Origin of the sequence: Enterobacter sp. EGD-HP1 (assembly GCF_000733275.2) — a bacterium.
Taxonomy (GTDB): Bacteria; Pseudomonadota; Gammaproteobacteria; order Enterobacterales; family Enterobacteriaceae; genus Enterobacter.
The window spans coordinates 114,856-227,091 of sequence record NZ_AVOP01000001.1; the positions used below are offsets into that span (position 1 = coordinate 114,856).

Genomic DNA, 112,236 nt, shown 5'->3' on the forward strand with positions numbered 1-112,236 from the left:
CCTCGCTGAACACCGACGACCCGGCGGTTCAGGGCGTGGATATCATCCACGAGTACAACATCGCCGCACCGCAGGCGGGTCTGAGCCGCGAGCAGATCCGTCAGGCGCAGATCAACGGGCTGGAGATCGCCTTCCTGACGCCTGAAGAGAAGCAGGCGTTGAAAGATAAAGTGGCTCGCGGTTAACACCGTTGCCGGGTGGCGCTGACGCTTACCCGGCCTACAAAATATTAAAAAATTATGCCAGACAGAGCGTGGCGCGATGTTTGGCAGATTCGATACCCAGCTCGATCAGCTCCATTATCTGAATCGCCTGGCTGGCCGGAACCGGATTCTCTCCCGTGCCGTTCAGCGCATCGCGGATGCCCGCATAATAGGCCGGATAATTGCCCGGGATCGTCAGCAAGGTCTCCTCTACCAGCTCCTCACCTTCCACCCGCGTGACCACCCCGTCGCGCATATCATAGCCCCAGTCTTCCTGTGGCAGACGTTCACCGCTTTTCAGTCGGTCCTCCTGAGGATCGAGACCAAACTTTACGTAGCTCCCACGCGTACCGTGAATAATATAGCGGGCCGATTCCGCGGCCGCGACCATCGTGCCGTGCAGCACAATCCGCCGCTGCGGGTAGCTGAGCACCGCGTGGAAGTAATCGGTTGTCTGCGCCCCGGGTCTGAGCTGGGCCAGATCGACCGTCATGCTCACCGGCAGACCAAAAAGATTGACGGCCTGATCCAGCAGATGCGGGGCTAAATCGTACCAGATACCGCTGCCCGGACCGGCCTGCTCGCGCCAGCGGTTTCGCACCTGCGGACGGAAGCGGTCAAAGTGAGATTCAAAAAAGAGGATCTCCCCTAGCGTTCCTTCACTGAGAAGCCTTTTTACCGTCAGAAAGTCGCTGTCCCAGCGGCGGTTATGGAAAACCGACAGCAGCCTGCCAAGACTCTTTGCCAGCGCATCCAGTTCGCGAGCCTGAGACAGCGTGACGGTAAAGGGCTTATCGACAACCACGTGCTTACCGGCTTCCAGCGCGGCCTTTGCCAGCGGAAAGTGGGTGTCGTTCGGTGTGGGGATAACGATTAAATCAATATTCGGATCGTTGAAAAGGTGTTTAGGTTCAGAGACAACCGGCACGGAGGGCCAGTCGGCATGGACTTTAGCGGCATCGCTGCTGGATACCGCAGCCAGCGCCATCCCCGGCGTCCCGGCTATCAGAGGCGCATGAAACGTTTTGCTTGCATACCCGTAGCCGATAAGCCCAACGCGGATATTATCACTCATAGTGCCGTCCTCTTTTATGACGTTCTTATTTCACACTGGCTAGCCTGGCAAGAGCACAGATTAATAATGTGCCATATGACTTAAAATAGCAGGTTATACGGGTTGTTTTTGTTACATAGTATTAACCTACTGATTTTGTTTAAGGGAACCGTTCCCAAAGCGCTTGCCGTTGGGGAATCGTCGCTGTAACATCTGCGACCTGTATTTATGGATAAAGTACAATTACGAATCATGACGTCAATTATTAATCGAATCATTGAATTAGCGGGATGGATTGTCCTTGGGGTTTCGGTCATTTTGCTGGGCGTCGCCAGCCATATCGATAACTACCAGCCGCCGGAGCCTGTCACAGTCGCCCAACCTAAGTAACCGGTTACTGCAATAAAGAGTGACATAATATGTCAGTTACGTATTGCCAGCCCTGGTGAACACGGTTAACCTTCTCTTCCAGGCATCGTCTGATGCCTGAATTTCAGCAAAGAAAACTCCTAATTTCGTCGCGTTACCTGAGTGGGCTGTTTACGTCTTTATTAATCCGTTTATTATTCGAACGAATTACCTTAACTGGTATTACTCACTTTTATATGGAAACTTATTAATATGACAGTTCAGGACTATTTATTAAAATTTCGCAAGATCAATTCGCTTGAGAGCCTGGAAAAACTGTTTGACCATTTGAACTACACCCTGTCGGATAATCAGGACATCATTAATATGTATCGCGCCGCTGACCATCGCCGTGCGGAGCTGGTTTCCGGCGGTCGTTTGTTCAACGTCGGGGAAGTGCCTAAGTCTGTATGGCGTTACGTTTTATAAGAAAGTAGCCATCCGCGCGAAATGTTATATACTCTCCGCCCTGCAAACTGGCTGTACAACATTTCGCGCAGATTATGGGAGAGTTCATGACCGCAACGCCTGGAGAACGCATTGGAGGCTGGTTAATCGCCCCACTGGCATGGCTGCTGGTTGCCTTATTAAGCGCATCACTTGCGCTGCTGCTGTATACCACCGCACTGGTTACCCCACACGCCATCCAGACCCTGATGTCGCAAAGCTTGCTGAATATTGCGATGTGGTTTGTGTCGTTCGTTTTCGCGATTGGAATGTGGTACTACACGCTGTGGCTGACCATTGCCTTCTTTAAGCGCCGCAAGAGTGTGCCGAAGCACTACATTATCTGGCTGCTGATTTCGGTCCTGCTGGCGGTGAAAGCCTTTGCTTTTTCGCCCGTTTCAGACGCTCTGGCCGTGCGTCAGCTGCTTTTCCCGTTACTGGCCGCCGCGCTGCTGGTCCCCTATTTCAAGCGTTCGACGCGGGTGAAAAACACCTTCGTGAACCCGTAATAACCCTACAGATAACCTGTTGTCGCCTGCGTGGGTTTGTCCGATAATAGGCGGCTTTTTTATTTCAGGCTAAATAATGACCGATTACTTACTGCTCTTTGTCGGCACCGTGCTGGTTAACAACTTCGTTCTGGTGAAGTTCCTTGGCCTGTGCCCGTTTATGGGCGTGTCCAAAAAGCTGGAAACGGCGATGGGCATGGGGCTGGCGACGACCTTCGTCATGACGATGGCGTCCATCTGCGCGTGGTTGATTGATACCTGGATCCTTATCCCGCTGGGCTTAATCTATCTCCGTACGCTGGCTTTTATTCTGGTCATTGCGGTTGTTGTGCAATTTACCGAAATGGTGGTGCGTAAAACCAGCCCGGCCCTCTATCGCCTGCTGGGTATCTTCCTGCCGCTGATCACCACCAACTGCGCCGTTCTCGGCGTTGCGCTGCTGAACATCAACCTTGGCCATAACTTTATGCAGTCGGCGCTGTACGGTTTTTCCGCCGCCGTCGGTTTCTCATTTGTAATGGTCCTCTTCGCGTCGATTCGCGAGCGTCTGGCGGCAGCGGATATCCCTGCGCCCTTCCGCGGTAACGCGATTGCGCTGGTGACCGCAGGTTTAATGTCTCTGGCCTTTATGGGCTTTAGTGGTCTGGTGAAGTTGTAATGAATGCTATCTGGATTGCCATCGCCTCTATCAGCGTCCTGGGGTTGGTGTTTGGCCTTATCCTGGGCTACGCCTCGCGCCGTTTCGCGGTAGAGGACGATCCTGTTGTTGAAAAAATTGATGAGCTTTTGCCGCAAAGCCAGTGCGGGCAGTGCGGCTACCCCGGCTGCCGTCCCTATGCCGAAGGGGTAGGCATTCAGGGTGAAAAAATTAACCGCTGCGCCCCCGGCGGCGAAGCAGTGATGCTGAAAATCGCGGCCCTGCTTAACGTTGATCCTCAGCCCGTTGACGGCGATGCGGACGTGCAGGAGCCGGTCCGATCGCTGGCCGTGATCGACGAAGCCAACTGCATCGGCTGCACCAAATGTATTCAGGCCTGCCCGGTTGACGCCATTGTTGGTGCCACCCGCGCCATGCACACCGTCGTGGCGGACCTCTGCACCGGCTGTAACCTCTGCGTGGCACCCTGCCCGACGCAATGTATTGAGCTGCGCCCGGTTGAAACGACTACCGAAAGCTGGAAGTGGGATCTTCAAACCATTCCGGTTCGCATCATTCCTGTGGAACAACATGCTTAAGTTATTTTCTGCTTTCAGAAAAGAGAAGATTTGGGACTTTGACGGCGGTATCCATCCACCAGAGATGAAAACCCAGTCCAACGGCACGCCGCTGCGTCAAATTCCGCTGGCGACGCGTTACGTTATGCCGCTCAAGCAGCACATCGGTGCCGAGGGTGAGCTGTGCGTGAAAGAAGGCGATACTGTGCTTCGCGGGCAGCCGCTGACCTTCGGGCGCGGACGTATGCTGCCGGTCCACGCGCCAACCTCCGGTAAGGTGGTCGCCATTGCCCCGCATACGGTGGCGCATCCATCCGCGCTGTCGGAACTGAGCGTGATGATTGAAGCCGACGGTGAAGACCGCTGGATTGAACGTGACGGCTGGAGCGACTACCGTAGCCAGAGCCGCGACGCGCTTATCGAACGCATACATCAGTTCGGCGTCGCCGGGCTGGGCGGCGCGGGCTTCCCGACCGGCGTCAAGCTGCACGGCGGTGGCGATAAGATTCAGACGTTGATTATCAATGCCGCCGAATGCGAGCCGTATATCACCGCCGACGATCGTCTGATGCAGGACTGCGCCGCCCAGGTAGTGGAAGGCATCCGCATCCTTGCGCACATCCTGCAGCCGCGGGAAGTGCTGATCGGTATCGAAGACAATAAACCGCAGGCTATTTCCATGCTGCGCGCCGTGCTGGCGGGCAGTCACGACATCAGCCTGCGCGTTATCCCGACCAAGTACCCTTCTGGCGGCGCAAAACAGCTGACGCAAATTCTCACCGGCAAGCAGGTCCCCCACGGCGGACGCTCTTCGGATATCGGCGTGCTGATGCAAAACGTCGGTACCGCTTATGCCGTGAAGCGCGCGGTGATTGACGGCGAACCGTTAACCGAGCGCGTGGTGACGCTGACCGGGGAGTCGATTTCTCGTCCGGGCAACGTCTGGGCGCGCCTCGGCACGCCGGTGCGTCATCTGCTGGAACAGGCTGAGTTCTGCCCGGCTAGCGACCAGATGGTGATCATGGGCGGCCCGCTGATGGGCTTTACCCTGCCGTGGCTGGACGTTCCGGTCGTGAAAATCACCAACTGTCTGCTCGCGCCTTCTCCGACCGAGATGGGCGAAGAGCAGGAAGAGAAAGGCTGCATCCGCTGCAGCGCCTGCGCCGATGCCTGCCCGGCGGACCTGCTCCCGCAGCAGCTGTACTGGTACAGCAAAGGCCAGCTGCACGACAAAGCTAAAGCCCACAATCTGGCCGACTGCATTGAATGCGGTGCCTGCGCCTGGGTCTGCCCGAGCAACATCCCGCTGGTGCAGTATTTCCGCCAGGAGAAGGCCGAGATTTATGCCATCTCCATGGAAGAAAAACGCGCTGCGGAAGCCAAAGCGCGCTTTGAAGCACGCCAGGCGCGACTGGAACGCGAAAAACTCGCCCGTCAGGAACGCCATAAGCAGGCCGCCGTTCAGCCTGCCGAAAAAGATCAGGATGCCATTAACGCCGCGCTGGCGCGCGTTCGTGAGAAAAAAGCGACCGCGGCACAGCCTGTAGTGATCCCAGCGGGTGAGAAACCTGATAACAGCGAAGCGATTGCCGCGCGTGAAGCACGTAAGGCCGCAGCGCGCGCCCGTCAGGCTGAAAAAGCGCAAACGGTCCAGGCAGATGCTGAGATCGATCCGCGTAAAGCCGCCGTTGAAGCGGCAATAGCCCGGGCCAAAGCCCGCAAAGCCGGTGAGCAGCAGGTAGTCGTCGAGCAGGATGCGGTCGACCCACGCAAAGCGGCCGTTGAAGCGGCTATTGCCCGTGCCAAAGCGCGCAAAGCAGCGCAGCAGGCTCCCGCGGTAGAACCTGAAGCACCGGTCGACCCGCGCAAAGCCGCCGTCGAAGCGGCAATTGCCCGCGCCAAAGCCCGTAAGGCAGCGCAGCAGGAAGAGCAGCCGCAGGCCGCCAACGATGACCCGCGCAAGGCCGCCGTTGCCGCCGCCATTGCGCGCGTTCAGGCAAAGAAAGCCGCACAGAAAGCAGTTAACGAGGATTAAATGGTTTTCAGAATCGCAAGCTCCCCTTACACCCACAATCAGCGCCAGACGTCGCGCATCATGATGCTGGTTTGCCTGGCTGCGCTGCCGGGCATTGCCGTTCAGTGCTGGTTTTTCGGCTGGGGAACCCTGTTCCAGATAATCCTGGGCTGTGTCAGTGCTTTAGCGGCTGAAGCCCTCGTCCTGAAGCTACGTAAGATGGCGGTTTCCCGCATCCTGGCTGATAACTCCGCGCTGCTAACCGGCCTGCTGCTGGCCATCAGTATTCCGCCGTTTGCCCCATGGTGGATGGTGGTCCTTGGTACCGTGTTTGCCGTGATCATTGCCAAACAGCTGTATGGCGGGCTCGGTCATAACCCGTTTAACCCGGCGATGATTGGCTACGTGGTGCTGCTGATCTCCTTCCCGGTGCAGATGACCAGCTGGCTGCCGCCGCACGAGATTGCCGCCACGGTTCCGGGCTTTATGGATGCCCTGCACGTTATCTTTACCGGCCATACGGCGCTCGGCGCTGACATGAACACACTGCGCATGGGCGTGGACGGTATTAGCCAGGCGACGCCTCTCGATACCTTTAAAACGTCCCTGCATGCCGGGCACAGCGTTAAGCAGATCATGAAATCCGCGATCTACAGCGGCATGCTGGCGGGTGCAGGCTGGCAGTGGGTCAACCTGGCGTATCTGCTGGGCGGCCTGTTCCTGCTGCAGCAGAAAGCCATTCGCTGGCATATTCCGGTCAGCTTCCTCGTGACGCTGGCGGTTTGCGCGACGCTGGGCTGGATCTTCTCTCCTGAATCACTGGCCAGCCCGCAGATGCATTTGCTCTCCGGTGCGACCATGCTAGGTGCCTTCTTTATCCTGACGGATCCGGTTACGGCGTCAACGACTAACCGCGGCCGCCTGATCTTCGGCGCGCTGGCGGGCCTGCTGGTATGGCTGATCCGCAGCTTTGGCGGTTACCCGGACGGCGTGGCATTTGCCGTCCTGCTTGCCAACATTACCGTTCCGCTCATCGACTATTACACGCGTCCGCGCGTGTACGGCCATCGCTAAGGGTTTCGCCATGTTAAAAACGATGCAAAAACACGGCGCCACGCTGGCTGTCTTCGCCGCGGTCCTGACCGGACTAACGGCTCTGGTTAACACGTTAACCAAAACGACCATTGAAGAGCAGGCTTCAAAGCAGCAAAAGGCGCTCTTCGATCAGGTGATCCCATCAGATTTCTACGATAATGACCTGCAGAAAAGCTGCTTTGTGGTAGACGCGCCGCAGCTTGGGAAAGGTCCGCACCGCGTCTTTATCGCCCGTAAAGGAGATAAACCGGTAGGTGCAGTGATGGAAGCGACGGCGCCCGACGGCTATTCCGGCGCCATTCAGCTGCTTGTCGGCAGCGATTTCTCCGGCACGATACTGGGCACTCGCGTGACGCAGCATCATGAAACCCCGGGCCTGGGCGATAAAATTGAAACCCGCCTGAGCGACTGGATTTTGCACTTCGCCGGTAAAGTTATTCATGGCGAAGATGACACCGCGTTTGCAGTGAAGAAAGATGGCGGCGAGTTCGATCAGTTCACCGGCGCGACCATCACGCCGCGCGCGGTGGTGAACGCCGTAAAACGAGCCGGGCTGTATGCTGAAACGCTGCCCGCGCAAATCAACAATCTTCCGGCCTGTGGAGAGTAATCATGAGCCAGGTTAAAGAGGTTATTGTCCAGGGGTTGTGGAAGAACAACTCCGCGCTGGTACAGCTTCTGGGGATGTGCCCCCTGCTGGCGGTAACGTCCACCGCTACCAACGCGCTCGGTCTGGGTCTGGCGACCACGCTGGTGCTGACCCTGACCAACCTCTCCATCTCCGCCCTGCGCCGCTGGACGCCGTCGGAAATTCGTATTCCGATTTACGTCATGATCATTGCGTCGGTGGTCAGTATCGTCCAGATGCTGATTAACGCCTACGCGTTTGGCCTGTACCAGTCGCTCGGGATTTTTATTCCCCTTATCGTCACCAACTGTATCGTCGTCGGGCGTGCGGAAGCCTTTGCGGTGAAAAACAGCCCCGCCATGTCGGCGCTGGATGGTTTTTCCATCGGCATGGGCGCCACGTGCGCTATGTTCGTGCTGGGCTCGCTGCGCGAAATCCTCGGTAACGGTACGCTGTTTGACGGCGCAGATGCGCTGCTCGGCGGCTGGGCCAAAGCGCTGCGCGTTGAAGTGTTCCACACCGATACGCCATTCCTGCTGGCAATGCTGCCGCCCGGCGCGTTTATTGGCCTTGGCATGATGCTGGCGGTAAAATACCTGATTGATGAGAAACGTAAGCGCCGCGCGGCTGAGCGTAGCGTTCTGGAAGGGACACCCGAGAAGGCTTCATGAATAAAGAAAAGCGCATTGCGATCCTGACCCGTCTGCGGGACGAGAACCCGCACCCGACGACGGAGCTGAATTTTACCTCCCCGTTTGAGCTGCTGATCGCCGTGTTGCTCTCTGCACAGGCGACCGATGTTAGCGTCAATAAAGCCACTGCCCTGCTCTATCCGGTCGCCAATACGCCGAAAGCCATGCTGGAGCTGGGCGTGGAAGGCGTGAAGTCCTATATCAAAACCATCGGCCTGTTTAACAGCAAAGCGGAGAACGTCATTAAGACCTGCCGGATCCTGCTGGAACAGCACGGAGGTAAAGTGCCGGAGGACCGCGCTGCGCTGGAAGCCTTACCGGGCGTGGGGCGTAAGACCGCGAACGTGGTGCTCAACACCGCGTTTGGCTGGCCCACGATCGCCGTGGATACACATATATTTCGCGTGTCTAACCGGACTAACTTCGCGCCGGGGAAAAATGTCGAGCAGGTCGAAGAGAAGCTGCTGAAGGTGGTTCCGGCAGAATTTAAGGTTGATTGCCATCACTGGCTGATTCTGCACGGCCGTTATACCTGTATTGCCCGTAAGCCTCGCTGCGGCTCCTGCATTATTGAAGATCTCTGCGAATACAAAGAAAAAGTGTATCCCTAATCATCGTAATTCCTCGCTAAAAGAAGGGCTATTGAACGTTCTTCTTTTGGCCGTTATTTGTCCGCCTTTCGCTTCCCCTGACCCGTCACTTGTTCGGTTGTTTAACGCTCAAACAGGTTAATACTTTTTTCATAGCCAAAAATTTCTATATATCTGTGATCGCGATCACCTCGATAACTTCATGTTGAATTTTTGTTGTCAAAATCGACCTAAACCCTTTGTCCGACAAGATACTTCTCTTTCTTTACCGACGATAAGACCAGCCATTTTTCAGAATATAGGCCATATCACTGCATGAAGCGGTAAATAGCAGAACATATCGCCAAAAGCCGATCGAAGAGGGTTATTGCCAGTCGAAAAAACTACCTATACTCAAGGTATGAAATTTAACGCTGAATAACATTTATATGAACCGACGATTATACCACCCCAGATATATGTAACAGATTATTACAAACGTATTGCCAGATGGGGCAGGATAGTGAACATTACCCGCCGTTTCTCCTCCCAATATAACTATAAGGCGTATGGACCACGGCCATCACGCTATGAACACCCCCGTTAATATGGGATGTAAAAAAAGAGGTATATGTGTCTACTGCAAACAATAAACCAACAGATGAAAGCGTGAGTCTTAACGCTTTCAAACAACCTAAAGCGTTCTATCTCATCTTCTCTATCGAGTTATGGGAGCGTTTTGGTTATTACGGCCTGCAAGGGATCATGGCAGTTTACCTGGTAAAACAGCTGGGTATGTCCGAAGCCGATTCCATCACGCTGTTCTCTTCCTTCAGTGCTCTGGTGTACGGTCTGGTCGCTATTGGCGGCTGGCTGGGCGATAAGGTTCTCGGAACGAAACGTGTCATCATGCTGGGCGCCATTGTCCTGGCGATTGGCTATGGTCTGGTTGCATGGTCAGGGCATGATGCCGCTGTCGTGTATATGGGTATGGCGACGATTGCCGTCGGTAACGGCCTCTTCAAAGCGAACCCGTCCTCCCTGCTCTCTACCTGTTACAACAAAGACGATCCGCGTCTGGACGGTGCATTTACCATGTACTACATGTCCATCAACATCGGTTCGTTCTTCTCAATGCTGGCAACCCCATGGCTCGCGGCGAAATTCGGCTGGAGCGTGGCGTTTGCGCTGAGCTTCGTGGGTATGCTGATCACCGTGGTGAACTTCCTGTTCTGCCGCAGCTGGGTTAAAGACTACGGTTCAAAACCTGACTTCGAGCCTGTTCATATGGGCAAACTGCTGGCGACCATCGCGGGCGTTGTTGTCCTCGCGGCAATCGCCACCTGGCTGCTGCACAACCAGGGTATCGCACGTGCGGTTCTGGGCGTGGTTGCGCTGGGTATCGTGGTCATCTTTGCGAAAGAAGCCTTCGCCATGCAGGGCGCTGCCCGTCGTAAGATGATTGTGGCGTTCATTCTGATGCTGGAAGCGATCATCTTCTTCGTGCTGTACAGCCAGATGCCAACCTCACTGAACTTCTTCGCCATTCGTAACGTTGAGCACTCAATTCTGGGCATCGCGTTCGAGCCGGAACAGTATCAGGCGCTGAACCCGTTCTGGATCATGATCGGTAGCCCGATTCTGGCCGCTATCTATAACAAGATGGGCGACCGTCTGCCAATGCCGCACAAGTTCGCCATCGGTATGGTGCTGTGCTCCGGCGCGTTCCTGGTGCTGCCGCTGGGTACCAAATTTGCTACCGACGCAGGTATCGTGTCCGTTAACTGGCTGATCCTGAGCTACGCGCTGCAGTCTATCGGTGAACTGATGATCTCCGGCCTGGGTCTGGCGATGGTTGCACAGCTGGTGCCGCAGCGTCTGATGGGCTTCATTATGGGTAGCTGGTTCCTGACCACTGCGGGTGCGGCAATCATTGCAGGTAAGATTGCTAACCTGATGGCGGTTCCGGAAAACGTGACTGACCCACTGGTCTCCCTGAACGTGTACGGCACCGTGTTCATGCAGATTGGTATCGCGACTGCGGTTATTGCGGTTCTGATGCTGCTGACCGCACCGAAGCTGAATCGTATGACTCAGGACGACGACAAGACCGCTAAAGCGACCAACACCGCTACCGCGTAAGATTATTGAGAAACGACTGACCAGAAGCCGCTAATGCATTAGCGGCTTTTTTTTTGTCCTTTGGCGCACTAACATAGCTGAAACCTCAGCAAAAAGGAGTTACCGATGAAACTGTTCTACAAACCGGGCGCGTGCTCTCTTGCTTCCCATATCACCCTGCGCGAGAGCGGCAAAGATTTCACGCTGGATGGCGTTGATCTGATGAAAAAGCGTCTGGAAAATGGCGATGATTTTCTTGCCATTAACCCCAAGGGACAAGTTCCGGCGCTCTTACTGGATGATGGTACTCTGCTGACTGAAGGCGTCGCGATTATGCAGTTCCTGGCCGATAGCGTGCCCGATCGCCATCTGCTGGCGCCGGTCAGTACCATTTCTCGCTATAAAACGCTGGAATGGCTGAACTACATTGCGACCGAACTGCACAAAGGATTTACGCCGTTGTTCCGCCCGGATACACCAGAGGAGTTCAAACCGACCCTGCGTGCGCTTCTTGAGAAAAAGCTGCAGTACGTTAACGCATCGCTGAAAGACGATCAGTGGATTGCGGGTTCGCGCTTCACGATTGCCGATGCGTATCTGTTTACCGTGCTGCGCTGGGCGCGCGCGGTTAAGCTGAACCTGGAAGGGTTAGACCATATCGCATCGTATATGAAACGCATGGCAGAGCGTCCTGCAGTGGCTGCGGCGCTGAAAGCGGAAGGTCTTAGCTAATATCGCCCGGCGGCGCTTCGCTTGCACGGGCCTACGGGTTTTGTAGGCCGCGTAAGCGCAGCGCCACCCGGCATCGTTTAAAGCCGGGTTGCGCTGAAATAGTGCTCCGGCTTCGCGATACGATCCTGTGCCGCAACCACCTGCAGTTCATATTCCTGCATCTCTTTCGTCGCAATCATGATTTCGTACACCGCCGCAGTAACGTGCTCCAGCGCGTCACGTATCGTCGCCCCTTGCAGTAATTTCACCAACAGCAGACCGCTGGTGACATCCCCGACCCCAACCGGCTGGCGCAGGCCGAAATCCACCAGCGGACGGCTGATATGCCAGGCGTCATCTTTCGTTACCAGAAGCATCTCAAAACGGTCCTGGCTCAGCCCTGCGCGCGCAAGGTGTTTTACTAACACAACTTCAGGCCCCAGAGCGATCAGTTCACGAGATGCGCTTACCGCCTCTTCTACGTTGTTAACCGAACGCTCGCAGAGAATTTCCAGTTCGACCAGGTTTGGCGCAATGATATCGCTGGCGGGCAGCGCGTGGCGGACGTGAAACTCTGCAACGCCTGGCGCCACGATGCAGCCTTTCTCTGGATGGCCCATGACGGGGTCGCAGAAGTATTTTGCCGACGGGTTTGCGGCCTTCACCTGGCGTACGATGCCGAGGATATGCTCCCCCTGCTCCGCTGAGCCGAGGTAGCCGCTCAGCACCGCGTCACAGCGTTTAAGCTGATCGATATCGGCAATCCCCTGCACAACCTCGGTGAGGTGCGATGGCGGCATCACGCAGCCGGTCCATTTGCCGTATTGCGTGTGGTTAGAGAACTGCACGGTATTAAGGGGCCAGACGTTGACGCCGAGGCGACGCATCGGGAATTCCGCGGCGCTATTGCCAGCGTGTCCAAAAACAACGTGGGACTGAATGGCGAGGATGTTCTTCATTTTGTTCTTACCAAACCCTGAAAAAACAAAAGGGGCGTGGTTTCCCACGCCCCCTCGAGACTGTTAATTACTTCCAGCAGACAAGACAGTAGTTCTTCTTGCCGCGACGCAGCAGCGTGTAGCGACCATACAGACGATCGCCGTCAACAAAGGTGTATTCCGGGTCGGCCTGTTTCTCACCGTTGATGGTAATAGCGTTTGACGCGATGGTTTTACGCGCCTGACCGCGGGAAGGCTGGAGCTCAGAGTCCACCAGCGCCTGCATCAGGTCAGCCCCTTTTTCCATCTCAACCATCGGCACGCCGTCCTGCGCCAGCTGTTCGAAGTCCGCTTCGCTCAGATCGCTCAGGGTACCGTTGAACAGGCTTGCGGTAATGCGTTTTGCGGCAGCCAGACCTTCTTCACCGTGAACCAGTTTGGTCACTTCATCCGCCAGCACGTACTGAGCGCGCGGCGCTTTACCGCTGTTCTTGTCTTCTTCTTCCAGCGCATTGATTTCTTCAATGTCCATAAAGGTGAAGAACTTCAGGAAGCGGTAAACATCGGCATCCGCCGTGTTGATCCAGAACTGGTAGAATTTGTACGGGCTGGTTTTCTTCGGATCGAGCCATACCGCGCCGCCTTCGGTTTTACCAAATTTGGTGCCGTCGGCTTTGGTAATCAGCGGAACGGTCAGACCGAAGACCTGATTCTGGTGCAGACGACGGGTCAGGTCGATACCGGAGGTGATGTTACCCCACTGATCGGAACCGCCAATCTGCAGAGAAACACCGTGCAGTTTGTTCAGGCAGGCAAAGTCATACCCCTGCAGCAGGTTGTAGGAGAACTCGGTGAAGGAGATACCCTGATCGTCACGGTTCAGACGCTGCTTCACGGCTTCTTTGTTAATCATCTGGTTAACGGAGAAGTGCTTGCCGATGTCGCGCAGGAAGGTCAGCACGTTCATGCTGCCAAACCAGTCGTAGTTGTTCGCGGCAATGGCGGCGTTATCACCACAGTTGAAGTCGAGGAACGGTGCAACCTGTTTGCGGATCTTATCCACCCACTCCTGCACGGTATCTTCGGTATTCAGTTTACGCTCAGCGGCTTTAAAGCTTGGGTCACCAATCAGACCGGTCGCGCCGCCCACCAGGGCAACAGGCTTATGGCCCGCCATCTGGAAGCGTTTCAGGCATAACAATGGAACAAGATGCCCCAAATGCAAGCTGTCAGCGGTGGGGTCGAAGCCGCAATAGAGCGCGATCGGGCCTTGCGCCAGTCGCTCTGCTAACGCTTCCTCGTCCGTCACCTGGGCCACGAGGCCCCGCTCTTGCAATTGTTTAATCAAGTTACTGCTTGCCATCAAATTCTCCATGTATAAACGACTGCACCTTTGCCGGTACACGACTTTTCGCCTGATGCGAAAGGACCATAGAATAAAGCGCAAGCGCGGCGTGCGCTAGCGCTTAAATCAACAAATTTCGGGGATTACGGTGCCAGTCTGTCGATTTTCCAGCCGCCATTGTCGCGCTGGTATAAAAAGCGGTCATGCAGGCGATGTTCGCCCCCCTGCCAGAACTCCATCTGTTCAATCGGGATGCGGAACCCGCCCCAGAAACTTGGCAGTGGGATTTCACCCTGCTGGAACTTCTGTTTCAGCTCCAGGAATTTACTTTCCAGCACGCCGCGGGCAGAAATTCGGCTGGACTGTTTTGATACCCAGGCGCCAATCTGGCTGTCACGCGGGCGGCTGTGGAAATACTTCACCACTTCCAGCGTCGAGAGACGTTCCGCCTTGCCGGTGACCATTACCTGACGTTCCAGCATGTGCCAGGGGAACAGCAGGCTGATACGCGGATTGTGTTCTAAATGGTGTGCCTTGCGGCTGCCGAGGTTGGTATAGAACACCAGCCCTTTCTCGTCATAATGCTTGAGCAATACGATGCGCTGATACGGTTGACCGTTTTCATCCACCGTCGCGACAACCATGGCCGTTGGGTCGGCGAGTTTCGCTTCGCAGGCCTGTTTCAGCCAGCGTTCGAAAAGCACGAGGGGTTCAGCGGGAAGATCCTGGCGACGCAGGCCGCCTTTAGTGTATTCACGGCGCAGATGCGCAATTTGCTGCAGTTCGTCGTTATCTGACATGGCGTTAGCTGACATTGAGAGTGGGTGGCGCTATTGTGCGCCGCCCCTGTAAAAATCTCAACGCTTCGGATTTTCAAGCTGGCAATTGTTCAGCACGATGCGGTCGCGTTTGTAGATCGTGGCGCTGTCGCCTTTCGACCAGAAGACGTAGATACCGTCGGTATAACGCGCGCCAGAGGCCGACATGCCCTGCTTCAGGGTCAGCAATTTATTGTCGTAAACAAAGCTGGCTTCCTGGCGCGGGTTATTCAGCTTCACGGTCAGCGGTTTTTCGTCGCAGCGATACTCCAGCGTATCGGTCTGCATGCGCTCAAGGAGCTGGTTATAGACGCTGCATCCTGACAGCAATAAAGGCGCGGCAATAAGAAGAAGTTTTTTCATGGGCGTATTCCGAAGACTTTCCTGGTCCTGGAGGGCATGGCTGCCCTCCTGTTTCGTTCCATTCTAACGACGACACGCCGCGCTGAATTTCAGTTAACTCTGATTATGACGCGGATTTGCCGGGAAAATTGCCCCGAGGACGCTCGCCTCGCGTGCACCGGTTACCGACGGCAGGTTGCCCGGCAGTCCGGCAATAGTGCGCCAGGCGAGCCAGGCGAAGGCCAGCGCCTCCATATCATCGCCGCTGATGCCAGCCTCATCGGTCGTGGTCACTTCGGTACCCGGCAGTAGCCCCGCAAGACGCGCCATCACCAGAGGGTTGCGGCTTCCTCCGCCGCACACCAGCAGGCGTTCGCATCCGCCGCTGAGCAGAACCTGTTCGGAGATCGACACGGCCGTAAGCTCAGCAAGCGTCGCCTGGATATCCTGCGGCGCGAGCGCCGGGAATGGCGCCAGCTGACGCTCAAGCCAGCCTAAGTTGAAGTATTCACGCCCGGTGCTTTTAGGGGCCGGCAGGGCAAAATAAGGATCGCTTAGCATTGACTGCAACAGCGGAATAATCACTTTCCCCTCGCTCGCCCACTCCGCGTTTTTATCATACGGTTGGCCGCACTGACGCCAGATCCAGGCATCCATTAACATATTACCCGGGCCGGTATCATAGCCGCGGACAGGCTGTCCCGGAATGAGCATCGACAGGTTGGCAATCCCACCAATGTTGAGCACCATCCGCCGTTCTGTTGGGTGCGCCAGTAACGCCTGGTGGAACGCGGGTACCAGCGGCGCGCCCTGCCCGCCAAGGGCGATATCGCGACGACGGAAATCGCCAACCACCGTCACGCCCGTCTTCGCCACAATCTGGTTGTTATCGCCGATTTGCAATGTGTGCGGGGCGTCGCCGACGGGCTCATGCCAGACCGTTTGTCCGTGACAGCCGATGGCCACCACATCCTGCGGGCGAAGATGTTCTTTTTGCATCAAAGCCTGTACCGCATCCGCAAACAGCGCCCCCAGGCGAACATCAAGTTGTCCAAGTTGGGAGAGGGTCAGCTGTTGCCCCTGACAGATACTGAGAATATCTTCTTTCAGTGAAATGGGGATTGGCCAGGTCAGGCTCGCCTGCTGTGCCACCATATTTTCGTCAATGGCAGCCAGAACGACATCTACCCCATCCAGACTGGTGCCTGACATCACACCAATGTAGCGACCCGATTTCATGCGCTTTCCTTACGTTGCGTGGGCTAAGGATATCCACTCAACCATAAACGGCGCAGCTTTGCCATCCGGCAATAATATTTTTTAACAATGTCAGACGGGTAACACAGGTGGCCCCTGTTTATCTCTCGTTAAGTCAAATTCAAGTACAATTTTCTTATTGTTAGTGCAAAGATATGAACTATGGCTCCTTATGCCATATAATTTAGCCATAACGGATGCCCCCAATCGGGCGTTTTTGGTGAACAGGAGATTCAAATGATTTTACGTGTACTGGGCGTTTCGCTGATTGGTTTAACTCTGGCTGGCTGTGTGAATGACAGTTCACTTTCTGGCGACGTTTACAGCGCTTCTGAAGCGAAACAGGTTCAGAACGTGACTTACGGTACCGTTGTTAACGCACGCCCTGTACAGATCCAGGGTGGTGATGAAAACAACGTGATGGGCGCAATCGGCGGTGCCGTACTGGGTGGCTTCCTGGGTAATACCGTCGGTGGCGGTACAGGCCGCTCGCTGGCAACAGCCGCAGGCGCCGTTGCGGGTGGCGTAGCCGGCCAGGGCGTTCAGGGTGCGATGAACAAAACCCAGGGCGTAGAGCTGGAGATCCGTAAAGACGACGGCAGCACTATTATGGTTGTACAGAAACAAGGCAGCACCCGCTTCTCTGCAGGCCAGCGCGTTGTTCTGGCAAGCAACGGAAGCCAGGTGACTGTTTCTCCACGTTAATTAAAAATGGATGTGGTCTTCAGGCCACATCCATTTACAATATATATCACTCCCACAAATATATTTACAAAATATATTCGCCATATCTATTTTTTACCACAGCATATATTGTTTCTGCGCAAAGTATTTAGCGCGCTAATTGATTAAACTCCTCGCAATACCCTCATCTTCATTGATTATAAAGTCATTAAAAAACGTATATGCTTGCGAATCGTCGTTCTCTAAAAAGTCGTTATATCGCGTTCTGCCTCGGTTGCATTGTTGTCATCGAGATATTACAAACTCTGTTTTTAAAACTCGTTGAATGGGTTCCCTCCTTTTCGCCGCTGCTATTCCCTACGCTTACCATTTTTCTGCTGGTGTTCCACCTGTTTATTGCCTGTTTCATGGCGATGAAATACTGGTGCGACAGAAAACGGTTGTATCTGGTGGCGTTCGCCTTCGCCTTTGCGGGCTCCGCATTGCTGATGGTCGGCACGCTGTCCAGCTTTCCCGCCTGGCTGGACCTCTACCAGTTTAACGTCGTGAACTACAACGATGCGATGATCTACTATATGTTCCGCCATCTAATAATGGCGGTGCTCATCATCGTTGCGACAATACTTTATACCATGCGCAATTATCCCCTTTCACGATTAGCACATATCGCGATTGTGAGCGGCGAATTTCTCTTTACGGCCTGTGCGGTGGGATTGGCCTGGTTTTATTCCAGTCATTCACAACTCTTATCAATTGACCTGGTTGATAATGAAACGCGTCAGTTTATGGTTCTCTGGAGCCAGTTCATTAATATTTCATTAATTGCTCTGTGGGTAGTGACATTAGCAACGCTGATGTTTATTACGCGCGTACGTAATTTATTCTGGGTGGGCGGTAATTTTTTGTGCGTCTGCTATATCGTCACACTCTCAATGCTGTTGATGGGGGGACATGCCGAAGGTATCTCCTGGTATCGCGCCCGCTTATTTGAAACGGCCGCCACGCTGCTGATTATTTTTGTTCTGCTCTACGATGTCTTCAGGCTGTATCGCGACTCGCACGTAAAATACCAGCAGTCTTACCAGAACTCGATTCGCGACCCGCTCACGCGCCTGTATAACCGCAGTTATTTTTATGAATCATTAAAGCAGGCACTGGATATCGCCAAACCCAGCCGCCCTGTTTCCGTCATCGTCAGCGATCTCGATCGCTTCAAGCGCATCAACGACACCTACGGGCATCTTCAGGGCGACAAAGTGCTGCAGTTTGTTGCCAACCTGCTGATGGATTCCGTGCGCCCGCAGGATATCGCAGCCCGTATCGGCGGTGAGGAGTTTGTTCTGATGCTGGCCAACACCTCATCAGACGCGGCGTACCAGGTGGCAGAACGCATACGGTTACACCTGAGCAGCTTTGATAACACCAGCAGCGGCGGACAGTTACCGGAGCCGATCACCATCAGCATGGGGGTGTTTACGGCAACGTCACCGACGATTACCGCAGAAGCATGCGTGGAAAGTGCCGACAAGGCGATGTATGAAGCGAAGGAAACCGGGCGTAACCGTGTGGTCGTCTTTAAGTAAAAAAAAGGCCTTGCTGCTGCAGGGCCTTGTTGTTTGTCAGTCTCGCGACTGCAGTTCATGGATGTTTTGCTCAAGGCGCCCAATGAGGCTGATGAGCATTTCCAGCTCCGCCGGTGAAACGCCTGACAGGATCTCACCGCGCGTCTTGGTAATCACGGCTTCCATTTCCGTGATGATAGGCGCCGCTTTCTCGGTGAGTTTAATCCGTTTCGCGCGACGATCGCTGGCGCAGGTTTGCCGCGAGATCAACCCCTTTTCTTCCAGCTGGTCAAGCGTGCGCACCAGCGACGGTTGCTCAATTCCTATCGCTTTTGCCAGTTGAATTTGCGACTGATCGGGCGGCAGCTGATGAATGTTGTGCAGCGTGACCCAATGCGTCTGTGTGAGTTCCAGAGGTTTCAGGCGATGGTCAATCAGAGCACGCCAGACGCGTACCAACCTTGCCAGATCAGAACCTAATGGCGATTCCAATTTCATCTCCTTATAATTAGCTTGCTAAGTTATTATACTGATTTTAGAATAGTGTGCAGCATTTGTATTGCCAAAACAAATGCAATACTGCATTCATCGAACTTAAAAGTATGACTTACACTGAATTGTGATGCTTCATCATACTAAGACAAGCCAACGCGGCATTCTGTTCACTGCAAAGGATTTCTGCCCGTGACGTTTTTTCATCGCTCAGAGGGTTTACCCCTTCAGGACCTGATCTTCGGTGCGTCAGTCTACTTTCCTCCCCTGTTTAAAGCCGTTCTGGTGGGCTTTATACTCTGGCTCATCGCGCATCGTCTGCTTCGCGACTGGATGTACTCCGGCGAAATCTGGCATCCCATGCTGATGGATCTTTCCCTGTTTGCCCTCTCCGTAAGCCTGGGCCTTGCCGTTTTGACCGCGTGGTAAATATGTCTCTGAAAACGCTAAAATACTTTTCCACCCTGTTTGTTCTTGCCCTCGCGCTGGTTGCGGGGTGGTGGATGTGGAATTTTTATATGCAGTCGCCCTGGACGCGCGACGGCAAAGTTCGTGCTGAACAAGTCAGCATCACTCCTCAGGTGTCGGGAAGTATCACGACGCTGTTGGTTAAGGATAACCAGTTCGTCAAAAAGGGAGACGTTTTATTCCGAATCGACGACACCCCGTACCACATTGCGATTCTGAACGCCCAGGCACAGCTGGCGAAAGCCCAGTCTGACCTGGCAAAGGCCAACAACGAGGCCAATCGTCGTCGCCACCTGTCGCAAAATTATATCTCAGCGGAAGATTTAGACACCGCCAACATCAACGTTAAGGCGATGCAGGCGAGCGTCAACGTGGCGGAGGCGACGCTGAAGCAGGCGCAGTGGCAACTGACCCAAACCGTGATTACGGCGCCGGTCGATGGATGGGTGACCAACCTCTCCGCCCGCGTGGGTAACTACGCCACCACCGGCCAGCCGGTTTTTGCCCTCGTCGACAGCCACTCCTTCTACGTCGTGGGCTATTTCGAAGAGACCAAGCTTCGGCATATTCGCGAGGGATCGCCCGCCGCGATTACGCTTTACAGCGGCTCGAAAACGTTACAGGGTCACGTATCCAGCATTGGCCGGGCCATTTACGATCAAAGCGTTGAAACGGATTCAGGGCTGGTGCCGGACATTAAGCCGAACGTGCCCTGGGTGCGTCTGGCCCAGCGCGTTCCGGTTCGCGTAGAATTTGACCGTGTACCGGAGGACATTACCCTGGTATCCGGCACCACCTGCACCGTCTCCATCGGAACCCGCTAATGAGGCTGCAGGGGCTCACCTGGCACAACACGCCGTGGATGAAAGCGACGCGTCCCCAGTGGCGCTACGCGCTGCGTAACGGCATTGCCATGTGCCTTGCGCTCACCGTAGCCTACTACCTGAACCTGGATGAACCCTACTGGGCGATGACGTCTGCAGCGGTGGTCAGTTTCCCAACGGTCGGCGGGGTGATCAGTAAAAGCCTTGGCCGTATCGCAGGCAGCCTGCTCGGTGCCACCGCGGCGTTAATTATCGCGGGCCATACGCTGAACGATCCGTGGCTGTTCCTGCTGAGCATGGCGGCATGGCTGGGATGCTGTACCTGGGCCTGCGCCCATTTTACCAATAACGTCGCCTACGCGTTCCAGCTGGCGGGCTATACCGCGGCCATTATCGCTTTCCCGGTGGTTAACGTTCTCGACACCACCGAGCTGTGGGATATCGCGCAGGCGCGCGTCTGCGAAGTGATTGTCGGGATCCTCAGCGGCGGCTTCATGATGATGATCCTTCCCAGCACGTCAGACGGCACCGCGCTCATCACCGCACTGAGAACCATGCATACCCGGCTGCTGGAACATGCGAGCCTGCTGTGGCAACCGGATAACAGCGATGATATCCGCCTCGCGCACGAAAAGGTTATCGGGCAGATCCTGACCATGAATCTTTTGCGCATTCAGGCGTTCTGGAGCCACTACCGCTTTCGCCGTCAGAACACCCTGCTTAACTATTTGCTGCACCAGCAGCTGCGCATGACCAGCGCCATCTCCAGCCTGCGCCGGATGCTGCTCAGCTGGCCGACGCCGCCTGAAAACACCCGTGCCGTGATTGAAGCGCTACTCGCGGCCCTTGCGCGCCCGGATGCGGACATCTACACCGTGGCGCGGATTATCGCCCCGCTCGCTCCGGCTGATGAGTACGACTACCGCCATCGCGCCTTCTGGCAGCGCCTGAATTACTTTTGTCGGCTGTACCTGCGCAGCAGTCGCTGGATCACGGCCGTTGAAAATGCGACCCCATTAACGGAGTTCAACGTCCCCGGCAGCCCGGCACTCGCACGCCATACCGACTACCTGGAAGCGCTGTGGAGCGGCTTTCGCACCTTCTGTGCGCTGATGCTGGTGGGGGCGTGGAGCATTACCACACAGTGGGAGTCCGGCACGGCGGCCCTGACGCTTGCCGCCATCAGCTGCGTGCTTTACTCCGTCGCGGCCTCGCCGTTCAACTCGCTTACGCTCCTGCTGCGCACGCTGGTGCTGCTGTCGCTGTTCAGCTTCGTGGTGAAGTTTGGACTGATGGTGCAGATAAGCGATCTGTGGCAGTTCCTGCTCTTTCTGTTCCCCCTGTTGACCACCATGCAGCTTCTGAAGCTGCAAATGCCAAAACTGGCGGGCCTCTGGGGACAGCTGATTGTCTTTATGGGCTCGTTTATCTCCGTGACGAATCCGCCGGTTTACGATTACGCCGACTTTCTCAATGATAACCTGGCGAAAATCCTTGGCGTGGGGCTGGCGTGGCTGGCTTTCGCGGTGTTGCGTCCCGGCTCCGATGCCCGCAAGAGCCGCAGGCATATCCGGGAACTACGCAGAGGGTTTGTCGACCAGCTCAGCCGTAAACCGCATCTGGGTGAAAACGAGTATGAATCGCTGGTGTATCACCACGTCAGCCAGCTCAATAACAGCCAGGACGCGCTGTCCCGACGCTGGCTGCTGCGCTGGGGCGTGGTGCTGTTGAATTGCTCGCACGTGGTCTGGCAGCTTCGCGCGTGGGAAACGCGTTCCGATCCGCTGTCGCAGGTTCGTGATGTTTGCATCTCCCTGCTGCGCGATGTGATGAGCGAGCGCGGCGTCCAGCAGCGGCCGCTGGAAACCACGCTGAATGAACTGCAGCGGATCTGCGATACGCTGGCACGGCATCACCTGCCCGCAGCGCGTGATTTGGCCTCGATAATCTGGCGCCTGCACTGCTCGCTGTCGCAGCTGGAACAGGCCCCGCCGCCGGGAACGATTGGGGATCAGATCACCCCGCACGCATAGCGTGCCCCGCCGCCGCCAAGCGGTTTAGGGCTGTCGGACATGTTATCCCCACCGACATGGATCATCAGCGCTTTGCCTTTCACCTCATCCAGCTTTTTCAGTCGCGGCGCGACGACGGGTTCGGTGGCTTTACCGTCGTTATTCACCACCAGCACAGGCAGATCGCCTAAATGTCCCATTCCATCCGGGCCTTCATGCTTGCCGGAATGCTGCGGATCGAGGTGACCCCCTGCCGCTTCCGCCGCCGACGGTTTGCCCTCTTTTAACGCGGGCTGACAGATGCCTTTGGCGTGAACATGGAAACCATGTTCACCGGGAGGGAGGGCTTTAAGGTTGGGGGCAAACTCCAGTCCTTTATCGGTTTCAGTGATTTTCACCGTTCCGATGGACTGACCTACACCCTGTGAGGTGACGAGATTCATTTCCACTTCGTCGCTAGCTGCCTGCGCCCCTGCGCAAACAACCAGCGTGACCAGTGCCAGAGCAAAACGCTTCATAATGACCTCCGCGGGTTATTTTTTGCCCCTTAAGTGTATACCAGGGGCAAAGATTTCACCGGAAAGTCACCTGCCTGCGGTTTAAGGCACGTCGTAACCCAGCGCGGCCTTGCGGATGCGGAACCACTGCTGGCGGGTCATCTGCAGCTCTTCAGCCGCCAGCGCAGAACGCACGCGTTCAATTTTGCCGGAACCGATAATCGGCAGTGGTTTTGACGGCAGGCGCAGGATCCAGGCGTAAACCACCTGTTCGATGCTCTCAGCGTTCAGCTCGCGGGCGATGGTTTCAAGCTCGTTGCGCAGCGGCTGGAATTCATCATCATTGAACAGACGTCCTCCCCCCAGGCACGACCAGGCCATTGGGCGAATGCGCAGTTGCTGCAGCTGGTCGAGGGTACCGTCCAGCAGCAGCGGCTGGTGTACCGGGGAGATCTCAACCTGGTTAGTGGCCAGGGTAAACGGCAAACGGGACTGAAGCAGCGCAAACTGTGCCGGGGTAAAGTTAGACACGCCGAAGTGACGCACTTTCCCACTCTGGTGCAGGTTCAGGAAGGCTTCCGCCACCTCATCGGCATCCATCAGCGGGTCGGGGCGGTGGATTAACAGCAGGTCAATACGATCGGTCGCCAGATTGACCAGCGACTGCTCGGCGCTCTTGATGATATGCGCGCTGTCGGTGATGTAATGACCGAGGGCGTGTTCAGGTTTTGCCGTGGTGGCAATCCCACACTTCGTGACGATCTCCATGCGATCGCGGAGTGCCGGAACCAGCTTGAGCGCCTCCCCGAACGCGGCCTCGCACTGATAGCCACCGTAAATATCCGCATGATCGACCGTGGTGATGCCTAAATCGAGGTGCTCTTCAATAAAGCTCGCCAGCTGGAGGGGGGACATATTCCAGTCCATCAGGCGCCAGTAGCCCATGACAAAACGGGAGAATTCTGGCCCCTGGGGGGCAAGGGTAATTCGCTGAACCATAACATTTTCCTCAAGGACGTAATGTCATGAGTATACGCAATTACGGTGTTAAAAAAGTGAAGGTTGCTGCGGTTCTTCGGTCTCACCGGCTTTGTTTGCGCGTATTTTGCGCAGAAAGCGCTGTCTGCAGAGGCGTAGCACCTCCTGCTTTTGCGTGTCGCTAAAGTTTTGCCAGTTAAAACGCTCATCACGGGTGCGCATGCACCCGCGGCAATACCCGCGTTCATCGACCTGACAAATACCCCGGCACGGGCTCTGGATGGGGAAAAACTCCAGCTGCTCTGCCACACTCACCTCCCGATAGCCATTCTCACCTACAGTGAAGACGCTAAACGCGCCGCGTGCAAGGCCTGTATCACAGATTTATGGCATTAAGGTTTCACTAATCTTCCCTCTCTATACTCGGCCCATCATGACAATGACAGGTTCACCGATCGATGTGGTTAATCAAAAAGTTACAATGTAACGACATTAAATTTACTCTGGGCTGTGCACTCTTCTTTACTCTGCTTAACGGGCTGTTTATCCAGCGCAGCTGGGCCATTATCGCCCCTGCCCATCTGCACGACATCCTCTTTGCCGCGTCCGTACCGCTGGTGCTGTTTTGCGGCTGGGTGATTGTTTTTAGCCTGCTGAATATCCCGTATCTCCGTAAGCCGCTGCTGATTGTGTTGACGATCGGATGCGCCGCGGCAACCTACTTTATGTACACCTATGGCGCGGTGATCGATCAGAACATGATCGTGAACGTGTTCGAAACCAACTCTCAGGAAGCGACCGCTCTGGTGACCCCGCAGATGATCCTGTGGATTGTCATTGCCGGCCTCGTGCCTTCCGTGGTGGTGGCGTTGATCCGCATTCGTACCGGGAAATGGTGGTATGCCCTGCTGACGCGGGTTGCTGCGATGCTCGGCGCCCTGCTGGTGATTATCCTGGTTGCCGCGCTGTTTTATAAAGATTACGCGTCGCTGTTCCGCAATAACAAAAGCATCGTCAAAATGGTCACCCCGGCGAACTATGTCAGCGCCGTGGTGAAGTACAGCAAGATGCGCTGGTTTGCCGGCGATCAAACGCTGGTGCGCATTGGTGAAGATGCCCATAAAGGGCCACTGATTACCGGTCAACAAAAGAAAACCGTTCTGGTGCTTGTCGTCGGCGAAGCCTCGCGTGCGGCAAACTATTCCCTGAATGGTTACGGGCGCGAAACCAACCCGGAGCTGAAAAAGCAGGATGTGATTAACTTCCCGCAGGCCTCCTCGTGTGGGACGGAAACCGCGGTTTCCGTTCCCTGCATGTTCTCCGGCATGACCCGCAGCAAATACGATGCTGACCTGGCTCACCATCGGGAAGGACTGCTCGACGTGCTTAAGCATGCGGGTATCAACCTGCTGTGGCGCGACAACGACGGCGGCTGTAAAGGTGCCTGCGATCGCGTGCCCCATACCGACATGACGCAGTGGCAGCTGGATCAGTTCTGCAAAGACAAATCCTGTATTGACGACGTGAACTTCTACCGTCTGGACAACGTGCTGGATGGCGTGAAGCAAGACACGGTGCTGGTTATCCACCTGATGGGGAGCCACGGTCCGGCATACTATCGCCGTTACCCGGACAACTTCCGTAAATTCACCCCAACCTGCGACACCAATGAAATTCAGGATTGCGACCATCAGGCGCTGATGAACACCTATGACAACACCATCCTGTATACCGACAGCATGGTCAGTAAAACCATTGATGCGCTGAAAGCCCGCCAGTCGAGCATGAACACCGCGCTGATTTATCTCTCAGATCACGGTGAATCGCTGGGTGAGAGCGGTATTTATCTGCACGGTACGCCCTACATGCTGGCGCCGGAGCAGCAAACGCATATTCCGTTTATGTTCTGGCTCTCACCGGATTACGCGAAAAACTTTGGCATCAACGAACAGTGTTTGCGTGACCATGCAGCAAAAAATGCGGTTTCTCAGGACAATTTGTTCTCAACCGTGCTGGGTATGATGGACGTGAAATCAATGGTTTATCAACAGCAGCTGGATATCCTGAGCGCATGTCGTCAGTAAACTTGCTTGCATTAGACCGAACGGTCTATTAGAGTGCGGCCATGAGCAGAAATACTGAACACGATACCCGCGAACATTTACTGGCGACCGGCGAGCAGCTTTGCATGCATCGCGGGTTCACCGGTATGGGGTTGAGCGAGCTTTTAAAAACCGCTGAGGTACCGAAGGGGTCGTTTTACCACTACTTTCGGTCCAAAGAGGCCTTCGGCGTGGCGATGCTGGAGCGTCATTATGCTGGCTACCACCAGCGTCTGGCGACCCACTTTGCGTCGGGTGAAGGTAACTACCGCGATCGTGTTCTGAACTACTATCAGGAAACGCTGAACCAGTTCTGTCAGCAGGGCATTATCAGCGGTTGCCTGACCGTTAAGCTTTCTGCAGAAGTGTGCGATCTCTCTGAAGATATGCGCACGGCGATGGATAAAGGTGCCCGCGGCGTTATCGCTCTGCTGGCCGAGGCGCTGGAGAAAGGCCGCGATGAAAAAACGCTGGTCTTTTTTGGCGAGCCGTTAACCCAGGCGCAGGTATTATATGCGCTCTGGCTAGGCGCTAACCTGCAGGCAAAAATTTCGCGCAGTGCCGTGCCGCTGGAAAGCGCGCTGGCACATGTGAAAAACAGCATTACTGCGCCTGGCATTTAACAGGCGTTTTTATTTACCCAACTACTAGTCGACTGGTCTACTCAGGAGTCTTTATGTCAGCTGAAAAATTATTTACCCCACTGAAAGTGGGTGCCGTCACTGCGCCAAACCGCGTGTTTATGGCTCCGCTTACCCGTCTGCGCAGCATTGAGCCGGGCGACATCCCAACCCCACTGATGGGTGAATACTATCGTCAGCGCGCCAGCTCTGGCCTGATCATCACCGAAGCCACGCAGATCTCTGCTCAGGCGAAGGGTTACGCCGGTGCGCCGGGCCTTCACAGCCCGGAGCAAATCGCCGCATGGCAGAAAATCACCGCGGGCGTTCACGCTGAAGAAGGTCGCATTGCGGTCCAGCTGTGGCATACCGGTCGTATCTCTCACAGCAGCATTCAGCCTGGCGGCCAGGCACCGGTCTCCGCTTCCGCCCTGAGTGCAAATACCCGTACGTCCCTGCGTGATGAAAATGGCAATGCGATCCGCGTGGATACCTCTATGCCTCGCGCGCTCGAGCTGGATGAAATTCCGGGTATCGTGAACGACTTCCGCCAGGCCGTAGCCAACGCCCGTGAAGCCGGTTTTGACCTGATTGAGCTGCACTCCGCCCATGGCTACCTGCTGCACCAGTTCCTGTCACCGTCGTCCAACCATCGCACCGACCAGTACGGCGGCAGCGTCGAAAACCGCGCTCGCCTGGTGCTGGAAGTGGTTGATGCCGTATGCCAGGAGTGGAGCCCGGATCGTATCGGGATCCGCGTCTCCCCAATCGGTTCTTTCCAGAACGTCGACAACGGTCCGAACGAAGAAGCCGATGCCCTGTACCTGATCGAAGAGCTGGCTAAACGTGGCATCGCTTATCTGCACATGTCCGAGCCGGACTGGGCTGGCGGCAAGCCTTACACGGACGCTTTCCGTCAGAAAGTGCGCGAGCGTTTCCACGGGGTGATCATCGGTGCGGGGGCCTATACCCCGGAGAAAGCCGAAGACCTGATCGGCAAAGGGCTGATTGATGCCGTCGCGTTTGGCCGCGACTACATCGCCAACCCGGATCTGGTTGCCCGCCTGCAGAAAAAAGCGGCCCTGAACCCGCAGCGCCCGGAAAGCTTCTACGGCGGCGGCGCGGAAGGCTACACCGACTACCCTTCTCTGTAATCTCGCCATTGTTCATTGATAGCGGCGATACTTCGCCGCTATACTAAAACATCGTTTCTGTTCAAAAAGACAGTCTATTCCATTGGTTAATGAGGAAATTATGCGCCTACTTCACACCATGCTGCGCGTTGGCGATCTGCAACGTTCCATTGATTTCTACACTAACGTCCTGGGCATGAAGCTGCTGCGCACCAGCGAAAACCCGGAATACAAATACTCGCTCGCGTTCGTGGGTTACGGACCTGAAACGGATGAAGCGGTGATCGAACTGACCTACAACTGGGGCGTAGACAGCTATGAGCTGGGCACCGCCTACGGCCACATCGCGCTGGAAGTGGACAACGCGGCTGAAGCCTGTGAGCGCATTCGCAGCAACGGCGGTAACGTTACGCGCGAAGCGGGCCCGGTAAAAGGCGGCACCACCGTGATTGCGTTCGTGGAAGATCCGGACGGTTACAAAATCGAGCTGATTGAAGCCAAAGACGCGGGTCGCGGTCTGGGCAACTGATCCCTCAGGGCGCAACATGCGCCCGTAGTTTTACTGCATCACCCAGCAAAATTTGCCATAATGCGCTCTGCTTTTTCCCCTTGTAAGAGACCCTGATGTCCGATAACGCTCAATTTAGCGGTCTGTGCGACCGTTTTCGTGGTTTTTATCCCGTTGTTATAGATGTAGAAACAGCCGGATTTAACGCTAAAACCGATGCGCTGCTTGAAATTGCCGCCATCACGCTGAAGATGGATGAACAGGGCTGGCTTACACCGGACACCACGCTGCATTTCCACGTTGAACCTTTTGAAGGGGCAAACTTACAGCCGGAAGCGCTGGCGTTTAACGGTATCGATCCGCATAACCCGCTGCGTGGTGCAGTCAGTGAATATGATGCGCTGCACGCCATTTTTAAAATGGTGCGTAAAGGCATGAAAGAGAGTAACTGCAGCCGCGCCATCATGGTGGCCCATAACGCCACTTTCGATCACAGCTTTACCATGGCCGCCGCCGAGCGCGCCGCGCTTAAACGCAACCCCTTCCATCCTTTTGTGACCTTCGACACCGCCGCACTGAGCGGCCTGGCCCTGGGACAAACGGTGTTATCAAAGGCCTGTATCACCGCAGGAATTGAGTTTGACGGCACGCAGGCGCACTCCGCTTTATACGACACCGAGCGCACCGCAGAGCTGTTCTGTGAGATCGTCAACCGCTGGAAGCGTCTGGGCGGCTGGCCGCTGCCGATGAGTGATGAGGCCGATCGCCAATCGTAGGCCGGGTAAGCGCAGCGCCACCCGGCAAAAAAAAAGCGACCACACTAAGCGGGTCGCTTTTTTATTTGCGCAGAAAATTACTCTGCGTCCGGCTCTTCAGTTTTGTACTTCGCCGCAGTCTCTTTGATCAGCTGCTGCAGCTCGCCGCGCTGATACATTTCAATCAGGATATCGCAGCCGCCAACCAGTTCACCGTCAACCCACAGCTGCGGGAAAGTCGGCCAGTTAGCGTACTTAGGCAGCTCAGCGCGGATGTCCGGGTTCTGCAGGATATCAACGTAAGCAAAACGCTCACCACAGGCTGACAGCGCCTGAACCGCTTGTGCGGAGAAGCCGCAGCTTGGCAGCTTCGGAGAACCTTTCATATACAGCAGAATCGGGTTTTCAGCGATCTGGCGCTGGATTTTTTCAATAGTGGTGCTCATGTCTTGCTTCCTTTAACTTCTGTTACGGCATTCGTCTGACATTGTAGCGGGTCAGACTGGCATCGGAAAATAACATTTTTGTCACGTTTATACATTCTACCCCGAGTCACGGAAAGTTGCATTGCAAATGGTGTTTACCCCTGCGGCGGTCAGGGTTTTGCTTAGGGAGTGGGCAAATGTGCGACAGAACGATGAATTTTTTTGCACTTGCTAACGAAACAGGATTGTAGATTGAAAAATGCTATTAACTTTCTGTGTTTTTATAGATTAGAATCGACGGGCTTTGTAAATCACACGCGGGTATTATTGATGACCTGCATTTATCAGGGGACTGCCCAGTGGCGCGGATAAATAAAATCTCGATCACGCTCTGTGCTTTACTGTTTACTTCACTCACTTTCACGCCAGTGGCAGACGCCTCTCAGCAGGCGCGGCATTCTGCTGTACAAAAAAACCATCTGGTGAAAGCCACAGAACGTAAGAAAAAAACCACCGCTAAGAACGACAAGAAAAAAACACCGGCTCAGACGAAACAGACCGCTTCCAGCAAGACGAAAACAAAACCTTCCCGCACTGCCCACTCCGCTAAAAGTAAAGCTTCGCAAACCGCCGCTAACCTCGTTACTGAAAAATGCATCACGCGTAAAGGCCACAAGGCGAAATGCACGAAGGTCACGAAAATAGCGGAAGTGCATAAAGTGCGTGTACAGAAAGCGCAAAAAACCGCGATGAACAAGCTGATGGGGCAGATTGGCAAACCTTATCACTGGGGGGGCAGCTCGCCACGAACCGGGTTTGACTGCAGCGGCCTCGTCTATTACGCCTATAAAGATCTGGTCAAATTCCGCATTCCTCGTACCGCCAATGAGATGTACCACCTGCGCGATGCCTCACCGGTTGACCGCGGTGAGCTTGAAAACGGCGATCTGGTATTCTTCCGCACTCAGGGTCGCGGCACGGCTGACCATGTTGGCGTCTATGTCGGCAACGGGAAATTCATCCAGTCACCGCGTAGCGGCCAGGATATTCAGATCACCTCTCTCAGCGAAGACTACTGGGTACGCCACTACGTCGGCGCGCGTCGCGTGATGACGCCGAAAACCATTCGCTAACCCCTGCCCTGCCACATCCGTGGCAGGGTAAGTTCCTCTTTTGCATACCCTTTCAATTTGCTATCCTGTCCATGTTGTCTGTGTGGTTATTGGCAACGCAAAATACAATAAGGAGAGAAGCAATGTCGTTCGAATTACCTGCACTACCGTATGCAAAAGACGCCCTGGCACCGCACATTTCTGCGGAAACCCTGGAATATCATTACGGCAAGCATCACCAGACGTACGTCACCAACCTGAACAACCTGATCAAGGGTACCGATTTCGAAGGCAAAACGCTGGAAGAGATCGTCCGCAGCTCAGAGGGTGGCGTCTTTAACAACGCCGCTCAGGTGTGGAACCACACCTTCTACTGGCACTGCCTGGCGCCGAATGCCGGCGGTGAACCTGCCGGTGAACTGGCTACCGCTATCAACGCCGCATTTGGCAGCTTCGCAGATTTCAAAGCGAAATTTACCGATGCCGCCATCAAGAACTTCGGTTCTGGCTGGACGTGGCTGGTGAAAGAGGCTGACGGCAAACTGGCTATCGTGTCCACTTCTAACGCGGGCACCCCGCTGACCACCAGCGCTAAGCCGCTGATGACCGTGGACGTGTGGGAACACGCTTACTACATTGATTACCGCAACGCGCGCCCGAACTACCTGGAGCACTTCTGGGCACTGGTTAACTGGGACTTTGTGGCGAAGAACTTCGCCGCGTAAGAGACACGCAGAAGGGTTCGCCCTTCTGCGTTTTTGGTTTATTCCGCAGCGCAGGCTGCTTCAGGCTGTTTACGACCCGACATCATCACCAGCAGCAGGCCGAGCGCGGCAATAATCGCCCCCATCACCGGCACAAAGCTGTACCCCAGTCCCCCTGAAATCACGGCCCCACCGGCCGCCGCACCGAGCGCATTGCCCAGGTTGAAGGCGCCGATGTTGACCGACGATGAGAGGCCCGGCGCTTCATGCGCAACACGCATCACGCGCATCTGCAGCGGCGGCACCACGGCAAAGGTGGCGGCCCCCCAGACGACCATCGCGATCGCGGCGCCAAACTCATTACGCGCCAGCCACGGAATGGCAATCATGATGACAATCAGCAGGGTTAAGAAGCCCTTCAGCGTGCCGCTTACGGAACGGTCGGCAAATTTCCCACCGAGATAGTTGCCAATCGAGAAGCCCACGCCAATCAGTACCAGCATCGCGGTCACAAAGAGAGGCGTTGCGTGGGTGATGTCATGCAATACCGGTGAAATATAGGTGTAGAGGGTAAACATCGCCCCAGCCCCGAGAACGGTGGTAAGCAGCGCGGAAAGCACCTGCGGGCGCATCAGCACCGCCAGCTCTTTACGCACTTCCGGACGTTCTCCGGCGCTGCCTTTCGGCAGGGAGAAGAACAGCGCTACCATCGCAATCACGCCCAGCCCGGCGGTCGCCAGGAAGGACATACGCCACCCGATCGCTTCTCCCAGCCAGGTTGCCGCAGGGACCCCGCCGATGTTGGCAATCGTTAGCCCCATAAACATGGTTGCCACGGCGCTCGCCTGCTTATGTTTTGGCACCACGCTGGCAGCCACGACCGACCCCAGCCCAAAGAACGCGCCGTGGTTAAGGCTGGTCAGAATGCGTGACAGCATCAGTGTGGTGTAGTCCGGCGCAATGGCCGAAAGCACGTTGCCCAGGGTGAAGATCGCCATCAGGAAAATCAGCGCACTGCGTCGCGCGCGGTGCGAAAGCAGAAGCGTCATCAGCGGCGCCCCGACCATCACGCCGATAGCATAGGCGCTAATTAACATCCCTGCCGCAGGGATAGAGACATCTACGCCCCGGGCAATAACAGGCAGTAACCCCATCGGGGAGAATTCAGTGGTGCCAATCCCAAAAGCGCCAATCGCCAGGGCCAGCAGGGGAAAATTGATTTTCATGCGTCAACTCCGGATGCCGTGTCATGTGGTGACACAGAACAAAGAAGTGGAAAGCATGACATCAATCACAAAAAATGAGAAGTTAACAAAATGGCAAAAGATTTTTGCCAGAGAAGTAACAATCCGGGGGGGGGTCGGGAGGGAGAAGGCTCTCCCTCCGCGTAAATCAGTGCAGCGCAGCCGTCAGACCGGCCGCGACAATCAGAGCCAGCACAACAACGGTGGTGAACAGCGAAAACTTCAGATCGGTACTCATCAATTTTTCTCCTTTTAATCCCCCCACGAAAAGTGAGCTTGCTCATTTTTGCACAGATTACGTCAAAAATCTTCCTGGATTTATACTGATAACCACTTTACCTCTTCCCCTTTTCATCAAGATAGGACAAAATTCCACGCTAAATTTATTAGCGTACCGGCCATTGACCCCCTCCTGACGTCCCGTGTCGTTTTCCCGGCGTGCCGCAATTCAAGATTGCGAGATAAGGGTGAGAGAAGGCAAACGTTTACCTTCAAGTTTTTCAGGAGCTTAGGATATGGTCTGGAGTGACATTTAATGGCAACAATTAAAGACGTAGCAAAACGCGCAAACGTTTCCACTACAACCGTATCACATGTAATTAACAAAACCCGCTTTGTGGCGGAAGAGACGCGCAATGCAGTCTGGGCAGCAATCAAAGAGCTGCACTATTCGCCAAGTGCGGTTGCGCGTAGCCTCAAGGTTAATCACACCAAGTCCATTGGATTGCTGGCGACCAGCAGTGAAGCGGCCTATTTTGCCGAGATCATTGAAGCGGTTGAAAAAAACTGCTTCCAGAAAGGCTATACCCTGATTCTGGGCAACGCGTGGAACAGCATTGAAAAACAGCGCGCCTACCTGTCAATGATGGCGCAAAAGCGCGTTGATGGCCTGCTGGTAATGTGTTCAGAGTACCCGGAGTCCGTACTGTCGATGCTGGAAGAGTATCGCCATATTCCGATGGTAGTGATGGACTGGGGCGAAGCGCGCGCTGACTTCACCGATTCCGTTATCGACAACGCCTTTGAAGGCGGCTATATGGCCGGTCGTTATCTGATCGAACGCGGTCACCGAGAGATTGGCGTGATCCCCGGTCCGCTGGAGCGCAACACCGGCGCGGGCCGTCTGGCTGGTTTTATGAAAGCGATGGAAGAAGCGCTGATCAACGTGCCGGAAAACTGGATTGTGCAGGGCGACTTTGAGCCGGAGTCGGGATACCGCGCGATGCAGCAGATTGTCTCCCAGCCGCACCGTCCAACCGCCGTGTTCTGCGGGGGTGACATCATGGCAATGGGCGCGCTCTGCGCTGCCGACGAGCTGGGCCTGCGCGTCCCGCAGGATATTTCCGTGATCGGGTATGACAACGTGCGTAACGCGCGTTTCTTCACGCCAGCATTGACCACCATTCACCAGCCGAAAGATTCGCTGGGCGAAACGGCCTTCAATATGCTGATGGACAGGATCGTCAACAAGCGTGAAGAGTCGCAGTCCATTGAAGTTCACCCGCGTCTTATCGAACGCCGTTCCGTTGCGGATGGTCCGTTCCGCGACTACCGTCGTTAATCGCTTTACGGGGGCCAGCTATGCTGGCCCCCGTAACCATTCCCGGTTCAGCGTTTCGCTGTCTCCCAGATAATCCAGCAGCCAGGCCATCGCAGGCGAGACGTCATTTTGCTGCCAAGTGAGGCAGCAGGCCGCATCCGGGAACGGATTATCCAGCGTCAGTTCAACCCATTCTCCGGTATCGATGCGCGGACGCGCAAAATGAACGGGCACCATCGCGACGCACAGCCCGGCACTGAGGCACGTTGCCGACGATTCCCAGTCAGGGGCCACCACCCGCCGCTGGTTGTCCAGAAGCCAGGTGATACGCTTGGGCAATGAACGGGACGTATCCTCCAGCACCAGCGACGGCCAGTTGCGCAGCGTGTCATCGCTCAGCGGCCCTTCCATCGCCGCCAGCGGATGATCGCTTGCCACCACGCACTTCCAGCTCAGCATTCCCATATCGCGAAAGGCGTAACGTCCCCCGACCGGGATCGCCTGCGTGGCCCCAATCGCCATCTCTGCCCTGCCGTCCGCCAGCGCATCCCAGACGCCGTTGAACACCTCCTGCGAGACCCGCAGCTCGACGTCAGAGAAATGACGATAAAAGTCGACGATCATCTGCCGGGTGCGTTCCGGCTTAACGATGTTATCCACCGCGATGGAAAGATGTCCCCGCCAGCCGTTGGCGATCTGCTGACACTGTTCGCGGGTGATCTGCATTTTTTTGATAACAGAACGCCCTTCCTTCAAAAACCACGCGCCTGCGGGCGTTAATTCCACATCACGATGCCGCCGTTCAAACAGCGGAACCGCCAGCCACTCCTCCAGCTGACGCACCGTGTAGCTGATTGCCGAAGGGACGCGGTGCAGCTCCTGCGCTGCACCACTAAAGCTGCCGTTACGCGCGACAGCATCGACCACTTCAAGAGAATAATCTGACCACATTTTCTGCCTGCAAAAAATTTGAATGCACCCGCCAAATATTAGCGTTTCACAAGCGGCTTTGCACTCCCTACACTCAGCGCCAATGTATACCTGCCTCCTCAGGAGAATAAAATAATGCAACCCAGGAACGGTTTTTTAGTCTGGCTCGGCGGCTTAAGCGTGCTGGGCTTTTTGGCCACCGATATGTACCTGCCGGCGTTTGCCGCCATGCAGGAAGATCTGCAAACCCCCGCTGCCGCTATCAGCGCCAGCCTGAGTTTGTTCCTCGCCGGTTTTGCTTTCGCACAGCTGCTCTGGGGACCGCTCTCGGATCGCTTTGGTCGTAAACCGGTACTGCTGCTGGGCCTGGCCATTTTTGCCTTGGGCTGCCTGGGGATGTTATGGGTACGCGATGCCACCTGGCTGCTGGTGCTGCGGTTTATTCAGGCCGTGGGCGTCTGTGCCGCGGCCGTGACCTGGCAGGCGCTGGTCACCGACTATTACCCGGCTAACCGCACTAACCGTATTTTCGCCACCATTATGCCGCTTGTGGGTCTCTCGCCTGCCCTCGCCCCTCTGCTGGGCAGCTGGATCCTCGCGCATTTCGACTGGCAGGCCATCTTCGCCACGCTGTTTGCCATTACCCTGGTACTGATGCTGCCGGCGTTCGCCCTCAAGCCCGCGCATAAAAAAGAAGCGCATGCTGACGCGAAGCCGATTACCTTCACTTCCCTGCTCAGCACCAAAGCGTATCGCGGTAATGTCCTGATCTATGCCGCCTGCTCGGCAAGCTTCTTCGCGTGGCTCACCGGCTCGCCGTTCATTCTGCATGATATGGGCTACAGCCCGGCAGCCATCGGCCTGAGCTATGTTCCGCAGACCATTGCGTTCCTGGTGGGCGGGTACGGCTGTCGCGCGGCGCTGCAAAAGTGGGAAGGTCAGCAGATGCTGCCATGGCTGCTGGTGCTGTATGCGCTGAGCGTCATTGGGACCTGGGCCGTTGGCTTTATTCCGGGTGCCGGTCTGGCCGAAATTTTGATCCCATTCTGCGTGATGGCCGTCGCGAACGGGGCGATTTACCCGATTGTTGTGGCCCAGGCGCTGCGCCCCTTCCCGCAGGCGACGGGCCGCGCCGCCGCGCTGCAGAACACCCTGCAGCTGGGGCTGTGCTTCCTGGCAAGTCTGGTGGTCTCTGCGCTGATTGCTACGCCGCTCCTGACCACCACCAGCGTGATGCTGGTGACCGTTGCGCTGGCGGTGATGGGTTATCGCATGCAGGCCTCCGCGCAGCGTGAGCAGGCTAACCGCGCTCAGGCTGAAACGTCACATGCATAATCGCGCCGGAAATCATGTTAATTTTCAGTGATTAGGTTGCTAAGAATTTTCTATTGAATCACCAAATTTTGAGGCCTATACTAAATTTGGTTCGATTAAATACGATAAATATTAAGTGTTAACGGGAGCCGGAGCGCTCCCGTTTTACCATGGAAGGCATTTCGGCAAGGGTTATCTCCCTTCCTCTGTTCTACGTCGGATATTAGCCTCGCGGTATTTACCGTGAGATTTCTCACAAACCAAAAAAAGCGTCTACGCTGTTTTAAGGTTCTGATCACAGTAGGGTGATGGAGAAGCTATGAGTTCATCGTGTATAGAAGAAGTCAGCGTTCCGGACGATAACTGGTCCCGGATCGTCAGTGAACTGTTAGGTCGAGCAGGCATCACTATCAATGGATCATCACCATCCGATCCTCAGGTTAAACATCCCGACTTTTTTAAACGCGTGCTGCGGGAGGGATCGTTAGGCCTGGGAGAAAGCTATATGGACGGCTGGTGGGAGTGCGAACGTCTGGATACCTTTTTCGCCAGCGTGCTGCGTGCCGGTCTTGAAAATCAACTCCCTCGCAATCTGAAAGACACCCTGCGTGTCGCCTCTGCCCGACTGTTCAATCTGCAAAGTAAAAAACGCGCGTGGATCGTTGGCAAAGAACACTACGATCTTGGCAATGACCTGTTCAGCCGTATGCTGGACCCTTTCATGCAATACTCCTGCGCCTACTGGAAAGACGCCTCGACGCTTGAAGAGGCTCAGCAGGCCAAGCTGCGTCTGATTAGCGAGAAGCTGCAGCTGCAGCCCGGTATGCGCGTGCTGGATATCGGCTGTGGCTGGGGCGGGCTGGCGTATTTTATGGCGAAGCACTACGGCGTCAGCGTCGTCGGCGTGACAATTTCAGCGGAACAGCAAAAAATGGCGCGGGAGCGCTGCCAGGGCCTTGATGTCGATATCCGGCTGCAGGATTACCGCGACCTGAACGAACAGTTTGACCGGATCGTTTCCGTCGGCATGTTCGAGCACGTCGGGCCGAAAAACTACGCTACCTATTTTGAGGTGGTGGATCGTAATCTGAAACCGGACGGCATCTTCCTGCTGCACACCATCGGCTCTAAGCGGACCGACAATAACGTCGACCCGTGGATCAACAAATACATCTTTCCGAATGGCTGTTTACCGTCCGTCCGCCAGATTGCCAACGCCAGTGAACCCCATTTCGTGATGGAAGACTGGCATAACTTTGGCGCGGATTACGACACCACGTTGATGGCATGGCATGCGCGTTTCCAGGAGACCTGGCCTGAGATTGCGGACAACTATTCTGAACGATTCAGGCGGATGTTTAGCTATTATCTGAATGCCTGCGCGGGGGCGTTTCGCGCACGGGATATTCAGCTCTGGCAGGTGGTCTTCAGCCGTGGGATTGAACACGGACTCCGTGTCGCACGCTAAAAAATAACCCCGGAAGCCCGGGGTTATTTTTTATTCTTCTTCTGCGGCAGTCTTTATTATTGCGGCTTCTTTTGCGGCCAGCACGCGCTCAACCGTATCCACCACCGCCTGGGTTTGCGGATCGATTTCGATATTCACGCGATGCCCCAGTTTTTTCGCACCCAGCGTGGTGCGCTGCAGCGTTTCGGGAATTAAATGCACGCAAAAACGCGTTGGCGTTACTTCCCCCACCGTCAGGCTAATCCCATCAATGCCAATAAATCCTTTATAGAGGATGTATTTCATTAATGAGGGATCCTGCATTTTAAACCAGATTTGACGGTTATTTTCCGAGGTCACGATTTTTGCCACTTCAGCGGTGGTCATAATGTGCCCGGACATCAGGTGGCCGCCAATCTCATCGCTGAACTTGGCCGCCCGCTCAACGTTGACGGTATCTCCCACCGCCAGCTCGCCCAGGTTGGTGATGCGCAGCGTCTCTTTCATTAAATCAAAGCTAATCTGGTTGCCGTTAATTTCGGTAACGGTCAGGCAGCAGCCGTTATGGGCAATCGACGCACCGGTTTCAATGCCCTCAAGCATATATTCCGGCAGCTCAACTACGTGAGTACGGAAATTAGGTTTTTCATCAATGGACACCACTTTGGCGGTGCCCTGCACAATGCCAGTAAACATGCTTACAACTCCTGTTTTTTCCGGACGGTGGTGACACCGTTTAATCCCACCACAATAACAGTTGGAAAAAGAGGTTGCCAGCAGAGCGCATTTTCTGGCGATTTTTTCACTAGATAAATAGCTAAAGCCCGCTACAATAGCTGGCACCCCCCTGCATTTTCTTCTTGCTGCCCGTTTCGGCGGCTTTTTTACTCGCTCAAATAACTACAAAATAAAGGTGTTCACGTGCAGAAGTACATGAATGAAGCGCGCCAGCTATTGGCACTGGCTATACCAGTGATCGTCGCGCAAGTGGCCCAGACCGCAATGGGATTTGTGGATACGGTAATGGCAGGTGGCTATAGCGCCACCGATATGGCGGCCGTAGCTATCGGCACGTCAATCTGGCTTCCGGCCATCCTGTTCGGCCACGGTCTGCTGCTCGCGCTCACGCCTGTTATCGCTCAGCTCAATGGCTCGGGTCGTCGCGAGCGCATTGCCCATCAGGTCCGTCAGGGTTTCTGGCTGGCAGGGTTTGTCTCCCTGCTGATCATGGTCGTGCTCTGGAACGCGGGTCATATTATTCGCGCTATGCATAACATTGACCCGGCACTGGCTGATAAAGCCGTGGGCTATCTGCGCGCCCTGCTCTGGGGTGCCCCTGGCTACCTCTTTTTCCAGGTGGCGCGTAACCAGTGCGAAGGCCTGGCGAAAACCAAGCCCGGGATGGTGATGGGCTTTATCGGTTTGCTGGTCAACATTCCGGTGAACTATGTCTTTATTTACGGTCATTTCGGGATGCCCGAACTGGGGGGCGTCGGCTGCGGCGTGGCGACGGCAGCCGTTTACTGGGTGATGTTCTTCTCGATGATCGTCTTTGTAAAACGCGCCCGTTCCATGCGCGATATTCGCAACGAGAACAGATTTAGCACGCCGGACTGGAGCATCATGATGCGTCTGGTGCAGTTAGGGTTGCCAATTGCCCTGGCGCTGTTCTTTGAGGTGACGCTCTTTGCCGTGGTCGCCCTGCTGGTCTCCCCGCTGGGCATTGTGAACGTGGCCGGGCACCAGATTGCGCTGAACTTCAGCTCCCTGATGTTCGTCCTGCCGATGTCGCTGGCCGCGGCGGTGACAATTCGCGTGGGCTTCCGCCTGGGACAGGGCTCAACCCTGGATGCGCAAACGGCCGCCCGGACGGGGTTAGGCGTGGGTGTTTGTATGGCTGCCTGTACGGCACTTTTTACCGTTGCGTTACGCGAGCAGATTGCCCTGCTCTATAACGACAACCCGGAAGTGGTCGCGCTGGCCTCGCACCTGATGCTGCTGGCCGCAATTTACCAGATTTCTGACTCCATCCAGGTGATTGGCAGCGGCGTGCTGCGCGGATACAAAGACACGCGTTCGATCTTCTTTATCACCTTCATCGCCTACTGGGTGCTAGGCCTGCCGTGTGGCTATATTCTGGCTCTGACTGATTTAGTGGTTGAGCGCATGGGCCCGGCAGGGTTCTGGATGGGCTTTATCATCGGCCTGACGTCGGCGGCGATTATGATGATGATGCGAATGCGCTTCCTGCAACGCCAACCGTCAACGGTCATTTTGCAGCGCGCGGCACGTTAACGACGCAGTAGCCGCCACCCGGCGGCTACTTTCTCTTCACTTTGCGCGGTAATGAAGCAATCGCGTGAAATCAGAGAGAAAAATGCATTTTCCCTCTTGCCACCTCGATGCTGTGCCGCTAATATTCGTCCCCGTTGTCACCGACAACACGTTGCGTTCATAGCTCAGTTGGTTAGAGCACCACCTTGACATGGTGGGGGTCGTTGGTTCGAGTCCAATTGAACGCACCATTCTGCGTCCGTAGCTCAGTTGGTTAGAGCACCACCTTGACATGGTGGGGGTCGGTGGTTCGAGTCCACTCGGACGCACCATTTCAGTCCTGAAATGGTGCAAATCCTCTTATGATATCCTGATTTTTCCTAATCCCTTATTTTCATCATTGTTCTCCTGCTACGCTTTTCTTATGGAAAAAAAACAGGAAGACCGTCGATGAAGAAAATCGCGATTATCGGCTCCGGCCCCACAGGGATTTATACTTTTTATCATCTCCTTAAAAACAGCACCCCGCTCTCAGTTTCCATCTTTGAACAAGCCGAAGACGCTGGCGTGGGCATGCCCTATAACGATGACGATAATTCCCGGCTGATGCTGGCGAACATTGCGAGCATTGAAATCCCGCCCATTTTTATGACCTACCTCGACTGGCTCAAGGAACAGAGTGACGCTCATCTTGCGCGTTTCAGGGTTGATAAAGCCCGCCTGCATGACAGACAGTTCCTGCCCAGGCTCTTGTTGGGCGAGTATTTCCGCGACAGCTTTCTCTCCATCGTTAAAGAGGCAAAAAAGCGGGGATTCAACGTTGATGTCCATGAATCTGCGAAGGTCACCGACATCATTCCAGCGACAGCCGGCGTTACGCTTTCCGTAAACGGCAGCGTCTTGCCCGATCAATTCGACCTGGCGGTTATCGCCACCGGCCACGTCTGGCCAGATGAGGAGGAGGCCACGCGCACGTTCTTCCCAAGCCCCTGGTCCGGACTGATGGACGCCAGGATTCCTCCCTGCCGCGTCGGTATTATGGGGACATCGTTAAGCGGTCTCGACGCGGCCATGGCGGTAGTGATGCAGCACGGCGCGTTTCGCGACGATAAATTCGTGCTGGATAAGGGCAGCGAGGCATTAAACATTGTCCTGATGTCCCGGACGGGCATTCTGCCGGAAGCCGATTTTTACTGCCCTATCCCCTACGAACCACTGTCGGTACTGACCGAACGCGCGGCTGAAAGCGAGATTGCCAAAGGATCGGATGGCCTGCTCGACCGCATCTTTACCCTGATGGTGAAAGAGCTTCAGCTCGCTGACCCGACGTGGTGCGGGAAAATATCGCTGCATAAGCAGAACACGGACAGCATTCGTGAGGCCTGGTTTGAGGATCGTAAACGGCACGGCCCCTTTACCTGGGCGGAAGAAAATCTCAACGAGGTTGAGCGGAACAAACGCGAGCGGCGCACCGTAGCCTGGCGCTATACCGTGCTTCGGCTGCATGAGGTGGTTCAGGAGATTGTGCCCCACCTCAACGAACGTGACAGAGAGCGCTTTAAGCAAGGCCTGGCCCGGGTATTTATCGATAACTATGCGGCCATTCCTCCGCAGTCTATCCGCAGGCTGCTCGCGCTTCGCGAAGCCGGCATCATTAGCGTGGCTGCGCTCGGCGACGATTACGCGCTGGATGTTGGCAGCGATCGCACGGTAATCACCACAAAAGAGACCGTTTACCGCTTCGACGTTTTTATTGACGCGCGCGGGCAAAAGCCGCTCAAAACGAAAGATCTGCCCTTCCCGACGCTGCGCAAACAGCTGGAAGCCACGGGCGAAGAGATACCCGACATCGGCGAGGATTACACCTTAAAAGCGCCTGACACCGTTCGCGGGCGCATCGCCTTCGGCGCGATACCGTGGCTGATGCACGATCGTCCCTTCATTCAGGGGCTGGCGGAGTGTGCAGAGATTGCGCAAGCAATGGCGAAGGCGGCGGAAAAACCCGCGTCAGGATCGCGGCGGAGATTACCGTATATTGAGAACTGACAGGGCTTCCATGCCCTGCTGTTGCTGATTACTCGAAGAAGACTTCCGGGTTTTCAGACAGCGAAACGAAGGTTTTCGTCTCTTTATCCAGCGCGAGGATTTTGCCGCTTTCAATGTCGTACACCCAGCCGTGCAGTCGGATAGAGTTATTACGCAGGCCCACCGCAACGGACGGGTGGGTCTTAATGTTGCTCAGCTGCGCAAACACGTTCTCCTGCACCATCGCATTGACCTTATCGATCGGCTTATCCCAGGTTTTCTTCTCCACCACGGCTTTCGCCGCGTCGGAATAGCGCAGCCAGTGTGACACAGCAGGCATCGGCTCCAGGTTCGCGTTATCGGCAATCGCCTTCATCGCGCCACAGTTGGAGTGACCACAAATCACGATATCCGTGACGCCCAGCGCCACCACGGCGTATTCGATGGTGGCTGACACACCGCCAGGCTCCGGTCCGAACGGCGGCACAATGTTGCCAGCATTACGAATGACAAAGAGTTGTCCTGGCTCTTGCTGGGTGACCAGTTCCGGGACCAGACGGCTGTCGGAGCATGAGATGAACAGCGCTTTGGGATTCTGGCTGGACGCTAAACTGCGGAAGAGTTCTTTACGTTGCGGGAAAATCTCTTTTTGAAAGCTGAGAAAACCTTCAATGATATGTTGCATAGCAATGTCTCTTTTATCTGTTTTAGTTTAGGTATGATCGCGATCACACTCGTAAAGTTTACCCATCGTGGTTTACTTCAGACAAGCAATATATTTCTGGCCCGACCGCTGCACAATCTCGTCCGCACTGGCCTGGATGTTCTGTCCTTCAAACGCGCCGTAAAGACGTTCAAACGTTCTGCCTTCGAGATGACTCACCACCGACGCCACGGTGCGGGCCGGCAGCGGAAGATAATTCGGATAGCTCCACATAAACGAGACGGCGTCTTTACCCGGCGTCACCTGCAGAATATCGCCCACCAGCAACACCCCATCCCCCTCCTGCCAGTGCAGCACCGTTCCACCGGCAAAATGCCCACCCAGACGCAGCAGGGTGATCGACGGGAAAATCTCCAGCGCATCGCCATCCCAGAAATGAATCGCCGGGCTGTCGCGCATGACCCACTCTCTGTCGCTGGCGTGCAGGTACACCGGCGCATCAAACGCCGCCGCCCACTCCTGCATCGTGGTGTAATAGTGCGGATGTGAAATCGCAATCGCGCTGATGCCGCCGAGGGCGGTAATGAGCGTTTTGGTTGCGGGGTCGAGGTTGGCGATGCAGTCCCAGAGGATATTCCCGTGGGGCGTTTGCAGGAGCAGCGCCCGCTGGTTGATCGCAAACGCTGGCACCATTTTGATCCCAAACAGCCGCGGCTCCAGCTGCTGCCATTTGTTGGTATGCGTGGCGGTGACGGTGTCCAGATCGGTCCACGCCTGGCCCGTTGCGGGCACATACTGGCGCTCGTCCTCGCAAATTGGGCAACTGTCCGGCTGCGTATCGTAGGCGGTTCCACAGGTTTTACAGAGTGTAATCATGTGCTCTCCTCAGCGATAAAGCACTGAGTATGGCAGGGATTATCCTTATGTGCTGCGAGGTGCATTGCTGGCGTTTTTTACCCTATACTGTGCCAGTATCAAAAACTGAACAGAGCAGGTGCCACATGGAAATTGATCTCGATAACTTAGTCTTTAACGGTCTGGATGAAGCCGAAGAGCGTAATGCCGAGCGTCTGGACGATGCAGACAAAAAAGCGCAGGCGATTGTCGCCGACGACGACTGCGGCGACGCCTGCAAGATCTAATAAAAAAGCACCGGGAAACCGGTGCTTTTTTATTTCACTCGTTAAACGTCACGCACACCTCGTTCCAGTACGTTTCGCGCGTGCGGCGCAGTTCAGCGTGACGTTTTATCATGGAACCACTCCGGGTCAATGTTGGCAACGTCCACGCCATACAGGCTGGCGACAGGCAGTATTGACTCAAGAACACGTTGCGCGCTGTTCTCCGCATTCACTGGTCGGGTCGCAAAAAACCGCCGTAACGTGCTGATCCACTTTTTCATCGTCTTACCCTCTCTCGCCGTGTCTGCCTTAAGTTAAACACCCAAACCTCGCGCGGGGGAAATACCAAAATCCACTGTCGATGTGCAGGATTTGCAAATAGCCTCCCGTTCTTTTCACTCCTCATTAACACCTTGTTCACTAATGCTTTTTTGCTCATAGCAAAGAACGATTTCTTATTTGGCGATAGCTTTCGCTTATGGGAGCGTAGCTGGGTAAAACAAAAACAATGGGATGGCGAATGACTATGGCAGCAAACATGAAAGGGTTTACCAAACGGACATGGGTTCTGGGATTACTGGCGGCGGGCAGCCTGCTTTCAGCGCAGGCGCAGGCCGATCAGCTGGCCGATATTAAGGCCGCAGGGGTGGTGAAAGTGGCCACCTTTGACGCCAACCCGCCGTTTGGCTCTATTGATGCAAAAACGCACGAGATCGTGGGCTATGACGTGGACTTCGCCAAAGCGCTGGCAAAATCGCTCGGCGTGAAGCTTGAACTGGTTGCCACCAACCCGGCTAACCGCATTCCGCTGCTGCAGTCCGGTAAAGCAGACCTGATCGTGGCGGATATCACTATCACCCCGGAACGCGCGCAGGTGATTGATTTCTCGACGCCTTACTTTGTCACCGGCCAGCAGTTCCTGGTCCCGGCTAAGTCCCCGGACAAGCTTGATGACTATAGCCGGGCGCGCATTGGCGCGGTCAAAGGAACGACGGGCGAACAGGCGCTGCACCAGCGTTTCCCGCAGTCACGCGTGCTCTCTTATGACGATATTCCCCTGGCGCTGACGGCACTGCGCAACGGCAACGTGCAGGCCATTACCCAGGACAGCACCATTCTGGCCGGTCTGCTGGCGCAGGCGCCGGATAAAGCGAACTTCAAAATCCTGCCCGATCTGCTCAGTAAAGAAGAGATTGGCGTAGGGGTGAAAAAAGGTGAAACGGCGCTGCTGAAGGCCGTCAACGACGAGCTGGTCAATCTCGAGAAGAACGGCCAGGCGGCAAAAATCTACGACGTCTGGTTTGGTCCAGGCACCCCAGCTCCACAGCCTCGCGCCTTTAAGATAGAAGCTAAGTAATATGCTCTCAGGTTTATTTTCACACTCCGCGGCCGGTGCCGCGGATTTTTCACATCTGGAACAGGCCAGCGTCGAGTTTCGTCATGTGGACAAACGCTACGGTGACCATCAGGTTTTAAACGACATTAACCTCACCATTACGCCCGGTGAAGTGGTCGCCATCCTCGGTCCTTCGGGTTCCGGTAAATCCACCCTGATTCGTCTCATCAACCAGCTTGAAGCCCTGAGCGGCGGGGAGATTCTGGTCGACAACAAGCCGACAGGAAAGCTCTCCGGTACCGGGCTGCGTCAGCTGCGCAGCCGCGTGGGGTTTGTGTTCCAGCAGTTCAATCTTTACGCCCATCTTACCGCCAGCCAGAACATCACCCTGGCGCTGGAGCACGTTCACGGCTGGAAGCCGCAGCCTGCCCATGAGCGCGCGCTGGCATTGCTCGAGAAAGTCGGGATGCGGGAAAAAGCCCACCATTTCCCGGCAGAGCTTTCCGGTGGACAGCAGCAGCGCGTCGCGATTGCCCGCGCCCTGGCCTCTTCACCGCAAATCATCCTGTTCGATGAACCCACCTCCGCGCTGGATCCGGAGATGATTGGTGAAGTGCTGTACGTGATGAAAGCCCTCGCCCACAGCGGGATCACGATGATCGTGGTGACCCACGAGATGCAGTTTGCCCGGGAAATTGCCGACCGGATTGTGTTTATCGACGGCGGGCAAATTCTGGAAACCGCGCCACCGGCGCAGTTTTTCAGCCAGCCCTCGCATCCGCGCGCGCAGCGGTTCCTGCAAAAGGTGCTCAACCCGCTGCACCAGGAGCAGCTGTAATGCCCGCGCTCGACTGGCAGGGGGTACTGACCGGACAGCCTCTGCAGTGGATACTCTCCGGATTCCTCACCACCCTGTGGGTAACGCTTGCCGGGATGCTGCTGGCCAGCCTGCTCGCACTGCTCTTTATGCTTCTGCGCCTTTCCGGCGGACGCCTCGGGAACGCGGTCGTCAGCGGCTGGGTGTCGCTTTTTCGCAATACGCCGCTGCTGGTGCAGCTGCTGTTCTGGTATTTTGCCGCCTGGAACGGACTGCCGCAGGCGTTCCGCGACGCGGTGAACGCGGATCACAGCTGGTCAATTCTGCCCGGTGACGTCTGGTGGTTTACGCCCGAATTTTTATGTTCTGCCTGGGGGTTGGGCGTTTTTACCTCGGCGTTTTTAATTGAAGAAGTGGAATCGGGATTGCGTTCTGTTCCGGCCGGACAGCGGGAGGCGGCGCTCGCCCAGGGTTTCTCCGCGTGGCGTCTGTTTCGTTACATCCTTCTGCCGCAGGGGCTGGCCAACGCCTGGCAGCCGGTTGTGGGCCAGTACCTGAATCTGATGAAGCTCTCGTCGCTCGCCAGCGGAATTGGCTTTGCCGAGCTGACCTATCAGGTCAGGCAGATCGAGAGCTATAACGCGCACGCGCTGGAGGCCTTTACCCTCGGTACCGCACTCTATCTCCTGACCGGTCTGGCGATGGGGATGGTGCTGGTTCGCGTCGGACCTCAAGCGAAACGTAAGCGCCCGATCGTCGTCACCTCAGGGAGTGAGAAACATGATTGCCGGACTTAACGTCATCACCGATAACCTCGATTACCTGCTGTGGGGACGCGCGGCAACGGGTGAACCGGGGGGCGTACTGCTCTCGTTGATGATGGCGGTTGGGGCCGCCGTCATCGCTCTGCCCGGTGGCATAGTGCTCGCGTGTCTGGCCTGGCGCTTTACCGGGCTGGTGCGAAAGGCCCTCTTTTTGTGGGCAGAGTTGATTCGCGGTATCCCGCTCATCTTCGTGATTTTCTGGATGTGGTATCTCCTGCCGCTTATGACCGGAGGCGATCTGCCGGGGGCGCTGACCGTCACGCTGGCCCTGGCCTGGTTTACCGCGGCAACCGTAATGCACTCGGTGCTGGCCGGACTTAATGCGCTACCGTCCGGGCAGTACGAGGCCGCCCTGTCTCAGGGCTTCAGCACGCAGCAAACCCTGTGGCGCGTGCTGCTGCCGCAGGCGCTGAGGAATATTCTGCCGTCGCTGGTGGGGATATTTATCAGCCTGCTGAAGGATACATCGCTGGCGTTTATCGTGAACGTTCCTGAGCTGACCACGGTGGCGGGACAGGTCAACAACCGGGTGCAAATTTACCCGGCGGCCATTTTTATCTTTACGGGCGTGGTCTACTACCTGCTCTGCTGCTCGCTCGAGCAGCTTGCGAAACGCTGGCGCATTACCCGGCCAGCGCTTTAACCACCGTTTCCATCGCTTCGGTTGTCAATTCACTGCGCTTAACGCGCTGGTTCGCCAGCGCGGTACGCAGGACTCCGGCAATGACAATATGCTTCGGCTCCTGCCCTAAATCACGCATCTCAAGCACCACCTTCCCGACCACCCGGCACATCTCCTGATACAGCGCTTCATCTTTGGTCACGTTACCCATCGTCATCACTCCATTGCCTTTTAAACGTTGAGCTTAAATGATTCTCCTGCCGGATACAAAAAAGAAGCCCGGCGAGAGACTCGCCGGGCTTCATCTGTAAAATCAGTGAATTAGTTGTTTACTGGGATGACCGCACCTTTGTACTTGGTGCGGATCCAGTCCTGAATCTCTTTCGAGTGCAGCACGTTCACCAGCGCAACGATATCTTTCTTCTTCTCGTCACCGCGATGCACGGTAATGATGTTGGCGTACGGGTTATTTTCACCGCTCTCTACCGCAATCGGGTCGTGAACCGGATCCAGACCCGCGTCAATCGCGTAGTTGGCGTTGATCACCACCGCATCACCTTCGTTGTTGTTGTACATCTGCGGCAGCAGAGAGGCTTCCACGTTCGGCGTGAACTTCAGCTTTTTCGGGTTCTCAACGATGTCGCTGATGCGCGCGGTCACTTTGTCGATGCCCGGCTTCAGCTTGATCACGCCCTCTTTCTCGAAGATGGAGAGAATGCGGCCCTCTTCGGAAACCGCGTCACGCATGATGATCTTGCCGCCTTCCGGCAGATCTTTCAGCGACTTGTATTTTTTAGAGTAGATGCCGATTGGCTCAATGTGGATCGCGCCTGCGCTGACAAAATCGTAGTCCTTATCGCCCGCATGATCCTTCAGCACGCTGTTCAGGTAAGGAATGTGCTGGAAATAGTTCGCGTCGATGTCATGACCCGCCAGCGCGGTGTTCGGCAGAATGTAGTCCTGGAACGGTTTAATCTCCAGGTCGATACCCTGCTTCGCCAGAATCGGCTTTGCCTGCTCCAGAATTTCGGCGTGCGGCGTGTTGGATGCGCCCACGGTCAGGGTGTCGGCCCAGGAGGCGAAGCTCAGGGCGCTCAGGGTTGCGGCGGCGATCAGTGTCAGTGTCTTTTTCATGATGTGGTTCCTGTGAGTATTTATTAGCGTTTATCTAACAGTGAAGTAATGACATCGCCGCAGAACTGGATAATGAAAACGATGATTAAAATGGTCACCGTTGCCACCAGCGTGACGTCACCATGGTTGCGCTGGAATCCTTCCAGATAAGCCAGATTTCCCAAACCACCGGCGCCAATCACCCCCGCCATTGCGCTATAGCTCACCAGCGCAATCAGCGTCACCGTAATACCCGATACCAGTGCGGGTGATGATTCCGGCAGTAAAACCCGAAACACTAACGTGCTCAGTCGTGCGCCCATCGAGCGCGTTGCTTCGATGACGCCTTTATCCACTTCACGCAGGGCGATTTCCACCAGGCGCGCGTAGAACGGTGCCGCGCCCACAATCAGCGCCGGCAGCGCCGCGTTGGCGCCAAGAATGGTGCCGACGACGGTCTTGGTGAACGGGATCAGCAGGACAATCAAAATGATGAACGGAATGGAGCGGAACACGTTCACCACAATCGAAATGACGCTATAGACCGTGCGGTTGTGGAACAATCCGCCGCGCGCGGTTAAAAACAGCGCCAGCCCCAGCACGATACCCAGCACAAAGGTCGCCACGCCGGACAGTGCGGTCATGTACAGCGTCTCCAGCGTCGCCGCCCAGAGCTGATCCCACTTCAGATGCGGAAAGAGATTCTCAGCCATGTTTAATCACCTCGCCTTCAATATCGCTGTGCTTCAGGTCGGCGAGGATATTGTTCAGTTGTTCATCGGATGCCACTACATGTACCCAGAGCTGGCCAAACACGCCGTGGGCGGTTTGCGTCATTTTTCCGTGCAGGATGTTAAACGGCAGGCCGTAGCGCAGGGTCAGCTCACCCACGATCGGCTTATGGGTGCTGTGCCCGGTAAAGGTCAGCCTGATGACCGTGCCTTCCAGATCGTTTGCCAGTTCGGTATTGAAGGTTTCTTCCTCAGCGTACTGGCTTACCTGACGGACAAACTGCTGCGTAATCGGCTGCTGCGGATGGGTAAAGACGCTCAGCACGTCGCCCTCTTCCACAACTTTACCGTTCTCCATCACCGCCACGCGGTCGCAGATTTTGCGCACCACGTGCATCTCGTGGGTGATCAGCACGATGGTCAGCCTGAAGCGGCGGTTAATATCCAGCAGCAGATCGAGGATCTGATCGGTGGTCTGCGGGTCGAGCGCGGACGTGGCCTCATCGCAGAGCAGCACGTCAGGGCTGTTAGCCAAAGCGCGCGCAATGCCCACGCGCTGCTTTTGCCCGCCGCTCAGCTGAGACGGGTACGCATTCTCGCGCCCCTTCAGGCCTACCAACTCCACCAGTTCCGCGACGCGGGCGGTGATTTTTGCTTTAGGTACTCCGGCGATCTGCATGGAGAAAGCAATGTTTTCGTTTACCGTGCGCGACCACAGCAGGTTGAAGTGCTGGAACACCATGCTGATTTTCAGGCGCGCCTGGCGCAGCGCTTCACCTTTTGCCGCAGAGATATCCTGCCCGTTGATGGTCACGCTTCCGGCGCTGGGTTTTTCCAGGCCGTTCAGCAGACGGATCAGCGTGCTTTTCCCGGCTCCGCTGTAGCCAATAATTCCGTAAATCTGTCCCTGCTCTATCGTCAAATTGACGTTATCAACGGCAGTCAGCGCGACCTTTCCGTTGTCAAAAACCTTCGAAATATTCCTGAGTACGATCATTATTATTCTTTATCCGTTTCGCGCATGGCTGTTTAGCAGTATGGATGTCCAAACGATAGTAAACAGGCGTTATCAGCTTTTAAATGAACAAAAAAGAATTTGTTATAACTTTCAGAAATAAACAGCGGATTTACAGGGTGGGAAGCATTTAGACCAATTTCAGCAATGATTATCTGCCGGATGCATATCTGCCGGTAGATGCCCGCAAAAAATGGTCATTTTTGCAGCATTTCATGCCGATATAGCCATCCTCACATCCAGACAACTTTACGTCTTGCTGTCCTGACTTCCAAAAATAGCATTTATATTCTTTTCTGTTCTAAAGAGCAGTGAATGGTTCTTTATTGAGAAAATTTCGCCGCCCTATCATCCCGTCATGACATCCAGAAAGGAAAACATCATGACGATTTATCACTCCGTCACTGAACTGATTGGCCGTACCCCGCTTATCCAGCTGCACAAGCTTGATACCGGTCCCTGCTCGCTGTTCCTGAAGCTGGAAAACCAGAATCCGGGCGGCTCTATTAAGGATCGCGTTGCGCTGTCGATGATTAACGAAGCGGAGCGTACCGGCCAGCTGCAGCCGGGCGGCACGATTATTGAGGCAACGGCGGGGAATACCGGTCTCGGTCTGGCGCTGATCGCCGCCCAGAAAGGCTACTCGCTGATCCTGGTGGTGCCGGACAAAATGAGCCGCGAGAAGATTTTCCACCTGCGCGCGCTGGGTGCCCAGGTGGTGCTGACCCGCTCCGACGTTAACAAGGGCCACCCCGCCTATTACCAGGATTACGCCCAGCGCCTGGCCAATGAGCTGCCCGGCGCGTTTTACATCGACCAGTTCAATAACGAAGCCAACCCGCTGGCGCACCGCACCACCACGGCACCTGAACTGTACGAGCAGCTTGACGGCAGGATCGACGCCATCGTGGTGGGCGTCGGCTCAGGCGGTACGCTGGGCGGCCTGCAGGCGTGGTTCGCCGAGCACTCTCCGCACACGGAGTTTGTCCTGGCTGACCCGGCCGGATCGGTGCTGGCCGACCAGGTGGAAACCGGACGCTATCACGACGCGGGCTCCTGGCTGGTTGAGGGTATTGGCGAAGACTTTATTCCGCCGCTGGCCCACATTGAAGGGGTGAATCGCGCCTGGCGCATCACCGACCGCGAGGCCTTCACCACCGCGCGCGATCTTCTGAAAACGGAAGGTATTCTGGCGGGCTCCTCCAGCGGTACGCTGCTGGCGGCTGCGCTGAAATATTGCCAGGCGCAGAGCACGCCGAAGCGCGTGGTGACCTTCGCCTGCGATAGCGGCAATAAGTATCTCTCGAAGATGTTCAACGATGACTGGATGCGTCAGCAAGGGCTCATCACGCGCCCTCAGGCCGGCGATCTCTCGGACTACATCGCCCTGCGCCACGATGAAGGCGCCACCGTTACCGCCGCCCCGGACGACACGCTTTCCACCGTCCTGGCGCGCATGCGCCTGTATGACATCTCCCAGCTGCCGGTGCTGGAGAACGGCAAGGTGGTGGGCATTATCGACGAGTGGGATCTCCTTCGGCACATCGGCGGCGACGGCGATCGCTTCGCGCTTCCGGTGACGGCAGCCATGACGCGTCAGGTGGAGTTCCTCGATAAACACGCCCCGGAAAGCGCCCTGAACGCCATCTTCGACCGCGGTCTGGTGGCCGTGATTAATGACAATGACCGTTTTCTCGGTCTGATTACGCGCAGCGACGTGCTGACCGCATGGCGCAACCGTCTACAGCAATAAAGGAATAGATGATGAAAAACCTGGCAACCCTGAGCGTCCACAGCGGCGAGTTCAACGACCAGCACGGTGCCGTCATGCCGCCGATTTACGCCACCTCGACGTTTGCGCAGCCATCACCCGGCGAGCATACCGGCTATGAGTATTCCCGCAGCGGTAACCCCACCCGCCACGCGCTGGAAACCGCCATCGCCGAACTGGAAGGCGGCACGCGCGGCTACGCCTTCGCCTCCGGTCTGGCGGCCATCTCCACGGTGCTCGAACTGCTGGATAAAGACAGCCATATCGTCGCCATTGATGACGTTTACGGCGGGACGTACCGCCTGATTGAAAACGTGCGCAAGCGCAGCACCGGCCTGCAGGTCAGCTGGGTTAAACCGGACGACCTGGCCGGGCTTGAGGCCGCCATCCGCCCGGATACCCGCATGGTGTGGGTCGAAACGCCAACCAACCCGCGGCTGAAGCTGGCCGATCTGGCAGCGATTGCGGCGATCGCCCGTCGTCATAACGTCATCAGCGTGGCGGATAACACCTTCGCGTCGCCAGTGATCCACCGTCCGCTGGAGTCGGGTTTCGATATCGTGGTGCACTCCGCCACCAAATACCTGAACGGCCACTCTGACGTGGTGGCCGGGCTGGCGATTGTCGGGGACAACAGGGAACTGGCGGATAAGCTGGGCTATCTGCAAAACGCGGTGGGCGGCGTACTGGATCCGTTCAGCAGCTTCCTGACGCTGCGCGGTATTCGCACGCTGGCGTTGAGGGTAGAAAAGCACAGCACCAACGCGCTGGCGATTGCGCAATGGCTGGAGCAGCATCCTCTGGTCGAAAAGGTGTTCTATCCCGGCCTGGAATCGCATCCACAGTATCAGCTTGCCCGCACGCAGATGGCCCTGCCCGGTGGGATGATTTCCGTCGTGGTAAAAGGCGATGCGCAACGCGCCACCGAGGTGATTCGCAACCTGAAGCTGTTCACCCTCGCGGAGAGCCTCGGCGGTGTGGAAAGTCTGGTGAGCCAGCCTTACAGCATGACCCACGCCTCGATTCCGCTTGAGCAACGGCTGGCAAACGGCATTGTGCCGCAGCTGATCCGGCTGTCAGTCGGGATTGAAGATCCGAAAGACCTGATTGCCGATCTCAGCCAGGCGCTGCAAAAATAAGCAAAACGCGGCAGGTCAATCACCTGCCGCCATAACTTGTCATCATGGCTTAACGCCTTGATAACAATATTATGTGAAACTGCACAGATTATTTCTGAAACACCGTTTCCATTTTCCTTTTATCTTAAAATCAGCGTATAATGCGCGCCTAATCCCTGGTGAATGGTTTCAGCGCTTGGAATACAAAAAACAACGTACAACTTCTCCTCTCCTTCGTTGGGCTGTCACTCAGGCACACTTTCTTCTGCACGCTCATTTGATGTCTCCTATCCTTAGTGCGTGTCATATACTCTTTTGCAACACAGGTTTGACTCCGCGGCGGTGCGCCCCCGGAGCGAGATTTCCATATCCTTCCCAACTTAAAGACTAAGACTGTCATGAAAAAGACGAAAATTGTTTGTACTATCGGCCCGAAAACCGAATCTGAAGAGATGCTGACCAAAATGCTGGACGCCGGCATGAACGTGATGCGTCTGAACTTCTCCCACGGTGACTATGCAGAACACGGTCAGCGTATCCAGAACTTGCGCAACGTGATGAGCAAGACCGGTAAAAAAGCCGCGATCCTGCTGGATACCAAAGGTCCAGAAATCCGTACCATCAAACTGGAAGGCGGTAACGACGTCTCTCTGAAAGCGGGCCAGACCTTCACCTTCACTACCGACAAATCCGTTGTCGGCAACAGCGAAATCGTTGCAGTGACCTATGAAGGCTTCACCAGCGATCTGTCCGTCGGTAACACCGTGCTGGTAGACGATGGTCTGATCGGTATGGAAGTCACCGCTATCGAAGGTAACAAGGTTATCTGTAAAGTGCTGAACAACGGCGACCTGGGCGAGAACAAAGGCGTTAACCTGCCGGGCGTTTCCATCGCGCTGCCAGCCCTGGCTGAAAAAGACAAGCAAGACCTGATCTTCGGTTGCGAGCAAGGCGTTGACTTCGTTGCGGCATCCTTCATCCGTAAACGTTCCGACGTGGTTGAAATTCGTGAGCACCTGAAAGCGCACGGCGGCGAGAAGATCCAGATCATCTCCAAAATTGAAAATCAGGAAGGCCTGAACAACTTCGACGAAATCCTCGAAGCGTCTGACGGCATCATGGTTGCACGTGGCGACCTGGGCGTAGAAATCCCGGTTGAAGAAGTGATCTTCGCGCAGAAGATGATGATCGAGAAATGTGTTCGCGCGCGTAAAGTGGTAATCACCGCAACGCAGATGCTGGACTCCATGATCAAAAACCCACGCCCAACCCGCGCAGAAGCAGGCGACGTGGCAAACGCCATCCTCGACGGTACTGATGCCGTTATGCTGTCCGGCGAATCCGCAAAAGGTAAATATCCGCTGGAAGCGGTGTCCATCATGGCCACCATCTGCGAACGTACCGACCGCGTAATGAAAAGCCGTCTGGACTACAACAACGACAGCCGCAAGCTGCGCATCACCGAAGCGGTATGCCGCGGTGCAGTAGAAACGGCTGAGAAACTGGAAGCACCACTGATCGTAGTGGCCACCCAGGGCGGTAAATCAGCTCGCGCGGTGCGTAAATACTTCCCGGATGCGACTATCCTGGCGCTGACCACCAACGAAACCACTGCCCGTCAGCTGGTGCTGAGCAAAGGCGTGATCCCTCACCTGGTGAAAGAGATCGCGTCTACGGATGATTTCTATCGTCTGGGTAAAGAAGTGGCGCTGGAGCTGGTTGATCGCGGTCTGGCACAGAAAGGTGACGTTGTGGTCATGGTTTCTGGCGCGCTGGTACCAAGCGGAACGACCAATACCGCATCTGTTCACGTGCTGTAATAATTCCCGAACGAATTAATTTTGATAAAAAGCGCCCTCCGGGCGCTTTTTTTATTCCTGGCATTAGCCAAAGTCATTCAAATTGCAAATCGGGTTTCTCTATTTAATTGCGAATTATCTAAGATGAATCCGATGATAAATGTCTTTTTTTACATAGATTTTTGCCTGAAAAGGGCTGATTCGATGCTTCTTTGAGCGAACGATCAAAAATAGGTGTATTCCCATCAAAAAAATATTCTCAACCCAAAAAACTTTGTGTAATACTTGTAACGCTACATGGAGATTAACTCAATCTAGAGGGTATTAATAATGAATCGTACTAAACTGGTACTGGGCGCGGTAATCCTGGGTTCTACTCTGCTGGCTGGTTGCTCCAGCAACGCTAAAATCGATCAGCTGTCTTCTGACGTTCAGACTCTGAACGCTAAAGTTGACCAGCTGAGCAACGACGTGAACGCAATGCGTTCCGACGTTCAGGCTGCTAAAGACGACGCAGCTCGCGCTAACCAGCGTCTGGACAACCAGGCTACTAAATACCGTAAGTAATAGTACCTGTTAATAAAATGGCGCACATCGTGCGCCATTTTTTTTGCCTGCGACAAACGGCTACTGCGTCACCTTCTCCCCTTCATCTTCCGCTACCGCTGCGGACACCCGACTGTTCTGCACCGACAACACGCTATTGCTGGCTGACGGACCGCTGCCTGACGACACGATAACCGGGATCCCGGCGCGGCGTGACAGGGCTTTCTCAATCAGCGCCTTATCGCTTCCGGCCTGAGAAACAAAGGTTGCAAACTCTGCGGAATGGGTAATGGGCGAGACCTGCGGGTTTTCTCCCTCGACCTGCGCCAGCGGACGGTGGACTTCAATATAGCGTTTACCATCCGGCTCCACGGCGAACTTCACGGGTTCATTGATAATCTGTACCCGCGTACCAACCCGCACCTGTTCGAACAGGGCTTTGATGTCCGGGGCATTCATCCGCATGCAGCCGGAGCTAACGCGCAGGCCGACACTGTCCGGCGCGCTGGTGCCGTGAATGAGATATTCCCCATTACCTACGCCTAAACGCAGTGCGAAGCGTCCCAGAGGGTTATTTGGCCCGGCAGGTACCACCGGTGGTAATTTAATTCCCTGCTCCAGAGAGCGTGCTCTGATGCCCGGCGTAGGTGTCCAGGTAGGATTCGGGATTTTCTGGCTCACGCGCGTGGTCGTGACCGGTGTTTCCAGCCCCAGCTGTCCTATGCCGAGCGGGAAGACCTGAACGATGTTTTCTCCCGGCGGGAAGTAGTAGAGCCGAAGCTCTGCGAGGTTCACCACGATACCCTCGCGCGGCGTGTCCGGCAGCAGCATCTGCGACGGGATGGTAATGACGGTTCCCGGCGCAGGATTTACCGGCGCAATGGTATTGTTCGTTTCCAGGATCACCTGCGCCGCCGTATTAAACCGGCGGGCGATGGTCTGCAGCTTATTATCCCCTTCCTGTATCGTGTAGGTTTGATTTTGCCCAATCAGACGACTGCCTGCGGGCGGCAACGGATAGTCCATCGCGCGGGCCGAATTAAGTGCGCCGAGCGAACTGAGGAGTAATAGAGTTATTAGAGACGCGCGCTTCATGCTGAGATTCCTTATTCACTGACAGAACGCCAGAAAGCTGAAAAACCAGCGAGGCGGGAACCACCTCGCGAAACAGAATGAATGCTGTTCTGTAAGTCTAGCTAAGGATTGCAGCTTTGGCGCGGATCGCGCGAATCATCGCTTCCAGTCCCTGGGATCGGGACGGGGTGAGGTGTTGGGTCAGGGCCATTTTTTCAAACCACGGACGGACGTCGAACGCGACAATATCCTGCGCCGACATCCGGTGATAAAGAATAAAGACGACCGCAATAAGCCCTTTTACAATTGCCGCATCGCTGTCGCCGTGCAGTTCAATCGTGCCGTCATCCGACTGCGCCATCACAATCCACACCTGGCTCTGACAGCCCTGAATACTGTTTTCCGGGGTATGCGCCTCTTCACCGAGCGGCGGCAGACGCTGCCCCAGCTCGATGATATAAAGGTACTTCTCTTCCCAGTTTGCGCAACGCCCAAAGTTGCGCAGTAATTTATCTTTGTCCGGCAGTTCCGCCATCTATCGCCTCTCCGTTAGCCCAGGAGTTGGTGAATGTGCTTAAGCCCCGCCACCAGCCTGTCGACCTCTTCCGTTGTGTTGTACATCACCAGCGACGCGCGGCACATTGCTGGTACCTGGTAAAACGCCATCAGCGGCATGGCGCAGTGGTGCCCGGTACGGACCGCCACGCCGTAGTTATCGAGGAAACTACCCACGTCATAGGCGTGATGTTTCCCAAGATTGAACGCAATCACCCCTTGCCGGTCGGCAGGCCCGTAGAGGGTCAGATCCGGCACGCTGGCAAGCTCGGCAAGCGCATAGTGCATAAGCAGCTGTTCGTACTCCTGAATGCTGTCAAGGCCGATCGCGGAGACGTAGGACACCGCCGCCCCCAGCCCGATAATCCCGCCAGTGTTGGGCGTACCCGCCTCAAAACGCCACGGCGCGCGGGCGTAGGTGGTGCCTTCCGACAGGCTAACGGTGGCGATCATCGACCCGCCCCCTTCCCACGGCGGCATCGCCTGCAGGATGTCTTCTTTCACATACAGCACGCCAATCCCCGTCGGCCCGTAGAGCTTGTGTCCCGAGAACACGTAGAAATCGCAGTCCAGCGCCTGGACGTCAACCGCGTGGTGCATCACCGCCTGAGCGCCGTCAATCAGCACCTTCGCGCCCGTCTGGTGGGCCTTTTCGACAATCTCTGCCACCGGGTTTTCCGTCCCCAGCACGTTGGAGACCTGGGTGACCGCCACCAGCCGCGTTTTATCGTCGAGCAATGCGTCCAGCTGCTCGAGCTGCAGCGTCCCGTCAGCATTCAGCGGGATCACCCGCAGCTGCGCGCCAACGCGCTCGCAGAGCATCTGCCACGGCACGATATTGGCGTGGTGCTCCATCTGGGTGATGATGATGTTATCCCCCGCGTGGACCTGCGCGTTGCCCCAGCTGTTAGCGACAAGGTTGATCCCTTCGGTGGTTCCGCGCACGAAGACCAGCTCTTCAGGCGAACGCGCATTGAGGAAGGCGGCCAGCTGCGTACGCACGTTTTCCATTCGCTGGGTCGCCTCGGCGCTCAGGGTATGAATGCCGCGATGCACGGCGGCGTAGCCGTGGCGATAAAACTCGGCTTCCGCATCCACCACCTGATTCGGCTTCTGCGCGCTGGCCGCGCTGTCCAGATAGGCCAGAGGAAGACCGTTTACTTCACGGGTCAGAACCGGAAAATCTGCCCGGACTTTCTCAACGGGAAAACTCATGCTTCGCCTCCAGGCAGACGCTGACCGATACGCGCCAGCACCTGCTGTTTTAACTGACCATCGTGCAGCGCTTCCGTCAGTTCGGCGGCAAACGCATAGATAATCATTTTCTGCGCCGCCTGCTCGTCGATGCCGCGGGAACGCAGATAGAACATCTGCTCGTCGTCGATCCGCCCGACCGTCGCACCGTGGCTACATTTCACGTCGTCGGCGTAGATCTCCAGCTGCGGTTTGGTGTCCACCTCCGCCAGGCGCCCTAACAGCAGATTGTTGTTGGTCATCTGCCCATCGGTTTTAATGGCGTGCTGTGCCACGTTAATCAGCCCGTTAAACACCGCGCGGCCTCTGTCGCTGACGATGGTTTTATGCAGCTGGCGGCTGTTGCAGTAGCCCCTGTTGTGCTCCAGCCAGGTGCGCGTGTCGCACACCTCTGATTTAACCGGCATCGCCAGGCTGTTGATGCGCAGCGTAGTGTTTTCACCGTTAAGCTGCGTGCTGGTGTTGTGGCGCAGCACCGCCCCGCCGAGCAGGAAGCTATGGCTGTACGCTGCGGCATCCTGACCCAGCACGATATCGTTATGGGCAAAGTGGTGGCTCTGCGCATTTTCAAACGCCAGCTTGATATGGTGAAGCTGCGCGTTAGCGGCTACGTTCATTGTCAGACGCGAACCGGTAAAGTGGCGGGTATCGTTGAGGCTGACGTAATGTTCGATTACCGTGGCCTCCGCCCCCTCCGCCAGCTCAAGATGATGACGATAGTGCGCGGTGTTGATTTCGTCGCCGTCCAGCCCCTGGGTGATGTGCATCAGCAGCAGCGGTTTGGCCGGACGCTGGTTACGCTTCACGCGGATGTGCGTCACGCCGCGGGCCAGGCTCTCGGTCAGGTGCAGGAACACCTCAGGCTGAACCGGGGCGCTCAGGGGCGGGCGTTCGTCGTTTATCTCAACCTCAAATCCGCTCGCCTGGAGAGCATCGCTCAGTTCCGGACGGAACTCACCGTCGACGAACACCATGCGCACGGCATCCACGCGCACTGCCAGCGCATCACGCTGCGCAGGCGTGAGATCCGCCAGACGGGTCACAAACTCGGCGTTCAGCAGGCCATCAAGTGGGGTGTACTTCCAGTTCTCATGCTTACGCGTCGGCAGGCCGAGACGCAGCATCTGCTGCAGATGCTGCTGCGCCTGCTCAGAGCGCGTGCCGCCCTGCGCTTCAAACAGCCTGTGCCACTGCTGGAGAGCATTACTGCTGTTCGGTAAGCCAGCCATAACCCTGCTCCTCCAGTTGTTTAACCAGCGTGAAATCACCGGATTTCACAATACGTCCCTGGTAAAGCACGTGAACGTAATCCGGCTTGATGTAGTCCAGAATGCGCTGGTAGTGAGTGACGATGATGAACGAACGCTTGCCGTCGCGCAGGGAGTTCACGCCGTCAGCGACAATCTTCAGGGCGTCGATATCCAGACCGGAGTCGGTCTCATCCAGAATGCACAGCTCGGGCTCCAGCACCGCCATCTGCAGAATGTCGTTACGCTTTTTCTCGCCGCCGGAGAAGCCAACGTTCACCGAACGGGTCAGCAGATCCTCCGGCATTTTCAGCAGCTTGATCTTCTCTTCCATCAGGTCCTGGAAGTCAAAGCGGTCCAGCGCCTCCAGGCCGCGATACTTACGCACCGCATTCAGCGCCGTCTGCAGGAAGAACTGGTTGCTGACGCCCGGAATTTCGACCGGGTACTGGAAGGCCATAAAGATGCCCTCTCCCGCGCGGTCTTCCGGCGACATCTCCAGCAGGTTTTTGCCGTTAAACTCGACCGAGCCGTTGGTCACCTCATAATCTTCGCGCCCCGCCAGCGTCGCAGAAAGCGTACTTTTCCCGGAACCGTTCGGCCCCATGATGGCGTGGACTTCACCCGGTTTGACGTCAAAATTGAGGCCACGCAGGATGGCTTTGTCTTCTACGCTAACCTGTAAATCTTTAATGCTTAACATGTGCTTTCCTTAACCGACGCTGTGTTCAAGACTAATGGCGAGGAGTTTCTGGGCTTCAACGGCAAATTCCAGCGGCAGTTCAGAGAACACGTCCTTACAGAAGCCGTTGACGATCATCGAGATGGCGTCTTCTTCGCTGATCCCGCGCTGCAGGCAGTAGAAGAGCTGATCTTCCCCAATCCGCGACGTCGTCGCCTCGTGCTCCAGCTGGGCCGTGTTGTTACGGCACTCGACGTACGGGAAGGTATGCGCCCCGCAGTCGGCACCGATCAGCATCGAGTCACACTGGGTGAAGTTACGCGCATTGGTGGCCGTCGGCATGATTTTCACCAGCCCGCGATAGCTGTTCTGGCTATGCCCGGCGGAAATCCCTTTCGAGATGATGGTGGATTTGGTGTTTTTACCGATATGGATCATCTTGGTGCCGGTATCGGCCTGCTGATGCCCGCTGGTCAGCGCCACGGAGTAAAACTCGCCGATGGAGTTATCCCCGCGCAGAATGCAGCTCGGGTATTTCCAGGTGATGGCAGAGCCGGTTTCTGACTGGGTCCACGACATCTTGCTGTTTTCGCCTTCGCACAGCGCGCGCTTGGTGACGAAGTTCAGGATACCGCCGGTATTGCCGTCGCCCGGGAACCAGTTTTGCACCGTGGAGTATTTCACCTCGGCGTCTTTGTGGATGATGACCTCCACCACCGCCGCGTGCAGCTGGTAGCTGTCGCGAACCGGGGCGGAGCACCCTTCGATATAGCTGACGTAGCTGCCTTCATCCGCGACCAGTATCGTGCGCTCGAACTGACCGGTTTTTTCGGCATTGATGCGGAAATAGGTGGAAAGCTCCATCGGACAGCGCACGCCCTTCGGCACATAGATAAAGGTGCCGTCGGAGGCTACCGCCGCGTTGAGCGCCGCGAAGAAGTTGTCGTTAGAGGGCACCACGGTCCCAATGTACTTTTTCACCAGTTCCGGATGATCGTGAATCGCTTCTCCGAAGGAGCAGAAAATGATCCCCTGCTCTGCCAGCTTCTCGCGGTAGGTGGTCGCCACCGAGACGGAGTCGAAAATGGCGTCCACCGCCACCTCTTTGCCCTCGCGCACGGGCACGCCCAGCTGGTTAAAGGCTTCTTCCACCTCTTTGCTGAGGAAGCTGTTCTCCGCGCCGGTTTGCTGCACCGCGCCGGGCTGCGAGGCGCAGGTGTCGTCACAGCTGCCGCAGGACGGGGCAGAATAGTAGCTGTAATCCTGATAGTTCAGCTTGTCATAATGCGCTTTCAGCCAGTGCGGCTCTTCCATCTCCAGCCAGGCGCGGAAGGCGCTCAGGCGGAACTCCAGCATCCACTCCGGCTCGTTTCGTTTCGCCGAGATCGCCCGCACGACATCTTCGTTGATGCCTTTCGCCAGCTCGTCGGTCTGCAGCTGGGTGAAGAACCCCTCTTTATAGTTGAGGTGCCCACCGCTCCAGGTATTTACTTCACTCGTTGCTTCAGTATTACGAGACATAGTACCGCCTATACCCCAAAGCTTTCGCCGCAGCCGCATTCGTTCTGGACTTTCGGGTTATGAAATTTGAATAACTGGTTTAAGCCTTCGCGGACGTAGTCCACTTCGGTGCCGTCAATAAACGGCATGGCCTGCAGCGCGACGTACAGTTTCGCGCCGTCCGTCTCGAACACCAGGTCATCTTTCTCGGGTTCGGTGACGGTATCGAGCACGTAGCCAAAACCCGCGCAACCGGTCTGTTTGACGCCCAACCGCACGCCGAGGATCTCGGGCTTTTTCGCCACCAGCTCGTGAATATGTGCCGCCGCCGCTGGCGTGAGCGTTAAGCCGCGCCAGGCAAAATCGGCAGGATTAAAGGTTTCTGAATGCAGTTCCATAGGTCCACCTCATCTGATAAGCCATCAGGGCATAACACCATGTTAGTGATAACGATTATCACTTCAACCCTCTGTCAGCAGGGGCATTCGGATAAACCGCCCTTTTTGCCTACTTTTATTAAGCATAGACCCTATGGCAGGATGCAGTCAGGATGGATGTATTTGTTCAATGCATTGATAAATAATGCATTTCGTCGCGGCATTTATGACGGAGAGGAGAAAAGTAAAATATGCATCGGAAATGCCTATTTTTGAGATAGCTTTTGCTCAGAAAATGACAAAAACAAAAAAAGGCCCTCAAGGCCTCTGACGATCAGTGATGAAATGAGACAGCAAACCCCTGTTCACGCCAGTGGTCGAGCTGTTCCTGCTGGCGAGGCGTTGGGGATTTCCCCGTCCATACGAAGATTTTTTGCCCCGGGAAGAGTTCAGGACGCGGCGAATCAATAGGTTCCGCCAGGACGTCAATGTGCCAGCCTTTCTGCGATAAGCGCGCGGCTTCGAGCCACAGGTGGGTGCGGTCATCGCATTCCCAGCCAATCAGGAGCGCGTCTTTGCCGGCTTTTTTGCGGGACTCCGCCAGGCTTGCAATGGCGAACTCGATCAGTACGCCGTCAAACAGGCTCGCCATGTGACGCACGGTGTTTTGATCCTGATTCATTCGCTGACGGACAGGAGAGATAATGCTGTCAATCAGCGCGTCTATCGCGTGATCGCGGCGGAATTCACTGATTTTGGCGCGCAGCTTTGCCGGGCTGGCGTAACGCAGAACGGTCATCATCTCTTCCTGGAACGAGACCCAGTTACCCTGAGTCAATACTTCCTTGTTTTCCAGCAAGGCTTTGACTTTTCCGACCGAGACGCCGCTCTTCATCAGGCGCTTGATCTCTTCGATACGCAGGATATCTTCATCGTCAAACTGACGATGCCCCCCTTCGCTTCGCTGCGGCTTCAACAATCCATAACGGCGCTGCCAGGCACGCAGCGTAACGGGGTTGATACCGCATCGTTCGGCCACTTCGCCGATACTGTAATAGGCCATTAACTCCCTCACGCTCAGAACTTCCATACCTAACTACACCAACCTTATCAGATTGTACACACCATTTGTATAACTAAGACCGCATTTGAACGCGTGAATGGGCTTCTTTTCCGTCCACCTGTTAATACATTGTTGTATAAAATTTGCCGCCCGTACAGTGAAGTCTACCAAATTGTGTACAACTTCATCAGAAGTCGAACTTTTTCTCCGGCCACGCAATCGCGGGAATACCGCCATGTCGCGGGCTGGCGAAAAGATGCCCCTGGAACTGGGAAATCCCCGCGGACTCCAGCCACATCCACTCTTCAGCCTTCTCTACCCCCACCGCGCAGAACTGAATCTCAAGCGAGGAGCAGCATTTGATAATCGCCTGAATAATGGCCTGCCGGGGGCCACTTTTATGCACGTTCGCGACCAGATCGCGATTAATCTTAATTCTGTCCGGCTGGAATTGAGCCAGCAGCTGCAGCCCGGCAAAACCGGCGCCAAAGTGATCGATCGTCACGCTGATGCCCGCGCTTTTTAACTGCCTCACTGAATCCGTGAATTCATCAAAACGGGAAATGGCTTCGCTCTCAGTGAACTCCACGACGATTTGCTCGGGTACAAACCCATTTGCTTCAATCGCGGTGAGCAGGAAATCCACGGCGTTGGGAATGTTGACGAGCGTCATGGGCAACAGGTTAAGTGACAACGTCTGATCCTGTAGCCCCAGCGCGCTGGCCATGGAGAGTGCCACCTGCTTGCTCTGTAAATCAGAGGCATACACCTCGTCACGCGGCAGATTGGCAAAGTAATCTCCCGGCGCACCGCCGTCAGGCGTGCGGAGAAGCGCCTCCCAGGAGACGACCTGCTGCATAAACGGATCGACTATCGGCTGGAACGCAAAGCTGCAATCCGCCCCTTTCGCGACCACCTCGGGCTGTGCAGACAAACGCGTTTCCTCGCGAACGAATTCCCAGGAATCCGCAGGCGGCAGTTCAAAATAGTTCGCTTTTTCCGTGGCCTCGACAAAGGTGCGGAAAAACTGCAGCGGACGGTCGTTATACGTCAGCTGATAGCGTGTCGTCCCCTTGTTGAGCACCTGTTGCAGCACTTCGTCCCTGTCGAAGTGGCGCAAATCAAAAAGCTCCATGCCCGCGTTGCCAAAGCGTCGGACAGGCCCGTGATCGCGCATCAGCTCCACCACGTTATGGTGGCGCGGGTCGCTGCAAATCTGCTCATAGATGGCAGAAACGTGTTCCACTGGCCCTTCAAGCAGCTGGAAAAAATGTGTGCCGTTGAAAAGCAGGATCCCCGTGACGTTGGATTGCCGATTTTTACTATTTGCTGCAGCGACCATTGTTTCCAGCGCCTTCACTGGAACGTCCTCGCAGATATGACTGCGGTAAATGATGGTTGTGAGCATGCGATTCCTGGGGTTAGGGTTTTGACCACAAAAAAGGTGGATAAGGATCTTTTATAGCACATTAATTGCCTGACAAATAATTTACATCTCAACCGTTTATGGCAGTTAATGATACTTTTTTCCGTGCTGTACAACTTACCAGCGCCAGACCTTTTTGTACAATATATCCTGTAACATTACCGTCTCACTAAACAACCATAACAATATGAAATTAAAGTAATTTATAAAATATATCGAAAAAACATTAAAAATCTGTACATTTTAAGTGTACAGATTTGGAAATTATGTATACCTTAATTGTAACGTTAGTGATTACAAAATTTTACAGGAGCGAAACATGCAGCAGAAAGGTTACGCCACAGATTCCGCAGCAGCGATCGCACAGTACTTCGAAAAGGCCGCGCTTCCTACTCAACAGGAGACGCTGGGCCAGGTGGTTGTCGAAATCCTCAGCGACGGGCGAAACCTTAATCGCAAATCGCTCTGTACCAAACTGCTCAGCCGCCTCGAAAAGGCCGAGGGGCCGGAAGAGGAAGAGCATTACCACATGCTGCTTGGTCTGCTCTTCGAACGATAACGTGATGAATAGCAGTGACGCAGATCGACTGATCGACCAGCTTATCGGTGAAGCCGTTCTCTCTCTTCTGAAAGAGCGGGGGCCAGTGACAACCGAAGGATTGCTGCAGCGTCTGCGGAGCATGAAAGAACATGAAAAGGATCCCCGGCGGCGGGAGACACTTGCGGTGGTGATTGCCGACATCGGCTCAAACAGCATCGCCTTTACACGTCGCAGAACCGCGCAAGGACGAACAAACAGAGAGGGACCTCTCAACGATAACAGAGACAATGTAGTGCCGTTATTTGGAAGTGGAAAACCGTCCGACCCCAAAAAAATACATTGACTGCAATTTAACAGCTACGGTGAGAACAAATGAGACAAAATATTCAGCTTCAACCCGAATACCATTCTGCTTTTTTAGACAGTGCGCTGTCGGAGTATTTCCGTCACGCAGGCGATCGTTTTGCTGAAGAGTCCGCTGTTTTTTCTACTGCAGTACGCTGTGTTCTGGCCTCTGAAGGTCATCTGTCTAATAAAGCGATCATCCTCTGGCTCATTCAGACGCTGGAAGCCACCCACGATGTGGTTCAGGCGGATGTGATTCGTAAGACTCTTGAAATCGTGGTGGGTTACACGATGGACGATCTGTAAGCTCCTGCGCTCAACGCCTCCTAACGTGTCATCGTCAAAACTGACGAACAGTCTGACGATGACACGCGCCTTTCCCGCGTAACACCCTGTAAAACTGGCAAAGCCAACCTGGCACGGTTCCTGCTTACCTCTGCTTACGGGACTGGGTTTTCCAGTCAACTTTGCTTCATTTCTTAACAGGTCTGTTATTGATGAAAAAGATCGCCAGCGTCTGCCCCTACTGCGGTGCAGGCTGTAAACTAAACCTTGTCGTTGAAAATAACCGTATCATCCGTGCCGAAGCCGCAGAAGGCGTCACAAACCAGGGCACCCTGTGTCTGAAAGGCTTTTACGGCTGGGACTTCCTCAACGATACCCGACTGCTCACCCCGCGCCTGACCCAGCCGATGATCCGCTACCACAAAGGCGAGGCATTCACCCCCGTTACCTGGGAAGAGGCTATCCGCTACACCGCCCACAGGCTCAGCAGCATTAAAGCGCAGCACGGGCCGCGCTCAATCATGACAACCGGCTCCTCCCGTGGAACCGGCAATGAAACAAACTATGTGATGCAAAAGTTTGCCCGCGCGGTGCTGAACACCAACAACGTGGACTGCTGCGCGCGCGTCTGCCATGGCCCTTCCGTGGCCGGTTTACAGGAAACGCTTGGAAACGGCGCAATGAGTAACTCTATCAACGATATTGAAAACTCAAAATGCCTGCTGGTATTTGGCTATAACTGCGCGGACTCCCACCCTATCGTTGCCCGGCGCGTGCTTAAAGCGCGTGAAAACGGCGCGAAAATTATCGTCTGCGATCCGCGGCGCATTGAAACGGCGCGCATCGCAGACCAGCATCTGCAGCTGAAAAACGGCAGTAACATGGCGCTGGTGAACGCCTTTGGCTACGTGCTGCTGGAAGAGGAGCTCTACGACAAAAGCTACGTGGCGCGCTTTACGGAGGGGCTTGAGGCCTACCGCCAGACGGTGAAAGACTATGCGCCGGAGAAGGTCGAGCATCTTACCGGCATTCCCGCCCGCGACGTTCGTCAGGCAATGCGCACCTTCGCGGCGGCCCCTTCTGCCACCGTGATGTGGGGAATGGGCGTGACCCAGTTTGGTCAGGCTGTGGATGTGGTCAAAGGGCTTTCCAGCCTGGCGCTGCTGACAGGTAACCTGGGCCGACCCGCCGTCGGCGTCGGGCCCGTGCGCGGTCAAAATAACGTCCAGGGCGCCTGCGATATGGGCGTTCTGCCGAATATGTTCCCCGGCTATCAGGATGTGACCGATCCGGCAGTCAGGCAGAAGTTCGCCGATGCCTGGGGCATTGACGTCAAACACATGGACGATCGGGTCGGGACGCGCATTACCGAGGTGCCTCACCTTGCGCTGGAAGGCAAGATCAAAGCCTATTACATCATGGGGGAAGATCCGCTTCAGACCGAAGCCGATCTCGGTCTCGTGCGCAGCGGTTTTGAGGCGCTCGATTTTGTCGTGGTTCAGGACATCTTTATGACCAAAACGGCAGAAGTGGCGGACGTTCTGCTGCCTGCCACCTCCTGGGGTGAGCACGGCGGCGTCTTTACCTGTGCCGATCGCGGTTTCCAGCGTTTTGGCAAAGCCATTGAGGCCAGCGGCAACGTGAAGCGCGACTGGGAGATTATCAGCCTGCTCGCCACCGAGATGGGCTACCCGATGCATTATGACTCCAACCAGCAGATCTGGGATGAGATGCGCGAACTGTGCCCGCTCTTCTACGGCGTAACGTATGAAAAAATGGGTGAGATGGGCCACGTGCAGTGGCCGTGCCCGACGCTGGACCATCCCGGCACGCCGTACCTGTATAAAGATAATCAGTTCGACACCCCAACCGGTAAAGGACAGCTCTTCGCCGCGCCGTGGCGCGCACCGGCGGAAACTCCGGATGCGGATTTTCCGCTGGTGCTCTGTACGGTACGCGAGGTTGGGCACTACTCCTGCCGCTCGATGACCGGGAACTGCGCCGCGCTGCAGAGCCTGGCCGACGAGCCGGGTCGGGTGCAAATTCACCCTGCCGATGCGGAAAAGCTGGGTATCAAGGAGGGTCAGCTGGTCTGGGTACGTTCGCGTCGCGGCAAAGTGATTACCCGCGCCAGCACTAGCGAGCGTATCAACGTCGGGGCCGTCTATATGACCTATCAGTGGTGGATTGGCGCCTGCAACGAGCTGACCCAGGACAACCTCGACCCCATCTCCAAAACGCCGGAAACGAAGTACTGCGCGGTGCAGCTGGAGGCGATTGAGGACCAGCGCTGGGCGGAGGATTTTGCAGCGTCGGCGTATCAGTCCATGAAGTCGCGGCTGATTAGCGCGGTGAATGTCTGATACAACTATCGGGTGGCGTAACCGCCACCCGACAACTCACGACGACGGTTCCACCCTCTCTTCCACTTATCCGTCGTAACCGATCAGATGGTCACGCAATTTGTTCGGGTAGGCATTTTTTTCGACCATCCGGTGAATCAGCGCCATAAGCTCATAATCACTGCGCAGATCGAATTTTTGCATCAGCAAATACTTATGCGTGAATATCGTTTTATCACTCGTCCTGAGCACATCAGCAATTTGCCCTACCGATAACCCTTTGTAAAAATTCACCGTAACGCGGATCTGCTGCGGCGAAAGTATTTTATGCTCGCACTCGAAACAGCCTTTATGCTGCCAGCGATATCCCGGCAATTGCGTACGGTACCATGCAATAAAGAGCATCTCGCTAACCTGGCCAAGCGGGGCGCGGCGGGAGATGAACATCATATCCTGAAAACAGGATGAAAATGCGGAAAAACGCCGCTCATCGTCCACCAGCCCAATCACAATCCCTTTTTTTCGCGCTTTCAATTCAGGAATACAGGTCAGCGTTTCCCCGGGGCATAAAGCGAGAATAATAATATCCGCGGCACTGACGCTGTCATAAGTCAGCTCAGTGTCAAAATGAATGTGATGCCTGAAATTATGCAGGAAGAAATCCACAAGAAAATATTGCAGGCCATTTTTAAAAAAAGAATCTGGTTCTTTAATCAGAATATTCAACATAACAATTACCGACATCTGCATAAAAATAGGAGTAAACAACGCGCGTGCCGATCAGTTGTATTGCATCGTCATGACCACGACGGCACTGATGCTCCCGGGCGTCGCACCGCCGGTAACGGACTTGACTAACGCCTGCATGGCCATCGTCGCGGTTCTGTCTGCCGCAATAGTCTGCGTAATGCTTGTTCCCGTGCCTTTTAACGCACCGGTTGCGGCCTCGCTCATCGCAATCGCGACGTTCGTGGCCGAGCCGCTGTTCATGTAATAATCCGCCCCCGCGATGGGGTCGGGGTTTCCGGTAAAGGAGACCGTAACGCTGCGCGTGCCTGCCGGACACCGGGTAAACGGCAGGCTAAAAGGCACAGGATCGGATGTCGACCCCGGCGTGGCCATATTGGATGCCTGAATACTGCCGAGATTGATATCCAGAGTGTTATTCCCACCGTTAAAGATACAGGGGGAGGCAACAATATTTCCGGTAACGTTGACGTTAACACTGTCCGCCGCAAATAAATGACAGCTGATAAATGTGGCGCCGAGCGCTGCCGTGCGCAGTATATTCATCGTTTTATCCATCACTGATACGTCAAATTTAAGGTTGCTGACGCATTGGCGGTGCCGGGTTCAACCGTCGTTTGCGTCTGGTAATACCGTGCTGTTAATGGAAACGCCTGCTGCCCGCCTGCGGCCACACTTAACGGCAAACGCGCATTTAGCGTAAGAGGCGTACCGTTATAGAGCAGTTGAACGCCAACCCCTTTCGCCGTGCCGGTATTACCCTGCCCCGTCAGCGCCAGGACGCTCGTTGTTGCCACGTCCGGGTTCTGAATACCGCTGAACGACACGTTGACGTTTGCGCCCGGATCGCAGTTCAGTCCCAGGTTCTGCGTATTCTGGGCGCCTGCGGGCGTGGTTCCCACCGTTGACCCAAACGTCGCGGCAGAAATATCGCCGATGGGAAACGTCAGCTGCGGTGTCGTAATGCTGCAGGCCAGTACGTTAATGGTTCCGCCCAACAGGGTGGTCGTCAGGCCATCACGATAAACCCCGTCACTGCCCTGCAGCATCACCACGCCCAGCACGCCCGGCGTCAGCGACCCCGACGCGACCGGTCCGGTCACAACGAGTTCTATTTTACCGCCCCACCACTCGACATAATCCGACTGCGCGTTATAGGAGAAGGTATTGGTCGGGTTTTCAAAATAATTACCCGATGAAAAGCGCACGCCTATACCGTTTACATTGGTGTTATAAACATGATTCCCATAAGTGCTCGGCGTCGCATTGAGGTAGCGCATGCTAAAACCCAGCATTAATGGATTGGCACACCCCGTTAAATAGGAACCGGTTATTGTGGCGTTTCGCGAAAATAATACGGTACCCACGGCAACGTCGCGCTGAACCGTAATCGTGCCGATGGACAAGGTTGATTCCTGTGGCGTAATCGTCGTGCAGGTTCCTGCACGAGCACTGTTCCAGCCTGCTGCAATGCACAGCAGGAATATGATGTAAATTGAGCGCATGTTAAAAAGCCCTAAAGACACTTGACGTTAATTTCGGTAATTCCACCTGCCGAAGGCTGCGGGGAAAGCACGTACGGTGCGCGGCACTGCCGATCGCTTTCCGCTCCCCACGAGACGAAGACGGTTCCCTCTGTATCCAGACCGGTGAGATAAGCCTGACCTTTATCGCCAACAATAACGCTGCTGCCGTCGGTGCCTTTCAGGCTTGCCGTTGCGCCAAAGGGAACAAACTGGCCGTTATGCATTAAATTAAATAACGCCCGTCGCCCCACCTTCGCCTTATAGTCGGCCAAAACGATCGCGCCGCGCGTCGGCGTCACCGTCCGGGTATTAATATCCAGCTCAACATCATCCGGCAGGCTTTCCGAAGCAAGGGTGACGTCATTTTTACGGTATACGGAGAGATTGCTGACCACCGTATATCCGCGGTAATCCGTTCTCGCGCCCGGCTGATTGCGGATATCGACGCCGCGCGCGCCCGGCGCGCTAATCAGAACGTTGGTCTCACCCAGGGGCTGAGAAAGCGTGATCCCCTTTCTGTGAGCGAGAATGCCCCCCTGCAGACCGTAGTTAAGCCGCTCGCTGTTTTTGTCGTAACTGTAGCCCGCCGTCGCTTCGCCGTAGGTTCCCTTATAATCGCCATTCATATTGCCCGTGTAGCCAACGCCGTCCGACCCGTATCCCTGCTGCACGTTCCAGTTCAGGGCGTGATTTTCCAGCGCCACGCCGTTCAGGCCGATGTTCTGTGTGGTGCCGTTATTCTTGCTGGCGCTCACGCTATAGTTAGCCCAGGTCTGCGGCAAAAATTTATCGAGAGGAATGCTGACGTTAAAGGCCAGCAGCCGATCGTTGTCGTACCGTTTATTGTCATCGTATGAACCCGCGCTGCCGTTTTTACTGTAGGTCCAGGTGAGTCCGTAACTGATGTTGTGCCAGGAGTTGTTGTAACCCAGGCTGTATGACGCCATCGTTTTACCCGAGTTCCAGTAGTCTTCTCGAGCCGCGCTCAGCGTCAGCGAGCCAAGGTTGCCGCCCAGGGTCTGGCTCATCGTCAGCTCGGCCCGGTTGCGGCGTCGGTCCTGAAGCGCGGAGCTGTCACCCCAGGAATCGAGGATCTCCTGCATGCCGTAGTAACCGCTGGTCGAATAGCGGTAGCCCGCAATCGAAAACTGGGTTCCGGTACCCACAAAGTTCTTGCTGTATCGCGCGCGCCAGGACTGGCCGTTGGATTTCTCCCCGCCCTGCGGAATGGACCAGGCCTGGGTCATGTCCGCAGAAATGGCACCGAGATCACCCATATTTTTCCCAAGCCCGGTGGCGATCGACTGATATTTGCTCGACTCCTGCAGCCCGCCATAGAGCGTGAGGCCATACGGCAAACCATAAATCCCGGTAATTTGCCCAAACGGGGTCTTATCAACGCTGCTGCTATAAGAACGATACTGCCCTCCGGTCACCGCATATTTCAGGCGACCTTCACGCTGCAAAACCGGTAATGAGGCATAAGGTAGGGTGAAGTGCTGCTCGCTTCCGTCCGCTTCCTTAACGGTGACGTCCAGATCTCCGGCGCCGCCCGTGGGGTACATATCGGTAATCTCAAAAGCGCCTGGCGCCACGTAGGTCTGATAAATCTGATAGCCGTTCTGCCGCACCACCACCTGGGCACTGGTACGCGCGATGCCCCGCACCACGGGCGCATAGCCTTTGAGCGAATCCGGGAGCATGTCATCGTCAGAAGCCAGCTGTCCGCCGCGAAACGGCATGCTGTCGAACACGTCGGCCGGCGCGGAGCTATCCCCCAGGGTGAGCTGCGCTTTGAGCGGAATAATGGCCCGCTGCGCATAGGTGTAGACGGTATCCCATTTGTCCTGACCGCTCTCATCACGCGACCAGGTGGTGTAATTTCGCAGTCGCCACGGCCCAACGTTGAGACCCGGGCGCAGGTTGGCATATTGACTGTCGCTGTTTTTACTGCCGTTTTGTTTTGCCCTGGTATTTGCACCACTCACGCTGTAGTTCAGCATCGCAGCGGCGATCCCCTCATCCCATAGCGCTGGCGAGACATCCCCCCGTGCCGGCAGGTCGATCGCGGCCTGAGGAATGCTGATAACCAGCCGCTGTGCGCCAAACTGAAAATCCGTACTGGCATGAGGTATAGCCTGCAGGTTAACGCAGGACGCGCCATTGCTGGCTAAGTCGGGAAAAAGCGCGGTTTTGACGCCCCACTTTTCGAGCTGCTCAATCCTCAGACAAGGCTGGAGGCTATCGCCGTCATTCCCACCTTTTACAGTGGTAAAATCAATATCGCTTGTCTCAATGAGCTGGTCGTCAAGGATGATGTCAACGTGGTATATCCCTGGTGCCTGCGAACCTGATTCAAAAGCAGATAAATCAGCTTTACTCGTACCCGGGTTGTCCAGTTCAACCAGTTCGGCGTTGAACGAATCACGGGCATCAACAGTCTGCACAGCATTAACCAGCGCAAAGGCGATACAGATCGCCAGACGCGCAGGCTGCATTTTTATCGTTTTCGTTGCCATCATCATTAAGCTGACCTGAGATGAAGATCGCCGCTTTTGATAAATTAAAAGCTGGCCTGATGTATTCTTCCGGGGCTACCGTAATCATTAATAACTTTGAATGAAATATGGTTACCATTGGCATCTGCGGGTAAAATAAATGCTGCCGTTGACCCAGGCGCCACCCAGGTGACCTCATCCAGTTTTTTATTACCGACGCTTATTTCATTAAAGTTGATGATATATTGCGTTGGATTGGTGACCATAAGCTTATTCCCGCTACGCGACCAGGTTAATTTACTCGCTTGTTCTTCCGGTGTTGATGCCTTCAGACTCGCCGGGCGATATATAAGCTTGATGCGCGTTTTGACGGCAATTTGCAGTGAGTTTGCCTGTTTTGAGGAAGACGGTATCGCTTTAATATTCAGCCAAAAAAGACTTTCTTTATCCTGGGGTAGCGAACCCGAGAGTAAAATACGCTCAATGTTTTGCTGCCCACCCTCCAGTCGATATAAAGGCGGAGTAACAATGAACGGCGCTTTATTAGCATTACCCTCTGGCATGTCAACCCAGGACTGGATTAAGTAAGGCACGCTATCGGCATTATTGATGCTAATTGATGCCTCTTTTTTCCCACCCTCAAAAATGACGCGGGTACCGCCAATAATGACCCCGGCATAGGCGTTCGAAAACGATGCGGTCAGCGCGGCAGCGATGAGCAGAGTCTTGCTAATAAAATTCATGTTACACTTCTTGAAACACGGGGGCAGTGGCTGCCCCCACGCAGAACGTCGTGGAACCGGCTCGGGTTCTGCTTAATGACTAGTTATAAACAACGGAGAAATTTGCCACGGAGTTTGCAGGACCGGCAGTCACCGATGCCGCCGTTGAAATATACTGCGCGTAGAAATTCAGCGTATTATCGGCGGTACTGCTTAACGCATAGCTATAGCTGTTGCTGCCGTGCAACGGCAGATCCGCTTTATCAGCGGTCATCAAATTGATAGCAACGCCCGTTGCCGCACCGGCGACGGAGGTATCAATAGCCAGCAGATCGGCGTTAGTCAGGTCAGGCGTACCGTCAAAACGGACTTTGGCACCGGTGACCGTGACCGGGCAGTTCTTCAGGATAATATCGAATTTCGTTGCCGCAGTTCTGGCGCCTGTTGCCGGAAATTCTGTTTTATTGTAATCGCCTAATACCACCACCTGATTTTGAGAGGCAACCGCGACATCGCAGGCGGAATCCAGGATGTTACCGTTAAAATTAACGGTTCCTGCAGCAGCGAGTGCATTACCCATCATTAAGGCGGAACCTGTCGCTACCATCGCTAAAATAATATTCTTTTGCATAATCTTCATTTTCCTGTTTACGGGATAATTTTATTTATTATTAAAATCAAAACAGCAGAAAGTTGACAAATGAATCACTGTGGGTTCATTTTTAATTAACGCCATAAGGTCTTTCTGACTGATTGGTTAAAATCTATATAATCATTTTGGCGAATACAACTTTTTGCTGGTCTAGCTGTAGACTCTGATTTAACGTAAATTCAACATTTCTTCAGGATAAACTTACGCCTTATTTCCCTGGTCTATTAGTAGACTTGATCGTCTTTTTGTTTTCATTCAATACGTTAGATGTCAGGCACTCAACGGTCTACTTTTGGACCCTGGCGAAACATCCCTGACCCCTTCATTTTTAAGATAATTCTCTGCACAGATCAAAAAATGATCGACCCCGAAGTCGCTGTGAGGTATCTTATGAATACGCGTTTAACCACGCCATTGAATAACCACGAGTCAACCGTTCTTGGTTTAAAACCGTTTATCCATATAGACGCCCTGATTAAATCAGTGCTACCTGATGCGAACAGAATGATCATTTCCCGGGGAGAAACCGTACATTATTATAAAGATGATGTGCGTCAGTGCTTTTTACTTCTCCAGGGAAGCGTGGCGCTTCATCGTCGCGGCGACGGTATTGTATTAAACTCAGAGTCTGCGCCTTTTATTCTTGGCGTCAGCAGTCAATTTTCTTCGGAACATCTCTACGTCAGGGCCCTGGAGACGGCAGAAATCGCCCGCGTATCGCTGGAGACGTTTAATCAGATTGTTTCACAGCAGAATTTATGGGAGCACTTTTCAAAGCTGCTGATTTATACGGCCTCACGGGTATATGAGCATTGTGCGCAAATATCGCAAATGTCTGCCTACGACATCATCCGCTTCCAGCTTGTTGAGCTCATGCAGGAGCCCGATGCCATACGGAAAAATACGACGGCAGCCGCGTACATCAAAAGCCGGACGTATCTTTCACGTAGCGGAATTATGCGTATTCTGGCAGAACTGCGGACCGGGAAGTACATCACCATGGAGCGTGGGGTGCTGCTTGACATTCACCATCTGCCGCGAAAATATTGACAGCCAGCGTGCCTGTACCCGGGAGAAGCGCTATAATTAGCCAGATTATTTTTAAGGTTCTCGGCTACTATGTCCCTTCCCGAAAAGTCTCAACGGGGTTCCCCCTACGCGCAAGAGCTTATTTCCCACCTGTTGCCTGATTGCACAACGCATCGTGCCGCCCGCGGCGAGCGACTGGACCTGCAAGTCAACGGTCAGGGCATGTGCTATTTAATTCTTGAAGGAACCATCGCCGTCTACAGAAGAAGCGATGACATGATGCTGTCCACGGCTCGCAGCCCCGCGGTGTTCGGCCTCGCTAACCTTACCGATATCTATTTCAATGATTATATTAAGACCGTCAGCCCTTGTCTGATAGGGACGCTCGCAACCGAGCGGGTGAATGAAATTATCAAAGAGAAGGCGCTATGGGGCCTGCTTTCTAAACAGCTCATGTTTGTGTATAGCCGTCTTTATAACAACGTGATGCCGCAGGGCGCGCCGACGGCGTATGAGATGATTCGCCAGCAGCTGGTCAAGCTGATGGAGGAAGATGAGGCTTATCGGCTCAGCATGACGGCGGAAAGGTATATCAGGGAGAAAACTCAGCTCTCCCGCAGCGGCGTAATGCGCATTCTGGCGGATTTAAAAACCGGCGGATTCATCGAAATGGAAGAAGGCAGGCTCATTAAAATCAACAAACTCCCCGCCCGATACTGAATGTCAGACACAAAAAAGGCCGCACTCGCGGCCCTTTTATTCTCATGTACTCAATGGACGTGAACGCCCAACCGCCAGGCAAAGTAGATCTCTTCTTTCAGTTCATTCGAAGAGAGCGCCAGCAAATCTGTAAATTCCAGCTCAAGCTGTTTCAGCTTTTTCAGGTACTGCGCCGGAGACAGGTTGCTCTTATCGCGACGTAAATATTCAATTGCCAGCTGTGTTGGGGTTATTTCAGTATCCATGATGTCCTCGCTTATGTACAAAACCTGACCAGTATATCACAACGCACTGGCTAGTTTTTGACCAAAGGCAAAACATCTGAAAACTTTACACAACCGCCGTGGTCAGCCGCGACGAGCAGCACAGGCGATCCTGCTCATCGAGAATGTCTATCTGCCACACCTGATGACGGCTTCCGGCGTGCAGCGCGCGGCAAACGCCGCGCACGCGCCCGCTGCGCACCGAGCGAATGTGGTTAGCATTCACCTCGAGTCCGACAACCTTCTGCTCCCCTTCGGTACAGAGATACCCCGCCACCGAGCCCAGCGTTTCGGCCAGCACAACGGATGCTCCGCCGTGCAATAAACCAAACGGCTGATGGGTGCGACTATCGACAGGCATGGTGGCCTCTATCTCATCGTCGCCAATGCGGATGAACTGGATATCCAGCAGCCCCACCATATTCCCTTCGCCCATGGCGTTCAGCGCCTGCAGCGTCACGGCACGTTTCCAGATCATCCAATTATCTCCAGTAAAGCCTGCAATGGGTGACGCACACCGTTACCTTCTACCCGTTTTACCTGACTGCGGCAGGAGTAACCCGTCGCCAGACAGCGGTTTCGCGGTAAACGCTGCATCGCCTGATGCCAGGACAACTCATAGATGCCGAGCGAGTTGGCGTGGTTTTTCACTTCGTGTCCGTAGGTTCCGGCCATCCCGCAGCAGCCTACGTTGACGCTCTCGAGCTTCGCACCGAAGCGGGCAAAAACAGACGCCCACTGCGCGGGTGCCCCCGGCAGCGCGGTCACTTCCGTGCAGTGACCGAACAGATACCACGGTTCACCGCTGACATCCTGAACAGCCTTATCTTTCAGCGCCACCGGCAGCCACTCGTGCACCAGCATCACGTTAAAATCGCCGCGCTTATCGCCCAGCGTCTGCCTGTATTCATCGCGATAGCAAAGCACCAGCGCCGGATCGACGCCGACCATCGGTATCCCGAGTTGCGCCACGCGGTTTAAGAAGTCAGACGTTTTCTGCGCGGTCTTCGCAAAGCGGTTCAGGAAACCCTTAATATGCTGCGCCTTGCCGTTCGGAGAGAACGGCAACACAACCGGCTGGTAACCCACTTTCTCCGCCAGACGGACGAAATCCGCCACGACCTGCGCATCGTAGTAGCTGGTGAACGGATCCTGCACCACCAGCACTACATTGGCTTTTTGCTCCGGAGCGAGCGCCTCCAGCTGTTCCAGGGTCATGTTTGCCGAACGGTGGCCAACAAGCTGGCGCTGCAGAGACGGGACCGACAGCAGCGGCAGATCGACCATGCCGATGTGTTTTTCGGAAAGCTTGCGCACCAGCGGCTGGTTAATAAAGAAGTTGAAGGTCTTTGGCGCACGCGCCATCAGCGGCGCGTAGCTTTCCACCGTCGCCACCAGATGGTCGCGCACCGGGCGGAGGTATCGGGTGTGATAAAGCTGCAGGAAACGCGAGCGGAATTCCGGCACGTCGATTTTAATCGGGCACTGGGTGGAGCAGGCTTTACAGGCCAGACAGCCGGACATCGCCTCTTTCACCTCATGGGAGAAATCATACTCTCCCTTGTTGGCATGCCAGCTGTTGCGGGTGCGCTCAATCAGCGAGCGCAGGCTGGCCCGTTTTTCCGGCAGCTCCTGCTCCAGCTTGAGCGGATCCACCCCGCGGTCGGCCAGCAGACGCAGCCACTCGCGCACCAGCGTCGCCCGCCCTTTCGGCGAGTGGATACGGTTGCTGGTGATTTTCATCGACGGGCACATCGGGCTTTTCACATCAAAGTTAAAGCACAGGCCGTTGCCGTTGCACTCCATCGCGCCACGCCAGGAGGATCGCACCGCAATCGGGATCTGCCTGTCGTACGTGCCGCGCTTGACGGCATCCACCTGCAGCATCGGGGCATCGACACCTTCCGGCGGGCAGATTTTACCCGGATTGAGGCGGTTATGCGGGTCGAACGCCGCTTTCACCTTACGCAGCTCCGCGTAGAGCTGTTCACCGAAGAATGCCTGGCTGTATTCCGCGCGGAACCCTTTCCCGTGCTCGCCCCACAGCAGACCGCCGTATTTGGCGGTTAAGGCCACCACGTCGTCGGAGATCTGCTTCATCAGGATCTCCTGCTGCGGGTCGCACATATCCAGCGCCGGACGCACGTGCAGTACCCCGGCGTCAACGTGGCCGAACATGCCGTAGCTCAGGCCGTGGCTGTCCAGCAGGGCGCGAAACTCAACGATATAATCCGCCAGATGTTCAGGCGGCACGCAGGTATCTTCGGCAAAGGGAATGGGCTTCGCCGCCCCTTTCGCATTGCCGAGCAGGCCCACGGCTTTTTTACGCATCGCATAGATACGTTCAATCCCGGCCAGATCGTTACAGAGCTGCCAGCCGATCGCGCCGCCTTCGCCCTGTGCAATCAGCTCATCCAGCCGCTGGCAGAGCGTGGTGACCTGACGATCAATCAGCTCCGCATCATCGCCGGCAAATTCCACGATGTTGAGACCGAGCATCTCTTTATCCGGCACGTCGGTAATCAGATCGCTTACGGAGTGCCAGACAATATCTTCCCGGGCCAGATTGAGCACCTTAGAGTCGACGGTTTCCACCGACAGCGCCTGCGCTTTCACCATAAACGGCGCATTGCGCAGTGCGGAGTCGAAGGAGTCATATTTGACGTTCACCAGACGACGCACCTTCGGCAACCGGGTAATATCCAGCCGCGCTTCGGTAATAAACGCCAGGGTTCCTTCGGAGCCGGTCAGCACGCGGGTTAAATCAAACTGGGTCAGGTCATCGTTGAAGACGTGTCGCAGATCGTACCCGGTCAGGAAGCGGTTCAGTTTCGGGAACTTATCGAGAATAAGCTGGCGGTTGTCGCGGCAGCGTTCCAGCACGGTGCGATAGATACGCCCGCTGGCGGTGTTGTCTTTGCCCAGCGTTTCCGCCAGTTCGACCGGCATCGGCTGGGTATCGAGGATATCGCCGCCCAGCAGAACCGCACGCACGCCCAGCACGTGATCGGAGGTTTTACCGTAGACCAGCGAGCCCTGCCCGGAGGCATCCGTGTTAATCATCCCGCCAAGGGTCGCGCGGTTGCTGGTGGAGAGCTCTGGGGCAAAAAAGTAGCCGTAAGGCTTGAGATACTGATTAAGCTGATCTTTGATAACGCCCGCTTCGACCCGCACCCACCCCTCTTCCGGGTTGATCTCAATGATGCGGTTCATATAGCGCGACATATCAACAATGATGCCCTGGTTCAGCGCCTGACCGTTGGTCCCGGTGCCGCCACCGCGCGGCGTAAAGACCAGCGAGGCAAACCGCTCCTGCGTAGCCAGCCGGGCAATCAGCGCCACGTCGGCCGTTGAACGCGGGAAAACGACGGCATCGGGAAGAAGCTGGTAGATACTGTTATCGGTCGCCATCGTCAGCCTGTCGGCATAGTTTGTGGCGGTATCACCTGTAAAACCCTGTTGCTCCAGTGCTTGCAAAAAATTAAGCACCAGCTGAACGACGCCAGGTGCCTGAGAAATCTGTGGGATCATGAATGTCGACCCTAATTAGAGTTATGGGAATCGTTTGCGTGTATCTTAAAAGTTTTATCACATTTTTTTCTTATAATCTCTGCTGAATTACAGGCAAAATCCGCCTGTCAAAAACCGCGGAGATCATCAATGATTAGAGAGACGCGGTTTTCCGTTCCCGCCAGCCCCGCTGGCGTTCTTTTAAGGAAAGTTTCATTTATGGTCAATCTTCGCCAGCCCAGGGATGTTGCGCAAATTTTGCTGTCGGTGCTGTTCCTGGCCCTCATGATTATTGCGTGTCTGTGGATTGTTCAACCCTTTATTCTTGGCTTCGCGTGGGCTGGGACCGTTGTCGTCGCCACGTGGCCTTTGCTGCTGCGCCTGCAGAAGCTGCTGTTTGGCCGTCGCGGGTTAGCCGTGCTGGTCATGACGCTCCTGCTGTTCCTGCTGTTTATTATTCCTATTGCCCTGCTGGTGAATAGCCTGGTGGATTCCAGTGGCCCCGTTATTCGCGCCATTAGCAGCGGTGACCTGACGCTGCCGGATCTCGCCTGGCTGAACAGCATTCCGGTGGTGGGCTCAAAACTCTACAGCGGCTGGCATAGCCTGCTGGAGATGGGCGGCAGCGCGCTGATGGCAAAAGTCCGCCCGTACATTGGCACCACCACCACCTGGTTTGTCGGTCAGGCGGCGCATATCGGCCGCTTTATGATGCACTGTACCCTGATGCTGCTCTTCAGCGCCCTGCTCTACTGGCGCGGCGAGCAGGTGGCTTTGGGCGTTCGTCACTTTGCCACCCGCCTGGCGGGCAAACGCGGTGACGCGGCGGTACTGCTGGCCGCGCAGGCCGTACGCGCGGTTGCGCTGGGCGTAGTGGTCACCGCGCTGGTGCAGGCTGTGCTGGGCGGGATCGGTCTGGCAATTTCCGGCGTACCGTACGCCACCGTGTTCACCGTTGTCATGCTGATGACCTGTCTTGCACAGCTGGGACCGCTGCTGGTGCTGGTACCCTGCATTATCTGGCTCTACTGGACGGGCGATACCACGTGGGGAACGGTGCTGCTGGTCTGGAGCTGCGTGGTCGGCACCATGGATAACGTCATTCGTCCGATCCTCATCCGGATGGGCGCAGACCTGCCGCTGATCCTGATCCTCTCCGGGGTGATTGGCGGTCTGATTGCCTTTGGCATGATCGGCCTGTTTATTGGCCCGGTGCTGCTCGCCGTCACCTGGCGTCTGTTCTCCGCCTGGGTGCATGAAATTCCGCCGCCGGGTACTGACCCGGACGTGATTTTGAGCGAACTGGAAGAGCTGGAAGAGAAGAACACGCATTAAGTTTTTTTGCCGGGTGGCGCTAACGCTCACCCGGCCTACACACTCCCGCATAATACTTAAACACCGCTAAAGTATTTATTCGTTAATCACTGGTCAGACCCGCCATTTCAGCAGTCAGTCTGCTATTAACCTCAAGAAATCTTTACGTCTCTTAAACTATTGAGACGAATCCGATCGACGCTAAATAACACAATGCCTACTATTAGCACACGGTTATAAATCAACACCTTGATTTATAAGCATGGAAATCCCCTGAGTGAAACAACGAATTGCTGTGTGTAGTCTTTGCCCATCTCCCACGATGGGCTTTTTTTTATCCTGACTACGCGCGCTTCACCTCACAGGTACTGAGCATCCGCCACTCCGCTGGCAGCACCCGCGTTTCCCCCGTCACATTGACCGTCACCGCCTGGCGGATATCCGCCGACGATGCGCCAACCTGCAGCTCAAACTCGCCCGGCTCAACGATGCGTTTCCCGTCCCGACGGGTGAAGTTGAACATCTCAACCGGCAGCGTAAAGGCGAGCGTGGCGGTTTCGCCCGGCGAGAGCGTGACGCGCTGGAAGGCTTTCAGCTCCTGAAGCGGCCGCACCTGCGTGGCAACCTTATCCCTGACGTAAACCTGCACCACTTCGCTGCCGCTGCGCTCCCCGGTATTAGTGATATCTACGCTCAGCGTCACCTCGCCGTCGACCGGCACGCTGGATGCCGCTACTTTTGCCGCTCCCCAGCTAAACTGCGTCCAGCCGAGGCCGAAGCCAAACGGATAACGTGAGCCGAAATGGAACGCAAACGGCGTACCGCCGCTTTTGAGCTTGTGATTGTAGTAATACGGCATTGCCCCGGCGCTTTTCGGCACGCTCACCACCAGACGCCCCTGCGGCTCCGCACGCCCCGTTAGTACGTCCGCAATCGCCCAGCCCCCTTCCTGCCCCGGCGCCCACGCCACGATCAGCGCCGCGACCTTGTCCTCCAGCCCCTGCAGGTTGTACGGACGTCCACCGGTCATCACGACAATCACCGGCTTGCCCGTTGCCACCAGCGCGTCCAGCAGCTGTTGCTGCACTCCCGGCAGGTTCAGGGAGTCGGTATCGGAACCTTCCCCCACGGTGCCGCTCTGGAACAGCCCGGCGAGATCGCCCACGCAGGCCACCACCACGTCACTCTCCTGAGCAGCCTTCACGGCCTCGGGGATCAGGGCGGTACTTTGCGATACCGGCGACTGCTGCATCGGTTTGCCGCCGCTGTCGCCCGGGAAGACCGGGGCGCCCGCCATCCGTTTTTCGATGATGTGGCACCCTTTGGCATAGCGGACCTGAGAGGCACCGAGGTACTGCTCCAGCGCCGCGCGCGGGGTGGTGACCTGCGAGGTCTCTTCCACCATATCGCTGATGATCAAATGCACCGGGAAGCTGTAGCCGCTCAGTAACGCCAGCGGGTCATCCGCCGTCGGCCCCACCACCGCCACGCGAGGTTTGCCGCCGAGCGGTAAAATGCCGTTATTTTCCAGCAGCGTGATAGATTTCGTCGCCACCTCCCGCGCGGCCTGGCGGGTCATAGCGTTTTGCAGATCGATACCGTTTTCATCCGCGTACGGTTTTTCAAACAGCCCCAGACGGAATTTTTCGGTCAGCACGCGCGCCACGATCTCATCCACTTTCGCCATAGAGATCAGCCCGCGCTCTACCGCTTCCGCCAGATGCCGCGCGCAGTCGTCTTTCGGCAGCTCAACGTCCAGCCCGGCGTTGAACGCCAGCGCGGCAGATTCGGCCGCATCGTGGGAAATCCCATGATGCTGGTGCAGCAGGCTGACGCCGCCGTAATCCGCCACAATAATCCCGTCGAATCCCCACCGTTCGCGCAGGACGGTGGTCAGCAGGAAGCTGTCGCTGTGCCCCGGCTGGTTATCAATATCGTGGTACGCGGGCATGACCGAACCGGCGTGTGCCAGCTTGACCGCCATTTCAAACGGCAGCAGGAAGGTGTCGTTCAGCTCGCTGAACCCCAGGTGGACCGGCGCATGGTTGCGCGCCCCCTCGCTGAACGAGTGCCCCACGTAATGTTTCAGGGTTGCCAGCAGGTCGCGTTTATCGCCCTGTAAGCCCTTCACGTAGGCCGTCGCCATCACGCCCACCAGCCAGGGATCTTCCCCGAAGGTCTCTTCGGTTCGCCCCCAGCGCACGTCGCGGGATACGTCAAGCACCGGCGCAAGCCCCTGCTGGCAGCCGACGGAGCGCGCCTCTTTGCCAATCTGCTCTGCCGCCCGCTGCACAAGCTCCGGGTCCCAGGTCGATCCGTAGTTCAATGACGACGGGAACAGGGTGGCGTCTTTGCAGAGCAGCCCCACCAGACACTCTTCATGGAACAGCGCCGGGATGCCAAGACGCGTCTCTTCCATCATCATCCGCTGCAGGCGGTTCGCGGCGCGCACGCCGGTTTTCGCGTCAACGATGTGGGTGCCCAGCGGACGGGTGATCTGCCCGACGCCCAGCTTCAGCCGTTCGCTAAGCGACGCCTGCTCGCTCACGCCGGCGAATTCGTCGCTGAGGTCGCTGCGCTCGCGGTGGTTGCCGTTTTCATCGAGGATCAGCCAGTACGCGTGCATCTGGGCGAACTTCTCTTCCGGGGTCATGCGCGCCAGTAAATCGGCGACGCGCTCGTGCACGGGACGTCCCGCGTCCTTATAGATAGCTGTCATGTTTTACTCCTGTAGTGCGGAAGGGGTTGCCGGGCTGAGCTGCCCCGCTTCGGGTCTGACTTCACGCTTGCTGGCCAGCTCCCGGGCGATGGAATCCACCAGCCGGCTGTTGAGCTTGTAGATGGCAAGAAGCGCGACCATGCAGAGGAACAACGCGCATGGGATAAGGGTGAACAGCGCGTTGATGGTCGAGAGAACGTTCGGTGCCTGGGTAGCCTGTCCCGGGGCGTAATCCACCATGCCAAGCACCCAGCCAACCACCGCCCCGCCCAGCGCCAGGCCAAACTTGATGGCAAACAGCGCGGTGGAGAAGACCAACCCGTCGAGGCGGCGGCCGCTGCGGTGCTCTTCGTAGTCGACCACATCGGAGAACATGGTCCACTGGAGCGGCGTGGTGAGGTTTTGAATAAAGCTAAAGACGATGTTAAGGCCAAAGATGAGCCACACCTGCGAAGGCGGCAGGAAGAAAATCAGCGCGCCGAAAATCACGAAGGAAATAATGGTCCACTGATAGGCGCGTACGCGGTCAAATTTCCCCAGCAGCCGTTCAGATAATAATGCGCCGCTTAGGGAGGCCACCATGCCGGAAACAATAAAGGCAAAAACCAGATCCGGACGCAACAGCACATAGTTCACGTAATACATGGTGGCGGAACCGCGCGTCACCACCGCCGTTAACAGCAAAATATTAAACAGGAACACAATACGCCACTGGCTGTTTCCGGCCAGCAGTTTTAAATCGGTGAGCATAGAGCCGGAGGTATCGTTACGCGGTGAATAGCGCTCGCGGGTCATCAGGAAGCAGCAGAAGAATAAAACAATGCCCAGCAGCCCCATCAGGCTCATGGCATAGAAATAGCCTTTCTGCACGTTGCCCTGGCCTAACAGTGAGACCAGCGGCAGGGCGATAACCGTCACAATCAACCCGCCGATAAACGACAGGCCAAAGCGCCACGACTGCAGAGAGTGACGCTCGCGCGGATCCAGCGTCAGCGCGCCGGGCATGGCGCAGTAAGGCACGTTAATCGCGGAGTAAATCAGGCTTAAGATCGCGTAGGTTACGCAGGCGTACACGATTTTCGCCGTCGGCCCAACGTCCGGCACATAGAAGGTCATCAGGCAGCTCACGCCAAACGGGATGGCGAACCACAGCAGCCAGGGACGGAAACGGCCGTGACGCGTCTGAGTGCGATCGACCAGTGCGCCAATGCACGGGTCGACAAACGCATCGACCACGCGCACCACTAAAAACATGGTGCCCATAATCGCGGCGGGCAGGCCAAAAACGTCTGTATAAAAATAAGCGAGAAATAACGTTGCCGTTTGCCAGACCAGCGCGCTGGCCATATCGCCTAAGCCATAGCCTATTTTATCTTTGGTACGCAATACAGAGGAGAGTGTCATTGTTATTTGCCTTTTTATCAGGTTAAAACGTATTTCAACCAGTTGCGCATCTTCTTAAGGGAAATGCGCAGTAAGGCTCAAGTATTAGCAACGGTTTGCGCGCTAACAATTGTCTAAATTGACAGACAAATTATGATATTTGGTTTTTTGTTTTATTTGTGATGGGGAGCATATTCGGACGGAAATAAAAAAGGCGAGGAGATATCTCCTCGCCTTTATCCGTTTTTAAGCGGTTACTTATTCAGTTCCGCCAGGCTCAGCCAGGTTTGCACCACGGTGTCCGGGTTCAGGGACAGGCTATCAATCCCCTCTTCCATCAGCCATGCGGCAAAGTCTTCATGGTCGGATGGACCCTGACCACAAATCCCGACGTATTTACCCTGCTTCTTCGCCGCGCGGATGGACATGGAGAGCAGCGCTTTCACCGCCTCGTTGCGCTCGTCGAACAGTTCGGAAACCACGCCGGAGTCGCGGTCCAGACCCAGCGTCAGCTGCGTCATGTCGTTCGAGCCGATAGAGAAGCCGTCGAAGTGCTCGAGGAACTGCTCGGCCAGCAGGGCGTTGGACGGGATTTCGCACATCATGATGATCTTCAGCCCGTTCTCGCCGCGCTTCAGACCCTGACGCGCCAGCTCGTCCACAACGGCTTTCGCCTGATCCACGGTACGCACGAACGGGATCATGATCTCCACGTTGGTCAGCCCCATGTCGTTGCGCACGCGTTTCACCGCCTCACACTCCAGCGCGAAGCAGTCGCGGAAGCTGTCGGACACGTAGCGTCCGGCCCCGCGGAAGCCCAGCATCGGGTTCTCTTCTTCCGGCTCGTAGCGCTCGCCGCCGACCAGGTTGGCGTATTCGTTGGACTTAAAGTCCGACAGACGCACGATCACGCGTTTCGGATAGAAGGCGGCGCCCAGCGTCGCGATCCCTTCCGTCAGACGGCCGACGTAGAACTCTTTCGGTGAGTCATAGCCTTTCATCATCTCGCGGATTTCGTTCTGCAGCTTCGGATCCTGATCGTCAAACTCCAGCAGCGCACGCGGGTGAACGCCGATCATACGGTTGATGATAAATTCCAGACGCGCCAGGCCAACGCCTTCGTTCGGCAGGCAGGCGAAGTCAAACGCGCGGTCCGGGTTGCCGACGTTCATCATGATCTTCAGCGGCAGGTCCGGCATAGTATCCACGCTGGAGCTCTTCACGCTGAAGTCGAGGATATCGGCGTAGACGTAGCCGGTATCGCCTTCGGCACAGGAGACGGTCACGTTCTGCCCGTCCTTCATGCGCTCGGTGGCGTCACCGCAGCCGACAACCGCAGGAATACCCAGCTCGCGGGCAATGATCGCCGCGTGACAGGTACGACCGCCGCGGTTGGTGACGATAGCCGCCGCTTTCTTCATGATCGGTTCCCAGTCCGGGTCGGTCATGTCGGTCACCAGCACGTCGCCTGGCTCAATACGGTTCATCTCGCTGATGTCGTGGATCACTTTGACCGGACCGGCACCGATACGGTGACCGATGGCACGGCCTTCCGCCACGATTTTGCCCTGCGCGTGCAGCGTATAACGCTCCATCACCTGACCGCGAGAGCGGACGGTTTCCGGACGCGCCTGCACGATAAACAGCTTGCCGGTGTTCCCGTCTTTCGCCCATTCGATATCCATCGGACGGCCGTAGTGTTTTTCGATCTGCACCGCCTGCTTCGCCAGTTCCTGCACTTCGGCGTCGGTCAGGGAGAAGCGGTCGCGCTGCTCCTGCGGTACATCTTCAATTTTAACCTGCTTGCCATGCTCCTGGGTCGGGGCATAGATCATGCGGATTTTTTTCGAGCCCATGGTGCGGCGCACCACCGCCGGACGGCCAGCGGCCAGCGTAGGCTTGTGGACGTAGAATTCGTCAGGGTTTACCGCGCCCTGCACCACCATCTCACCCAGACCCCACGCGGAGGTGATAAACACCACCTGGTCGAAGCCGGATTCGGTATCAATGGAGAACATCACGCCGGATGAGCCCACGTCCGAGCGCACCATGCGCTGCACGCCAGCGGAGAGCGCCACGCCGCGATGGTCGTAGCCCTGGTGCACGCGATAGGAGATGGCACGGTCGTTGAACAGGGAAGCAAACACGTGCTTCACCGCCACCAGCACCGCATCGTAACCCTGGACGTTCAGGAAGGTTTCCTGCTGCCCGGCAAATGAGGCGTCCGGCATATCTTCCGCAGTCGCAGAGGAACGCACGGCAAAGGAGGCCTGCGCATCGTCAGCGGAGAGCTGGTTGTACGCGTCGTGAATGGCTTTTTCCAGTTCCGGCTGGAAAGGTGTGTCGATGATCCACTGGCGGATCTGCGCCCCGGCTTTGGCAAGCTCGGTAACGTCATCAATATCCGTTTTATCCAGCAGGTCGTAAATGCGCTGGTTAACACCGCTCTGGTCTAAAAACAGGTTAAAGGCATCGGCGGTGGTGGCAAACCCGTTCGGTACGGAGACACCCATACCCGACAGATTTGTAATCATTTCACCCAGGGAGGCATTTTTGCCCCCAACTCTGTCTACATCATTCATGCCGAGTTGGTTATACCAAAGCACCAGCGGTGACGAGCCATTGTTGGACATCGAAACAATCCTTTTGTGATATTTGATCGGAGTAAGAAACACCTGACTACGTATTTATACTGGCATAATTATTTCCGCTAAAAAAACGGTGAATCGTGTAAGCAATTTAAAATTTCAACTTTTCGGATACTTTCCCACCAGGCATTAACCCGATGATTCCTCTATATTCAGCCAAAAACCACAGAAATAAAGTCGCTATTTGAAAAATGAAATCCACTTTTCAGGAAAATCAAAAACAGCGTTTCATTTTTACCCTAAATAATTCGAGTTGCAGGAAGGCGGCGACGCAGAGAGTCCCAGGAGCGTACATTTAGTACGTGACTGGGCGAGCGAGGAAAGCCAACGCGCCTGCAGCTTGAATTATGACGGGCAAATAATTAGGACAAGTTCTTTGCTGTCTAATTTACTTTTTTAATTTATGCTTTCAGACAATTAGGTCTGATATTCAGGGTGAGTAAAATGGATAGTGCTGTCGATCGCCACGTTTTTTATATTTCTGATGGTACGGCGATCACCGCCGAGGTGCTGGGCCACGCGGTGATGTCGCAGTTTCCCGTTTCGATTAACAGCATCACGCTGCCGTTTGTTGAAAACGAAAGCCGCGCCAGGGCGGTGAAGGACCAGATTGACGCCATCTACCAGCAGACCGGCGTCCGCCCGCTGGTGTTCTACTCTATCGTGATCCCCGAGATTCGCTCCATCATTCTGCAAAGTGAAGGCTTCTGTCAGGATATCGTGCAGGCGCTGGTGGCTCCGCTCCAGAGCGAGCTGAAGCTCGACCCGACGCCTATCGCCCACCGCACCCACGGGTTGAACCCCGGCAACCTGACCAAGTACGACGCGCGTATTGCCGCCATCGACTACACCCTTGCCCACGACGACGGTATCTCGCTGCGAAATCTCGACCAGGCGCAGGTGATCCTGCTCGGCGTGTCGCGCTGCGGCAAAACCCCGACCAGCCTCTATCTGGCGATGCAGTTTGGCATTCGCGCCGCAAACTACCCGTTTATCGCAGATGACATGGATAACCTGGTCCTGCCCGCCGCCCTGAAGCCGCTGCAGCACAAGCTGTTCGGCCTGACGATCAACCCGGAACGCCTTGCCGCAATCCGCGAAGAGCGACGCGAGAACAGCCGCTACGCCTCCATGCGTCAGTGCCGGATGGAGGTCTCCGAAGTGGAAGCGCTGTACCGTAAAAACCAAATCCCGTGGCTGAACAGCACCAACTATTCGGTTGAAGAAATTGCCACCAAAATTCTCGACATCATGGGGCTTAATCGTCGCATGTACTAATATGCTAGTACATTAGCTCAGATTCAGGTATCATCATCGGCAACCACGGGGCGGTGTCGCCCCGAACTTGAAATCAGCAGGGATTGGTTTAAGGTGATGCCCATCACTTCCCGGTAGTCTGCCGATGAAGCAAAAATTTTCTGAGACATTCCATGAATAAAACCGATGAACTCCGCACTGCGCGCATTGACAGCCTGGTCACGCCGGCTGAACTGGCACAGCGGCACCCTGTTTCCGCCGCCGTCGCGGAACACGTGACGGCTTCCCGCCGCCGCATTGAAAAAATCCTGAATGGTGAAGACAAACGTCTTCTGGTGGTGATTGGGCCTTGCTCCATCCACGATCTGGATGCCGCGATGGATTATGCAAAACGGCTTCAGGGCCTGCGGGATAAGTACCAGCATCGCCTTGAGATCGTCATGCGTACCTACTTTGAAAAACCGCGTACCGTGGTGGGCTGGAAGGGACTGATTTCCGACCCTGACCTCAACGGCAGCTATCGCGTGAACCACGGTATCGAGCTGGCGCGGAAGCTGCTTTTACAGGTCAACGAGCTGGGCGTTCCGACGGCGACCGAGTTTCTCGATATGGTGACCGGGCAGTTTATCGCCGATCTGATCAGCTGGGGCGCGATTGGCGCGCGCACTACCGAAAGCCAGATCCACCGTGAGATGGCCTCCGCCCTCTCCTGTCCGGTCGGCTTTAAAAACGGAACCGACGGCAACACCCGTATCGCGGTTGATGCCATCCGCGCTGCCCGTGCCAGCCACATGTTCCTGTCGCCGGATAAGAGCGGTCATATGACCATCTACCAGACCAGCGGTAACCCGTACGGGCATATCATTATGCGCGGCGGGAAGAAACCCAATTACCATGCCCAAGATATTGCGGCGGCCTGTGAAACGCTGGCCGAGTTTGACCTGCCGGAACATCTGGTGGTGGATTTCAGCCACGGCAACTGCCAGAAGCAGCATCGCCGCCAGCTGGACGTCTGCGATGAGATCTGTCAGCAGATCCGCAGCGGCTCGACCGCCGTTGCAGGCATTATGGCCGAGAGCTTCATCAAGGAAGGCACGCAGAAAATCGTTGCCGGACAGCCGATGGTTTACGGTCAGTCGATCACCGACCCGTGCCTGAGCTGGGAAGACAGCGAACTGCTGCTGGAAAAGCTGGCTTCAGCCGTGGACACGCGCTTTTAAAATCCTGCCGGGTGGCGCTGCGCTTACCCGGCCTACGGTACGTGCCCTTCTCCCTCTCCCACAGGGAGAGGGGCGGAGTGAGGGCATCAGACCGCACCTCACCCCCAAATTTGATCCCCTCACCCTTTTTTCACAAAAACGCTTGCCGTCAATTTGTAGTTTATTGATAATGATTATCATTGTTACATTGATTGCTATTTATAAACATTATGTCACGTACGGATAACAGCGCGGCAACGCCAGCAAAAACACACACAGCGCCAGCCCCCGCCGAGCGTCGCATTGACAGCAAAACCCTCCTCGGCGATGAGGGACGGGTCATTATCGAGCATGACGGCCAGCGCTATCTTCTGCGCCAGACCCATGCCGGAAAACTGATCCTCACAAAATAAACAACACCTAAAAATACGCCAGCCACCCAGGTGATACCCAGGCAGCCAGCGCTTTTCACTTCTTATGGAGAGTTGCTATGCCACACCTGCCTTCCGCATCTTTACGTCCGTCACTTCTGGCGCTGGCGATTGTCAGTGCCCTGCCGGGCATCGCGTTCGCCGCCACAGACGACATTACCGTCACCGCCACGGGCAACGCCCGTAGCACCTTTGAAGCGCCCATGATGGTAAGCGTCATTGACGTCACCGCCCCGGAAAACCAGACCGCCAGCTCTGCCGCCGACCTGCTGCGTAACGTCCCCGGCCTGACGCTGGACGGCACCGGGCGCACCAACGGGCAGGACGTCAACCTGCGCGGCTATGACCGTCGCGGCGTGCTGGTGCTGGTTGACGGCGTGCGTCAGGGCACCGACACCGGTCATCTGAACAGCACCTTTCTCGATCCCGCGCTAATCAAACGCATCGAGGTGGTTCGCGGCCCGTCGGCCCTGCTGTACGGCAGCGGCGCGCTGGGCGGCGTGATCTCCTATGACACCGCCGATGCGAAAGATCTGCTCGAACCCGGTAAAAACAGCGGCTACCGCGTGTTTGGAACAGGCGCGACGGGCGATCGTAGCCTCGGGATGGGGGCCAGCGCCTACGGTCGCACCGATACGCTGGACGGTCTGGTCTCCTGGTCCAGCCGGGATCGCGGTGATATCCGCCAGAGCGACGGTGCAACCGCGCCTAACGACGAATCCATCAACAATATGCTGGCGAAAGGCAGCTGGAAACTCGACCCGGCCCAGACCCTGAGCGGCTCCCTGCGCTACTACAACAACGCCGCTCAGGAGCCGAAAAACCCGCAAACCACCGGAGCCGACAGCAGTAATCCGATGACCGACCGCTCCACCATTCAGCGCGATGCGCAGGTTGGCTACCACATTGCACCGGAAGGATACGACTGGCTGAACGCTGACGCGAAGATCTACTGGTCCGAAGCGCGCATTAACGCCCAGAACGTCGACGGCAGCGGTGAGTTTCGCAAGCAGACGACCAAAGGCGGCAAGGTGGAAAACCGCACCCGCCTGTTCACCGACACCTTTGCAGCACACCTTCTGACCTACGGCGGGGAATACTATCGTCAGGAACAGCATCCGGGCGGGGCAACCACCGGCTTCCCTGACGCGAAAATCGACTTCAGCTCCGGCTGGCTTCAGGATGAGATCACCCTGCGCGATCTGCCTGTTACCCTGCTGGGCGGCACGCGCTATGACAGCTACCGCGGCAGCAGCGACGGCTACAACGATGTGGATGCCGATAAGTGGTCATCCCGCGCCGGGTTAACCGTCAGCCCAACCGACTGGCTGATGCTGTTTGGCTCTTACGCGCAGGCCTTCCGCGCGCCGACCATGGGCGAGATGTATAACGACGCCAAACACTTCTCCATTGGCCGCTTCTATACCAACTACTGGGTGCCAAACCCGAACCTGCGCCCGGAAACCAACGAAACGCAGGAGTTTGGTTTTGGCCTGCGCTTTGACGATCTGATGCTTGCCAACGATGCGCTGGAGTTTAAAGCCAGCTATTTCGACACCAAAGCCAAAGACTATATCTCCACCACCGTCGATTTTGCCGCCGCGACCACCATGTCGTACAACGTTCCGAACGCCAAAATCTGGGGTTGGGATATGATGGCAAAATACTCTGCCGACCTCTTCAGCCTCGATCTGGCCTACAACCGCACGCGCGGGAAAGACACCGAAACGGGCGAGTATATCTCCAGCATCAACCCGGATACCGTCACCAGCAAGCTGGATCTCCCGGTGGCGCAAAGCGGGTTCTCCGTCGGCTGGATCGGTACTTTTGTCGATCGCTCAACGCATATCAGCAGCAGTTACAGCAAACAGCCGGGCTATGCGGTCAACGATTTCTACGTGAGCTACAAAGGCCAGGAGCGGCTCAAAGGCGTGACCACCACGCTGGTGCTGGGCAACGCCTTTGACAAAGCGTACTGGTCACCTCAGGGCATTCCGCAGGACGGTCGCAACGGCAAGATTTTCGTAAGCTATCAGTGGTAATTCCCTTCGGGGCAACTATTCAGAAGGAAGAAAAAATGAATCACTACACGCGCTGGCTTGAGCTAAAAGAAGCCAATCCGGGTAAGTACGCCCGCGACGTCGCGGGGTTAATGAACATCAGTGAAGCGGAGCTGACCTTTGCCCGCGTGGGTCACGACGCCTGGCGACTGCGCGGTGAAATCCGCGAGATCCTGGGCGCGCTGGAGGCGGTGGGCGAAACCAAATGTATCTGCCGCAACGATTACGCCGTCCACGAACAGGTAGGGAGCTTCACCAACCAGCACCTGAACGGCCACGCCGGGCTGGTGCTGAACCCGCGCGCGCTGGATCTGCGCCTGTTCCTCAACCAGTGGGCGAGCGCGTTTCACATCAGTGAAGCCACCGCCCGGGGCGAGCGGCAGAGCATTCAGTTCTTCGACCACCAGGGCGATGCCCTGCTGAAAGTCTACGCCACGGATAATACCGACGTTTCCGCCTGGGGCGACGTGCTGACCCGCTTTATCTTTGCCGAGAATCCTCCGCTGGCGTTGAAGATGGCCGATGCCCCGGCTCACGCTGAAAACGCGGATGCCGCGCTTGTGGACAAAGAGTGGCGCGCCATGACCGACGTTCATCAGTTCTTCAGCCTGCTCAAGCGCCATAACCTCAGCCGCCAGCAGGCGTTTCGTCTGGTGGGTGACGATCTGGCCTGCCGGGTAGAAAACACCGCGCTGGCGCACCTCCTGGAAACGGCGCGCCGGGACGGCAACGAAATCATGGTCTTCGTCGGCAACCGCGGCTGCGTGCAGATCTTCACCGGCGCGGTGGAAAAGCTGGTGCCGATGAAAGGCTGGCTGAACGTCTTTAACCCAACCTTTACCCTGCATCTGCTTGAAGGATCCATTGCGGAAACGTGGGTCACGCGCAAGCCGACGGCTGATGGTCATGTTACCAGCCTGGAGCTGTTTGCTGCCGACGGAACGCAAATCGCCCAGCTGTACGGCCAGCGTACGGAAGGCGAGCCGGAGCAGAGCCAGTGGCGCAGCCAGATTGACGACTTAACGGCGAAAGGGCTGGCAGCATGAAACGGTGGCTTGCCCTGCTCAGCGCCCTGCCCCTGCTGGCGTTTGCTGCGCCGCAGGAGAAAATCGTTACCCTCGGCGGCGACGTCACCGAGATTGTCTACGCCCTCGGCGCGGCGTCTTCGCTGGTGGCCCGCGACAGCACCAGCCAGTGGCCGTCGGCGGCGAATGCGCTGCCTGACGTGGGCTATCTGCGTCAGCTCAATGCGGAGGGGATCTTATCCATGCGCCCCACGCTGGTGCTGGCAAGCGCCCAGGCGCAGCCGTCTCTGGCGCTAAAGCAGGTAGAGCAAAGCCACGTCAGGGTGATCGCTGTTCCTGCCGGTAACGATCTAAACGTCATTGACGAAAAAGTGCGGATCGTCGCTGAAGCGACGCACCGCGAGGCCGAGGGGGAGATCCTGCGCAGCACGCTGCGTCAGGCGTTGTCGGCGCTGCCCGCGTCAGCGCTCAATAAGCGGGTGCTGTTTATTCTCAACCACGGCGGGATGACCGCCATGGCCGCCGGGCAGCAGACCGCCGCGGACGCTGCCATTCGTGCGGCGGGGCTGCAGAACGCGATGCAGGGGTTCACCCGCTATCAGCCGCTGTCGCAGGAGGGCACGATCGCCAGCCGACCCGATCTGGTGGTGATTTCTCAGGACGGTCTCAACGCGCTGGGCGGTGAAGCGAATCTGTGGACGCTGCCCGGCCTGGCGCAAACCCCGGCGGGACGGAATAAGCAGGTGCTGGCGATTGACGATATGGCGCTGCTGGGCTTCAGCGTGCGAACGCCGGAAGCCATCCAGCAGCTGCGTGCCAAAGCGGAGCAACTGCCCTGATGTCCCGGCGGATCGCCTTATCGTTATGGATGCTGACCGCGATCCTGACCATCATGACGCTCGCAGCGACCGGGGTTGGGGCATTACACCTGTCGGTGAGCCTGCTATGGAACGGCGCCGACGAGGCGCTGCGTCAGATCTGGCTGACGATCCGCCTGCCTCGCGTGCTGCTGGCGCTGGCAATTGGCGGTTCACTGGCGCTGGCGGGCTGCGTGATGCAGGGACTGTTCCGCAACCCGCTGGCGGACCCGGGTTTGCTGGGGATCAGCAGCGGCGCGGCACTTGCCGTTGCGCTGTGGGTGGTGCTTCCGCTCTCGCTGCCTGCACTGGTGATGCTGTACGCCCCGATGCTGGCGGCGTTTCTCGGCGCGCTGGCCGCCACCGTTATGATCTTCCTGCTCAGCCAGCAGCGTAACAGTTCCCTGTCCCGCCTGCTGCTGGTAGGCATTGCCATCAACGCCCTGTGCGGCGCGGCCGTCGGCGTGCTCTCCTGGCTCAGCAACGATGCCCAGCTTCGCCAGCTTTCGCTCTGGGGAATGGGCAGCCTCGGCCAGGCGCAGTGGTCCACCCTGCTTGCGGTAACGTCGCTGATGGTGCCTGCGGTTCTGGCCATCTGGCGGCTGGCCGGGCCGCTCAACCTGCTGCAGCTGGGCGAAGAAGAGGCGCACTACCTCGGGGTGGATGTTGCCACGGTGCAGCGGATCCTGCTGTTGTGCAGCGCCCTGCTGGTCGCCGCGGCGGTGGCCGTTAGCGGCGTGATCGGCTTCGTTGGTCTCGTGGTACCGCATTTGATGCGTATGTGGCTGGGATCCGACCATCGGGCCGTCGTCCCCGGATCGGTGCTGGCCGGTGCGCTGCTGCTGTTGGTTGCCGATACGCTGGCACGCACGCTGGCCGCCCCGGCGGAAATCCCCGTCGGCCTGCTGACCAGCCTTCTTGGCGCGCCGTGGTTCCTCTGGCTTATCTTTCGTCGCGGAGGTGCACATGGCTGAGCGCTATTGTGCCGAGAACATTTCCTTTTACGCCGGTCAACGGACGCTGATCGACGACGTTTCGCTTACCCTGTCTCAGGGTGAGCTGGTCGCGCTGATTGGCCCTAACGGTGCCGGAAAATCGACATTATTGCGTCTGCTTACCGGCTATCTCAAACCGGCAAGCGGACTGTGCACTCTGGCTGGTACACCGCTTGCGGCCTGGTCACCAAATATCCTCGCCCGCTATCGGGCGGTGATGCGCCAGAGCACGCAGCCGGGATTCGACTGGCCGGTGGAAGCGGTGGTCGGAATGGGTCGCGCCCCGTGGACACGCGTCCCTGAAGCGTCGGTGGTTGAGGAGGTCATGGCAATTACCGGCTGTTTACCGCTGGCGGGCAGGCAGTTCGCGGCGCTCTCCGGCGGCGAGCAGCAGCGGATCCAGCTCGCCCGCGCGCTGGCCCAGCTCTGGTGCGACGGCACTCCGCGCGGCTGGCTGTTTCTCGATGAACCCACCTCCGCGCTGGATCTCTACCACCAGCAGCATCTGCTGCGCCTGCTGAAATCCCTGACCCGCCGGGGCCATCTCCACGTCTGCGTGGTACTGCACGATCTTAATCTGGCGTCACTGTGGGCGGATCGTATCCTGCTGCTGCATGGCGGCAGGCTGGTCTCCCGGGGCGCACCGGAAGACGTGTTGAAGACCGAGGAGGTTGCGCGCTGGTACGGCGCGCAGGTGCTCGTCGGCAGCCATCCGGCTCACCCCGTGCCGCAGGTATTTCTCGCGCCCTAGCTTGAGCAGCTGACCTCCAGCCGCTTGCCCCAGTCCGGCGGGCGGCTGACGTAGTCATCATCCCGGTCGGCAAACGGCGTGCGCAGCGCCAGGTGCAGGCGGTGTAATTCGCTGTACTCACCCTGCTCTGCCTGCTCAATCGCCCGCTGCGCCAGCCAGTTGCGCAACACCATCGCGGGATTCGTCGCGTTCATATGCGTTTGGCGGGTGGCGTCATCCACCTGCTCCTGCTGCAGCCGCGCGCGGTACTGTGCAAACCAGTCGTCAAACGCCTGCCTGTCAATAAATTCGTCGCGCAGCGGGGAGGCCGCGCTGTGCTGCTCCGTCTGGCCCAGCATTCTGAAGGTACGGGTATAATCACTACCCTCGCGCGCCATCAGGGCAAACAGGCCATTGAGGATATCGTTATCGCCCCTCTCCTGCGTCATCAGCCCCAGCTTGTTGCGCATCAGCGTGCCATATTCTCGCAGCAAGATGTCCTGATAGCTGTCGAGCGCATCGTTGAGGGCATCAACGTCGATAAACGGCGACAGGGTTTGCGCAAGCCGCTGCAGGTTCCACAGGCCAACCGCTGGCTGATTGTCAAAGCTGTAACGTCCCTGATAGTCGGAGTGGTTGCAGATATAGCCCGGCTGGTAATCGTCCAGGAAACCAAACGGACCGTAATCAAAGGTCAACCCGAGGATCGACATGTTGTCCGTATTCATCACGCCATGGGCAAAGCCTACCGTTTGCCAGCGGGCAATCAGGGCTGCGGTTCGGGCAACCACATCCCTGAACCAGAGAACGTATTTATCCGCGTCGTCCTGCAAATGCGCCCAGTGGTGACGAATGGCAAAGTCAGCCAGCTGGCGAACCTTGTCCGGCTCCCGGCGATAGTAAAAGTGCTCAAAATGGCCGAAGCGCAAATGGCTTTGCGCAATGCGCATCAGCATTGCCCCCTTTTCTACCGTTTCGCGCACTATCGGCGTATCGCTGGTGACAATGGACAGCGCGCGAGTGGTGGGGATCCCCAGGGCATGCATCGCTTCGGACGCCAGGCTCTCGCGAATCGTTGAACGCAGCACCGCGCGCCCGTCGCCCATTCGCGACCAGGGAGTAAGGCCTGCGCCTTTCAGGTGCCAGTCAACCGTCTCCCCGTTGGGCAGCTGTTGTTCACCGAGCAGGATCCCCCTGCCGTCGCCCAGCTGTCCCGCCCAGACGCCAAACTGATGTCCGCTATAGACCTGAGCCAGAGGTTGCATACCGGCGAGAAGCGTTTCACCGCCCCAGACGCCTGCGCCCTCTGAACGCTGAAACAGTTCAGGCGGAATGGCCAGCTCTTCTGCCAGCAAATCGTTATGCCAGATAAGGCGTGAATTTTGTAACGGTGTTGGTTTGAGTGCGGTGTAAAAGCCAGGCAACTCGTCATGCCAGTGAGCAGTAAAAGACAGGGTCATAGGTCCTCCTGCTTTTAGTGTAGAGGGTTTACCGGCACTTAAACACGGGCGAAAGCAAGGGTTATCGCTGCTGAACCAGCGTAGTGACATGTTCTGCAGAGACGGCTGGCCAGAGAGCCCCCTGCATTGCGCCAAAATTGAAGGACAAAACGCGCTGCAACAGGCCGTGGTCGTCAATGCCCGAGACGATCACTGACTGGCAGTGCGGCGTGATTTGCCAGAGGATGGCGCGCATAAAAGGCTCAAAAGAGAGCTCCGGAGCACGCTGCTGAATGAATCCTTTATCAAGGATTACCCGTTTAAATAATCCATCATAGACCGCTTTGAGCGATGCGGCGCCTGCACCAAAGTTTGCCAGGACCAGCGGGAAATGGATTGCCATTCTCGCCAGCTGCAGATCGTCCTTTCCGTTATTTAAACCTGGATAATTCTCATTAACAGTAAACTCAAGAAACGGATAACGCTCAAGAATTGAAACAGCGTTTCCATTACTTAATAAAAACTCAACTATTGCAGGTGTAATATTGATCCATGCAATTAACTGATGCTGAATAAAAAACAGTTTACAGGTATCAAGCAATTGCAGTTTTTCGTTAAACAGCGCTAACTCTTCAGCCGCTGAAAGCCGAGGGATAACAAGCTCAGTGGGGATCCGCACATCGCTGCCGACGCCAGTAAAGTTAACCAGAATTTCTAAACCTTTAAGCTCACCTGCGCTATTACGGGCAGGTAAAAGCAGCAGTTCAGACTGGTAAGCATTATCTAGCGTAATAATCATTGCACTCGCCCCGCATTAAAGATGAGAGAGGACATCCTGGAGCAATTGCCGACACAATTCCACTGTCTTGATTTTAATAAGATTAATTTCATTAGTTCCGTATTAATTTTCAGATTTATCCCTGAATCTAAAATAATTTTATCCTGGTTGCAGAATAATAGCCAGTTTTAGATAAAACAGACACATGCAGGATTAGCTAATTTTAGGTAAATTTAACTTTAAGCATCTTATTTGAGAAAAAACGGCATGCTTTATTACTTATCATGCCGTCATAAGAGAAGAATCCAACAAAGACTATATACGTCGTGCCTGCCAGAAATTTTTACGCCAGTAAACATTATCAAGAGAAGAGCGCATCACGCCGCGGCTGGTCGACGCGTGAATGAACTGATTGTCTGTATCATATATTCCTACATGAAGACCGCTTTCACCCGATCCGGTTTTGAAGAAAACGAGGTCCCCGGGCAGAAGATCGTCTCTATCAATTTCAGTGCCTATTTCTGCCTGTTTGCGCGTTTCGCGGGGAAGCTGTAAATCAAACTTATCGCGAAACGTCATCAGAACGAAGCCGGAGCAATCCACACCGCCGCGGCTCATGCCGCCGTAGCGATAAGGCGTGCCGCGCCAGTTGCTCAGCTGATCGTTAAGGCTGGCAATGACGGTGATCGAATCTGAAAGCCGTGGGTTAGGCGGCGGCGCACGATGGCTACTGCATCCTGCAAGAAAGAGTATGGCCATCAGGAGAAACCAGAATCGCATTTCAGACGAATCCTCTGCTTTTTTTGTTCTTTTCGTAATTTAGCGTGCAATTGTGCTAAGAGGCAAGAAACGGTTACGCCTGCCCGGTAGAAATCAGCATCTTATGACCCTCTATATCCAGCCTGCGGAACGACATGTTGTACGCGCGGGCAAGATGGGGCGGCGTAAGAACCCGATCCCTCGCACCGCTGGCGATCATCTTTCCCTTCGACAACAGCCACACCCGGTGGGCATGACGCAGGGTATGATTGAGGTCATGACTGCTCATGACTACGGCGATACCTTTTCGGCTCAGGGCGCTTAGCAGCGTATCCAGTGCCGCCTGCTGCGCCACGTCCAGACCGCTCATGGGCTCGTCGAGAATCAGCATCCGCCCGTGAGGATTGCCTGCCGGGTGGATCTGAAGGATCACGGCCGCCAGGCGCACCCGCTGCCACTCTCCGCCGGAAAGCTGGCTGGCATGCCGGGACAGTTTATCTTCCAGCCCCAAAGCCGCGGCCACGTCCGTCAGCAGTGACGTCTGTTGTTTGTCGTGCAAATGCAGCATCAGATAGTGCCAGACCGGCATCGCAAAAGGCGGCACCTGCTGCTGCACCAGGTAGCTGCGCCGATGCGCCAGCGAGACCGGCGACCAGTCGGCGAGCGTATGCTCCAGCAGCGTTATCTGCCCTTCTCCGTCGGTCATGCCTGCCATCCGCGCCAGCAGCGTGCTCTTCCCCGCACCGTTTGGCCCGACAAGATGCAGGATTTCGCCCGCATTGACGGTATCGGTTATCGGCTCCAGACGCCCCTTCTCGGCAACGTCCGTGAGCTGCATCAGCAACGACATTATTTCGCCAGCGCCAGCTTGATCGATTCCATGACGATCGGATCCTCAGGAGTCATATCCGGCGAAAAGCGCTGAACAACCTGGCCGTCGCGGCCAATCAGGAATTTTTCAAAATTCCACAGGATATCGTCCGGGTAAAGCGGCGCGCGGCCTTTGCTGGCCATGCGTTCATAAAAACCGCTTCCTTCCGGCGCAACGGCCTTCGGCGCGGCAGCGATCAGCTTCGCATACAGCGGATGGCGGTCTTCACCGTTGACATCGATTTTGCTGAACATCGGGAACGTCACGCCATAGGTGGTGCTGCAGAAGGTTTTAATCTCCTCTTCGCTGCCCGGCTCCTGGCCCAGGAACTGATTGCACGGGAAGCCCAGCACGGTGAAACCGTCTTTCTCCCAGGCCTTCTGAATGTTTTCCAGCTGCTCGTACTGCGGCGTCAGGCCACATTTGGATGCCACGTTGACGACAAGCAACACGTTGCCTTTGTAGCCTTCCAGCGTGGTTTTCTCGCCGTCAATGGTGGTCACTTCGGTATTCAGAATAGTAGTCTGCATAGCATTCCCTCAGGTTGTCTTACGGCTAGTTGATTTAACGTCCAGCTTTTAATAGTAGCCAGATAAATACCGGCGCGCCCAGCGTGGCGGTCACCACGCCAATCGGCAGCTCTGCGGCCGTCAGGGCTAGCCGGGCGATGATATCGGCCACCAGCAGCGTGACGGCCCCGGCAACCGCCGAAGCCGGAAGCAGGGTCCGATGGTCCGTGAGGCCACACAGGCGCAGCATGTGCGGAATCACCAGCCCGATGAAGCCGATCGCGCCCGCCAGAGCCACGCTGACGCCCACCAGCCAGCCAATGGCTATTACCAGCACATTACGCCAGAAGCCAATCGGCATACCGAGCTGGCGGGCAGAGGTTTCACCCAGCGCGAGCATATTCAGCGGCTGTGCCTGCAGGGCAGCCCACACGATGACCGGTACCAGCAGCGCCATCAGCCAGCCCTGGTGCCAGTCAACGCCCCCAAAGCCGCCCATCATCCAGTACATCAGCTGACGCAGGTCAAAAGATGTTGAGAAGTAGACCGCCCAGGTCATTAACGCGCTACAGATGATCCCCAGCGCCACGCCGGCAAGCAGCAGACGGCTGGTCGATAGGTGCCGTCTGGCGAAGCGAAGAAGAATCGCGGTGATCAGTAATGCGCCGAGAATAGCGCTCAGGCTAATACTCCATCCGGAGAGCTCTCCCCCGCCCAGCATCACCGCCGCAATCAGACCCACGCCAGCTCCGTTCGACACGCCGAGCAGCCCGGGCTCCGCTAACGGATTATCAAACAACGCCTGCATAATGGTGCCGCACAGCGCCAGCGCGGCACCCACCAGAACCACCGCGACGGTGCGCGGAAGGCGAATTTGCCAGACGAAGAGCTGCCCGTCTGGCCCCCACCAGCTTTCAGGCCCAATCCACCGGTCTCCGGCGCAGAGGCTCACGGCCGCGGCGACAATGAGCAACAGCACCAGCAAAAGCAGGTGACGCCGATCGGAACGGTGCTGGAAATGGGCATAATCAAGCATGTGTACGGTTTTAGTAGCGTGAGATGTAATTGATTTTACGGCGGGTTTGCCGGGGAGCGCAAAGAAAAAAGGCCGCGTGGGCGGCCTTTTTAGTTAGTTCATATTACTCTGCTTTGGGCGTTGCGTTTTCGACACGGCTTTTTAACTTCTGGCCGGGTCTGAAGGTCACCACGCGGCGGGCTGTAATGGGAATATCTTCCCCCGTCTTCGGGTTGCGGCCCGGACGTTGGTTTTTGTCTCGCAAATCAAAATTGCCAAAACCGGAGAGTTTTACCTGCTCACCATTTTCCAGAGCACGACGGATCTCTTCGAAAAACAGCTCTACCAGCTCTTTGGCATCCCGTTTGCTAAGCCCAAGCTTATCAAACAGATATTCTGACATTTCAGCTTTTGTAAGCGCCATAGGTTCAATCCCTCAATGATGCCTGGAATCGCTCTTTTAATGCCTCTACACATTTGGCGACGGTAGCGGCAATCTCCTCTTCTTCGAGTGTACGGCTGGTATCCTGAAGGATAAGGCTAATAGCGAGGCTCTTGAAACCTTCTGCTACGCCCTTGCCGCGGTACACGTCAAATAAGTTTACGCCAACTACCTGATTTACGCCAACTTTCTTACATTCGGCCAAAATATCTGCTGCGGGCACATTTTCCGCGACCACAACCGCGATATCACGGCGGTTTGCCGGGAAGCGGGAGACGTCCTGAGCCTGAGGAATAACGCGGTCAGCCACCGGGTTCCATTCCAGCTCGAACACGATGGTACGGCCGTTCAGGTCTAGCTTGCGCTCCAGCTCAGGGTGAACAACTCCAATAAAACCAACGCGTTTGCCGTCTAAATAGATGGCTGCGCTCTGGCCCGGATGCAGAGCCGGGATGGCTTCTGCGCGGAATTCAATTTCAGATAATTTACCGGTCAGATCCAGAACTGCTTCCAGATCGCCCTTCATATCGTAGAAATCAACCGTGCCTTTTGCCAGGTCCCAGTGCTCTTCATAGCGGTTGCCGCTGATGGCGCCAGCCAGCATGAGATCCTGACGGATGCCTAAATTTGCCTGATTATCCGGTACAAAGCGCAAACCGCTTTCGAAAATTCGCACGCGGTTTTGCTGGCGATTCTGGTTATAAACGACAGTGCCCAGCAGGCCAGTCCACAGAGACAGACGCATCGCGGACATTTCGCTGGAGATTGGGCTTGGCAGGATCAGCGCGTCCTGACCCGGGTGGATCAGCTGCTGCAGCTTTGGATCAACGAAGCTGTAGGTGATCACTTCCTGGTAGCCTTTGTCGTTCAGCATGGTTTTCACACGCTTCAGGGACAGGTCGGCTTCACGGTGGGTGCCCATTACCAGACCCGCCTGGACAGGCTCGTCAGGGATGTTGTTGTAGCCGTAAACGCGGGCCACTTCTTCCACCAGATCTTCTTCAATTTCCATGTCGAAACGCCATGATGGCGCAACGGCTTTCCACTCGTCCTGCCCTTCGGTTACTTCACAGCCCAGACGTTTCAGGATGTCAGTTACCTGCGCATCGGCAACGTGATGGCCAATCAGGCGATCCAGCTTGCTGCGGCGCAGGGTGATGGTCGCACGCTTCGGCAGCGTCGCTTCGTTGGTGACGTCGATAACCGGGCCCGCTTCGCCGCCGCAGATGTCGATCAGCAGGCGGGTCGCACGTTCCATCGCTTTGTACTGCAGCGCCGGATCAACGCCGCGCTCGTAGCGGTGAGAGGCATCGGTATGCAGGCCGTGACGGCGTGCGCGACCGGTGATGGAGAGCGGGCTGAAGAACGCGCACTCCAGCAGGACGTTTTGCGTCTCGTCGTTCACGCCTGAGTGCTCGCCCCCGAAGATACCGCCCATTGCCAGCGCTTTGCTGTGGTCAGCAATCACCAGGGTGTCGGCGTTCAGTTTCGCTTCGCTGCCGTCCAGCAGAACCAGGGTTTCGCCCTCTTTCGCCATGCGCACAACGATGCCCCCGTCGATACGATCTTTATCGAACGCGTGCATTGGCTGGCCCAGCTCCAGCAGAACGTAGTTGGTCACGTCAACCACGGCGTCGATAGAGCGGATACCGCAGCGACGCAGCTTCTCTTTCATCCACAGCGGGGTTGGCGCTTTCACGTTGATGCCTTTCACCACGCGACCGAGGTAGCGCGGGCAAGCATCCGCAGCATCAACCTGAATAGGCAGCACGTCACTGATGGTCGCTTCAACCGGCGCAATGTCCGGCGCGTTCAGCTCGGTCTGGTTCAGCACGGCCACGTCGCGCGCCACGCCGATGATACCTAAGCAGTCGGCACGGTTTGGCGTGACGCTGATTTCGATGGTGTTGTCATCAAGCTTCAGGTATTCACGGATATCGGTGCCGACTGGCGCATCCAGCGGCAGCTCAATGATGCCGTTGTGGTCGTCGGAAATACCCAGCTCGGAGAAGGAGCACAGCATGCCTTCAGACGGCTCGCCGCGCAGCTTAGCCGCTTTAATTTTGAAATCGCCCGGCAGCACCGCACCGACGGTCGCCACGGCCACCTTCAGGCCCTGACGGCAGTTTGGCGCACCGCAGACGATATCCAGCAGACGGTCACCGCCCACGTTTACTTTTGTCACGCGCAGTTTGTCAGCGTTAGGGTGCTGGCCGCACTCTACCACTTCGCCAACGACCACGCCGTTGAAGGCACCGGAAACAGGCTCAACGCCGTCCACTTCCAGACCCGCCATGGTGATCTGGTTAGAAAGCGCGTCGCTGTCCAGCGTGGTGTTAACCCACTCGCGTAACCACAGTTCACTGAATTTCATTGTTCTGTCCTGCCCTTATTTAAACTGTTTGAGGAAACGCAGATCGTTTTCGAAGAATGCACGTAAGTCGGTCACGCCGTAGCGCAGCATGGTCAGACGTTCCATGCCCATGCCGAAGGCAAAGCCGGAGTAAACTTCCGGATCGATACCCACGTTGCGCAGCACGTTTGGATGCACCATGCCGCAGCCCAGCACTTCCAGCCATTTGCCGTTTTTACCCATCACGTCAACTTCCGCAGACGGTTCGGTGAACGGGAAGTAGGACGGGCGGAAACGAACCTGCAGGTCTTCCTCAAAGAAGTTGTTCAGGAAATCGTGCAGCGTGCCCTTCAGGTTGGTGAAGCTGATATTTTTATCAACAATCAGGCCTTCCATCTGGTGGAACATCGGGGTGTGGGTCTGATCGTAGTCGTTACGATAGACGCGGCCCGGCGCGATAATACGGATTGGCGGCGCCTGATCCTTCATGGTACGGATCTGAACGCCGGAGGTCTGAGTACGCAGCAGACGCGTAGCGTCGAACCAGAAAGTGTCGTGGTCAGCGCGTGCCGGATGATGGCCAGGAATGTTCAGGGCGTCGAAGTTATGGTAATCATCTTCGATTTCCGGGCCAGTCGCCACGGTAAAGCCGAGCTCACCGAAGAAACTTTCAATGCGATCGATGGTGCGGGTAACCGGGTGCAGACCGCCGTTTTCGATACGACGTCCCGGCAGAGAAACGTCGATCGTCTCTGCGGCCAGACGCGCATTCAGCACCGCGCTTTCCAGCTCGGCTTTGCGCGCGTTCAGCGCCTGCTGTACCTGCTCTTTGGCTTCGTTAATCACCGCACCCGCTGCCGGGCGTTCTTCTGGCGGCAGCTCACGCAGGGTTGTCATCTGAAGGGTAAGGTGCCCTTTCTTCCCAAGATATTCGACGCGGACATTGTCTAACGCGGCAACATCTGAGGCCTGATTAATGGCGGCTGTTGCACTGGCAACCAGCTCTGCGAGATGTGACATGATTTTCCTCATTATGTCGGTGCAGACACCGATTTGGTGGAGTTATTCTCTCAAATTCAGGCACAAAAAAAGCCTCCATCGGGAGGCTTATCTGGCGCTGTTTTTCGTTTCATCTTTCACGCGCTAGCCTCCTGAAATCAGGTGCTAAAGTAAAAGAAGAAGCGGAAAATAGCAGCATTCATGCTTGCGTTACCTTGTCTGGTAAAAACCGTTAAGACCTTATTGAAAAGCCTGGACGGATAAATGTCAATCTTCTGATGGTGTTAAATGAAAAGAGGGAGCCAGGCCCCCTCTCTCAACTGGCTTATGCCAGTGCTGCTTTCGCTTTTTCGACCAGAGCGGTGAACGCTACTTTGTCGAATACTGCGATGTCAGCCAGGATCTTACGGTCGATTTCAACAGAGGCTTTTTTCAGGCCGTTGATGAATTTGCTGTAAGAAATACCGTTCTGACGTGCTGCTGCGTTGATACGCGCAATCCACAGTTGACGGAACTGACGCTTACGCTGACGACGGTCACGGTAAGCGTACTGACCTGCTTTGATAACAGCCTGGAAGGCAACGCGGTAAACGCGTGAACGCGCACCGTAGTAGCCTTTAGCTTGTTTCAAAATTTTCTTGTGACGTGCACGTGCAATTACACCACGTTTTACGCGAGCCATATGTGCTCTCCTGTATCTATATTCTTAGTAAAAAAATTAAACGTTAACGGCTTATGCGTACGGCAGGCACGCGATAACCAGACCCAGATCGCCTTTAGAAACGAGGCCTTTTGGACGCAGGTGACGTTTACGCTTAGTAGATTTTTTGGTCAGAATATGACGCAGGTTTGCGTGCTTACGCTTAAATCCACCACCACCGGTTTTTTTGAAGCGCTTAGCAGCACCGCGTACGGTCTTAATTTTTGGCATCTTAATAACTTCCACTTCGCATTGTTAAATAAACGAAACATAGGCGAACAAAACCTATGAAACCCGAAGGCTCCACAGATTTTGCTGCTTGAAGGCCTTACTGTTTCTTCTTAGGAGCGAGCACCATGATCATCTGGCGGCCTTCGATCTTCGTAGGGAAGGATTCGACTACTGCCAGTTCACTCAGATCGTCACGGACGCGGTTAAGCACTTCCATACCAATCTGTTGGTGGGCCATCTCACGACCGCGGAAACGCAGTGTGATCTTGGCCTTATCGCCATCTTCCAGAAAGCGAATCAGGCTGCGGAGTTTTACCTGATAATCGCCATCGTCGGTACCAGGACGGAATTTGATTTCCTTAACCTGGATAACTTTTTGCTTCTTCTTCTGTTCCTTAGAAGACTTACTCTTTTCATAAAGGAACTTGCCGTAGTCCATGATACGACAAACTGGCGGTTCGGCGTTAGGGCTGATTTCAACTAAATCTACTCCAGCTTCTTCAGCTTTTTCGATCGCTTCTCTCAGACTCACAATCCCCAGTGGTTCACCTTCAAGATCTGTTAAGCGAACTTCCTGGGCGCGAATCTCGCCATTGATACGATTCGGACGTGCCGTTTGAACTCGTTTTCCGCCTTTAATACCTTATTCCTCCAGTTGTTGAAGACTGCGGCTGCGAATCTCTTGTTGCAGCTTCTCAATCACTTCACTTACGTCCAGGCTGCCCAGGTCTTTACCACGGCGGGTGCGAACGGCAACTTTGCCTGCTTCCACCTCTTTATCACCACAGACCAACATATACGGGACACGACGTAAAGTGTGCTCGCGGATTTTAAAGCCAATCTTCTCATTTCTCAAGTCTGCTTTTACGCGAATGCCCGCATTTTGTAGTTTCTGCGTCAATTCTTTAACGTAATCCGCCTGAGAATCGGTAATGTTCATCACTACTACCTGCACTGGCGCAAGCCAGGTTGGGAAGAAGCCAGCGAACTCTTCGGTCAGGATGCCGATGAAGCGCTCCAGAGAACCGAGAATTGCACGGTGAATCATTACCGGTACCTGACGCTCGTTGTCTTCGCCAACATAAGAGGCGCTTAAACGCTGCGGCAGGGAGAAGTCCAGCTGTACAGTACCGCACTGCCATGCGCGGTCGAGGCAGTCATACAGGGTAAATTCAATTTTCGGACCGTAGAATGCGCCCTCGCCCAGCTGGTATTCGAACGGAATACCGTTCTCTTCCAGCGCCACGGCGAGATCCGCTTCTGCACGATCCCAAGTCTCATCGCTACCGATACGTTTTTCCGGACGCGTTGAGAGTTTGACCACGATCTTCTCGAAGCCAAAGGTGCTATACATATCGTAGACCATACGAATACAGGCGTTAACTTCATCACGAACCTGATCTTCAGTACAGAAGATATGCGCATCATCCTGAGTAAAGCCACGAACGCGCATCAGACCGTGCAGCGCACCTGATGGCTCGTTACGGTGGCAGCTACCGAACTCCGCCATACGCAGCGGCAGGTCGCGGTAGGATTTCAGACCCTGGTTGAAGATCTGAACGTGGCCCGGGCAGTTCATTGGCTTGATGCAGTACTCACGGTTCTCAGACGAGGTGGTGAACATCGCATCTTTGTAGTTGTCCCAGTGGCCGGTTTTTTCCCACAGCACACGGTCCATCATGAACGGGCCTTTCACTTCCTGATACTGGTACTCTTTCAGCTTGGAGCGTACGAAGGTTTCCAGTTCACGGAAGATGGTCCAGCCGTCGTTATGCCAGAACACCATACCCGGCGCTTCTTCCTGCATGTGGTACAGGTCAAGCTGCTTACCGATTTTACGGTGGTCACGCTTCGCCGCCTCTTCCAGGCGCAGCAGGTACGCGTTCAGGGCTTTTTTATCGGCCCATGCGGTACCATAAATACGCTGCAACATCTTGTTGTTGCTGTCGCCACGCCAGTAGGCGCCTGCGATCTTCATCAGCTTAAAGTGATGACAGAAGCGCATGTTCGGCACGTGCGGTCCACGGCACATGTCGACGTATTCTTCGTGATGGTACAAGCCAGGCTTGTCATCATGCGAAATGTTTTCGTCAAGAATAGAGACTTTATAGCTCTCGCCGCGCTTCACGAAGGTTTCACGCGCTTCGTGCCAGCTGACTTTCTTCTTGATGACGTCATAGTTCGTTTCGGCGAGCTCGTGCATGCGTTTTTCGAGCGCGTCGATATCTTCCTGAGTCAGGGTGTGGTCAAGGTCAACGTCATAGTAGAAACCGTTGTCGATAACCGGACCGATCGCCATTTTGGTGTTTGGCCACAGCTGTTTGATGGCATGACCTAACAGGTGCGCGCAGGAGTGACGAATGATCTCCAGACCTTCTTCGTCTTTCGCGGTGATGATTGCAAGCGTCGCATCGTTTTCGATCAGATCGGAGGCATCCACCAGCTCACCGTTAACACGGCCAGCGATAGTCGCTTTCGCGAGACCAGGACCAATGTCCAGGGCAACATCCATTGGGCTAACAGCACGGTCGAAATGGCGTTGACTGCCATCAGGAAGAGTAATTACAGGCATTTTATATCCTTATTTGCAGTGATGCCCCACACATAAGAGCATATACAAAGAAAATAATCGTGATTTGACAATAGATTACGACACCATCTGACCAACAATCGTCAAATTGGTTCGCTATCATTTACCTGCCGAAAAATCAGACAACGTCGGATTTACGGTAAGCCTTGCAATGTTAACACTAACAAAAGGGAGATTGCACCCTCTGCTGGCAGATTGATGTGCTGGCACTTTAGCATGAATTTGCAGGTCGCATATTCCCGGTGCCCTTATTCCAGAGATGCTGGACTACTCTTGAACAGGTCCTTAAACCCAAAGGTGCATACCATGAACGTATCCAGTAGAACGGTTGTGATATTGAACATCCTTTCCGCCACAGGTTTAGTGTTGATTCTCGCCGAACGATTCCACTGGTTCTGAGCCGAACCCTGCGCTGGCATAACCCAATCGATCCTGAGAAGGGGCATATTTCGGCCCTGTTTGGTAGACTGTGGGTATCAACCAACAAGGATTAGGTTATGCCAACAAAACGATTTGCCGTAAAACACTGGAAAATGGTGCTGGTGCTGATTGCCATCTGCGGCGCAATGCTGCTACTCCGTTGGGCGGCAATGATTTGGGGCTAGGGGCGAAGACACGTCATCAGAAAGGACGTCAAAAGCCATAGACAATAAACGGGCCGACATCATCATCGGCCCGCTTTCATTACATTCTATAACCCAGTGAAACCGTGGTTCTGCGGTCGGTATGATCCGGCGCAGATTCTGGTGGTGAAGAGTTCCAGGTCACGTTGTAGGCGACTTTCAGACCAAAGTGTTCGTTGATAGCCACGTTCAGCGCCGTCTCAGAGTTCAGCGTCGTGTCGTCGGCACCAAATACAGAAACACCCTGGGTAAATTTGGTGGTGTCAGTCATCTGCCAGGCATAGGTACCGGAAGCGTAACCGAGCGGTTGGGTTTTGGTATCGCCATTGGTGTACTCGTCATAACGCACACCCGGACCGAATTCAAAACGGAGGCTGTGTACCGGACCGTTGAGGAACTGGCGACCATAACCCGCAGTAAACACATCTCGCTGGCGATAACCGTTGTAACGGTCGGTTAACCAGCTTGCCTGTCCAAACAGGTAGTCATAATCGGTCATGTTGTAACGGCTACGTCCGCCTACCGCATATTTCTCGGAAGAACGTTCGTCATTAGCGGAAGTGTTGCTGGCATTACCCCACAGAGACCAGGCGGTGGTGTTGCCGTACCAGGTGAGCGTACTGTCCGCCGTGAGAGAAGAGCTTTTCGTGTTACCGGATTGTGCCAGGTACCCGGCGTTCAGGTTACCTTCAAACGGTTTTTTCGCGGTGGAAGGATCGTCCATGACAGTAAAAACGGTATCATCAGCGGTCGCGTTCATAGCCGCAAACACGCCACCCGCCAGCATCAGTGCAGCGGGCACTGTCTTTAAAAGCTTCATTTTATTAAGGAGTCCGTACAACAAAAAAAGAGACCACACGGTCCCGGAATCTTTCTTGAGGATCAATGACAAGGCGTCCAGAGAAAGGTAACAAATTATAAAAAGCCGCAAATAACATAGCAATGTTTTCTTATTTCATTTTTTGAATAAGAACGATCTCAAAAAGCGTTTTATTTTATATATCCCCCGCCTCAATTTTTGTCAGTATTCATATTTAAAATCATACTGTTATTTACATTGCCTTCCTGACAAATGGTGCCAGGCTAATAAGAACCCATGCTAAAAGGAGGTAATGATGGTTTCTATTTATACTCTGACGCTCTCCCCTTCCCTGGATTCCGCCACCCAGACGCCGCAGATTTACCCGGAAGGTAAATTGCGCTGTAGCGCCCCGGTCTTTGAGCCCGGCGGTGGAGGGATCAACGTGGCGCGCGCCATTACGCACCTCGGCGGCAAAGCCACGGCCATTTTCCCCACGGGCGGTGCCACCGGCGAACACCTGGCCTCTCTCCTGGCAGATGAACAGGTGGCGGTAGAGACGGTCGAGGCCAAAGACTGGACGCGGCAAAACCTGCACGTCCACGTGGAGTCCAGCGGCGAGCAGTACCGTTTTGTCATGCCGGGCGCGAAACTTAGCGATGACGAGTTTCGTCAGCTTGAAGAGAAAGTGCTGACGATAGAAAGCGGCGCGCTGCTGGTGGTAAGCGGCAGCCTGCCGCCCGGCGTAAGTACGGAAAAATTAACGGCACTGATTCAGGCGGTACAGCAACGCGGCATCCGCTGCATTGTCGACAGCAGCGGCGAGGCCCTGCAGGCAGCCCTGGTGCCGGGCAATCTGGAGCTGGTCAAACCCAACCAGAAAGAGTTAAGCGCGCTGGTCAACCGCGAACTGACACAGCCTGATGATGTTCGCACCGCCGCGCAGGAGCTGGTACGCAGCGGCAAAGCGCGACGCGTAGTCGTTTCCCTTGGCCCTCAGGGGGCGCTGGCAGTCGATGAATCCTCGTCCGTTCAGGTTGTCCCACCGCCGATGAAGAGCCAGAGCACGGTTGGCGCGGGCGATAGCATGGTAGGCGCGATGACGCTGAAACTGGCGCAGGGCGCGTCTCTGCTGGAGATGACGCGCTACGGCGTGGCGGCGGGTAGCGCGGCAACCATCAACCAGGGCACGCGTCTCTGTTCGCTTGCCGATACGCAAAAAATCGTCGATTACCTGTCCCGAAATTAACGTCTTTTCCCCTCCGTCCTTACGGAGGGGAATGTCCTCTCTGAGTCGCCAAACGCAAACTATCGACTATGCTAAGAAAACTTCCATGATAACAATGAGGTGAATTATGAGCAGTGGTGACATCACCCGCTACGTCGTGACCATCAACCTTCATGAAGCATCGCTGACCGAGCTGAATGAGCTCAACAACGCCTTCTCCCGGGCTAATTTTCTCCTCACGCTGACCGATGACGAAGGCAATATTCATGATTTAGGTACCCTGACATTTGGTCTGATCGGTGCCCTGAGCCAGGAAGAGGTTCATGCTCTGGCCGCCAGTCTGCTGGAGAGCGTGACCGACAAGCCTGCCGAAATCGACGTGGATACCTGGGAAAGCTGGCGGAAAAAAGAACAATAAGTGCGCTGTATGA

General features: G+C 55.8%; 117 protein-coding genes, 2 tRNA genes, 1 other RNA gene and 1 other annotated feature (1 of these 121 only partly in view). Of the genes, 62 read left to right on the forward strand and 58 right to left on the reverse strand.

All coding sequences use genetic code 11. The features are described from left to right. Positions 1-185, forward strand: the end of a protein-coding gene (gene add, locus N037_RS00535; RefSeq protein ID WP_032638242.1) for an adenosine deaminase. The gene continues 817 nt to the left of window position 1, outside the view; 185 of the gene's 1,002 nt are visible here — the last part of the coding sequence; its start codon lies off the left edge, out of view; its stop codon occupies positions 183-185. Positions 186-237: 52 nt separating this feature from the next. Here add and N037_RS00540 read toward each other — a convergent pair whose 3' ends face one another. Then, positions 238-1,278 carry an oxidoreductase gene (locus N037_RS00540; protein ID WP_023335459.1) on the reverse strand — a complete coding sequence of 347 codons (1,041 nt, stop codon included), beginning with the start codon at positions 1,276-1,278 and terminating at the stop codon, positions 238-240. A gap of 243 nt (positions 1,279-1,521) precedes the next feature. Between N037_RS00540 and blr the strand changes: the two genes are divergently transcribed. From blr to gstA, 12 genes are all read left to right on the forward strand, one after another. Then, complete coding sequence (gene blr / locus N037_RS23260; protein ID WP_168112406.1) at positions 1,522-1,647, forward strand: division septum protein Blr; 126 nt, start codon at positions 1,522-1,524, stop codon at positions 1,645-1,647. 231 nt (positions 1,648-1,878) lie between these two features. After that, a complete protein-coding gene (ydgT, locus tag N037_RS00545; protein WP_013096896.1) occupies positions 1,879-2,094 on the forward strand; it encodes a transcription modulator YdgT in 216 nt (71 codons plus the stop codon). Positions 2,095-2,180: 86 nt separating this feature from the next. Continuing rightward, positions 2,181-2,621, forward strand: coding sequence for a DUF2569 domain-containing protein (locus N037_RS00550; RefSeq protein ID WP_032638244.1), 441 nt, complete (start codon positions 2,181-2,183; stop codon positions 2,619-2,621). Positions 2,622-2,697: 76 nt separating this feature from the next. Then, a complete protein-coding gene (gene rsxA / locus N037_RS00555; protein WP_014883581.1) occupies positions 2,698-3,279 on the forward strand; it encodes an electron transport complex subunit RsxA in 582 nt (193 codons plus the stop codon). Then, a complete protein-coding gene (gene rsxB / locus N037_RS00560) occupies positions 3,279-3,857 on the forward strand; it encodes an electron transport complex subunit RsxB (protein ID WP_032638245.1) in 579 nt (192 codons plus the stop codon). The genes rsxA and rsxB overlap by 1 nt, the downstream gene beginning before the upstream one ends. Next, positions 3,850-5,871, forward strand: a complete 2,022-nt coding sequence (gene rsxC / locus N037_RS00565; RefSeq protein WP_023335456.1) for an electron transport complex subunit RsxC — start codon at positions 3,850-3,852, stop codon at positions 5,869-5,871. Before rsxB ends, rsxC begins: the two co-directional genes overlap by 8 nt. Continuing rightward, positions 5,872-6,924, forward strand: coding sequence for an electron transport complex subunit RsxD (gene rsxD / locus N037_RS00570; RefSeq protein WP_032638246.1), 1,053 nt, complete (start codon positions 5,872-5,874; stop codon positions 6,922-6,924). A gap of 10 nt (positions 6,925-6,934) precedes the next feature. Next, positions 6,935-7,555, forward strand: a complete 621-nt coding sequence (gene rsxG / locus N037_RS00575) for an electron transport complex subunit RsxG (RefSeq protein ID WP_023335454.1) — start codon at positions 6,935-6,937, stop codon at positions 7,553-7,555. Positions 7,556-7,557: 2 nt separating this feature from the next. After that, positions 7,558-8,244: an electron transport complex subunit E gene (locus N037_RS00580; protein ID WP_023335453.1), complete on the forward strand. Its 687-nt coding sequence runs from the start codon at positions 7,558-7,560 to the stop codon at positions 8,242-8,244. Next, positions 8,241-8,876, forward strand: coding sequence for an endonuclease III (nth, locus tag N037_RS00585; RefSeq protein WP_032638247.1), 636 nt, complete (start codon positions 8,241-8,243; stop codon positions 8,874-8,876). The genes N037_RS00580 and nth overlap by 4 nt, the downstream gene beginning before the upstream one ends. Positions 8,877-9,467: 591 nt before the next feature. Then, on the forward strand, positions 9,468-10,976 hold the full coding sequence (gene dtpA, locus N037_RS00590) for a dipeptide/tripeptide permease DtpA (protein ID WP_023335452.1): 1,509 nt from the start codon (positions 9,468-9,470) through the stop codon (positions 10,974-10,976). Between the two features lie 105 nt (positions 10,977-11,081). Then, positions 11,082-11,687, forward strand: a complete 606-nt coding sequence (gene gstA / locus N037_RS00595) for a glutathione transferase GstA (RefSeq protein WP_032638248.1) — start codon at positions 11,082-11,084, stop codon at positions 11,685-11,687. A 77-nt stretch (positions 11,688-11,764) separates the two neighbouring features. Here the strand turns inward: gstA and pdxY are convergent, their stop codons facing one another. From pdxY to anmK, 5 genes are all read right to left on the reverse strand, one after another. Further along, positions 11,765-12,625 (reverse strand): pyridoxal kinase PdxY, encoded by an 861-nt coding sequence (gene pdxY, locus N037_RS00600; protein WP_032639103.1) that lies wholly within the window; start codon positions 12,623-12,625, stop codon positions 11,765-11,767. Between the two features lie 67 nt (positions 12,626-12,692). Next, positions 12,693-13,967: a tyrosine--tRNA ligase gene (tyrS, locus tag N037_RS00605; RefSeq protein ID WP_023335449.1), complete on the reverse strand. Its 1,275-nt coding sequence runs from the start codon at positions 13,965-13,967 to the stop codon at positions 12,693-12,695. Between the two features lie 125 nt (positions 13,968-14,092). Continuing rightward, positions 14,093-14,749 carry a pyridoxamine 5'-phosphate oxidase gene (pdxH, locus tag N037_RS00610; protein WP_032639105.1) on the reverse strand — a complete coding sequence of 219 codons (657 nt, stop codon included), beginning with the start codon at positions 14,747-14,749 and terminating at the stop codon, positions 14,093-14,095. A gap of 57 nt (positions 14,750-14,806) precedes the next feature. Further along, positions 14,807-15,130 (reverse strand): C-type lysozyme inhibitor, encoded by a 324-nt coding sequence (mliC, locus tag N037_RS00615; RefSeq protein ID WP_032638249.1) that lies wholly within the window; start codon positions 15,128-15,130, stop codon positions 14,807-14,809. Positions 15,131-15,223: 93 nt separating this feature from the next. After that, the gene (gene anmK / locus N037_RS00620) at positions 15,224-16,348 is read right to left on the reverse strand and encodes an anhydro-N-acetylmuramic acid kinase (protein ID WP_032638250.1); all 1,125 of its coding nucleotides are present in this window, start codon (positions 16,346-16,348) and stop codon (positions 15,224-15,226) included. A gap of 255 nt (positions 16,349-16,603) precedes the next feature. Between anmK and slyB the strand changes: the two genes are divergently transcribed. Continuing rightward, positions 16,604-17,071 carry an outer membrane lipoprotein SlyB gene (slyB, locus tag N037_RS00625; protein WP_008500578.1) on the forward strand — a complete coding sequence of 156 codons (468 nt, stop codon included), beginning with the start codon at positions 16,604-16,606 and terminating at the stop codon, positions 17,069-17,071. Between the two features lie 200 nt (positions 17,072-17,271). Beyond that, complete coding sequence (locus N037_RS00630) at positions 17,272-18,633, forward strand: sensor domain-containing diguanylate cyclase (RefSeq protein WP_032638251.1); 1,362 nt, start codon at positions 17,272-17,274, stop codon at positions 18,631-18,633. A gap of 36 nt (positions 18,634-18,669) precedes the next feature. Here the strand turns inward: N037_RS00630 and slyA are convergent, their stop codons facing one another. After that, positions 18,670-19,110: a transcriptional regulator SlyA gene (slyA, locus tag N037_RS00635; RefSeq protein WP_024909359.1), complete on the reverse strand. Its 441-nt coding sequence runs from the start codon at positions 19,108-19,110 to the stop codon at positions 18,670-18,672. Positions 19,111-19,296: 186 nt separating this feature from the next. Here slyA and N037_RS00640 point away from each other — a divergent pair, with 186 nt between their 5' ends. Genes N037_RS00640 through N037_RS00650 form a run of 3 tightly spaced genes read left to right on the forward strand, consistent with a single transcriptional unit; the run spans position 19,297 to position 22,429 of the window. Continuing rightward, positions 19,297-19,533 carry a DUF1656 domain-containing protein gene (locus N037_RS00640; RefSeq protein ID WP_023335444.1) on the forward strand — a complete coding sequence of 79 codons (237 nt, stop codon included), beginning with the start codon at positions 19,297-19,299 and terminating at the stop codon, positions 19,531-19,533. Positions 19,534-19,535: 2 nt separating this feature from the next. Next, positions 19,536-20,396: an efflux RND transporter periplasmic adaptor subunit gene (locus N037_RS00645; RefSeq protein WP_023335443.1), complete on the forward strand. Its 861-nt coding sequence runs from the start codon at positions 19,536-19,538 to the stop codon at positions 20,394-20,396. Next, on the forward strand, positions 20,396-22,429 hold the full coding sequence (locus N037_RS00650; RefSeq protein WP_032638252.1) for an FUSC family protein: 2,034 nt from the start codon (positions 20,396-20,398) through the stop codon (positions 22,427-22,429). Before N037_RS00645 ends, N037_RS00650 begins: the two co-directional genes overlap by 1 nt. Here N037_RS00650 and sodC read toward each other — a convergent pair. The 3 genes from sodC to N037_RS00665 form a co-directional block, all read right to left on the reverse strand. Then, complete coding sequence (sodC, locus tag N037_RS00655) at positions 22,408-22,926, reverse strand: superoxide dismutase [Cu-Zn] SodC (protein ID WP_032638254.1); 519 nt, start codon at positions 22,924-22,926, stop codon at positions 22,408-22,410. The two genes, N037_RS00650 and sodC, sit on opposite strands and share 22 nt — an antisense overlap. 81 nt (positions 22,927-23,007) lie before the next feature. Beyond that, the gene (locus N037_RS00660) at positions 23,008-23,904 is read right to left on the reverse strand and encodes an aldo/keto reductase (protein WP_032638255.1); all 897 of its coding nucleotides are present in this window, start codon (positions 23,902-23,904) and stop codon (positions 23,008-23,010) included. Positions 23,905-23,952: 48 nt separating this feature from the next. Further along, entirely contained in the window at positions 23,953-24,192 is a 240-nt protein-coding gene (locus tag N037_RS00665; protein ID WP_023335439.1) for a DUF1289 domain-containing protein, read from the reverse strand. Between the two features lie 149 nt (positions 24,193-24,341). On the opposite strand from N037_RS00665, the gene eptA reads away from it, so the two are divergent. The 5 genes from eptA to rnt all read left to right on the forward strand — a co-directional run bounded on the left by eptA (position 24,342) and on the right by rnt (position 29,022). Then, complete coding sequence (eptA, locus tag N037_RS00670) at positions 24,342-25,967, forward strand: phosphoethanolamine transferase EptA (RefSeq protein WP_032638256.1); 1,626 nt, start codon at positions 24,342-24,344, stop codon at positions 25,965-25,967. Between the two features lie 41 nt (positions 25,968-26,008). Next, positions 26,009-26,608, forward strand: coding sequence for a TetR/AcrR family transcriptional regulator (locus N037_RS00675; protein ID WP_032638257.1), 600 nt, complete (start codon positions 26,009-26,011; stop codon positions 26,606-26,608). Positions 26,609-26,661: 53 nt separating this feature from the next. Beyond that, a complete protein-coding gene (locus N037_RS00680; RefSeq protein ID WP_023311356.1) occupies positions 26,662-27,759 on the forward strand; it encodes an alkene reductase in 1,098 nt (365 codons plus the stop codon). Between the two features lie 100 nt (positions 27,760-27,859). After that, a complete protein-coding gene (gene gloA / locus N037_RS00685) occupies positions 27,860-28,267 on the forward strand; it encodes a lactoylglutathione lyase (RefSeq protein WP_013096923.1) in 408 nt (135 codons plus the stop codon). 95 nt (positions 28,268-28,362) lie between these two features. Next, entirely contained in the window at positions 28,363-29,022 is a 660-nt protein-coding gene (rnt, locus tag N037_RS00690) for a ribonuclease T (protein WP_032638258.1), read from the forward strand. A 77-nt stretch (positions 29,023-29,099) separates the two neighbouring features. On the opposite strand, the gene grxD is transcribed toward rnt, so the two are convergent. Further along, the gene (grxD, locus tag N037_RS00695) at positions 29,100-29,447 is read right to left on the reverse strand and encodes a monothiol glutaredoxin 4 (protein WP_003832760.1); all 348 of its coding nucleotides are present in this window, start codon (positions 29,445-29,447) and stop codon (positions 29,100-29,102) included. A 338-nt stretch (positions 29,448-29,785) separates the two neighbouring features. Between grxD and N037_RS00700 the strand changes: the two genes are divergently transcribed. Together N037_RS00700 and sodB are read left to right on the forward strand one after the other, a co-directional pair. Next, positions 29,786-30,559: a C40 family peptidase gene (locus tag N037_RS00700; protein ID WP_023335434.1), complete on the forward strand. Its 774-nt coding sequence runs from the start codon at positions 29,786-29,788 to the stop codon at positions 30,557-30,559. Between the two features lie 122 nt (positions 30,560-30,681). Continuing rightward, positions 30,682-31,263: a superoxide dismutase [Fe] gene (sodB, locus tag N037_RS00705; protein WP_023311353.1), complete on the forward strand. Its 582-nt coding sequence runs from the start codon at positions 30,682-30,684 to the stop codon at positions 31,261-31,263. Positions 31,264-31,301: 38 nt separating this feature from the next. Here sodB and N037_RS00710 read toward each other — a convergent pair whose 3' ends face one another. Further along, positions 31,302-32,468 carry an MFS transporter gene (locus tag N037_RS00710; protein WP_032638259.1) on the reverse strand — a complete coding sequence of 389 codons (1,167 nt, stop codon included), beginning with the start codon at positions 32,466-32,468 and terminating at the stop codon, positions 31,302-31,304. A gap of 166 nt (positions 32,469-32,634) precedes the next feature. Beyond that, the gene (gene cydH, locus N037_RS24725) at positions 32,635-32,724 is read right to left on the reverse strand and encodes a cytochrome bd-I oxidase subunit CydH (protein ID WP_032638260.1); all 90 of its coding nucleotides are present in this window, start codon (positions 32,722-32,724) and stop codon (positions 32,635-32,637) included. 297 nt (positions 32,725-33,021) lie between these two features. Between cydH and purR the strand changes: the two genes are divergently transcribed. Further along, positions 33,022-34,047, forward strand: coding sequence for an HTH-type transcriptional repressor PurR (purR, locus tag N037_RS00715; protein WP_023335431.1), 1,026 nt, complete (start codon positions 33,022-33,024; stop codon positions 34,045-34,047). 18 nt (positions 34,048-34,065) lie between these two features. On the opposite strand, the gene punR is transcribed toward purR, so the two are convergent. Continuing rightward, positions 34,066-34,977: a DNA-binding transcriptional activator PunR gene (gene punR, locus N037_RS00720; protein WP_023335430.1), complete on the reverse strand. Its 912-nt coding sequence runs from the start codon at positions 34,975-34,977 to the stop codon at positions 34,066-34,068. A gap of 114 nt (positions 34,978-35,091) precedes the next feature. Here punR and punC point away from each other — a divergent pair, with 114 nt between their 5' ends. Continuing rightward, positions 35,092-36,291 carry a purine nucleoside transporter PunC gene (punC, locus tag N037_RS00725; protein ID WP_032638262.1) on the forward strand — a complete coding sequence of 400 codons (1,200 nt, stop codon included), beginning with the start codon at positions 35,092-35,094 and terminating at the stop codon, positions 36,289-36,291. Positions 36,292-36,589: 298 nt separating this feature from the next. Then, positions 36,590-37,738 carry a cyclopropane fatty acyl phospholipid synthase gene (gene cfa, locus N037_RS00730; RefSeq protein WP_032638263.1) on the forward strand — a complete coding sequence of 383 codons (1,149 nt, stop codon included), beginning with the start codon at positions 36,590-36,592 and terminating at the stop codon, positions 37,736-37,738. Positions 37,739-37,768: 30 nt separating this feature from the next. On the opposite strand, the gene N037_RS00735 is transcribed toward cfa, so the two are convergent. Continuing rightward, entirely contained in the window at positions 37,769-38,413 is a 645-nt protein-coding gene (locus N037_RS00735; RefSeq protein WP_023311347.1) for a riboflavin synthase, read from the reverse strand. A gap of 225 nt (positions 38,414-38,638) precedes the next feature. Here N037_RS00735 and mdtK point away from each other — a divergent pair, with 225 nt between their 5' ends. The 4 genes from mdtK to N037_RS00755 all read left to right on the forward strand — a co-directional run bounded on the left by mdtK (position 38,639) and on the right by N037_RS00755 (position 42,037). Further along, positions 38,639-40,012 carry an MdtK family multidrug efflux MATE transporter gene (gene mdtK / locus N037_RS00740; protein WP_032638264.1) on the forward strand — a complete coding sequence of 458 codons (1,374 nt, stop codon included), beginning with the start codon at positions 38,639-38,641 and terminating at the stop codon, positions 40,010-40,012. 153 nt (positions 40,013-40,165) lie between these two features. After that, a tRNA-Val gene (locus N037_RS00745) sits at positions 40,166-40,242 on the forward strand. 4 nt (positions 40,243-40,246) lie between these two features. Next, a tRNA-Val gene (locus N037_RS00750) sits at positions 40,247-40,323 on the forward strand. 118 nt (positions 40,324-40,441) lie between these two features. Continuing rightward, entirely contained in the window at positions 40,442-42,037 is a 1,596-nt protein-coding gene (locus N037_RS00755; RefSeq protein WP_032638265.1) for an FAD-NAD(P)-binding protein, read from the forward strand. Between the two features lie 28 nt (positions 42,038-42,065). On the opposite strand, the gene N037_RS00760 is transcribed toward N037_RS00755, so the two are convergent. Both N037_RS00760 and N037_RS00765 read right to left on the reverse strand, forming a co-directional pair. Further along, on the reverse strand, positions 42,066-42,701 hold the full coding sequence (locus N037_RS00760; protein ID WP_023335425.1) for a carbonic anhydrase: 636 nt from the start codon (positions 42,699-42,701) through the stop codon (positions 42,066-42,068). Between the two features lie 72 nt (positions 42,702-42,773). Continuing rightward, positions 42,774-43,556, reverse strand: a complete 783-nt coding sequence (locus N037_RS00765; protein ID WP_032638266.1) for an MBL fold metallo-hydrolase — start codon at positions 43,554-43,556, stop codon at positions 42,774-42,776. Positions 43,557-43,681: 125 nt separating this feature from the next. Between N037_RS00765 and N037_RS24730 the strand changes: the two genes are divergently transcribed. After that, positions 43,682-43,822: a hypothetical protein gene (locus N037_RS24730; RefSeq protein ID WP_003857665.1), complete on the forward strand. Its 141-nt coding sequence runs from the start codon at positions 43,682-43,684 to the stop codon at positions 43,820-43,822. 92 nt (positions 43,823-43,914) lie between these two features. Here the strand turns inward: N037_RS24730 and N037_RS25010 are convergent, their stop codons facing one another. Next, a complete protein-coding gene (locus N037_RS25010) occupies positions 43,915-44,082 on the reverse strand; it encodes a hypothetical protein (protein ID WP_014831607.1) in 168 nt (55 codons plus the stop codon). 257 nt (positions 44,083-44,339) lie between these two features. Between N037_RS25010 and N037_RS00770 the strand changes: the two genes are divergently transcribed. Genes N037_RS00770 through N037_RS00785 form a run of 4 tightly spaced genes read left to right on the forward strand, consistent with a single transcriptional unit; the run spans position 44,340 to position 47,421 of the window. After that, on the forward strand, positions 44,340-45,158 hold the full coding sequence (locus tag N037_RS00770) for an ABC transporter substrate-binding protein (RefSeq protein WP_032639107.1): 819 nt from the start codon (positions 44,340-44,342) through the stop codon (positions 45,156-45,158). Position 45,159: 1 nt separating this feature from the next. Then, positions 45,160-45,975: an amino acid ABC transporter ATP-binding protein gene (locus N037_RS00775; protein ID WP_023335421.1), complete on the forward strand. Its 816-nt coding sequence runs from the start codon at positions 45,160-45,162 to the stop codon at positions 45,973-45,975. Beyond that, positions 45,975-46,751, forward strand: a complete 777-nt coding sequence (locus N037_RS00780) for an amino acid ABC transporter permease (protein WP_023335420.1) — start codon at positions 45,975-45,977, stop codon at positions 46,749-46,751. The genes N037_RS00775 and N037_RS00780 overlap by 1 nt, the downstream gene beginning before the upstream one ends. Then, positions 46,735-47,421, forward strand: a complete 687-nt coding sequence (locus tag N037_RS00785) for an amino acid ABC transporter permease (RefSeq protein WP_023335419.1) — start codon at positions 46,735-46,737, stop codon at positions 47,419-47,421. The genes N037_RS00780 and N037_RS00785 overlap by 17 nt, the downstream gene beginning before the upstream one ends. Here N037_RS00785 and fumD read toward each other — a convergent pair. The 4 genes from fumD to N037_RS00805 all read right to left on the reverse strand — a co-directional run bounded on the left by fumD (position 47,402) and on the right by N037_RS00805 (position 50,241). Beyond that, positions 47,402-47,611: a fumarate hydratase FumD gene (gene fumD, locus N037_RS00790; protein WP_008500615.1), complete on the reverse strand. Its 210-nt coding sequence runs from the start codon at positions 47,609-47,611 to the stop codon at positions 47,402-47,404. The genes N037_RS00785 and fumD overlap by 20 nt on opposite strands. A 110-nt stretch (positions 47,612-47,721) precedes the next feature. Beyond that, positions 47,722-48,534 carry a MetQ/NlpA family ABC transporter substrate-binding protein gene (locus tag N037_RS00795; RefSeq protein WP_008500616.1) on the reverse strand — a complete coding sequence of 271 codons (813 nt, stop codon included), beginning with the start codon at positions 48,532-48,534 and terminating at the stop codon, positions 47,722-47,724. 23 nt (positions 48,535-48,557) lie between these two features. Next, positions 48,558-49,226, reverse strand: coding sequence for a methionine ABC transporter permease (locus N037_RS00800; protein WP_008500617.1), 669 nt, complete (start codon positions 49,224-49,226; stop codon positions 48,558-48,560). Then, positions 49,219-50,241: a methionine ABC transporter ATP-binding protein gene (locus tag N037_RS00805; RefSeq protein WP_023335418.1), complete on the reverse strand. Its 1,023-nt coding sequence runs from the start codon at positions 50,239-50,241 to the stop codon at positions 49,219-49,221. The genes N037_RS00800 and N037_RS00805 overlap by 8 nt, the downstream gene beginning before the upstream one ends. 400 nt (positions 50,242-50,641) lie before the next feature. Between N037_RS00805 and N037_RS00810 the strand changes: the two genes are divergently transcribed. The 5 genes from N037_RS00810 to lpp all read left to right on the forward strand — a co-directional run bounded on the left by N037_RS00810 (position 50,642) and on the right by lpp (position 55,514). Next, complete coding sequence (locus N037_RS00810) at positions 50,642-52,012, forward strand: pyridoxal-phosphate dependent enzyme (protein ID WP_032638267.1); 1,371 nt, start codon at positions 50,642-50,644, stop codon at positions 52,010-52,012. An 11-nt stretch (positions 52,013-52,023) separates the two neighbouring features. Then, on the forward strand, positions 52,024-53,169 hold the full coding sequence (locus tag N037_RS00815) for a trans-sulfuration enzyme family protein (protein WP_032638268.1): 1,146 nt from the start codon (positions 52,024-52,026) through the stop codon (positions 53,167-53,169). Between the two features lie 73 nt (positions 53,170-53,242). Continuing rightward, entirely contained in the window at positions 53,243-53,539 is a 297-nt protein-coding gene (gene ynhH / locus N037_RS25380; RefSeq protein WP_418921897.1) for a protein YnhH, read from the forward strand. Positions 53,540-53,546: 7 nt separating this feature from the next. Further along, on the forward strand, positions 53,547-54,968 hold the full coding sequence (gene pykF, locus N037_RS00820; RefSeq protein ID WP_023335415.1) for a pyruvate kinase PykF: 1,422 nt from the start codon (positions 53,547-53,549) through the stop codon (positions 54,966-54,968). Between the two features lie 309 nt (positions 54,969-55,277). Then, positions 55,278-55,514 carry a murein lipoprotein Lpp gene (gene lpp / locus N037_RS00825; RefSeq protein ID WP_001082307.1) on the forward strand — a complete coding sequence of 79 codons (237 nt, stop codon included), beginning with the start codon at positions 55,278-55,280 and terminating at the stop codon, positions 55,512-55,514. 60 nt (positions 55,515-55,574) lie between these two features. On the opposite strand, the gene ldtE is transcribed toward lpp, so the two are convergent. From ldtE to N037_RS00870, 9 genes are all read right to left on the reverse strand, one after another. Further along, positions 55,575-56,588, reverse strand: a complete 1,014-nt coding sequence (ldtE, locus tag N037_RS00830; RefSeq protein ID WP_032638270.1) for a L,D-transpeptidase LdtE — start codon at positions 56,586-56,588, stop codon at positions 55,575-55,577. Positions 56,589-56,685: 97 nt separating this feature from the next. Beyond that, a complete protein-coding gene (gene sufE / locus N037_RS00835) occupies positions 56,686-57,102 on the reverse strand; it encodes a cysteine desulfuration protein SufE (protein WP_023335413.1) in 417 nt (138 codons plus the stop codon). A 14-nt stretch (positions 57,103-57,116) separates the two neighbouring features. After that, positions 57,117-58,337: a cysteine desulfurase SufS gene (sufS, locus tag N037_RS00840; RefSeq protein WP_032638272.1), complete on the reverse strand. Its 1,221-nt coding sequence runs from the start codon at positions 58,335-58,337 to the stop codon at positions 57,117-57,119. Then, positions 58,334-59,605, reverse strand: a complete 1,272-nt coding sequence (gene sufD, locus N037_RS00845; RefSeq protein ID WP_032638274.1) for a Fe-S cluster assembly protein SufD — start codon at positions 59,603-59,605, stop codon at positions 58,334-58,336. The genes sufS and sufD overlap by 4 nt, the downstream gene beginning before the upstream one ends. Beyond that, on the reverse strand, positions 59,580-60,326 hold the full coding sequence (gene sufC / locus N037_RS00850) for a Fe-S cluster assembly ATPase SufC (protein WP_023335410.1): 747 nt from the start codon (positions 60,324-60,326) through the stop codon (positions 59,580-59,582). The genes sufD and sufC overlap by 26 nt, the downstream gene beginning before the upstream one ends. Positions 60,327-60,335: 9 nt before the next feature. Further along, positions 60,336-61,826, reverse strand: coding sequence for a Fe-S cluster assembly protein SufB (gene sufB, locus N037_RS00855; protein WP_024909392.1), 1,491 nt, complete (start codon positions 61,824-61,826; stop codon positions 60,336-60,338). Positions 61,827-61,834: 8 nt separating this feature from the next. Next, positions 61,835-62,203 (reverse strand): Fe-S cluster assembly scaffold SufA, encoded by a 369-nt coding sequence (gene sufA, locus N037_RS00860; RefSeq protein ID WP_032638276.1) that lies wholly within the window; start codon positions 62,201-62,203, stop codon positions 61,835-61,837. A 313-nt stretch (positions 62,204-62,516) separates the two neighbouring features. Beyond that, positions 62,517-63,245, reverse strand: a complete 729-nt coding sequence (locus N037_RS00865; protein WP_023335407.1) for a MerR family transcriptional regulator — start codon at positions 63,243-63,245, stop codon at positions 62,517-62,519. Between the two features lie 187 nt (positions 63,246-63,432). Further along, entirely contained in the window at positions 63,433-64,653 is a 1,221-nt protein-coding gene (locus N037_RS00870; RefSeq protein WP_032638278.1) for a diguanylate phosphodiesterase, read from the reverse strand. A gap of 337 nt (positions 64,654-64,990) precedes the next feature. On the opposite strand from N037_RS00870, the gene ycgZ reads away from it, so the two are divergent. The 4 genes from ycgZ to fdhF all read left to right on the forward strand — a co-directional run bounded on the left by ycgZ (position 64,991) and on the right by fdhF (position 68,205). Further along, complete coding sequence (gene ycgZ, locus N037_RS00875) at positions 64,991-65,230, forward strand: regulatory protein YcgZ (protein ID WP_023335405.1); 240 nt, start codon at positions 64,991-64,993, stop codon at positions 65,228-65,230. Positions 65,231-65,234: 4 nt separating this feature from the next. Continuing rightward, positions 65,235-65,555, forward strand: coding sequence for a hypothetical protein (locus N037_RS23295; protein ID WP_032638280.1), 321 nt, complete (start codon positions 65,235-65,237; stop codon positions 65,553-65,555). Positions 65,556-65,584: 29 nt separating this feature from the next. Then, on the forward strand, positions 65,585-65,863 hold the full coding sequence (locus tag N037_RS00880; protein ID WP_023311323.1) for a biofilm/acid-resistance regulator YmgB/AriR: 279 nt from the start codon (positions 65,585-65,587) through the stop codon (positions 65,861-65,863). A gap of 191 nt (positions 65,864-66,054) precedes the next feature. After that, positions 66,055-68,205, forward strand: a complete 2,151-nt coding sequence (gene fdhF / locus N037_RS00885; RefSeq protein WP_032638282.1) for a formate dehydrogenase subunit alpha — start codon at positions 66,055-66,057, stop codon at positions 68,203-68,205. A gap of 66 nt (positions 68,206-68,271) precedes the next feature. Here fdhF and N037_RS00890 read toward each other — a convergent pair whose 3' ends face one another. From N037_RS00890 to N037_RS00915, 6 genes are all read right to left on the reverse strand, one after another. Continuing rightward, on the reverse strand, positions 68,272-68,913 hold the full coding sequence (locus N037_RS00890; RefSeq protein WP_032639112.1) for a helix-turn-helix transcriptional regulator: 642 nt from the start codon (positions 68,911-68,913) through the stop codon (positions 68,272-68,274). Positions 68,914-68,964: 51 nt separating this feature from the next. Continuing rightward, on the reverse strand, positions 68,965-69,477 hold the full coding sequence (locus N037_RS00895) for a fimbrial protein (protein ID WP_032639114.1): 513 nt from the start codon (positions 69,475-69,477) through the stop codon (positions 68,965-68,967). 11 nt (positions 69,478-69,488) lie between these two features. Next, positions 69,489-70,436, reverse strand: a complete 948-nt coding sequence (locus tag N037_RS00900) for a fimbrial protein (RefSeq protein ID WP_032638284.1) — start codon at positions 70,434-70,436, stop codon at positions 69,489-69,491. Between the two features lie 11 nt (positions 70,437-70,447). Continuing rightward, positions 70,448-72,976, reverse strand: a complete 2,529-nt coding sequence (locus tag N037_RS00905) for a fimbria/pilus outer membrane usher protein (RefSeq protein ID WP_032639116.1) — start codon at positions 72,974-72,976, stop codon at positions 70,448-70,450. A gap of 44 nt (positions 72,977-73,020) precedes the next feature. Beyond that, positions 73,021-73,698 carry a fimbrial biogenesis chaperone gene (locus N037_RS00910; RefSeq protein WP_032638286.1) on the reverse strand — a complete coding sequence of 226 codons (678 nt, stop codon included), beginning with the start codon at positions 73,696-73,698 and terminating at the stop codon, positions 73,021-73,023. A 79-nt stretch (positions 73,699-73,777) separates the two neighbouring features. Then, positions 73,778-74,308, reverse strand: a complete 531-nt coding sequence (locus N037_RS00915) for a fimbrial protein (RefSeq protein ID WP_032639118.1) — start codon at positions 74,306-74,308, stop codon at positions 73,778-73,780. A 411-nt stretch (positions 74,309-74,719) separates the two neighbouring features. On the opposite strand from N037_RS00915, the gene N037_RS00920 reads away from it, so the two are divergent. Together N037_RS00920 and N037_RS00925 are read left to right on the forward strand one after the other, a co-directional pair. Beyond that, positions 74,720-75,379 carry a helix-turn-helix domain-containing protein gene (locus N037_RS00920; RefSeq protein WP_032638288.1) on the forward strand — a complete coding sequence of 220 codons (660 nt, stop codon included), beginning with the start codon at positions 74,720-74,722 and terminating at the stop codon, positions 75,377-75,379. Positions 75,380-75,448: 69 nt separating this feature from the next. Further along, positions 75,449-76,078 (forward strand): helix-turn-helix domain-containing protein, encoded by a 630-nt coding sequence (locus tag N037_RS00925; RefSeq protein ID WP_023335395.1) that lies wholly within the window; start codon positions 75,449-75,451, stop codon positions 76,076-76,078. Between the two features lie 50 nt (positions 76,079-76,128). Here N037_RS00925 and N037_RS00930 read toward each other — a convergent pair whose 3' ends face one another. From N037_RS00930 to ydiJ, 3 genes are all read right to left on the reverse strand, one after another. Continuing rightward, a complete protein-coding gene (locus tag N037_RS00930) occupies positions 76,129-76,323 on the reverse strand; it encodes a YdiH family protein (protein WP_003857766.1) in 195 nt (64 codons plus the stop codon). Positions 76,324-76,408: 85 nt separating this feature from the next. Next, complete coding sequence (menI, locus tag N037_RS00935) at positions 76,409-76,819, reverse strand: 1,4-dihydroxy-2-naphthoyl-CoA hydrolase (RefSeq protein ID WP_023311321.1); 411 nt, start codon at positions 76,817-76,819, stop codon at positions 76,409-76,411. Beyond that, positions 76,816-79,872 (reverse strand): D-2-hydroxyglutarate dehydrogenase YdiJ, encoded by a 3,057-nt coding sequence (gene ydiJ, locus N037_RS24520; protein ID WP_032638290.1) that lies wholly within the window; start codon positions 79,870-79,872, stop codon positions 76,816-76,818. The genes menI and ydiJ overlap by 4 nt, the downstream gene beginning before the upstream one ends. Positions 79,873-80,070: 198 nt before the next feature. Here ydiJ and ydiK point away from each other — a divergent pair, with 198 nt between their 5' ends. After that, the gene (gene ydiK / locus N037_RS00945; RefSeq protein WP_032638293.1) at positions 80,071-81,186 is read left to right on the forward strand and encodes an AI-2E family transporter YdiK; all 1,116 of its coding nucleotides are present in this window, start codon (positions 80,071-80,073) and stop codon (positions 81,184-81,186) included. Positions 81,187-81,395: 209 nt separating this feature from the next. After that, an RNA gene (gene rprA, locus N037_RS23310) (antisense sRNA RprA) lies at positions 81,396-81,503 on the forward strand. A gap of 5 nt (positions 81,504-81,508) precedes the next feature. Here the strand turns inward: rprA and N037_RS00950 are convergent. The 3 genes from N037_RS00950 to ppsA all read right to left on the reverse strand — a co-directional run bounded on the left by N037_RS00950 (position 81,509) and on the right by ppsA (position 87,900). After that, positions 81,509-83,884 (reverse strand): glycoside hydrolase family 3 N-terminal domain-containing protein, encoded by a 2,376-nt coding sequence (locus N037_RS00950; protein WP_032638295.1) that lies wholly within the window; start codon positions 83,882-83,884, stop codon positions 81,509-81,511. A 3-nt stretch (positions 83,885-83,887) separates the two neighbouring features. Beyond that, positions 83,888-85,288, reverse strand: a complete 1,401-nt coding sequence (locus N037_RS00955) for an MFS transporter (protein WP_032638298.1) — start codon at positions 85,286-85,288, stop codon at positions 83,888-83,890. Between the two features lie 233 nt (positions 85,289-85,521). After that, a complete protein-coding gene (ppsA, locus tag N037_RS00960; RefSeq protein WP_023311316.1) occupies positions 85,522-87,900 on the reverse strand; it encodes a phosphoenolpyruvate synthase in 2,379 nt (792 codons plus the stop codon). A gap of 459 nt (positions 87,901-88,359) precedes the next feature. Here ppsA and ppsR point away from each other — a divergent pair, with 459 nt between their 5' ends. The 8 genes from ppsR (at position 88,360) to N037_RS01000 (ending at position 96,490) form a co-directional block, all read left to right on the forward strand. Beyond that, positions 88,360-89,193: a posphoenolpyruvate synthetase regulatory kinase/phosphorylase PpsR gene (gene ppsR / locus N037_RS00965; protein WP_032638300.1), complete on the forward strand. Its 834-nt coding sequence runs from the start codon at positions 88,360-88,362 to the stop codon at positions 89,191-89,193. A 152-nt stretch (positions 89,194-89,345) separates the two neighbouring features. After that, entirely contained in the window at positions 89,346-90,392 is a 1,047-nt protein-coding gene (gene aroH, locus N037_RS00970) for a 3-deoxy-7-phosphoheptulonate synthase AroH (RefSeq protein WP_032638302.1), read from the forward strand. 209 nt (positions 90,393-90,601) lie between these two features. Further along, entirely contained in the window at positions 90,602-90,784 is a 183-nt protein-coding gene (gene hemP / locus N037_RS00975; protein WP_032638304.1) for a hemin uptake protein HemP, read from the forward strand. A 77-nt stretch (positions 90,785-90,861) separates the two neighbouring features. After that, positions 90,862-92,844: a TonB-dependent hemoglobin/transferrin/lactoferrin family receptor gene (locus N037_RS00980; protein ID WP_032638306.1), complete on the forward strand. Its 1,983-nt coding sequence runs from the start codon at positions 90,862-90,864 to the stop codon at positions 92,842-92,844. Positions 92,845-92,879: 35 nt separating this feature from the next. Beyond that, entirely contained in the window at positions 92,880-93,908 is a 1,029-nt protein-coding gene (gene chuS, locus N037_RS00985; protein WP_032638307.1) for a hematinate-forming heme oxygenase ChuS, read from the forward strand. Further along, positions 93,905-94,726: a heme/hemin ABC transporter substrate-binding protein gene (locus tag N037_RS00990; RefSeq protein ID WP_032638309.1), complete on the forward strand. Its 822-nt coding sequence runs from the start codon at positions 93,905-93,907 to the stop codon at positions 94,724-94,726. The genes chuS and N037_RS00990 overlap by 4 nt, the downstream gene beginning before the upstream one ends. Next, a complete protein-coding gene (locus N037_RS00995; protein ID WP_032638311.1) occupies positions 94,726-95,718 on the forward strand; it encodes a FecCD family ABC transporter permease in 993 nt (330 codons plus the stop codon). Before N037_RS00990 ends, N037_RS00995 begins: the two co-directional genes overlap by 1 nt. Next, positions 95,711-96,490 carry a heme ABC transporter ATP-binding protein gene (locus N037_RS01000; RefSeq protein ID WP_032638314.1) on the forward strand — a complete coding sequence of 260 codons (780 nt, stop codon included), beginning with the start codon at positions 95,711-95,713 and terminating at the stop codon, positions 96,488-96,490. The genes N037_RS00995 and N037_RS01000 overlap by 8 nt, the downstream gene beginning before the upstream one ends. Here N037_RS01000 and selO read toward each other — a convergent pair. From selO to thrS, 14 genes are all read right to left on the reverse strand, one after another. Continuing rightward, the gene (gene selO / locus N037_RS01005) at positions 96,487-97,929 is read right to left on the reverse strand and encodes a protein adenylyltransferase SelO (RefSeq protein ID WP_032638317.1); all 1,443 of its coding nucleotides are present in this window, start codon (positions 97,927-97,929) and stop codon (positions 96,487-96,489) included. The two genes, N037_RS01000 and selO, sit on opposite strands and share 4 nt — an antisense overlap. Positions 97,930-97,990: 61 nt before the next feature. Continuing rightward, positions 97,991-98,707 (reverse strand): EAL domain-containing protein, encoded by a 717-nt coding sequence (locus N037_RS01010; RefSeq protein ID WP_023335378.1) that lies wholly within the window; start codon positions 98,705-98,707, stop codon positions 97,991-97,993. 294 nt (positions 98,708-99,001) lie between these two features. After that, positions 99,002-99,466, reverse strand: a complete 465-nt coding sequence (locus N037_RS01015; protein ID WP_032638319.1) for a C40 family peptidase — start codon at positions 99,464-99,466, stop codon at positions 99,002-99,004. 73 nt (positions 99,467-99,539) lie between these two features. Continuing rightward, a complete protein-coding gene (btuD, locus tag N037_RS01020; RefSeq protein ID WP_032638321.1) occupies positions 99,540-100,295 on the reverse strand; it encodes a vitamin B12 ABC transporter ATP-binding protein BtuD in 756 nt (251 codons plus the stop codon). Further along, complete coding sequence (locus N037_RS01025; protein ID WP_032638323.1) at positions 100,295-100,846, reverse strand: glutathione peroxidase; 552 nt, start codon at positions 100,844-100,846, stop codon at positions 100,295-100,297. Before N037_RS01025 ends, btuD begins: the two co-directional genes overlap by 1 nt. 34 nt (positions 100,847-100,880) lie before the next feature. Beyond that, positions 100,881-101,861, reverse strand: a complete 981-nt coding sequence (gene btuC / locus N037_RS01030) for a vitamin B12 ABC transporter permease BtuC (RefSeq protein ID WP_023335374.1) — start codon at positions 101,859-101,861, stop codon at positions 100,881-100,883. A 103-nt stretch (positions 101,862-101,964) separates the two neighbouring features. Then, on the reverse strand, positions 101,965-102,264 hold the full coding sequence (gene ihfA, locus N037_RS01035; protein WP_003857805.1) for an integration host factor subunit alpha: 300 nt from the start codon (positions 102,262-102,264) through the stop codon (positions 101,965-101,967). A 4-nt stretch (positions 102,265-102,268) separates the two neighbouring features. Beyond that, positions 102,269-104,656 carry a phenylalanine--tRNA ligase subunit beta gene (gene pheT / locus N037_RS01040; protein ID WP_032638325.1) on the reverse strand — a complete coding sequence of 796 codons (2,388 nt, stop codon included), beginning with the start codon at positions 104,654-104,656 and terminating at the stop codon, positions 102,269-102,271. A gap of 15 nt (positions 104,657-104,671) precedes the next feature. Continuing rightward, positions 104,672-105,655, reverse strand: a complete 984-nt coding sequence (gene pheS, locus N037_RS01045; RefSeq protein WP_021241084.1) for a phenylalanine--tRNA ligase subunit alpha — start codon at positions 105,653-105,655, stop codon at positions 104,672-104,674. Positions 105,656-105,717: 62 nt separating this feature from the next. Continuing rightward, positions 105,718-105,842: a sequence feature (Phe leader region), on the reverse strand. Next, a complete protein-coding gene (pheM, locus tag N037_RS24735; RefSeq protein ID WP_001386830.1) occupies positions 105,793-105,837 on the reverse strand; it encodes a pheST operon leader peptide PheM in 45 nt (14 codons plus the stop codon). (Overlaps the previous feature by 45 nt.) Before the next feature lie 117 nt (positions 105,843-105,959). Further along, positions 105,960-106,316, reverse strand: coding sequence for a 50S ribosomal protein L20 (rplT, locus tag N037_RS01050; protein WP_000124850.1), 357 nt, complete (start codon positions 106,314-106,316; stop codon positions 105,960-105,962). A gap of 51 nt (positions 106,317-106,367) precedes the next feature. Continuing rightward, positions 106,368-106,565, reverse strand: a complete 198-nt coding sequence (rpmI, locus tag N037_RS01055; protein ID WP_003030583.1) for a 50S ribosomal protein L35 — start codon at positions 106,563-106,565, stop codon at positions 106,368-106,370. A gap of 97 nt (positions 106,566-106,662) precedes the next feature. Further along, on the reverse strand, positions 106,663-107,205 hold the full coding sequence (gene infC / locus N037_RS01060; protein ID WP_014069901.1) for a translation initiation factor IF-3: 543 nt from the start codon (positions 107,203-107,205) through the stop codon (positions 106,663-106,665). 3 nt (positions 107,206-107,208) lie between these two features. Next, the gene (thrS, locus tag N037_RS01065; protein WP_008500657.1) at positions 107,209-109,137 is read right to left on the reverse strand and encodes a threonine--tRNA ligase; all 1,929 of its coding nucleotides are present in this window, start codon (positions 109,135-109,137) and stop codon (positions 107,209-107,211) included. Between the two features lie 324 nt (positions 109,138-109,461). On the opposite strand from thrS, the gene yncL reads away from it, so the two are divergent. Beyond that, a complete protein-coding gene (gene yncL / locus N037_RS24740) occupies positions 109,462-109,554 on the forward strand; it encodes a stress response membrane protein YncL (RefSeq protein WP_071787459.1) in 93 nt (30 codons plus the stop codon). A 98-nt stretch (positions 109,555-109,652) separates the two neighbouring features. Continuing rightward, on the forward strand, positions 109,653-109,760 hold the full coding sequence (gene yniD, locus N037_RS24745) for a small membrane protein YniD (protein ID WP_008500658.1): 108 nt from the start codon (positions 109,653-109,655) through the stop codon (positions 109,758-109,760). A gap of 79 nt (positions 109,761-109,839) precedes the next feature. Here the strand turns inward: yniD and N037_RS01075 are convergent, their stop codons facing one another. Then, a complete protein-coding gene (locus tag N037_RS01075; protein WP_032638330.1) occupies positions 109,840-110,598 on the reverse strand; it encodes a DUF481 domain-containing protein in 759 nt (252 codons plus the stop codon). Between the two features lie 295 nt (positions 110,599-110,893). Between N037_RS01075 and pfkB the strand changes: the two genes are divergently transcribed. Beyond that, positions 110,894-111,826: a 6-phosphofructokinase II gene (gene pfkB, locus N037_RS01080; RefSeq protein ID WP_032638332.1), complete on the forward strand. Its 933-nt coding sequence runs from the start codon at positions 110,894-110,896 to the stop codon at positions 111,824-111,826. 106 nt (positions 111,827-111,932) lie between these two features. After that, positions 111,933-112,223, forward strand: a complete 291-nt coding sequence (gene ghoS / locus N037_RS01085; protein WP_032638334.1) for a type V toxin-antitoxin system endoribonuclease antitoxin GhoS — start codon at positions 111,933-111,935, stop codon at positions 112,221-112,223. Positions 112,224-112,236 lie beyond the last annotated feature (13 nt).

Bases quoted from the DNA above. Each gene is read 5' to 3' on its own strand.
- sufD (WP_032638274.1), bottom strand. From the start codon at position 59,605: ATGGCTGGCTTACCGAACAGCAGTAATGCTCTCCAGCAGTGGCACAGG.
- rsxC (WP_023335456.1), top strand. From the start codon at position 3,850: ATGCTTAAGTTATTTTCTGCTTTCAGAAAAGAGAAGATTTGGGACTTT.
- N037_RS01010 (WP_023335378.1), bottom strand. From the start codon at position 98,707: ATGATTATTACGCTAGATAATGCTTACCAGTCTGAACTGCTGCTTTTA.
- slyA (WP_024909359.1), bottom strand. From the start codon at position 19,110: ATGAAATTGGAATCGCCATTAGGTTCTGATCTGGCAAGGTTGGTACGC.
- eptA (WP_032638256.1), top strand. From the start codon at position 24,342: ATGTGGTTAATCAAAAAGTTACAATGTAACGACATTAAATTTACTCTG.
- pheT (WP_032638325.1), bottom strand. From the start codon at position 104,656: ATGAAATTCAGTGAACTGTGGTTACGCGAGTGGGTTAACACCACGCTG.
- ldtE (WP_032638270.1), bottom strand. From the start codon at position 56,588: ATGAAGCGCGCGTCTCTAATAACTCTATTACTCCTCAGTTCGCTCGGC.
- btuC (WP_023335374.1), bottom strand. From the start codon at position 101,861: ATGCTTGATTATGCCCATTTCCAGCACCGTTCCGATCGGCGTCACCTG.
- N037_RS00650 (WP_032638252.1), top strand. From the start codon at position 20,396: ATGAGGCTGCAGGGGCTCACCTGGCACAACACGCCGTGGATGAAAGCG.
- sufS (WP_032638272.1), bottom strand. From the start codon at position 58,337: ATGAGTTTTCCCGTTGAGAAAGTCCGGGCAGATTTTCCGGTTCTGACC.
- gstA (WP_032638248.1), top strand. From the start codon at position 11,082: ATGAAACTGTTCTACAAACCGGGCGCGTGCTCTCTTGCTTCCCATATC.
- N037_RS00890 (WP_032639112.1), bottom strand. From the start codon at position 68,913: ATGTTGAATATTCTGATTAAAGAACCAGATTCTTTTTTTAAAAATGGC.
- N037_RS00755 (WP_032638265.1), top strand. From the start codon at position 40,442: ATGAAGAAAATCGCGATTATCGGCTCCGGCCCCACAGGGATTTATACT.
- pdxY (WP_032639103.1), bottom strand. From the start codon at position 12,625: ATGAAGAACATCCTCGCCATTCAGTCCCACGTTGTTTTTGGACACGCT.
- pdxH (WP_032639105.1), bottom strand. From the start codon at position 14,749: ATGTCAGATAACGACGAACTGCAGCAAATTGCGCATCTGCGCCGTGAA.
- N037_RS25010 (WP_014831607.1), bottom strand. From the start codon at position 44,082: ATGAAAAAGTGGATCAGCACGTTACGGCGGTTTTTTGCGACCCGACCA.
- N037_RS01075 (WP_032638330.1), bottom strand. From the start codon at position 110,598: ATGAAGCTTTTAAAGACAGTGCCCGCTGCACTGATGCTGGCGGGTGGC.
- N037_RS00775 (WP_023335421.1), top strand. From the start codon at position 45,160: ATGCTCTCAGGTTTATTTTCACACTCCGCGGCCGGTGCCGCGGATTTT.
- N037_RS00925 (WP_023335395.1), top strand. From the start codon at position 75,449: ATGTCCCTTCCCGAAAAGTCTCAACGGGGTTCCCCCTACGCGCAAGAG.
- N037_RS01015 (WP_032638319.1), bottom strand. From the start codon at position 99,466: ATGCGATTCTGGTTTCTCCTGATGGCCATACTCTTTCTTGCAGGATGC.
- rpmI (WP_003030583.1), bottom strand. From the start codon at position 106,565: ATGCCAAAAATTAAGACCGTACGCGGTGCTGCTAAGCGCTTCAAAAAA.
- chuS (WP_032638307.1), top strand. From the start codon at position 92,880: ATGAATCACTACACGCGCTGGCTTGAGCTAAAAGAAGCCAATCCGGGT.
- N037_RS01000 (WP_032638314.1), top strand. From the start codon at position 95,711: ATGGCTGAGCGCTATTGTGCCGAGAACATTTCCTTTTACGCCGGTCAA.
- N037_RS00580 (WP_023335453.1), top strand. From the start codon at position 7,558: ATGAGCCAGGTTAAAGAGGTTATTGTCCAGGGGTTGTGGAAGAACAAC.
- N037_RS23295 (WP_032638280.1), top strand. From the start codon at position 65,235: ATGAATAGCAGTGACGCAGATCGACTGATCGACCAGCTTATCGGTGAA.
- rsxB (WP_032638245.1), top strand. From the start codon at position 3,279: ATGAATGCTATCTGGATTGCCATCGCCTCTATCAGCGTCCTGGGGTTG.
- ghoS (WP_032638334.1), top strand. From the start codon at position 111,933: ATGAGCAGTGGTGACATCACCCGCTACGTCGTGACCATCAACCTTCAT.
- menI (WP_023311321.1), bottom strand. From the start codon at position 76,819: ATGATCTGGAAACGTGCCGTGACGCTGCAGGCGCTGAACGCCATGGGC.
- punR (WP_023335430.1), bottom strand. From the start codon at position 34,977: ATGTGGTCAGATTATTCTCTTGAAGTGGTCGATGCTGTCGCGCGTAAC.
- N037_RS00710 (WP_032638259.1), bottom strand. From the start codon at position 32,468: ATGAAAATCAATTTTCCCCTGCTGGCCCTGGCGATTGGCGCTTTTGGG.
- fdhF (WP_032638282.1), top strand. From the start codon at position 66,055: ATGAAAAAGATCGCCAGCGTCTGCCCCTACTGCGGTGCAGGCTGTAAA.
- N037_RS00805 (WP_023335418.1), bottom strand. From the start codon at position 50,241: ATGATCGTACTCAGGAATATTTCGAAGGTTTTTGACAACGGAAAGGTC.
- hemP (WP_032638304.1), top strand. From the start codon at position 90,602: ATGTCACGTACGGATAACAGCGCGGCAACGCCAGCAAAAACACACACA.
- rnt (WP_032638258.1), top strand. From the start codon at position 28,363: ATGTCCGATAACGCTCAATTTAGCGGTCTGTGCGACCGTTTTCGTGGT.
- N037_RS00895 (WP_032639114.1), bottom strand. From the start codon at position 69,477: ATGAATATACTGCGCACGGCAGCGCTCGGCGCCACATTTATCAGCTGT.
- fumD (WP_008500615.1), bottom strand. From the start codon at position 47,611: ATGGGTAACGTGACCAAAGATGAAGCGCTGTATCAGGAGATGTGCCGG.
- cfa (WP_032638263.1), top strand. From the start codon at position 36,590: ATGAGTTCATCGTGTATAGAAGAAGTCAGCGTTCCGGACGATAACTGG.
- N037_RS00810 (WP_032638267.1), top strand. From the start codon at position 50,642: ATGACGATTTATCACTCCGTCACTGAACTGATTGGCCGTACCCCGCTT.
- ydiJ (WP_032638290.1), bottom strand. From the start codon at position 79,872: ATGATCCCACAGATTTCTCAGGCACCTGGCGTCGTTCAGCTGGTGCTT.
- ydgT (WP_013096896.1), top strand. From the start codon at position 1,879: ATGACAGTTCAGGACTATTTATTAAAATTTCGCAAGATCAATTCGCTT.
- purR (WP_023335431.1), top strand. From the start codon at position 33,022: ATGGCAACAATTAAAGACGTAGCAAAACGCGCAAACGTTTCCACTACA.
- pheS (WP_021241084.1), bottom strand. From the start codon at position 105,655: ATGTCACATCTCGCAGAGCTGGTTGCCAGTGCAACAGCCGCCATTAAT.
- N037_RS00905 (WP_032639116.1), bottom strand. From the start codon at position 72,976: ATGGCAACGAAAACGATAAAAATGCAGCCTGCGCGTCTGGCGATCTGT.
- ydiK (WP_032638293.1), top strand. From the start codon at position 80,071: ATGGTCAATCTTCGCCAGCCCAGGGATGTTGCGCAAATTTTGCTGTCG.
- sodB (WP_023311353.1), top strand. From the start codon at position 30,682: ATGTCGTTCGAATTACCTGCACTACCGTATGCAAAAGACGCCCTGGCA.
- N037_RS24730 (WP_003857665.1), top strand. From the start codon at position 43,682: ATGGAAATTGATCTCGATAACTTAGTCTTTAACGGTCTGGATGAAGCC.
- sufA (WP_032638276.1), bottom strand. From the start codon at position 62,203: ATGGAACTGCATTCAGAAACCTTTAATCCTGCCGATTTTGCCTGGCGC.
- pfkB (WP_032638332.1), top strand. From the start codon at position 110,894: ATGGTTTCTATTTATACTCTGACGCTCTCCCCTTCCCTGGATTCCGCC.
- gloA (WP_013096923.1), top strand. From the start codon at position 27,860: ATGCGCCTACTTCACACCATGCTGCGCGTTGGCGATCTGCAACGTTCC.
- N037_RS00900 (WP_032638284.1), bottom strand. From the start codon at position 70,436: ATGCGCTCAATTTACATCATATTCCTGCTGTGCATTGCAGCAGGCTGG.
- lpp (WP_001082307.1), top strand. From the start codon at position 55,278: ATGAATCGTACTAAACTGGTACTGGGCGCGGTAATCCTGGGTTCTACT.
- sodC (WP_032638254.1), bottom strand. From the start codon at position 22,926: ATGAAGCGTTTTGCTCTGGCACTGGTCACGCTGGTTGTTTGCGCAGGG.
- sufE (WP_023335413.1), bottom strand. From the start codon at position 57,102: ATGGCGGAACTGCCGGACAAAGATAAATTACTGCGCAACTTTGGGCGT.
- N037_RS00645 (WP_023335443.1), top strand. From the start codon at position 19,536: ATGTCTCTGAAAACGCTAAAATACTTTTCCACCCTGTTTGTTCTTGCC.
- ppsA (WP_023311316.1), bottom strand. From the start codon at position 87,900: ATGTCCAACAATGGCTCGTCACCGCTGGTGCTTTGGTATAACCAACTC.
- N037_RS00680 (WP_023311356.1), top strand. From the start codon at position 26,662: ATGTCAGCTGAAAAATTATTTACCCCACTGAAAGTGGGTGCCGTCACT.
- mliC (WP_032638249.1), bottom strand. From the start codon at position 15,130: ATGAAAAAACTTCTTCTTATTGCCGCGCCTTTATTGCTGTCAGGATGC.
- N037_RS00780 (WP_023335420.1), top strand. From the start codon at position 45,975: ATGCCCGCGCTCGACTGGCAGGGGGTACTGACCGGACAGCCTCTGCAG.
- punC (WP_032638262.1), top strand. From the start codon at position 35,092: ATGCAACCCAGGAACGGTTTTTTAGTCTGGCTCGGCGGCTTAAGCGTG.
- cydH (WP_032638260.1), bottom strand. From the start codon at position 32,724: ATGAGTACCGATCTGAAGTTTTCGCTGTTCACCACCGTTGTTGTGCTG.
- ppsR (WP_032638300.1), top strand. From the start codon at position 88,360: ATGGATAGTGCTGTCGATCGCCACGTTTTTTATATTTCTGATGGTACG.
- N037_RS00765 (WP_032638266.1), bottom strand. From the start codon at position 43,556: ATGATTACACTCTGTAAAACCTGTGGAACCGCCTACGATACGCAGCCG.
- N037_RS00735 (WP_023311347.1), bottom strand. From the start codon at position 38,413: ATGTTTACTGGCATTGTGCAGGGCACCGCCAAAGTGGTGTCCATTGAT.
- N037_RS00910 (WP_032638286.1), bottom strand. From the start codon at position 73,698: ATGAATTTTATTAGCAAGACTCTGCTCATCGCTGCCGCGCTGACCGCA.
- N037_RS00880 (WP_023311323.1), top strand. From the start codon at position 65,585: ATGAGACAAAATATTCAGCTTCAACCCGAATACCATTCTGCTTTTTTA.
- N037_RS00930 (WP_003857766.1), bottom strand. From the start codon at position 76,323: ATGGATACTGAAATAACCCCAACACAGCTGGCAATTGAATATTTACGT.
- N037_RS00990 (WP_032638309.1), top strand. From the start codon at position 93,905: ATGAAACGGTGGCTTGCCCTGCTCAGCGCCCTGCCCCTGCTGGCGTTT.
- N037_RS00980 (WP_032638306.1), top strand. From the start codon at position 90,862: ATGCCACACCTGCCTTCCGCATCTTTACGTCCGTCACTTCTGGCGCTG.
- N037_RS00870 (WP_032638278.1), bottom strand. From the start codon at position 64,653: ATGCTCACAACCATCATTTACCGCAGTCATATCTGCGAGGACGTTCCA.
- N037_RS00760 (WP_023335425.1), bottom strand. From the start codon at position 42,701: ATGCAACATATCATTGAAGGTTTTCTCAGCTTTCAAAAAGAGATTTTC.
- N037_RS00920 (WP_032638288.1), top strand. From the start codon at position 74,720: ATGAATACGCGTTTAACCACGCCATTGAATAACCACGAGTCAACCGTT.
- N037_RS00660 (WP_032638255.1), bottom strand. From the start codon at position 23,904: ATGGTTCAGCGAATTACCCTTGCCCCCCAGGGGCCAGAATTCTCCCGT.
- thrS (WP_008500657.1), bottom strand. From the start codon at position 109,137: ATGCCTGTAATTACTCTTCCTGATGGCAGTCAACGCCATTTCGACCGT.
- N037_RS00675 (WP_032638257.1), top strand. From the start codon at position 26,009: ATGAGCAGAAATACTGAACACGATACCCGCGAACATTTACTGGCGACC.
- yniD (WP_008500658.1), top strand. From the start codon at position 109,653: ATGCCAACAAAACGATTTGCCGTAAAACACTGGAAAATGGTGCTGGTG.
- slyB (WP_008500578.1), top strand. From the start codon at position 16,604: ATGATTTTACGTGTACTGGGCGTTTCGCTGATTGGTTTAACTCTGGCT.
- pykF (WP_023335415.1), top strand. From the start codon at position 53,547: ATGAAAAAGACGAAAATTGTTTGTACTATCGGCCCGAAAACCGAATCT.
- rsxG (WP_023335454.1), top strand. From the start codon at position 6,935: ATGTTAAAAACGATGCAAAAACACGGCGCCACGCTGGCTGTCTTCGCC.
- grxD (WP_003832760.1), bottom strand. From the start codon at position 29,447: ATGAGCACCACTATTGAAAAAATCCAGCGCCAGATCGCTGAAAACCCG.
- anmK (WP_032638250.1), bottom strand. From the start codon at position 16,348: ATGAAATCGGGTCGCTACATTGGTGTGATGTCAGGCACCAGTCTGGAT.
- nth (WP_032638247.1), top strand. From the start codon at position 8,241: ATGAATAAAGAAAAGCGCATTGCGATCCTGACCCGTCTGCGGGACGAG.
- N037_RS00630 (WP_032638251.1), top strand. From the start codon at position 17,272: ATGCTTGCGAATCGTCGTTCTCTAAAAAGTCGTTATATCGCGTTCTGC.
- N037_RS01025 (WP_032638323.1), bottom strand. From the start codon at position 100,846: ATGCAGACTACTATTCTGAATACCGAAGTGACCACCATTGACGGCGAG.
- N037_RS00770 (WP_032639107.1), top strand. From the start codon at position 44,340: ATGAAAGGGTTTACCAAACGGACATGGGTTCTGGGATTACTGGCGGCG.
- N037_RS00815 (WP_032638268.1), top strand. From the start codon at position 52,024: ATGAAAAACCTGGCAACCCTGAGCGTCCACAGCGGCGAGTTCAACGAC.
- yncL (WP_071787459.1), top strand. From the start codon at position 109,462: ATGAACGTATCCAGTAGAACGGTTGTGATATTGAACATCCTTTCCGCC.
- N037_RS00550 (WP_032638244.1), top strand. From the start codon at position 2,181: ATGACCGCAACGCCTGGAGAACGCATTGGAGGCTGGTTAATCGCCCCA.
- N037_RS00800 (WP_008500617.1), bottom strand. From the start codon at position 49,226: ATGGCTGAGAATCTCTTTCCGCATCTGAAGTGGGATCAGCTCTGGGCG.
- rsxA (WP_014883581.1), top strand. From the start codon at position 2,698: ATGACCGATTACTTACTGCTCTTTGTCGGCACCGTGCTGGTTAACAAC.
- tyrS (WP_023335449.1), bottom strand. From the start codon at position 13,967: ATGGCAAGCAGTAACTTGATTAAACAATTGCAAGAGCGGGGCCTCGTG.
- sufC (WP_023335410.1), bottom strand. From the start codon at position 60,326: ATGTTAAGCATTAAAGATTTACAGGTTAGCGTAGAAGACAAAGCCATC.
- N037_RS00955 (WP_032638298.1), bottom strand. From the start codon at position 85,288: ATGACACTCTCCTCTGTATTGCGTACCAAAGATAAAATAGGCTATGGC.
- sufB (WP_024909392.1), bottom strand. From the start codon at position 61,826: ATGTCTCGTAATACTGAAGCAACGAGTGAAGTAAATACCTGGAGCGGT.
- N037_RS00865 (WP_023335407.1), bottom strand. From the start codon at position 63,245: ATGGCCTATTACAGTATCGGCGAAGTGGCCGAACGATGCGGTATCAAC.
- rsxD (WP_032638246.1), top strand. From the start codon at position 5,872: ATGGTTTTCAGAATCGCAAGCTCCCCTTACACCCACAATCAGCGCCAG.
- selO (WP_032638317.1), bottom strand. From the start codon at position 97,929: ATGACCCTGTCTTTTACTGCTCACTGGCATGACGAGTTGCCTGGCTTT.
- N037_RS00785 (WP_023335419.1), top strand. From the start codon at position 46,735: ATGATTGCCGGACTTAACGTCATCACCGATAACCTCGATTACCTGCTG.
- aroH (WP_032638302.1), top strand. From the start codon at position 89,346: ATGAATAAAACCGATGAACTCCGCACTGCGCGCATTGACAGCCTGGTC.
- N037_RS00540 (WP_023335459.1), bottom strand. From the start codon at position 1,278: ATGAGTGATAATATCCGCGTTGGGCTTATCGGCTACGGGTATGCAAGC.
- N037_RS00795 (WP_008500616.1), bottom strand. From the start codon at position 48,534: ATGAAAAAGACACTGACACTGATCGCCGCCGCAACCCTGAGCGCCCTG.
- btuD (WP_032638321.1), bottom strand. From the start codon at position 100,295: ATGTCGTTGCTGATGCAGCTCACGGACGTTGCCGAGAAGGGGCGTCTG.
- N037_RS00915 (WP_032639118.1), bottom strand. From the start codon at position 74,308: ATGCAAAAGAATATTATTTTAGCGATGGTAGCGACAGGTTCCGCCTTA.
- ihfA (WP_003857805.1), bottom strand. From the start codon at position 102,264: ATGGCGCTTACAAAAGCTGAAATGTCAGAATATCTGTTTGATAAGCTT.
- N037_RS00950 (WP_032638295.1), bottom strand. From the start codon at position 83,884: ATGACAGCTATCTATAAGGACGCGGGACGTCCCGTGCACGAGCGCGTC.
- ycgZ (WP_023335405.1), top strand. From the start codon at position 64,991: ATGCAGCAGAAAGGTTACGCCACAGATTCCGCAGCAGCGATCGCACAG.
- N037_RS00995 (WP_032638311.1), top strand. From the start codon at position 94,726: ATGTCCCGGCGGATCGCCTTATCGTTATGGATGCTGACCGCGATCCTG.
- rplT (WP_000124850.1), bottom strand. From the start codon at position 106,316: ATGGCTCGCGTAAAACGTGGTGTAATTGCACGTGCACGTCACAAGAAA.